We start from the raw sequence: 99,478 nt of genomic DNA, 5'->3' as shown, positions 1-99,478 counted from the left end.
TTCAATCTGAGCCATGATCAAACTCTTCAGTTCAATACTGCAATCGGGTTTTGAGAAAACCCTATAAACTTGGCTCAGCAATCGCAAACTCGAACCCGAAGGATCGAGGTAACTCTTTGATTTCTCGCGGAGTAGTTGTGATGCTGATAATCTTGTTGACTAACAGTCTTAACTCACAAGCACCCACACGAATTGCTTGATTCAATTGTTAAAGAGCGGTGGGTTGATTCTTTCGTCTCAACCGAGGCGCGCATTCTACGCCAACCTCATATTCTGTCAAGCGTTTATTTCGAAGTATTTTTCCAGAAACCTGAACAACTTCAAACACTTGACTCACTTCGATCACTCGTCAGCGGGAGGCGAATTCTACAGCGTTTCAAACCGCTGTCAACTGCCTTTTTCACCGCTTTCGACCTTTAAGATCGAAGAACTTCCTTACTGCCTGAACGACTAACTCATTGATTAACAAGGCGTTTATCGTTTCGGCTGCGCCGGAAGTGGGGCGAATTATAGACACTTCGAATTCGCCGTCAAGCCCTTGTTTTGAATTATTCGATTTTTAGCGTAATGCGGGCGAAAGCCTTCTTGCCGGCCTGTACGACATGGGTTGCGCCCAGCGGGAAGATGAATGCGCGGTCTACCACAGCACCGTCGACGCGGACACTTCCGGCATTGAGCAGATCGCGCGCGCCTGCGGCGTTCTTGACCAGCCCTGCCTTATTAAGGATAGCCGCTATAGGCATGTCTTCAGCGGCTGCGACATCCACTTCCGGCAAATCTTCTGGCAGCTCACCATCCTTCATGCGGTTGCCCGCTGCCTTATGGGCGCTGTGTGCCGCTTCCTCGCCATGGAAGCGCGCAACGATCTCTTCGGCCAGCTTGATCTTGATGTCACGCGGATTGGCACCGGCTTCCACATCCGCCTTGAAAGCGTCGATCTCATCCATGCTGCGGAAGCTGAGCAGCTCGAAGTAACGCCACATCAGTGCATCGGGAATGGACACCAGCTTGCTGTACATGATGCCGGGCGCTTCCTGAATGCCCACGTAGTTGCCCAGCGACTTGGACATCTTCTTGACACCGTCCAGGCCTTCCAGCAACGGCAAGGTGACGATGCACTGGGCATCCTGACCATAAGAGCGCTGCAGCTCACGCCCCATCAACAGGTTGAATTTCTGGTCGGTACCGCCCAGCTCGACGTCTGCCCGCAGGGCAACGGAGTCATAACCCTGGACTAGAGGATAGAGGAACTCGTGAATCGCGATCGGCTGGTTGCTGGTGTAGCGCTTGTCGAAATCATCGCGCTCGAGCATACGGGCCACGGTGTACTGCGAAGCCAGGCGAATGAAGTCAGCTGGGCTGAGGACGTCCATCCAGGTGGAGTTGAACGCCACTTCTGTTTTGGCAGGATCCAGGATCTTGAACACCTGGGCCTTGTAGGTCTCGGCATTCTCCAGCACCTGCTCACGCGTCAGCGGTGGACGTGTGGCGCTCTTGCCACTGGGGTCACCGATGGAGCCGGTGAAGTCACCTATAAGGAAGATGACCTGGTGACCCAGCTCCTGGAACTGCCGCAGCTTGTTGATCAGCACGGTGTGGCCCAGGTGCAGATCCGGCGCGGTGGGATCGAAGCCTGCCTTGATACGCAGGGGCTGACCGCGCTTGAGCTTCTCGACCAGTTCGGATTCGACCAGCACCTCTTCAGTGCCGCGCTTGATCAGCGCCAGCTGCTCTTCAACAGACTTCATATAAGGTCCTACAACGCTCGGATTCAAAAGGCTCAACGATACAAGATCACCGGTCAAATACAAGGCGCGGGCGCAGATGTGACTCATTGGCGCCAAGCAAACGTCTGCGAGCTTGCTTTGGAGGGGTTTTGGTTATATTTTATACAGTTATTTCATCTTCATCATGTCATTCATCTCATCTTTCCATCTTTAAAAGTCAAAAAATCACCTATGACCAAGCAACCGCCTAAAGCGCCGCCGCTTTATCCGAAGAGCCACCTTGTGGCTGCCAGCGGCCTGGCCGCCCTCCTCAGCCTTGCCTTGCTGGTGTTTCCTTCCAGCGATGTAGAAGCAAAACGCACGAACATGAGCCTGGAAATGCCGGCTCCCGTCGAACAGCTCAAGGAGGCCGAACAAGACACCCCGGTTGCCCCGATCGCCGAACAGGCAGCCCCTGCACCCTTCGCCCAGATTGAAACGCCTGCCTCGACCGACACCGAGCACGCTGCACAGCCATCCGAGCATCAAGCCCCCCACGTTGCTGCAACCAAGGAAGCACCCGCTGCCAAGGAAGTCGCTGCCGCGAAGAAAGAGCCGGGACATCGTCAGGTGGTGGTTGCCAAGGGCGACACGCTTTCCACGCTGTTCGAGAAGGTCGGTTTGCCGGCGTCGACCGTGGCCGACGTCATGGGCAGTGACAAGAAGGCCAAACAGTTCACTCAGCTCAAGCGTGGACAACTGCTGGAATTCGAACTGTCGCCGGAAGGCGAATTGCTCAGCCTGCACAGCAAGGTCAGCGACCTGGACACCATCCGGCTGACCAAGGCTGGCACGGGTTTCGCCTTCGAGCGTGAAACCAGCAAGCCGGTGACTCGTGAAGCGTATGCCCATGGCGTGATCAAGAACTCGCTGTCGCAGTCAGCGGCGCGTGCCGGGCTGTCTCATAGCCAGACTATGGATATGGCCAGCATCTTCGGATATGACGTGGACTTTGCTCAGGATATTCGCCAGGGCGATGAGTTCGACATCATCTACGAGCAGCGTGTACTCAACGGTAAGGTAATCGGTACCGGCGGCATTCTCGCTGCGCGCTTCACCAACCGCGGCAAAACCTATACCGCAGTGCGCTATACCAACAAGCAGGGCAACAGCAATTACTACACCGCCGATGGCAACAGCATGCGCAAGGCGTTCATCCGTACCCCGGTGGACTTTGCCCGCATCAGCTCGCGTTTCTCGATGGGCCGCAAGCATCCGATTCTGAACAAGATCCGTGCGCACAAGGGCGTTGACTATGCTGCGCCGCGCGGTACGCCGATCAAGGCGGCCGGTGACGGCAAGATCACCTTGGCCGGTCGTCGTGGCGGCTATGGCAACACCGTGATCATTCAGCACGGCAACAGCTACACCACGCTGTACGGACACATGCAGGGCTTCGCCAAAGGCATCAAGACCGGTGGCAGCGTCAAGCAAGGCCAGGTGATCGGTTACATCGGTACCACCGGTCTGTCGACAGGCCCGCATCTGCATTACGAGTTCCAGGTAAACGGCGTGCACGTCGATCCTCTGAGCCAGAAGCTGCCGATGGCTGACCCAATCGCCAAGTCCGAGAAACAGCGCTTCAACCAGCTGAGCCAGCCGCTGATGGCGAAGATGGACGTAGAGCGCAGCACCCTGCTGGCGAGCAAGCGCTGAGCCATGGCGTACTACCTTGGGGTCATGTCCGGCACCAGTCTCGATGGGCTGGACATCGCCCTGATCGAGCAGGATCAATCCACTCGGCTCGTGGCAACACACTACGTGCCCATGCCCGAGGCATTGCGCAGCCAGCTACTGGAACTGTGCGCCAGCGGGCCGGATGAAATCGCTCGAGCTGCCGTCGCCGAAAACCAATGGGTAGCACTGGCAGCCGATGGCATCTCTGCCTTGCTGGCCTCACAGCATCTTGCATCTGCCGACATCCGAGCGATTGGTAGCCACGGACAGACCGTGAGGCACGAGCCAGCTCGGGGCTTCACCGTACAGATCGGCAATCCGGCGTTGTTGGCGGAGCTGACGCAGATCACCGTCGTGGGCGATTTTCGCCGACGCGATGTGGCCGCCGGCGGTCAGGGTGCACCCTTGGTTCCGGCCTTCCACGAAGCGCTGTTCGGTGCCGAAGGTGAGGCGCGTGCGGTGCTCAATGTGGGTGGCTTCAGCAATCTCAGTCTGATCGGCGGCAATCAGCCAGTAAGCGGTTTCGACTGCGGACCTGGCAACGTGCTGATGGATGCCTGGATTCAGCTCAAGCGTGGCCAGGACTATGATCGAGCAGGCGCTTGGGCAGCGACCGGTACGCTGCAACCGCATTTGCTGAGTGCTCTGCTAAGCGATCCATTCTTCGCTGGCAGCGGCCCGAAAAGCACGGGGCGCGAGGTGTTCAACCTGAGCTGGCTGCAACGGCACCTGGACAGCCTTCCTGCGTTCGATGACGCCGACGTTCAAGCAACGCTTCTCGAGCTGACCGCGCAAAGCATCGTGCAGTCGCTGCGTGTCGCCCAGCCGAGCACTCATGCACTGCTGGTGTGCGGTGGCGGCGCTCACAACCAGGCCTTGATGGCGCGACTGCAAGCCTTGCTGTCGGGGACTCGGGTCAAGAGTACGACAGCGGCGGGTGTCGATCCGGACTGGGTCGAAGCCATGGCTTTTGCCTGGCTGGCTGATTGCTGCCTGCAAGGCGTTGCGGCCAACCGGCCCAGCGTGACCGGCGCGCGAGGCCTGCGCGTGTTGGGCGCCATCTACCCGGCCTGAAGCTGGATGCCTGAAATGCAAAACGCCGTGCAATCGCACGGCGTTTTTCATGGGTGCTGGATCAGATCGAGAAGGACTGACCGCAACCGCAGGTGGTACTGGCGTTGGGGTTGTTGATCACGAATCGCGAACCTTCCAAGCCTTCCTGGTAATCGACCTGTGCGCCGGCCAGGTATTGGAAGCTCATGGGATCGACCACGAGACTGACGCCTTCGCGCTCCACGATGGTGTCGTCTTCGGCGACATCTTCATCGAAGGTGAAGCCATACTGGAAGCCCGAGCAGCCGCCACCGGTGACGAAGACGCGCAGCTTGAGACGATCGTTACCCTCTTCATCGACCAGGGTCTTGACCTTGATGGCAGCCCCTTGGGTGAATTGCAAAGCCATGGGGGTAAAGGATTCGACGCTCATGTAGAAGTTCTCCCGGCGTACGCCGTCATAATGCTCAATGGCGGCATTATCCTCTTCTCCTACGAAAATGGTCAAGAATTAGCCAGTGGCTAAAGCAAAGAGGCCCGCAATGCAGGCCTCTGGGCGATGCTGCGGAAATGGTCAGGGCAGCATGCCGGCGTGGGACAGACCGAAGCGTTCGTCCAGACCGAACAGGATGTTCATGTTCTGCACGGCTTGGCCCGACGCGCCTTTGACCAGGTTGTCGATGACCGAAAGCACGACCACCAGGTCGCCACCCTGGGGGCGGTGCACGGCGATGCGGCAGACGTTGGCGCCGCGCACGCTGCGGGTTTCGGGGTGGCTGCCGGCCGGCATGACGTCGACGAAGGGTTCATCGGCGTAGCGTTCTTCATACAGCGCCTGCAGATCGACCGATTTGTCGACGACCGTGGCATACAGTGTGGAGTGGATACCGCGGATCATGGGCGTGAGGTGGGGGACGAAGGTCAGACCCACCTCACCACCGGCGGCCCGACGCAGGCCTTGGGTGATTTCGGGCAGGTGACGGTGGCCCTTGACCGCATAGGCCTTCATGCTTTCGCCAGCTTCGCAGAACAGTGAACCTACGCTGGCGCCGCGCCCCGCACCACTGACGCCCGACTTGCAGTCGGCGATCAGACGCGTGTTGTCGGCCAGTCCAGCCTCGAGCAGCGGCAGGAAGCCCAGCTGGGTGGCCGTCGGATAGCAGCCTGGCACGGCGATCAGGCGCGCCTGGCGGATCTGCTCGCGGTTGACCTCGGGCAAGCCATAGACGGCATCGGCCAGCAGCTCGGGCGCACCGTGCGGCTGACCGTACCACTTGGCCCATTCATCGGCATCCTGCAGGCGGAAGTCGGCGGACAGGTCGATGACCTTGATACCCGCCGCCAGCAGCTCGCCGGCCAGGGCGTGGGCGACACCGTGGGGCGTGGCGAAGAACACTACGTCGCAGGCACCCAGGGTCTTGATGTCCGGGACGCTGAACGCCAGGCCGTCGTAGTGACCGCGCAGGTTGGGGTACAGGTCGGCAACCGGCAGGCCAGCCTCGGATCGGGAGGTGATGACCTCTACCTGCGCCTGCGGATGCTGCGCCAGCAGACGTAGCAGTTCGACTCCGGTGTAACCCGTGCCGCCGACGATACCGACCTTGACCATACACTGCCCTCTTCACGATGCGACTGGAAAGCCTTCGATGATAGGGGCCTGGGGCGTGAGTCACAACCGTTGAGATGACGCGAACGCCGACAGACTCTACTATCGACGCTACCGTGAACCTGAGAAGACCGAAAATGCTTTATCTATGGATCAAGGCTCTGCATATCGTCAGCGTTGTCTGCTGGTTTGCCGGGCTGTTCTACCTGCCTCGTCTGTTCGTCTACCACGCACAGAGCGAGGACACCGTCAGCCGCGAACGCTTTGCCGTCATGGAGCGCAAGCTTTACCGCGGCATCATGACCCCGGCGATGATCGCCACGTTCGTCTTCGGTATCTGGCTGATTGCACTGTCGCCGGGCTGGATGAGCCAGGGGTGGATGCATGCCAAGCTGACCCTGGTCATATTGCTGACCGGCTACCATCACGTGTGCGGTGCGCAGATGAAGCGCTTCGCACGTGGCGAGAATAAACGCAGCCATGTGTACTACCGCTGGTTCAACGAAATTCCAGTGCTGATCCTGCTGGCCGTTGTGATCCTGGTGGTGGTCAAGCCGTTCTGAGGTCACGCACAAGCTGTGAGCCCAAACGTGAACGCGCGCGGTAGAATGTCCATATGAAACCGCGCCAGCTTGCCTGGCGGGGGTATGGAGAATTCGATGACCCGTTATGCCATGATCACAGGCGCGTCGGCAGGCTTGGGCCTGGCCATGGCCGAAGCCCTGGCCAGGCGTGGGCGCAGCCTGCTTCTGGTAGCGCGCCAGCGTGACCAGCTTGAAATCATTGCCGCTGAACTGACGCAGCGCTTTGGTGTGGAAGTATTGTTTCGTGCCTGCGACCTGGGCGAACCCCTGCGGCTGTCGGGGTTTCTGTTGGAGCTTGAAGAAAGCGAACGCCAGATCGACCTGTTGGTGAACTGCGCAGCCGTACGCTCCTATGGGCACTTTCTGGCTCAGGACTGGAGCCAGGAACAGGATCTGATCGAACTGAACGTTCTAGCCCTCACCCGCCTCTGTCACGCCTTGGGCAATGCAATGGCCGTGCAGGGTGGTGGGCAGATCCTGAATGTCGCCTCACTGGCCGCCTTCCAGCCCGGCCCATGGATGAGCAGCTATGCGGCGAGCAAGGCCTATGTGCTGCATTTTTCCGAAGGGCTGCGCGAGGAACTCAAGCAGACCGGGGTGAAGGTTTCGGTGCTGTGTCCTGGACCGGTACGCTCCAGCCAGAGGCGCATTCCGCGCCTGGCGAACAGCTCGCAGGTGCTGGACCCCGAGCAGGTAGCGCTGCAGACGGTACGAGCGCTGGCCCGCAATCGCGCGGTGATCGTGCCTGGGCAGCGTAATGCCTGGCTGGCCAGGGCTCCGCGGCTGGGCTCACGGTGGCTGACGCGCATCGTGAGTGGATGGATCAACAAGGCTTTCGCCCCCCATTGAAGCCGGCAAGGCTGGGCGCTGGGCACAAGCCTCAGTACACTGAACCTTCGACTGCCATGGAGATGCATTGTGGATACTTTGTTTACCAAGATCATCAACCGGGAGATTCCGGCCAAGATCATCTACGAGGATGACCAGGTACTGGCCTTCCACGATATCGCGCCACAGGCCCCGGTGCATTTTCTGGTGATCCCGAAAAAACCCATCCGCACGCTCAACGACTTGACCGAAGACGACAAGGGCCTGGCTGGACATATCCTGTTCACCGCCCAGCGGCTGGCCAAGGAACTAGGCTGCGAAGAGGGCTTTCGGGTGGTCATGAACTGCAACGAACTGGGCGGTCAGACCGTCTACCACATACACATGCATGTAATGGGACAGCGCCAGATGAACTGGCCGCCCGGTTGAGCGGCATTCATGCAGGCCAGGTTTTCAACGGAGGTGCCCATGGCTACCCAGCGTCACTACTCGCCCATTGATCGTTTGCTGCTGCAGGCCGATACGGCCATGCGCACGCTGTTACCGTTCAGCGGACATCCATCGCGCCCCTCGCCGGCGCTCGTCCAGCCCGAGGTGACGATGGACAAGCAGCAGAGTCGGCACGTGGCCGGCCTGATGCGTATCAATCACACCGGTGAGGTCTGCGCTCAGGCGCTATATCAAGGACAAGCCCTGACCGCGAAGCTGCCCCAGGTGCGCAAGGCCATGGAGCATGCGGCCGAAGAGGAAGTGGACCACCTGGCGTGGTGCGAGCAGCGCATTCGGCAACTGGGCAGCCATACCAGCGTGCTCAATCCGTTGTTCTACGGCATGTCGTTCGGTATCGGCGCGGTAGCGGGCGTCATCAGCGACCGGGTGAGCCTGGGTTTCGTGGCGGCGACCGAGCATCAGGTGGTCAAGCATCTGGACGAGCACTTGCTGCAACTGCCTGCCGAAGACGTCAAGTCGCGGGCGATCCTGGCGCAGATGCGCAGTGATGAACAAGCCCATGCCGAATCGGCGCTCGACGCTGGTGGGGCCAGGTTTCCGGCACCGTTGCGCTTTGGCATGAGCCTGGTGGCCAAGGTCATGACCAAGAGCACCTACCGGATTTGATTGTTTGCAGCAGATAGAACAGGGGCGCTCGATGAGCGCCCTTTTTACTTGTTTTCAAAGTCAGCCCAGTTCGACGATTTCGTAGTCATGGGTGATGTCCACGCCAGCGCGACCCAGCATGATGGATGCCGAGCAATACTTCTCCGCCGACAGCTCCACTGCACGCTTGACCTGAGCTTCTTTCAGGCCGCGGCCCTTGACCACGAAGTGCAAGTGGATCTTCGTGAAGACTTTCGGGTCTTCCGTGGCGCGTTCGGCCTCCAGAAAGGCTTCGCAGCTTTCGATGGGCTGGCGCGATTTCTTGAGGATGCTGACCACGTCATAGTTGCTGCAGCCGCCCAGGCCCAGCAGCAGCATTTCCATGGGGCGAACGCCGAGGTTGCGGCCGCCGCTCTCGGGGGGTCCGTCCATGACCACGACATGGCCGCTACCCGACTCGCCCAGAAACATGGCCTCGCCGGCCCACTGAATACGCGCCTTCATCTTTCCGGACTCCCGTGTTCATAAAGCGGGTGAGCTTAACACAGCGCACCTGTAACAATTCGCGAGGTCGAAACGGTCAAATCCCACGTTCTGCAGTCAAATGCCGTGTGACCCCACTATGTGTCTGATAAGCTGACGCCAATGTACTGGCGTATTGCCGTGATTCATGCAAGATCGATTGCCCTTTCCGGAACCAAGCCATGACTGCTGCCGCGCACAAGATCAAGAACCTCGAAAAGCTGCTTGCGCAAGGTCAGCGCCATCGATTTGCCGCGAAGACTACGCTGATCGCGGCCGGTGCACGGGATGACACCCTTTCGTTGATTCTCAAAGGCTCGGCGACGGTGATGATCGAGGCCGAGGAAGGTCGGGAGTTGGTGATTGCCTACCTCAATCCCGGAGATTTCTTCGGCGAGCTGGGCCTTTTTCAATCAGTCCATAGCACACAGGCACACGATGCCTGTGTACGCGCCAGGACCGAATGCGAAGTGGTGCAGATCAGCTATGCGGCGTTTCGCGAGTTGGCTCAGCAGGAGCCGGACATGCTCTATGCCGTGTGTGGGCAAATGGCGCAACGTCTGCGCGACACCACGCGCAAGGTGGGCGATTTGGCGTTCTTCGATGTGACCGGGCGGGTAGCTCGTTGCTTGCTGGATCTGTGCAAGCAGCCCGACGCGATGACCCACCCCGACGGCATGCAGATCAAGATCACGCGTCAGGAAATCGGCCGCATCGTGGGTTGTTCACGGGAAATGGTTGGCCGGGTTCTCAAGGACCTGGAAGAGCGCAGCGTGGTCCACGTTAAGGGCAAGACCATGGTGGTGTACGGCACCCGCTGACCGTCAGGCTCAGACCAGTGCCGTCAGCATTCGGGTATAGACGATTTGCAGCTCGTCGATCAGATCCGAGGCGGGGTGACGCTCGTGCAGTGCTATATGGCTGGAAGCCTTGACGCGCTGCTCCAGCCCACACTGCTGATTGAACAGATTGACGGCGGCCGCCATCGATTCGCGCTCGTCCTCCATCAACATCGCTCCGTGAACCAATACCACCGGACGCGTGCCGCTCAGACCCTGGCGCCAGCGCTGTGCAGTGCCCACCCATTTGCGGCCGTCGAGATTGACGTTGAAGCGGCCATCGCAGAAGGCGCCTTCTATTTCGCCCAGTGACGCGCTGCCACCCAGGCGCTCGAGGGCGTCGAGCAAGGGCTGGCACAGGCGGCGGTAGGCCGTTTCGATACGGTGTTGGTCGCCTTCCTGCTGCGGGGCCACATACACCAGCGCGACGTTGATCGTCGAGGGCGACTGTGGCACCGGTTCGCCGCCGGTCTCGCGCAGCAGCACGGGCCAGCCGCTGGCAGCCGATGCGAGGCTGGCCTGCTCGAAGCCATCGAGGCGGCTCATGCGTCGCGGCATCACCAAGGTGCGATCGGTCGGGCACCAGAACAGCAGGCCCCACGCCTGCTCACCCTTGCACACACTGCCGAGCAGATCCTGCTCGGCGCGCAAACCCTGTTCCGTAGGCAAATGCTGAAGCATGGGGCGAGACTCGTGCGAAGTGAAGGCCCAGACGGCCGTTGGATCAGGGGAAGAACAGGCGCTGCAGTTCCGTGCCTGGATCTTCGGCGCGCATGAACGCTTCGCCGACCAGGAACGAGTAGACCCCGTTGATTTCCATCAACTGAACGTCGGCGCGGTTGAAGATGCCGCTCTCGGTGATCACCAGGCGATCGCGCGGGATACGCGGCAGCAGATCGAGCGTGGTTTCCAGGCTGACGTCGAAGGTGTGCAGGTTGCGGTTGTTGACGCCGACCAGCGGGGTGTCCAGGGTTTTCAGTGCGCGCTCCAACTCATCGCCGTCGTGGACTTCGACCAGCACGTCGAGGCCGACGCCTTTGGCCACAGCGGCAAGCTCGGCCATTTGCGCATCCTGCAGCGCCGAGACGATCAACAGGATGCAGTCCGCCCCCAATGCGCGCGCTTCGACCACCTGATAGGGGTCGATCATGAAGTCCTTGCGGATCACCGGCAGCTGGCAGGCCGCGCGCGCCTGTTGCAGGTACAGGTCGGCCCCTTGGAAATAGTCGATGTCGGTCAGCACTGACAGGCAGGTAGCGCCGCCTTTCTCGTAGCTGGCGGCGATGTCGGCAGGTACGAAGTGCTCGCGGATGACACCTTTGCTGGGCGAGGCTTTCTTGACCTCGGCAATGACCGCTGGCTTCTTCGAAGCGGCCTGGGCGATCAAGGCCTGGGCAAAACCACGCGGCGCATCGGCTGCGGCGGCAAGGCGCTCGAGTTCGGCCAGGCCGACTCGTTCGCGACGCTCGGCCACTTCCTGCGCCTTGCGCGCCAGTATGTTCTCTAACACCGTAGGCACGCTCATGCTTCGTTCTCCTGCTTGAATACAGCGGTAAAGGCACCCAGCTCCTCGAGCTTTTCGCGGGCCAGGCCGGTATGCAAGGCATCGTGCGCCATGGCCACGCCCTCTTGCAGGCTGCTCGCCACATCGGCGGCGTACAACGCTGCGCCGGCATTGAGGACGATCATTTCGGCGGCTTTCTCGCCATGTTCGGTCTTGCGTCGACCCAGCGCATCGCGGATCAATTCGAGCGAAGCCGCCGGGCTGTCGACCACCAACCCGTGCAAGCTCTGGCTCTTGATGCCCAGGTCTTCGGGCTCGACCCAGTATTCGGTGACTTCGCCATCCTTGAGCTCGGCGACGAAGGTTGGCGCGGCCAGGCTGAACTCGTCCAGACCGTCGCGCGAATGCACCACCAGTACGTGTTTGCTGCCCAGGCGCGCCAGCACTTCGGCCAGCGGTCGGCACAGGGCCTGGGTGAACACACCGACCACCTGATGCTTGACGCCTGCCGGATTGGTCAAGGGCCCGAGCATGTTGAACAGGGTCCGCAGGCCCAGATCGCGGCGCGGGATGGCGGCGTGTTTCATGGCGCTGTGATGAGCCTGGGCGAACATGAAGCCGATGCCGACGCTGTCGATGCAGCGGGCGACCTGAGTGGCGTCCAGGTTGAGGTAGACGCCGGCAGCTTCGAGCAGGTCAGCGCTGCCGCTCTTGCCCGAGACCGCACGGTTGCCATGCTTGGCCACCGTGCAACCGGCCGCCGCGACGACCAGTGCCGAGGCAGTGGACACGTTGAAGATGTTGGCGCCATCGCCACCGGTGCCGACGATGTCGACCACCTTGTCCAAGGTCCGCAGTTCGACCTTGCTCGCCAGCTCGCGCATCGCCGACACGGCGCCGACGATCTCGTCGATGGTCTCGCTTTTCATGCGCATGCCCATCATGAAGGCGCCGATCTGCGCTTCGCTGCATTGGCCGGTCATGATGTCGAGCATCACCGTGCGCATTTCCTCGGTGCTGAGGTCCAACTGGCTGACGATACGGGTCAGCGCGCTTTTGATATCCATGGGTATCCCTTAGCCCTGGCGGCTGCCGCCGGTCTGCTTGAGAAAGTTGGCGAACAGCTCGTGGCCTTGCTCGGTCAGGATCGATTCGGGGTGGAACTGCACACCCTCGACATTCAGGGTCTTGTGCCGCAGGCCCATAATCTCGTCCACCGTGCCGTCTTCGTGTGTGGTCCAGGCCGTCAGCTCCAGGCACTCGGGCAGGGTCTGCGCCTTGACTACCAGGGAGTGATAGCGGGTGACGGTCAATGGGTGGCTGAGACCTTCGAATACACCCAGGTCGGTGTGGGTGATCGGGCTGGTCTTGCCGTGCATGACCTGCCGAGCGCGCACCACGTCACCGCCGAAGGCCTGGCCGATCGACTGATGGCCTAGGCAGACACCCAGGATGGGCAGCTTGCCGGCGAAGTGGCGAATGACGTCAAGAGACACACCGGCTTCGTTGGGCGTGCAGGGTCCGGGCGAAACGACGATGCGCTCCGGGGCCAGGGCCTCGATTTCGGCGATGGTCAGTTCATCGTTGCGGATGACCTTGACGTCAGCGCCAAGCTCGCCCAGGTACTGGACGACGTTGTAGGTAAAGGAGTCGTAATTGTCGATCATGAGCAACATGGTGCTTAACCTCTCGAATCTGCTGACGGGTCACCGGTTGTCTGGAACCGGTGAACACTGGCTTGCCGGGTCCGGTATCAGTCTGGCGATTGCTCGGCCAGGGCCACGGCCTTGAACATGGCGCGACGCTTGTTCAGCGTTTCTTCCCATTCCAGGGCAGGCACCGAGTCGGCCACGATGCCGCCGCCAGCCTGTACGTGCAGTTCACCGTTCTTGATGACCGCGGTACGGATGGCGATCGCGGTATCCATGTTGCCGTTCCAGGCGAAGTAGCCGACCGCACCGCCGTAGACACCGCGCTTGACCGGTTCCAGCTCGTCGATGATTTCCATGGCGCGGATCTTTGGGGCACCGGACAGGGTGCCAGCCGGCAGGATGGCGCGCAGGGCGTCCATGGCGGTCAGGCCCTGCTTGAGGTGGCCGGTCACGTTGGACACGATGTGCATCACGTTGGAGTAACGCTCGATGACCATCTTCTCGGTCAGCTTCACCGAGCCAACTTCCGATACCCGGCCCACGTCGTTGCGGCCCAGGTCGATCAGCATCAAGTGCTCGGCGATCTCCTTGTCATCCGACAGCAGGTCGACTTCCAGCGCATGGTCGGCTTCTTCGGTCGCGCCGCGCGGGCGGGTTCCGGCAATCGGCCGTACCGTGATCAGGTCGTCCTCGACCCGCACCAGCACTTCGGGCGAGCTGCCGACTACGTGGAAATCGCCGAAATTGAAGAAGTACATGTAAGGCGTTGGGTTGAAGCAGCGCAACGCGCGGTACAGATCGATCGGCGCGGCCTTGAAGTCGATGGACATGCGCTGCGAAGGGACCACCTGCATGACGTCGCCTGCCAGGATGTATTCCTTGATGGTGTCGACGGCGCCTTCGTAGTCGGACTGGGTGAAACTGGAACGAAACACCGGGTCGGCAGCTTGCGGACGATTGAAGTCCAGCCCGCGGCGCGGCGCGATGGGCTGGCGCAGGCGGTCCATCAAGGCTTCGAGCTGGTCGCGGGCCTGCTCGTAGGCATCGGCCTGCGCAGGATCGGCCAGGACGATGGCGTGCATCTTGCCAGCCAGGTTGTCGAACACCACCACGGCATCGGAGACCATCAACAGGATGTCCGGAACGCCCAGCGGATCCGGGTTCGGGCACTGGCCCAAACGCTTCTCGACGTAACGCACGCAGTCATAGCCGAAATAGCCCACCAGGCCACCGTTGAAGCGTGGCAGGCCAGCGATGGTCGGCACGTTGTAGCGGGCCTTGAAGGTCTCGACGAAGGCCAGCGGGTCTTCGACATCGCAGGCTTCGATCTCGACACCGTCGCAGGTCACGCTGGCATGGTAGCCGTGCACACGCAGGACGGTGCGGCACGGCAGGCCGATGATCGAGTAGCGGCCCCATTTCTCGCCGCCCTGCACCGATTCCAGCAGATAGGAATTGGGCTGGTCGGCCAGTTTCAGGTAGATGGACAGGGGTGTGTCGAAGTCGGCCAGGGTTTCGTGGGCCATCGGGATACGGTTGTAGCCTTCGGCGGCCAGGCGCAGAAATTCTTCGCGGGTCATGATTCAGCCTCGTGATGGAGGGGTCGAACGGTCTGTGGGCAAACGCTGGAACGGGAAAGTCAGGCGCGCCAACGCCAGCGGGCCAGGGCCTTGATGACTTTCATCCAGAGTTTGCGAGTGACCACCACGATGGAATCTCTATGAGCGGGGGAGTTGCCGTGGGCCAACGTTATCCCAGTGGCCGGATCGAAGCAACCAGGCATCAGTGCGCGCAGATCGTCGATGACCAGTGCCGGTGATTCCTCGGCGATCGGTCGGCCATGGTTGTAACCGTAGCTGAGCGCGATACAGGTCACGCCCGCGGCCTTGGCGGCTTGCACGTCGCTGCGCGAATCGCCGACGAACAAAGCGTGCTGCACCTTGACCTTGGCCATTTTCATGACGAACAACAGGGCTGCCGGATCGGGCTTCTGCTGGGGTAGCGTATCGCCGCCGATGATCCACTTGAAATAGCGTCCCAGGCCCATCTGGTCCAGCAAGGGCGCGACGAAGCGTTCCGGCTTGTTGGTGATCAGGGCCATCTTCACGCGTTTCTTGTGCAGCCATTTGAGGGTTTCGTGAACCCCCGGGTAGACCTGGGTCAGGGCATGGCTAGCGGCATAGGCCGCTGAAAACAGCTCGAGGGCGTGTTCGGTTTCCGCCTCGTCGATGTGCTGGTGATCGATGCCGCCTGCCAGCGCACGGCGAACCAGCACGCGGGCACCGTTGCCGATCCATTCGCGCACGGCTTCGATCCCGGCCGGCTCACGGCCCAGCTGGGCCAACATGGTATCGACGGCGGCTGCCAGATCAGGCACCGAGTCCACCAGGGTGCCGTCCAGATCGAACATCACCAGGCGAGGCAGGCTGCCGGGAAACAGCCGCTCCAGGGCGCTCATGAGCGGGCCAGCGTCAGTTCCGTGCGCATTTGCTCGATCACATGGCGGTAGTCGGGCGCGTTGAAGATGGCCGAGCCGGCGACGAAGGTGTCGGCACCGGCTGCGGCGATCTCGCGAATGTTGCCCACGTTGACGCCGCCGTCGATTTCCAGGCGGATGTCGCGCCCGCTGGCGTCGATCAGAGCGCGTGCTTCACGCAGTTTGTTCAGGGTGCCGGGAATGAACTTCTGACCGCCGAAACCGGGGTTGACGCTCATCAACAGGATCATGTCGACCTTGTCCATGACGTATTCGAGCAGGTTCAGCGGGGTTGCCGGATTGAAGACCAGACCGGCCTTGCAGCCGCCTTCGCGGATCAATTGCAGCGAGCGGTCAATGTGCTGGGTCGCTTCGGGGTGGAAGGTGATGTAGCTGGCACCCGCATCGATGAAGTCACCGATGATGCGGTCGACCGGGCTGACCATCAGATGGACGTCGATGGGCGCACTGATGCCGTACTTGCGCAGCGCCGCGCAGACCATCGGGCCGATGGTGAGGTTGGGGACGTAGTGGTTGTCCATCACGTCGAAGTGGACGATATCGGCGCCCGCGGCGAGTACGTTATCGACTTCCTCGCCCAGGCGGGCGAAATCCGCAGAGAGGATGGACGGGGCAATTGCGAAGGGCTGCATGGCGCACCTATTCAGGCTGGAATCACGGTGGCGCGCATTGTAGCTCAGGTGCGATGGGCGGGCGAATCGCGCTGGAACGCATTGCAGAACCGAGGGCGGAGCAAAGGGGGAATATTCGCTGTGAACGACCTTTGCGTGGATGGCACTAAGCTATAGGCTTGGAATTTCAACCGGTGTCGAACACAAGAATCATTGATCTGGACGGAAAGTACCGATGAAAGCTGTTCACATCAGAGCGGTCTGTCTGGCATTGCTCGTTCCGCTGCACGGCCTTGCGCTGGCCGAGGACGCCGTACCGGCGAAGGATGCGGCGGATGTTCGTCAACCTTTGCCTGAGCGCAGCGTCGAGGATGCCCAGGCCCTGGAACGTCAACTGCCTGCCAGCGAGCAGCAACAGTTGCAGGCCGGCAGCGATGAGTTTCTGTCGCTGTGGCGTCCGGCCAATACTGCCGATGCGCAGGGTACGGTCATCATCGTGCCAGGTGCCGGGGAAACCGCGGACTGGCCGCAGGGCGTGGGGCCGCTGCGGCGCAAGTTGCCGGACGCGGCGTTCAACAGCCTGAGCCTCAGCCTGCCGGACCTGGTCAGCCAGATGCCTTCGGCCAGGCCAGCCGAGAAGCCGCCATTGCCGGTGACTACCGAAACCCAGGCGACGCCGCCGGATGCCGGCGCCGGGGTGGAAAAGGCCACAGCGCAGGATGCCGAAGCGGCCAGCCCCGAGGTGCAGTTGCAAGACCCGATGAAGGTGGACGCCGAGCGCATCTTTGCGCGCATCGAAGCAGGCATCGCTTTTGCCCAGCAACACAACTCGCGCAGCATCGTATTGGTGGGCCATGGCAGCGGTGCCTACTGGGCGACCCGCTACATGGCCGAACGGCAACCTGCACACGTCCAGCGACTGGTGTTGGTGGACACGCGCACGCCGGACAATGCACCCCAGCAGATCGACGAGTTGGCCGCACTGCTCAAGGTGCCGACCACGGACATTTTCTACAGCGATCGTCAGGCGGCGGCCGCTGCTGCGCAACTGCGTCTGCAAGCCAGCAAGCGCAACAAGGGCGCGGTGTATTCCCAGGTTTCGCTCAAGTCGCTGCCGGACAGGGATGCACAGGCCGAGCAGTTGTTCCGGCGGGTCAAGGGTGCCTTGAGCGCACAGTAGATGATTGCGCGCTCGCCAGCAGACCGGGCCCATCAACGCAGATCGCGACGCTCGCGGATCAGGCTGTAGGCGTTGTGCAGCTCACGGGTGCGGTCGGTCGCCTCGCGAATCTGCGCCGGAGTTGCGCCGCTGCCTACCAGCTTGTCAGGGTGATGTCGGCTCAAGAGGCGCCGGTAGGCGCGTTTGATCTGATCCGGCTCGGTGGTCGAGGACACTCCCAGCAAACGCATCGCCTCTTCGTAGGCACCGCCACGCTTGGTCACCGGTCTGTGGCGCGGCTCGTAGTCCTGCCCCAGCCCCTGCACCCGCGCCGACGACCAGCCCAGCCACTTGCCCCAGGTGACCACCAGCTCGCGTTCAGCGGTTCCGGCGCGACCATCGGCCCAGACCATCCGCCAGCAGGCACGCAGCATGCCTTCGGCGGAATTGGGTTGATGCTTGAGGCGCAGCAGGTGCCCGCGCAACTGATCACCCCCCGCCTTGCCCCGATTGAATGCACCGATGGCGCGGCGACGTGCCTGCTCGTTGAGGTTCAAAGAGCGCATTTCCAGGCGCGCCTGCTGGATATGCGCCGCCACCACCTGGCCTTCGGCCTTGGCCACCCGACCCAGCAGCACGAACAACAACTCTTCGTCGCGCAGCACCGACTTGCCCTTGAGCCGATCCAGCAACTCCCCCCACGTCTTCAACCTGAGGTGGCGATCGAGCACCTGACCAAGCACCAGGCCCAGCAGCGCCCCTGGAATGTCGGCGATGGCATAACCTGCCGCTGCGCCGGCTACCGTTGCGGGCCACAGCATATCAACCCCGCTCGGCCAGGAGTCGATCCAGGTCGCTCAGCCGCTGCGGCGTGCCGACGTCGATCCACTGGCCCAGGTAGTGCTCGCCGGTTACCTGCCCCACGTCCATCGCACGGCGCAACAAAGGCGCGAGCTTGAACGCGGTTTCGCCGTGGCCGTCGAACAACTCGGGGTCGAGCACAGCGATGCCGCTGTAGGTCAGCCCGGGCTGGTCGCGCACCTGGCCTTCGAGCAGGGTGAAGTCACCCTGCGGATGCTGGGCCGGGTTGTCGACCAGTACCAGATGAGCCTGGCCCGCCAATGGGCCGCGCAATTGGCTGAAATCGTAGTCAGTCCAGATGTCGCCATTGACCACCAGAAACGGTGCATCACCCAGCAGCGGTAACGCCTGACGAATGCCGCCGCCGGTTTCCAGCGGTTCGGTCTCGCGCGAATACTCGATGGCCACACCATAACGAGCGCCGTCGCCCAGGTAGTCTTCGATCTGCTGGCCCAGCCAGGCGTGATTGATCACCACTTGGTTGAAGCCTGCCTTGGCCAACGCGAGCAGGTGGTATTCGATCAACCGTTTGCCACCGACGCTCAGCAACGGCTTGGGCGTGGTCAGGGTCAGCGGGCGCATGCGCTCGCCCTTGCCTGCCGCCAGGATCATGGCTTTCATGAGGACACTCCAAGGCTTTTGAACAGTTGACCCAGTTCAGCCAGCTCGGGACGCCGCGCCAGTACCGTTTCTATATAAGAGAAGAAACGCGGTACGTCGGCCAGGTAACGGCGTTTGCCGTCACGATGGCAGATACGGGCGAAAATGCCGATCACTTTAAGATGGCGCTGCACGCCCATCAGGTCGCTGGCACGGCAGAACTCGGCAAAGTCCAGCTGCACCGGTATGCCCTGCTCGCCTGCCTGCTCCCAGTAGCGCTGCAGCCATGCCTGTACACGTTCCTCGGGCCAACTGAGGAAAGCATCCTTGAACAGGCACGTGATGTCGTAGGTAACCGGACCATAGACCGCATCCTGGAAGTCCAGCACGCCTGGATTAGGCTCGCTGACCATGAGATTGCGCGGCATGAAGTCGCGATGCACCAGTACCTTGGGCTGCGCCAGGGCGCTGTCGATCAGGCGCGTGCTCACGCGCTGCCAGGCCGCCAGCTGCTCGGCGTCCAGCTGTTTGCCCAAGGCTTTGCCAACGTACCATTCCGGAAACAGTTCCAGCTCGCGCCGCAGCAGCGCCACGTCGTAGCTGGGCAGGTCGCCGCTGGCCGGTAGTTTCTGCAGTGCCAGCAAGGCATCGATGGCGTCGGCGAACAGCGCATCGGCGTTGTCCGCATCGATCACGTCCAGGTAGGTCTGGTGGCCAAGATCGCTCAACAGCAGGAAGCCGCGCTCCAGGTCCTGGGCATGAATCTGCGGCACATTGAGGCCGGCGCTCGCCAGCAATTCGTCGATTTTCACGAACGGCGCGCAGTTTTCCTGGGGCGGTGGCGCGTCCATGACGATAAAACTGCGACCCAGGCCCTGCCAGCGGAAGTATCGACGAAAACTGGCATCGCTACTGGCCGCAGTCAACGTGGCCGGGGGTACGGCGCCCCATTCACGAGCCTGGAAGAGTTTCTCCAGTTGCTCGTCGAGCCATGTTTTGAGGTGTTGCAGGCGTACATCTTGATCAGGCATTGCAAGGGTCTCCGACGGCGCTAGCCGTCAAGCGGGTCATGCTTTATTATCCAGCATCTTTTTCAGACCATCGAGAGGCGTGCGGCCCCCCCGCGGGCAAGATGGCACGCAGGAAGCCCGGACTAATAAGATGGCATTGAAATCCCCCGCGTTTCGTAAAAAATTTCCGTTGCTGGTCACTGGCGGTTTGCTGGTGATGCAACCCATGGCCACCCAGTTCGTCTTTGCTGCAGAGCAATTCGACTGCCAAGTCTCCGCTGCCGGTGCCTGGGACTGCAACCCCAAGGCCCCGGCTGCGCAGTTGCCGCCACGCCCCGTGCACGACGGCGCGGCGGTGGCAGGCAGTGGCGGCGGCTCTTCGCGTGAAGAGAAGACCGTCGGCCCGGTGGCCGTCACCCAGAGCAAGGGCCGTGGCCTGACCTCGCGCAGTGCCGATTACAGCCACCTGGACTGGGTACCGCGCAGCAAGCTGACTGCCGCGCAACTGGCCGAAACCGGACCGTACTGCTCCGGTGCGTACATCGAACCCGTGCGTCCCGGCATGAGCGACAACACGCCCAAGAGCGAGTCGCCGACCTTCATCGGCGCCAAGGCTTCTCGCTACCAGACCGAAGAGCAGATCGCTTCGCTGGCCGGTGACGTGGTGATGCGCCAGGGCAGCATGCAGATCGAGGCCGACGAGGCCAGCCTGCATCAGGCCGAGAACCGTGGCGAGCTCAACGGCAACGTCAAGTTGCGCGACAACGGTGCGCTGGTGGTGGGCGACCACGCCCAGGTCCAGCTCGACACCGGCGAGGCCCAGGTCGACAACGCCGAATACGTGCTGCACAAGTCGCGCATCCGCGGCAGTGCGCTGTACGCCAAGCGTGCCGAAAACGCGATCATCCGCCTCAAGGACGGTACCTATACCACCTGTGAGCCGGACAGCAACGCCTGGCAGCTCAAGGGCAACAACATCACGCTGAACCCGGCCACCGGTTTCGGCACCGCGACCAACGTCACCCTTCGCGTGAAGGATATTCCGGTGCTGTACACGCCGTATATCTACTTCCCGATCGACGACCGTCGCCAGTCCGGCTTCCTCCCGCCGTCCTTCGCCACCGACAGCGACAGCGGCTTCACCCTCGTCACGCCGTACTACTTCAACCTGGCGCCCAACTACGACGCCACGTTGTATCCGCGCTACATGGCCAAGCGCGGCGTGATGATGGAAGGCGAATTCCGCTACCTGACCAAGACCAGCGAAGGCCAGTTCGGCGGTGCGTACCTCAATGACGAGAACGACGATCGCCGCCTGCAGTCCGACTACGACAAGACCCGCTGGATGGTCAACTGGCAGCACAAAGGCGGCCTGGATTCGCGTCTGACCACCGAAGTCGACTACACCGACATCAGCGATCCCTACTACTTCCAGGACCTGCAGTCCGACCAGATCGGCGTCGAGCGCCACGACTGGATCAACCAGCAGGGTGCCCTGACCTATCGTGGCGATACCTACACCGCACGCTTGAACGTTCAGGCGTACAAGCTGGCGACCGTGGCGGACATCACTCCGTACAACCGCATGCCGCAGATCACCTTCAACGGTGCACTGCCTTACCATCCGGGTGGTCTGGACTTCACGTACAACAGCGAGATTGTTCGTTTCGAGCGTGATCTGCGCACCGGTACGTTCATCAACGAAGATGGTTTCGGCGAGAATCGCATCGACAACAACGTTCTGGGTCTGGCCCGCGCCAACGGCAACCGCCTGAACCTGGAGCCTGGTGTGGCCCTCCCGCTGAACTGGAACTGGGGCTTCGTGCGTCCGTCGCTCAAGTACATGTACACCCAGTACGACCTGGATCTGGACAGCCGCGGCAAGAACACCCTGCTGGCTGACGAGCGTTTCAGCAGCTCGCAGAACCGTGGCGTACCGATCGCCAGCATCGACAGCGGCCTGTACTTCGACCGCGACACGCAGATGTTCGGCACCAACTTCCGCCAGACCCTGGAACCGCGCCTGTTCTACCTCTATGTACCTGAGGAAGACCAGACCGACATTCCCGTGTTCGACACGTCGGAAACTACCTTCAGCTACAGCTCGCTGTTCCGTGAAAACCGCTTCACCGGTACCGACCGCGTGGGCGACGAGAACAAGCTGTCGCTGGGCGTGACCAGCCGCTGGATCGAAGACAACGGTTTCGAGCGTCAGCGTGTCAGCGTCGGTCAGGCCCTGTATTTCCGGGATCGCGAAGTGCAACTGCCGGGCGTCGACTTCAAGACCCGCGACGATGCACAGGCCAACGTTTCGCCGTACGCCCTGGAATACGAATACCGCTTCAACCGCGACTGGCGCTTCAGCTCGGATTTCAACTGGGATCCAGACAGCCGCAGCACTCGTTCGGGCAGCGCGATGTTCCACTACCAGCCTGAAGACAACCCCAACAAGGTGGTCAACCTGGGCTATCGCTACCGCGACGACACCGTGCACTACGATTCGGCGACCGGTCGCTGGACCTTCGGTGGCGACTACGGTCAGCCGGGCGATCCGAACTACGTGAAGGACTACTACAAGATCCAGCAGCATGACTTCTCGGTCATGTGGCCGATCGTGCCGCAGTGGAGCGTCATCAGCCGCTGGCAGTTCGACTACAACCGCAACCGCACGCTGGAAGCCTTCGGTGGTTTCGAATACGACAACTGCTGCTGGAAGATGCGTCTGATCAACCGTTACTGGGTTGACTACGACGAATACAGCCAGGCCGCCCCGCAGAACGAAAAAGGCGACCATGGCATCTTCCTGCAAATCGTGCTGAAGGGCCTCGGTGGCGTGGTAGGCAATAAGGTTGAGGGTTTCCTCGACAAGGGCATTCAAGGTTATCGTGAACGTGAAGACCAAGCTATGTGATCTGCTGCGCCCAGTCGTGCTGGGCGCCATGCTGCTGGGCACCACGGCGCACGCCGCGGTGCAACAGCTGGACCGTGTCGTGGCCATCGTCGACAACGACGTGGTCATGCAAAGTCAGCTCGACCAGCGCGTCAAGGAAGTGCAGCAAACCATCGCCAAGCGTGGCGGCAGTGGTGGCGTGCCTCCCGCCAGCGTCCTGCAACAGCAGGTGCTGGAACGCCTGATCGTCGAGAATCTGCAACTGCAGATCGGCGAGCGTTCCGGCATTCGCATCACCGACGAAGAACTCAACGGTGCCATCGCCACCATCGCCCAGCGCAACAACATGTCGACCGCGCAGTTCCGCGCCGCATTGGCGCATGACGGCCTGTCGTATGACGATGCGCGCGAGCAGGTGAAGCGCGAGATGATCATCAGCCGCGTGCGTCAGCGTCGCGTGGCCGAGCGCATCCAGGTGTCGGAGCAGGAAGTGAAGAACTTCCTCGCTTCGGACCTGGGCAAGATGCAGCTGTCCGAGGAACTGCACCTGGCCAACATCCAGATCCAGGTTCCGGAAAGCGCCAGTTCGGCGGCCATCCAGGCAGCGGCCAGCAAGGCCGAAGACATCTATCGCCAACTCAAGCAGGGTGCCGACTTCAACAAGCTGGCCATTGCCAGCTCGTCGAGCGAAAACGCCCTCGAAGGCGGCGACATGGGCTGGCGCAAGCCGGCGCAATTGCCACCACCTTTCGATCGCATGCTGAGCACCATGCCGGTTGGTGATGTCACGCAACCAGTGCGCACGCCTGTGGGCTTCATCATCCTCAAGGTGCTGGACAAGCGCGGCGGCGGCGTCCAGACCGTCGACGAAGTGCACGTACGCCACATTCTGCTGAAGCCGAGCGAGATTCGCAGTCCGGCGCAAACCGAAGAGCTGGCGCGCAAACTGTACGAGCGCATCGAGAACGGCGAAGACTTCGCCACCTTGGCGAAGAATTTCTCGGAAGATCCAGGCTCGGCACTCAACGGTGGCGACCTGAATTGGGTCAACCCACAGTCGCTGGTACCTGAGTTCCGCGAAACCATGGCCTCGACGCCAGTGGAATCGGTCTCGCGTCCATTCCAGACGCAGTTCGGCTGGCACGTTCTGCAGGTACTCGGCCGCCGCGCGACCGACAACACCGAGCAGGCCCGCGATCAGCAGGCAATGAACGTGTTGCGTAACCGCAAATACGACGAAGAGCTGCAGACCTGGATGCGCCAGATCCGCGACGAAGCCTACGTTGAAATCAAGCTGCCTGGCGCCGACCAGGCTGCACAGTGACACCCAAGCGTTTCGCGTTGACGCCCGGCGAGCCGGCGGGCATAGGTCCTGACCTGTGCCTGCTGCTCGCCGCGCAATCCCAGCCTCATCCCCTGATAGCCATCACCAGTCGTGACCTGCTCGCCGAGCGGGCCGCGCAACTGGGGCTGGCCGTCAGTCTGCTGGCAGTCGATGCCGACGCCCTCCCCGACCATCCTGCGCCCGCTGGCAGCCTGTACGTATGGGATACACCGCTGGGCGCGCCTGTGCGTACAGGTGAGCTGGATACAGCCAATGCCGCGTTCGTGCTGCAGACCCTGACCCGTGCGGCCCAAGGCTGTCTCGACGGTCTGTTCGCAGGCATGATCACCGCGCCGGTGCACAAGGGTGTTATCAACGACGGTGGCATCGCGTTTTCCGGGCATACCGAATTCCTCGCTGACCTCACCGCGACCGAACAGGTAGTGATGATGCTGGCCACCGGCGATCTGCGCGTGGCGCTGGTGACCACTCACCTGCCGCTGCGCGACGTAGCCGACGCAATCACCGCCGAACGCCTGGAGCGGGTCACGCGCATTCTGCATGCCGACCTGCAGGGCAAATTCGGCCTGGCTCGCCCGCGCATCCTGGTCTGCGGCCTCAACCCGCACGCCGGCGAGGGCGGCCACCTGGGTCGCGAAGAAATAGACATCATCGAGCCCACCCTGGAGCGTCTACGCACCGAGGGCATGGATCTGCGCGGGCCACTGCCTGCCGATACGCTCTTCACTCCCAAATACCTGCAGCATTGCGACGCGGTGCTGGCGATGTATCACGACCAGGGCCTGCCCGTACTCAAGTACAAAGGCTTTGGCGCGGCGGTCAACGTTACCCTGGGGCTGCCGATCATCCGCACCTCCGTGGACCATGGCACCGCCCTCGACCTGGCCGGGACCGGCAAGGTCGATACCGGCAGCCTGCGCGTCGCCCTCGACACCGCCTATCGAATGGCCGAGACATTTTAATGACCGAGCAATACCAACACCGGGCGCGCAAGCGCTTTGGTCAGAACTTTCTTCATGACGCCGGCGTTATCGACCGTATCCTTCGCTCGATCCATGCCAAGCCCGGTGAACACCTGCTGGAAATCGGACCGGGCCAGGGCGCGCTGACCGAAGGCCTGCTGGGCAGCGGCGCGCAACTGGACGTCGTGGAACTGGACAAGGACCTGGTGCCCATTCTCAATCAGCAGTTCGCAGGCCGTGACAACTTCCGTCTGCACCAGGGCGACGCGTTGAAGTTCGACTTCACCAGTCTGGGTGCCGAGCCCGCTACCCTGCGCGTAGTCGGCAACCTGCCGTACAACATTTCCACACCGCTGATCTTCCATCTGCTGCACAACGCCCATCTGATTCGCGACATGCATTTCATGCTGCAGAAGGAAGTGGTCGAGCGCATGGCTGCAGGGCCTGGCGGTGGCGACTGGGGTCGTCTGTCGATCATGGTTCAGTACCACTGCCGCGTCGAACACCTGTTCAACGTCGGACCCGGTGCGTTCAATCCACCGCCCAAGGTCGATTCGGCCATCGTGCGACTGGTGCCCCATACCACCCTGCCCCACCCGGCCAAGGATCACCGCCTGCTCGAGCGTGTCGTCCGCGAAGCTTTCAACCAGCGCCGCAAGACCTTGCGCAATACCCTCAAGGCGTTGCTGCCCAATGAGGCGATCGAAGCGGCCGGCGTCGACGGCAGCCTGCGGCCCGAGCAGCTCGACCTGGCGGCTTTCGTACGCCTGGCCGATCAATTGGCCGAACGAAGCGACGCGCTCTGACCTCTAACGTGGACCACCCGGTGGTCCACAGGCCCTCTATTTGACCTAGACTGACCTGAACCGGCCGACGCCGGCTACATTCGCTCTCGCTTTCAAGGCCTTTTGCATGTCCGATCCTCGCTATCAGATCGACGTCAGCGTCGTGACCCGTTTCCTGCCCGAACAGTCCCAACCCGAGCAGCATCGTTTTGCTTTCGCCTATACCGTGACTGTGCTCAACAACGGACAACTGCCCGCTCGCTTGCTATCACGACACTGGGTGATCACCGATGGCGATGGCAAGGTCGAAGAAGTCCGTGGTCCGGGCGTGATCGGCCAGCAACCACTTATTGCTGCAGGCGCGAGTCATACCTACTCAAGCGGTACGGTCATGGCCACCACCGTGGGCAACATGCAGGGCAGTTATCAGATGCAAGCTGAGGACGGCAAGCAGTTCGAAGCCGTAATCGCGCCGTTTCGCCTCGCCGTGCCGGGAGCTCTGCACTGATGGCGGTGTACGCAGTCGGTGACTTGCAAGGCTGTCTGGAACCCCTCAAGTGCTTGCTGCAACGGGTCGCCTTCGACGCGACGAAAGACACCTTGTGGCTAGTGGGTGACCTGGTCAATCGCGGACCGAGCTCGCTGGAAACCCTGCGCTATCTGTATGCCATACGCGAGTCGGTGGTCTGCGTGCTGGGCAACCATGACCTGCACCTGCTGGCGGTAGCCCACAACGCCGAACGACTCAAGCGCGGCGATACTCTGCGCGAGATCCTCGAAGCGCCAGACGGCCCGCAACTACTGGACTGGCTACGCCGCCAGAAGCTGCTGCACTACGATGAGCAACGCAATACCGTTCTGGTTCATGCCGGGATTCCGCCCCAGTGGTCGCTGCGCAAGGCCCTGCGCCTGGCCGCCGAAGTCGAGACGGCTCTGCGTGACGACAACCTGTTTCAGCCCTATCTGGATGGCATGTACGGTAACGAGCCGAACAAGTGGGACAAGGAACTGCAGGGCGCCGCTCGTCTGCGTGTGATCACCAATTACTTCACCCGCATGCGCTTCTGCACCGCCGACGGCAAGCTCGACCTCAAAGGCAAGGAAGGCGCCGACACCGCGCTGCCCGGTTACGCGCCCTGGTTCGCGCACAAGGAGCGCAAGACCCGCGACCTCAAGATCATCTTCGGCCATTGGGCGGCCCTGGAAGGTCGCTGTGACGCGCCGGGCGTGTTCGCGCTCGACACCGGTTGCGTATGGGGCGGCGCGATGACCCTGCTCGACGTCGACAGTGGCGTGCGCCTGTCATGCCAATGCACCGACCAGGGCGGGGCAATTGCACCCAAACCGATGCCTGCGGCAGATTTCCCTCCCCCCGGCGACAAACGCTAGAATGGATGCCCAGCCCAGGAGCCTGCCCATGACCGAATTCCAACGCATCCCTCCGCAACAAGCCCACAGCCTACGCGAACAGGGCGCCGTGGTGGTCGACATCCGCGATCCGCAGACCTTCGCGGCCAGCCACATCACCGACTCCACGCACCTGGACAACCACTCGCTGCACGATTTCATCAAGGCAGCCGACCTGGACAAACCGCTGGTCGTGGTCTGCTACCACGGCAACTCCAGCCAGAGCGCCGCCGCCTATCTGGTCAGCCAAGGGTTCTCCGACGTCTACAGTCTGGATGGTGGCTTCGAGTTGTGGCGCACCACCTTTCCGAGCGAAACCAGCCAGGCCTGAATCCTCGGCGGCGGGCAAGGCGCGACGAATTTTTTTTTCGTGCGCCGACGCCGCGCCCCACGGGCCTTCCCGGCATCGGCGCAAAGCCTTGCCGACACTTAATTGCGCATCCGCCCTTGAAGTCCCCGATTACCAACTATCCTTTAGCTCAGGCCATCCATAACAGGGGAGAGCCGGTACACCGGCGCGCGGGTCAATCGGTAAAGACTACATGGGTGTTCTGGGGGGTATACGGCCACCAAGGGGTTCAGGTGACCGCCAGCATCAACTGAGTGATCCGACGTCGGCTCCACGTATCGAGCGAGGTGACGTCATGAGTATTTTTAGCCACTTCCAACAACGCTTCGAATCCACACGCCAGGAAGAGCTCTCATTACAGGAGTACCTCGAGCTGTGCAAAAAGGACCGTAGCACCTACGCCTCCGCCGCCGAGCGGATACTGATGGCGATCGGGGAGCCCGAATTGCTCGATACTTCGACCAATTCCAGGCTGTCGCGCATCTTTTCCAACAAGGTGATCCGCCGCTACCCCGCCTTCGAAGACTTTCACGGCATGGAGGAATGCATCGACCAGATCGTGTCGTACTTCCGCCATGCTGCACAGGGTCTGGAAGAAAAGAAACAGATCCTGTACCTGCTCGGCCCGGTCGGTGGCGGCAAGTCGTCGCTGGCCGAGAAGCTAAAGCAGTTGATCGAGAAGGTGCCGTTCTATGCCATCAAGGGCTCGCCGGTGTTCGAGTCGCCCCTGGGCCTGTTCAATGCCACCGAGGACGGCGCGATCCTGGAGGAAGACTTCGGCATTCCGCAGCGCTACCTGAGTACCATCATGTCGCCTTGGGCGACCAAGCGCCTGGCTGAATTCGGCGGCGACATCAGCCAGTTCCGCGTGGTCAAGCTCTATCCTTCCATCCTCAACCAGATCGCCGTGGCCAAGACCGAGCCGGGGGACGAGAACAACCAGGACATTTCCGCGCTGGTGGGCAAGGTGGACATCCGCAAGCTGGAGGAATACCCGCAGAACGACGCCGACGCCTACAGCTACTCCGGTGCCCTGTGTCGCGCCAACCAGGGGCTGATGGAGTTCGTCGAGATGTTCAAGGCGCCGATCAAGGTGCTCCATCCGTTGCTGACTGCCACTCAGGAAGGCAACTACAACAGCACCGAAGGCCTGGGCGCGATTCCCTACTCCGGCATCCTGCTTGCGCACTCCAACGAATCGGAATGGCACAGCTTCCGCAACAACAAGAACAACGAGGCGTTCATCGACCGGATCTACATCGTCAAAGTGCCGTACTGCCTGCGCGTGAGCGACGAGATCAAGATCTACGACAAGCTGCTGTTCAACAGTTCGCTGTCCAAGGCCCACTGCGCACCCGACACCCTGAAGATGCTCGCCCAGTTCACCACCCTGTCGCGGCTCAAGGAGCCGGATAACTCCAACATCTACTCGAAGATGCGCGTCTACGACGGCGAAAACCTCAAGGACACCGATCCCAAGGCCAAGTCGATCCAGGAGTACCGCGACACAGCAGGTGTGGACGAAGGGATGAATGGTCTGTCGACGCGCTTCGCGTTCAAGATCCTGTCCAAGGTGTTCAACTTCGATCCACACGAAATCGCCGCCAACCCGGTGCATCTGCTTTACGTACTGGAGCAGCAGATCGAGCAGGAGCAGTTCCCTGCCGAGGTGCGTGAGCGCTACCTGCGTTTCCTCAAGGAATACCTGGCTCCGCGCTACATCGAGTTCATCGGCAAGGAGATCCAGACCGCGTACCTGGAGTCCTACAGCGAGTACGGCCAGAACATCTTCGACCGTTACGTGCTGTACGCCGATTTCTGGATTCAGGATCAGGAATACCGCGATCCGGAAACCGGAGAAATCCTCAACCGTGTGGCTCTCAACGAAGAACTGGAGAAGATCGAGAAGCCGGCCGGCATCAGCAATCCGAAGGATTTCCGCAACGAGATCGTCAACTTCGTGTTGCGCGCCCGCGCCAACAACAATGGCAAGAACCCAACCTGGCTCAGCTACGAGAAGCTGCGCGTGGTGATCGAGAAGAAGATGTTCTCCAACACCGAGGATCTGCTTCCGGTCATCAGCTTCAACGCCAAGGCCAGCAAGGAGGACCAGCAGAAACACAACGATTTCGTCACTCGCATGGTCGAGCGTGGCTATACCGACAAGCAGGTACGCCTGCTGTCCGAGTGGTATCTGCGGGTCAGGAAGTCGCAGTGATCGCGCGGTAAGCTTCAGGCAGCGAAGGGCCCGGACGGACATGACCGTCCGGGCGCCTCGCCGCTCTCGACTTGTGGCTTGCAGCCAGGCTGCCCGGAGGCCTAATGAGCTATGTGATCGACCGACGCCTCAATGGCAAGAACAAGAGCACGGTGAACCGCCAGCGATTTCTGCGGCGTTACCGTGATCACATCAAGAAGGCCGTGGAAGAAGCGGTCGGCCGCCGCTCCATCACCGACATGGAACACGGCGAGCAGATCAGCATTCCCGGTCGCGACATCGACGAACCGGTGCTGCATCACGGCCGTGGTGGCCAGCAGACCGTGGTGCACCCCGGCAACAAGGAGTTCACGGCCGGTGAACACATCGCTCGCCCCCAAGGCGGTGGGGGTGGCGGCAAAGGGCCTGGAAAGGCGGGCAACTCCGGCGAAGGCATGGACGAGTTCGTGTTCCAGATCACCCAGGAAGAATTCCTCGAATTCATGTTCGAAGACCTCGAACTGCCCAACCTGGTCAAGCGCAACCTCAGCGGTACCGACACCTACAAGACGGTACGCGCCGGGATCAGCAACGAGGGCAACCCCTCACGCATCAACATCATCCGCACCCTGCGTTCCGCCCACGCGCGGCGCATCGCGCTCTCGGGCAGCAGCCGCGCCAAGCTCAAGGCGGCCAAACTCGAACTCGAACGCCTGAAGATCGAAGAGCCAGACAACTTTGGTGACATCCAGGCCCTGATGGGGGAAATCGAGAAGCTCAGCGCCCGCATCCATCGAGTGCCCTTCCTCGACACTTTCGACGTGAAGTACAACCTGCTGGTCAAACACCCCAACCCAAGCTCCAAGGCAGTGATGTTCTGCCTCATGGATGTGTCCGGTTCCATGACTCAGGCGACCAAGGACATCGCCAAGCGGTTCTTCATCCTGCTGTACCTGTTCCTCAAGCGTAACTACGACAAGATCGAGGTGGTATTCATCCGCCACCACACCAGCGCCCGCGAAGTCGACGAAGAAGAATTCTTCTACTCCCGCGAGACTGGCGGCACCATCGTTTCCAGCGCGTTGAAGCTGATGCAGGAAATCATGGCGGCGCGCTACCCGACCAACGAATGGAACATCTATGCCGCCCAGGCCTCGGACGGCGACAACTGGAACGACGACTCGCCCATCTGTCGGGAAATCCTCACCAAGCAGATCATGCCGTTCGTGCAGTACTACACCTATGTGGAGATCACGCCGCGCGAACATCAGGCGCTGTGGTACGAATACGAGCGCATCAGCGATTCGTTCGCCGATACGTTCGCCCAGCAACAGCTGGTGTCGGCCGGGGATATCTATCCGGTCTTCCGTGAACTCTTCCAGCGCAGGTTAGCGACATGACCGCCAGAGAGCAGAAGCGTCAACCCATCTCCACGGGCTCGGAATGGACGTTCGAGCTCATCCAGACCTATGACCGGGAAATCAGCCGCATCGCCGAGCGCTATGCGCTGGACACCTACCCCAACCAGATCGAGGTGATCACGGCCGAGCAGATGATGGATGCGTATGCTTCGGTCGGCATGCCGCTGGGCTATCACCATTGGTCCTACGGCAAACACTTTCTCAGTACCGAGAAATCCTACACGCGCGGTCAGATGGGGCTGGCCTACGAGATCGTCATCAACTCCGATCCGTGCATCGCCTACCTGATGGAAGAGAACACCATCTGCATGCAGGCGCTGGTGGTGGCTCACGCCTGCTATGGGCACAACAGTTTCTTCAAGGGCAACTACCTGTTCCGCACCTGGACCGACGCCAGTTCGATCATCGATTACCTGGTGTTCGCCAAGTCCTACATCATGAAGTGCGAAGAGCGGCATGGTATCGATGCCGTGGAAGACCTGCTCGACTCCTGCCACGCGTTGATGAACTACGGTGTCGATCGCTACAAGCGTCCGTATCCGATTTCCGCCGAGGAGGAACGTCGCCGCCAGGCCGACCGCGAGGAACACCTGCAGCGCCAGATCAACGATCTGTGGCGCACCATCCCCAAGGGCGCCGACAAGAACCGCGAGGAGGACAACGCCCGGTTTCCGGCCGAGCCGCAGGAGAACATCCTCTACTTCATCGAGAAACACGCGCCGTTGCTCGAGCCATGGCAACGCGAGATCGTCAGGATCGTGCGCAAGATCGCGCAGTACTTCTATCCCCAGCGCCAGACCCAGGTGATGAACGAAGGCTGGGCGACGTTCTGGCACTACACCCTGATGAACGACCTCTACGACGAGGGCCTGGTCACCGACGGTTTCATGATGGAGTTTCTGCAGTCGCACACCAGCGTGGTGTTCCAGCCGGGTTTCGACAGCCCCTACTACAACGGTATCAACCCCTATGCGCTGGGTTTTGCCATGTACCGGGACATACGGCGCATGTGCGAACACCCGGACGACGAGGATCGCCGCTGGTTTCCCGAGATTGCCGGCAGTGACTGGCTGTCGACGATCAAGTTCGCCATGAGCAGCTTCAAGGACGAGAGCTTCATCCTGCAGTACCTGTCGCCCAAGGTCATCCGCGACCTGAAGCTGTTCAGCATCATGGACGACGACCAGCGCGACGAACTGCTGGTGCCGGCGATCCACGACGAGAACGGCTATCGCACGATCCGCGAGACCCTGGCGGCGCAATACAACCTGGGCAACCGCGAGCCCAACGTGCAGATCTGGAGCATCGATCGACGCGGTGACCGCTCATTGACCCTGCGCCATCAGCAACACGACCGCAAGCCGCTGGGTGAATCCACCGAGGAAGTGCTCAAGCACCTGCACCGTTTGTGGGGCTTCGACATCCATCTGGAGACGCTGCAGGGCGATCAACTGGTCAAGACGCACCACGTGCCGCCGCGCAACGAGCACACGGACGGCAGCCATGGGCGGGCGGACCTCAACGTCGTGCACCTCTGAGGCCGGCGCACTGGGCAAACCTTCGGTGGCTTGGTGTTATCCTTCGCGGCCATCGGAGGTGTTGCAATGAAGATCTATGAAGTGGGCGGCGCGGTGCGCGATCGCCTTCTGGGTATACCTGTCACCGACATCGATCGCGTGGTCGTGGGTGCCAGCGCGGAACGAATGCTCGCTGACGGGTACCGGCCGGTCGGCAGCGATTTCCCGGTGTTTCTGCATCCGCAGACCGGCGAAGAATATGCCCTAGCGCGTACCGAGCGCAAAAGCGGCCGCGGCTACGGTGGTTTCGTATTCCACGCCAGCCCGGACGTAACCCTGGAGGAGGACCTGTCGCGGCGCGACTTGACCATCAATGCCATGGCCGAGGACGACGAAGGTCGGATCATCGATCCCTACGGTGGCCAGCAAGACCTGCATGACCGCCTGCTCAAGCACGTCTCCCCCGCTTTCATCGAAGATCCCCTGCGCGTATTGCGGGTTGCACGCTTCGCTGCCCGCTATGCCGGACTGGGTTTTCAAGTGGCCGAACCGACCTTGCAATTGATGCGTCAACTGAGTGAATCGGGCGAGTTGCAGGCCCTGACGGCCGAACGCAGTTGGAAGGAAATTTCCCGGGCGCTGTTGGAAGCGCATCCACAAGTGTTCATTCAGGTGCTGCGCGACTGCGGAGCATTGGAACAATTGCTCCCCGAAGTGGACGCGTTGTTCGGCGTACCGCAACCGCCTGCTCATCATCCGGAGATCGACACCGGGGTGCATACCTTGAGCGTGCTGGAACAGGCCGCGCGGCATGAGCAGCCGCTGACCGTGCGCTGGGCGTGTCTGTTGCACGATCTGGGCAAGGGCACCACGCGACCCAGCGAGTGGCCGCGGCATATCGCTCACGAGCAGCGCGGCGTGAAGTTGATCAAGGCGGTTAACGAGCGCTTCAAGGTGCCCAAGGATTGCCAGGAACTGGCGGTGCTTGTGGGTGAATACCACACCCATGGGCATCGGGCTCTGGAGCTCAAACCGTCGACCTTGCTGGAACTGTTGCAGAACTTCGACGTGTACCGGCGTCCCCAGCGCTTCGAGGATTTCATCATGGCGTGCGAAATGGACGCGCGTGGACGGTTGGGGTTCGAGGGGCGAGAGTACCCTCAGGCAGATTATCTGCGCGGTGCAGCTGCGGCGGCGCGGGGGGTGGCGGTACAGCCGCTGGTTGCCCAGGGGTTCAAGGGGCAGGCGCTGGGTGAAGCGTTGAAACGGGCACGGTTGGAGGTGTTGAAGGAGTACAAGGCGGGCGTTTGAATGGTGATGGTTGAGGGTGGCTTTGCGGGCCTCTTCGCGGGCAGAGACCCGCTCCCACAGGTGATCCCACTTCACCATGGAAGCCACAGGTGATCCCACTTCCCCATGGGAGCCACAGGTGATCCCACTTCCCTGTGGGAGCGGGTCTCTGCCCGCGAAGAAGGCGCGAGCGATCTAAAGCGTGGCAGGGGTCAACTGCTGTCCGCGCCATTCGAAGGGGACAGGCGCCAATACCTGGTCGATACTCGCCTCGCGCCACAACCGGCCAAGACTCACGCCTGTACCCGGATGCACCAACTCTGGCGCAATCAGCGCCAATGGCCACAGGACGAACGCGTTTTTCAGAATTTCGGCACGCGGCAATATCAGCCCATCGAAGTTGCCGACCAGGTCGGCGTACAACAATACATCGATATCCAGCGGCAGCCCCTTGCGGTCCGGGGCGTAGCGGCCATTGTCGGCCTCGATGAATTTCAGCCGACGGTCCAGCTCCGCCAACGGCAGATCGGTCAGCGCGGTGACCACCAGGTTGAAGAACGGGCCGCTCTTGATGCCCACCGGCTGGCTTTCGAATACGGCCGAGCAGCGCAGGTCCACGAGGAAGGCGGCCAACGCGTCGAGGCCGGCGCACAGATGACGCTGGCGATCGACGTTGCTGCCCAGTCCCAGATAGATTCGATTCAGCGACATCCGCGCTCGATCTCCACGCCCACACCCTGCGCCGCCGCGACGGCACCCGGCTTGGTGACTTTGAGCCGCAGCCAGGGAATACCGAATTCGCTCATCAGCAATTGGGCAAGGCGCTCGGCGAAGGTCTCGACCAGCTCGAAGCGCGCCTGGGCGGCAAAGGCCTGGATGCGCTGCGAGACGGTCGCGTAGTCCAGCGCGAGCGTCAGATCGTCGCCCGCGGCAGCCGGACGGTTGTCCCAGGCGAATATCAGGTCCAGACGCAGGCACTGACGAATGTCACGCTCCCAATCATAGGCGCCGATCACCGTGTCGACTTCCAGGCCTTCGATAAACACTCTGTCCAAGCACTTCACTCCGCAGCACGACAAGGGCGCCTGGCGCCGTTAGAATCAAGGGTTTCCCTACCCGGAAATAAAGCATGTTCTGGTTGCTGGCGCTTGGCGCCTACCTGCTCGGCTCGCTGTCCTTCGCTATCGTGCTCAGCCGCGCGACGGGCACTCCCGACCCGCGAATGAGCGGTTCGGGCAACGCCGGCGCGACCAACATGCTACGCCTGGCCGGTAAAAAGCTCGCCATCCTCACTCTGCTGGGCGACTTGTGCAAGGGTTTGCTGCCGGTACTGATTGCCGCGCAAGCCGGGATGACGCTCGCACAGCAAGCCTGGATCGGGCTCTGCGCGGTGATCGGCCACCTGTTTCCGCTGTATTTCCGCTTCAAGGGCGGCAAGGGCGTGGCCACCTCCGCAGGCCTGCTGCTGGGCCTGTACCCGCCTGCCGCGCTGCTGGCCATGGCTGCCTGGGCGCTGACCTTTCGGCTCACGCGCACCAGTTCACTCGCAGCCCTGATCGCCACGCCACTGACCTTGCCGCTGCTGGCCTGGCAACGCCCAGAGACACTGCTGCCCCTGAGCGTGCTGACCATCCTGATCATCTGGCGTCACCGCGGCAACCTGCGCGATCTGTTCGCTGGCCGCGAGCGGCACTTCTGAGCAGGCTGGCCGGCGCGTTCAGAGCGCTGGCAATTGCTCCATCGGCCAACGTGCCTGGACACTGATGGCCAGGGTTTCCTGCTGCCCGGCCAACAGACGCTGACATCCAGCATAGGCGATCATGGCACCGTTATCGGTGCAGAACTGCGGGCGGGCGTAATAGACGTTGCCACCCAGCTCGCCCAGCATCTTTTCCAGGCCCTGGCGCAACGACTGGTTGGCACTCACCCCACCGGCGATCACCAGGCGCTTGAGGCCGGTCTGCTTCAAGGCCCGGCGGCATTTGTAGGTCAGCGTATCGACCACCGCCTGCTCGAACGCCAGAGAGATATCGCAGCGAGTCTGTTCGCCGTCATCGCCAGCGCTGCGGCACTGCTGCCAGGTGTTGAGCGCGAAGGTCTTCAGACCGCTGAAACTGAAATCCAGGCCAGGGCGGTCGCACATCGGACGAGGAAAGGTGAAGCGCCCGGCCACGCCCTGTCTGGCCAGGCGGGCAATCTCCGGGCCGCCCGGGTAGTTCAGGCCGATCAGTTTGGCAGTCTTGTCGAAGGCTTCCCCGGCCGCATCGTCCAAGGTCTCGCCGAGCAAGGCGTACTGGCCAATGCCGTCGACCTGGACCAATTGCGTATGGCCGCCGGATACCAGCAGGGCAACGAACGGAAACTGCGGCGGTTGCTCTTCCAGCATGGGTGCCAGCAGATGGCCTTCCATGTGGTGCACGCCCAACGCCGGTATGTCCCAGGCGAATGCCAGCGCCTGGGCGCAGGAGGCGCCGACCAGCAGCGCGCCGACCAGGCCGGGGCCGGCGGTATAGGCGATGGCGTCGATCTCGGTGGCCGCGCAGTCGGCCTCGGCCAACACCTGACGGATCAGCGGCAGCATGCGCTTGACGTGGTCGCGCGAGGCAAGCTCAGGCACCACCCCGCCATAGGCGCGATGCAGGTCGATCTGGCTGAACAGCGCATCGGCCAGCAAGCCGCGTTCACTGTCGTATAATGCGACACCGGTTTCGTCGCAGGACGTTTCCAATCCCAGTACTAGCATGGCCAGGCCTTGTGGAGCTGTATTCGAAGGCGCGCATGATAGTCGTCGAACAGGGCACCGACCAGCGGTTTTCGATCAGAGGCTTTGCATTCCTGCTGGGTAAGGGTTAACATCCGCAACCCTTAAAAACCGACGTACTTATGCGCGCTTTTGCCATGAGATGTCGACCCCGGTAATGAATGAAGGTAGCTCTGGATGCCAGCCGTCAAAGTTAAAGAGAACGAACCCTTCGACGTAGCTCTGCGTCGTTTCAAGCGCTCCTGCGAAAAAGCCGGTGTACTGGCTGAAGTTCGTAGCCGCGAATTTTACGAGAAGCCGACTTCGGAGCGTAAGCGCAAGGCAGCAGCCGCTGTCAAACGTCACGCCAAGAAAGTCCAGCGCGAACAGCGCCGCGCCGTTCGTCTGTACTAATACACAGACGTTCGTCGCAAGCTTCTGCCTTGCCCGGCCCACAGCCGGGCTGCCGGCAGTTGCCGCAGTACCCCGCCTCAAACGTCAGAACTGGCTTCATTGCCAGATCGTGCACGTCATCCTGACGAGCCTTGCAAGGCTGCAGACGAGCACACTTATTCCGTTGGTAACGCCCTCCTTCGACTGCTGCCCAAGGCGCCGTTGAACGCAGAGACGTTTCCGACATAGAAATCAGCGCTGCAAAACCTGCCAGACTGATTTCCAATGGGTACACTTCCGCTCCTGGGCTGCTGATAAAGAGAACGCCATGGCCGGGCTGATTCCCCAAGGCTTCATCGACGACCTGCTCAACCGCACTGACATCGTCGATGTGGTGCAGTCACGTCTGCAAATGAAGAAAGCCGGCAAGAACTACACCGCCTGCTGCCCTTTCCACAAGGAAAAGACCCCCTCTTTCAGCGTCAGCCCCGACAAGCAGTTCTATTACTGTTTCGGCTGCGGCGCCGGTGGCAACGCCCTTGGCTTCATCATGGACCACGACAACCTGGACTTTCCCCAGGCCGTCGAGGAACTGGCCAAGGCCGCCGGTATGGAAGTGCCGCGCGAAGACAGCGGGCGCAACAGCAAGCCGCGCCAGCCGACCGACTCACCGCTGTATCCGCTACTGGAAGCCGCTGCAGAGTTCTATCGCCTGGCGCTCAAGGGGCACCCGCAACGCCGGGCGGCCGTCGACTACCTCAAGGGCCGTGGCCTGTCCGGCGAGATCGCGCGCGATTTCGGCCTGGGCTTCGCACCGCCTGGCTGGGATAACCTGTTCAAGCACCTGAGCAGCGACAGCCTTCAGCAGAAAGCCATGATCGATGCGGGCCTGCTGGTGGAAAACGCCGACTCGGGCAAGCGCTACGACCGTTTCCGCGACCGCGTGATGTTTCCCATCCGAGATAGCCGCGGGCGGGTCATCGCCTTCGGCGGCCGGGTGCTGGGCGACGACAAGCCCAAGTACCTGAACTCCCCGGAAACCCCGGTGTTCCACAAGGGCCAGGAGCTGTACGGCCTGTACGAGGCGCGCAAGCACAACCGCAACCTCGACGAGATCATCGTCGTCGAGGGCTACATGGATGTCATTGCCCTGGCTCAGCAAGGCTTGCGCAACGCCGTCGCGACCTTGGGCACGGCCACCAGCGAGGAGCACCTCAAGCGTTTGTTTCGCGTGGTGCCCAGCGTGCTGTTCTGCTTCGACGGCGACCAGGCCGGCCGCAACGCCGCCTGGCGGGCGCTGGAAGCTGCGCTGCCGAGCCTGCAGGATGGGCGCAAGGCGCGCTTTCTGTTTCTGCCCGAAGGCGAAGACCCGGACACCCTGGTGCGCGCCGAAGGCTCCGACGCCTTCCGGGCTCGCATCAACCAACACGCGCAGCCGCTGGCGGATTATTTTTTCCAGCAACTGACCGAAGAAGCCGATCCGCGCTCGCTGGAAGGCAAGGCGCACATGGCGACGCTGGCCGCGCCGCTGATCGACAAGGTACCGGGCGCGAACCTGCGCACCCTGATGCGCAATCGCCTGAGCCAGATCACCGGTTTGAGTGGCGAGGCCGTCAGCCAGCTGGTGCAAAACGCACCCGCAGCGCCGACGCCCAGTCACGATCCGATGGCCGATTACGATTCGATGCCGGGTTATTCGCCGGACTTCAGTGACTTTCATGCGCCGCCGGCCTTCGAACCACAGCAACAATGGACATCGACCAAGACGTCCGGCAAGAAATGGGAAGGCAAGCCGTGGAAAGGCAAGGGCAAGCGTGATTTCGAACCGCGCCCGCAGCCTCGCACGCCGGTGACGGTGGAGCCGCCCACGCTCAGTGCACTGCGCACTCTGCTGCACTATCCGCAACTGGCGGAGAAGGTGGAGGATGTCAGTCATTTTGCCGACGAGGAACAACTGCACGCACAACTACTGGTGGCACTGCTCGAAGCCCTGCAGAAGAATCCCAAGCTACGCTCTCTGCAGTTGATCGCGCGATGGCACGGTACCGAACAAGGCAAGTTACTGCGCGCATTGGCCGAGAAAGAATGGCTGATCGATGCTGATAACCTTGAACAACAGTTTTTCGACACTATAACTAGCTTGTCTGCTCGCCAACGCGAGCGTTGTCTCGAGCATTTGCTCAGGAAATCAAGACAGAGTGAACTGAGCGCAGAGGAAAAGAATCAACTGCGCGAGCTCCTCAGCCGCAATGTTCACGCACAAACCCCGACCTCAACTGGCGCGTGAGGTCCTAGCTCGGGTATAATCCTCGGCTTGTTTTTTGCCCGCCAAGACCTTCAGTGGATAGGGTGTTATGTCCGGAAAAGCGCAACAGCAATCTCGCATCAAAGAGTTGATCACCCGTGGTCGTGAGCAGGGCTACCTGACTTACGCGGAGGTCAACGATCACCTGCCCGAGGATATTTCAGATCCGGAGCAGGTGGAAGACATCATCCGCATGATCAACGACATGGGGATCAACGTATTCGAGAGTGCTCCGGATGCGGATGCCCTTTTGTTGGCCGAAGCCGATACCGACGAAGCGGCGGCCGAAGAGGCCGCTGCGGCGTTGGCAGCGGTCGAAACCGACATCGGTCGCACGACCGACCCGGTGCGCATGTACATGCGCGAAATGGGTACGGTCGAGCTGCTCACGCGTGAAGGCGAAATCGAAATCGCCAAACGTATCGAAGAGGGCATCCGTGAGGTGATGGGCGCGATCGCGCACTTCCCCGGCACGGTCGAGCATATCCTCAGCGAATACGACCGCGTGACCACCGAGGGTGGTCGCCTGTCCGACGTGCTCAGCGGCTACATCGATCCGGACGACGGCATCGCGCCGCCGGCCGAGGTGCCGCCGCCGGTCGAGAAACCGGCCGACAAGGCCGACGCCAAGGATGACGACGAAGAAGAAAGCGACAGCGACGACGAGGAAGAGACCGAGAGCGGTCCCGATCCGGTCGTGGCCCAGCAGCGCTTCGGCGCCGTGTCCGATCAACTCGCCGTTACCCTGAAAGCGCTGAAGAAGCATGGCCGTCACAGCAAGCAAGGCATCGCCGAGATGCTCGCGCTGGCCGAGCTGTTCATGCCGATCAAGCTGGTGCCCAAGCAGTTCGAAGGCCTGGTGGAGCGTGTTCGTGGTGCCCTGGATCGCCTGCGTCAGCAGGAACGCGCCATTATGCAGTTGTGCGTTCGTGATGCTCGCATGCCGCGCGCCGACTTCCTGCGCCAGTTCCCTGGCAACGAAGTCGACCAGACCTGGAGCGATGCTCTGGCCAACGGCAAGGCTAAGTACGCCGAAGCCATCGGTCGCTTGCAGGCCGACATTCAGCGCTGCCAGCAGAAGCTGAGCGCGCTGGAAGCGGAAACCGGTCTGACCATCGCCGAGATCAAGGACATCAACCGTCGCATGTCGATCGGTGAAGCCAAGGCTCGCCGGGCGAAGAAGGAGATGGTCGAAGCCAACCTGCGTCTGGTGATCTCGATCGCCAAGAAGTACACCAACCGTGGCCTGCAATTCCTCGATCTGATTCAGGAAGGCAACATCGGCTTGATGAAGGCGGTGGACAAGTTCGAATACCGTCGCGGGTACAAGTTCTCGACGTACGCCACCTGGTGGATTCGTCAGGCCATCACCCGCTCGATCGCCGACCAGGCGCGCACCATCCGTATTCCGGTGCACATGATCGAGACCATCAACAAGCTGAACCGCATTTCGCGGCAGATGCTGCAGGAGATGGGTCGCGAGCCTACGCCGGAAGAGTTGGGCGAGCGCATGGAGATGCCCGAGGACAAGATCCGCAAGGTCTTGAAGATCGCCAAGGAGCCTATCTCCATGGAGACGCCGATCGGTGACGACGAAGACTCCCATCTGGGTGACTTCATCGAAGACTCGACCATGCAGTCGCCGATCGACGTGGCCACCGTGGAAAGCCTCAAGGAAGCCACGCGCGAAGTGCTGGGCGGCCTGACGGCACGGGAAGCCAAGGTGCTGCGCATGCGCTTCGGCATCGACATGAACACCGACCACACCCTCGAGGAAGTCGGCAAGCAGTTCGATGTTACCCGTGAGCGTATTCGTCAGATCGAAGCCAAGGCGCTGCGCAAGCTGCGTCATCCGACGAGAAGCGAGCACCTGCGCTCCTTCCTCGACGAATAAGCCTCAGCGACGAGCACCACCAGAACCCCCGGCCTTGCCGGGGGTTTTGCGTGATGGACCCATGACCCCAAAGTTTGTTCGCCCCCCTCTTCCCGCTGGCTGCCGCGCCCGACTACACTGGCCCTTCCTGCGATGGTCCAACGAGGCTGCCATGCATCGACTGCCGGCACTTGTGCTGCTGACTTCGCTCGCCGGGGCAGCCATCGCCGACACTGTTTCTCCCGCTGGTTACCCGCTTGGGCTAGTTGAACATCCGCCTTTGCTTGCGAGTGTGGCCGAGGCGCGCCCCCTGCTTGCCACGGCGCCAGACGCCAGTGTGCCAACGACGCAGCAAGCCTCGTCGGCCAATGCTGCGCCCGCCCGTGACTGGTACTCCGCCCTGATCTACGGCCTGCCCGGCCTGGTCATGCTGGTCATTGCCCTGGGCGTGGTGATCCGCATCAACCGGCGTCTGACGTCGGAAATCAGCCAACGCATCGCTCTGGAACGTGAGCTGCGCAGCAGCGAATACCATTACCGCGGTCTGATCGAGAGCCTTTCGGCCATCGCCTGGGAAGCCGACACGACCGACTACACCTACAGCTACGTCTCACCCCATGCCGAGGCGCTGCTGGGCTACCCGTTGCAGAGCTGGCTGGAGCCCGGTTTCTGGCAGCGCATCCTGCACCCGGAGGACGCGAGCTGGGCGCGCGATTACTGCGCCGAGCAGACCGCTGCAGGGGTGGGGCACTCCCTCGAATACCGCGTGATCACTGCAGACGGTCGCAGCCTGTGGGTGCGCGACATCGTCAGCTTGATCAAGCATGACCAGCGACCGGTGATGCGCGGCCTGATGATCGACATCAGTGAAACCAAGAAGATCGAAGAAGCCCAGCGCCTGTCCGAGCAGAAGTTCGCCTCGGTGTTTCGTCAGTGTCCCGACATTCTGGTCATTGCGCGGCTCAGCGACGGCTGCCTGCTGGAGGTCAACGAAGCCTTCGAGGAACAGATCGGCCTCAAGGCGGCACAGGTGGTCGGACGGCGTGCAGCGGAGCTCGACATCTGGGGCGTGGACGGCGTCGCGCCGCGACTGCTCAAGCGCCTGCAGGGCGGCAGCATCCGCAACCTGGAGATGACCTTTCGCCGCGACAACGGCCAGCGCTTCACCGGCCTGCTCTCGGCCGAACCGCTCCAGCTGGAAACCACGGCGGCGATGGTCGTGGTGGTGCGCGACATCAGCGAGCTCAAGCAGACCCAGCAGCGCCTGCAGATTTCCGAAGAAAAGTTCGCCAAGGCGTTCCACGCCTCGCCCGATGGCATGCTGCTGACTCGTCAGAGCGACGGCTTGCTGATCGAAGTCAACGAAGGCTTCAGCATCATGACCGGGCACAAGAGCAAGACGTCCCTGGATCGCTCGACCCTCGAACTGGGCATCTGGGCCGATCCCAACGAGCGCAAGCGGCTGCTGGACAAGCTGCAGCGGCAAGGCTTCGTTCGTGACTTCGTCTGCCGTATCCGGCGTATCGATGGCCAGGTGCGCCTGTGTGAGGTGTCGGTGCGACCGCTGCCCATCGGTGGGGACGCCTGCATGCTGACCATTGCCCGGGACATCACCGAGCGCCAGCAGATGCAGCACAAGCTGACCCTGGCCGCGACGGTGTTCGAGAGCACGGCCGAGGGCGTGCTGATCACCGACACCCAGCAACGCATCAGCATGGTCAACCGTGCCTTCACCGAGATCACCGGTTTTTCCGAACAGGAAGTGCTGGGCGAAACCCCTCGCCTGCTCGCCTCGGGCCAACACGACAGTGCGTTCTACATTGCCATGTGGCATCGCTTGGCCGCCGAGGGGCATTGGCAGGGCGAGATCTGCAACCGGCGCAAGAACGGCGAGCTGTACCCCAGTTGGCTGACCATCAGTTCAGTACGCAACAGCGAACAGGCCATCACCCATTTCGTCGCCGTGTTCGCCGACATCTCCAGCCTCAAGCACGCTCAGGCGCGGCTGGACTATCAGGCGCACCACGACCCGCTCACCGGCCTGCCCAACCGAACCCTGTTCGAAAGCCGTCTGGCCGCTGCCCTGGCCAACCAGACCGAAGCCGGTGGCCAGGGCGCGGTGCTGTTCCTGGACCTGGACCGCTTCAAGCACATCAACGACAGCCTCGGCCACCCTGTAGGCGACCTGCTGCTCAAAGGCATCGCCCAGCGCCTCAAGGAACAGGTGCGCGACATCGACACCGTGGCGCGCCTGGGCGGCGACGAGTTCATCATTCTGCTGCCGGGCCTGGCCCACGCCAGTGATGCGGAGCACATTGCCGCCAAGGTTCTGGCCTGCTTCGCTGCGCCCTTCCAGGCCGGTGACCATGAGTTCTTCACCAGTGCCAGCATCGGCACCAGCCTGTATCCCCAGGACGGCACCGACGTCGCCACCCTGGTGAAGAACGCCGATGCCGCCATGTACCGCTCCAAGGCCAAGGGCCGCAACCGCGTGGAGAGCTACACCCGCGACCTCACCACTCGGGCGACCATGCGCATCGCGCTGGAGCACGAGCTGCGCCGGGCGATCGAGCGCGATGAGCTGAGCCTGAGCTACCAGCCCAAGTTCAGCATCGACTCGGATCTGCTGGTCGGTGCCGAAGCGCTGATCCGCTGGAAGCACCCCAACTTCGGCGACGTGCCGCCCGAGCAATTCATTCCGCTGGCCGAAGAGAACGGCATGATCCTGCAGCTCGGCGATTGGGTGCTGGAGCAGGCCTGTCGGCAGCTGCGCGAGTGGAAACAGCTCTACCACGAGTTCGGCCCGCTGTCGGTCAACCTGGCCGGCGCGCAACTGCGCCAACCCAACCTGCTCAAGCGCATCGAAGGCCTGCTGGCCGACAGCGATCTGCGCCCGCAATCGCTGCAACTGGAGATCACCGAAAACTTCATCATGAGCCAGACCGAGGAAGCACTGGTGGTGCTGCATCAGCTCAAGCGTCTGGGTGTGCAACTGGCCATCGACGACTTCGGCACCGGCTACTCGTCGCTGAGCTACCTCAAGCGCCTGCCGCTGGACATCCTCAAGATCGACCAGTCCTTCGTCCGCGGCCTGCCCGACGACCCCCACGACGCCGCGATCGTACGCGCCATCATCGCCTTGGGCCGAAGCATGCAACTGACCGTTATCGCCGAGGGCGTGGAAACCGCCGCACAGCAAGCATTCCTGGCCCGCGAAGGCTGCGAGCAGATCCAGGGCTACCTCGTCAGCCTCCCCCTGCCCCCCGACCGATTCGCCGCGACCTTTCTTCGTATGCGCCTTACGGATTTTTCGGATAGCACTCCCTGCAATCCATCGCTATAATCGGCGGCCTTCTGGGGCCTATAGCTCAGTTGGTTAGAGCAGGGGACTCATAATCCCTTGGTCGCAGGTTCGAGTCCTGCTGGGCCCACCAAGATTTTGGAGCCGCGCTTTGCGCGGCTTTTTTTATTTCTGGCGAGATCATTCCAATACGGTCCCGTAGTGCAACGCTGCAAGGTGAATTCTCGATCCAGCATGGAGGAGGATTCATGAAAGATTTTCGACTTGTGATCCCTTGATCAAATCGGCGAGCGCAGCTTTCGACACCGCTGAAACATCCTGAACCAATTTATCCGTTGACTCCTCTATCTGGACTGTAACGCCAGCAAATGTCCTGTTCTCTCAAGGACGCGGCTGCCGATGCGATCTCATAGACCATTTGGATAAATCCCCATGACACAGACACCTCTGCTCATCGGCTTCGTCATCATGTCGCTTGCCTCCTTGGCTATCTATGCCAAAGGTGCTCACCGCGGGCCGCTGCGCGGCCATACGCTGATCCATGCAGCTGTTCCCTTTATCGCCGCTACGGCGTATCTCGCCATGTACCTGGGTGTCGGCAATCTGATCAAGCCGGACGACAGCATCACTTATGTCGCTCGCTACTTCGATTGGCTCCTGACCACGCCCCTGCTGTTGGCAGGCGTTGTCAGCTCGGCGTATCTGGGGGCTCGCGAGCGTGATGGTCAGGCCGGTTTCGTGGCGTCCATCGTGACCTTGGACGTAATGATGATAGTGACAGGCCTGGTTGCCTCCCTGGCGCTCTATGGCACCATCAAATGGGTCTTCTTCGCCTGGTCATGCGTCGCATTCGTCGGCGTGCTCTATCTGATCTGGAAGCCATTGGCGGCGCTTTCCGACGCGTCTCCGGCAATCGGCGCGGCCTATCGTAAAAACAGTGGCTTTCTCACCGTGCTCTGGCTGATCTACCCCGTTGTCTTTGCCGTCGGACCGGAAGGCATCTGGGCGATCAGCGATGCAGCGACCCTCTGGATCATTCTGGTACTCGACGTGCTGGCCAAGGTTGTCTACGCCTTTACCTCCGAGCGCAATCTGCGCGCGGCGCTTGTTCATTCCGGCGCCTGAGAATGAACCGAAGCGGCTGGTTGGCATTGCTGTTGACCGCCGCAATGGCCAGCGTAGGCGGGGGAGCGGGACAGCTGACGTTTGCGCTGGCCGTAGGGCTGGGCTTGGGGCTCTTGCACGGCGTCAGCGACCTACACCTTGTGGCACCGGCCCGGCGCTGGTTTTTTTTATGCGCTTATCTGGCGGTGGCTCTGGGCTGCCTGGTCTTTTGGCAACTCGCAAGCAGGACGGCTCTGCTGCTGTTCTTGCTGCTCTCGGTCTGGCATTTTGTCCACGAGGATGAAGTGTTTCACGATCGGCTGACTTCGCTGGCATTGGGCGTTTTCATTGTCGGTGGCCCGGCGGTGATACACGAGGCAGAGGTCACTCGGTTGCTGGCGTTGAGCATGGGCTTGGGCGAATCCAATGCCCTCGCAGAGTGGCTGACGTGGTTACTCGCCGCAGTTGGCAGCGTGGCGCTGCCGATACTGCTGCTGGTTTCCTGCCGACGACGCTGTCTTTGGTTGGCGACCACCTTGCTCGGGGTAGTGCTGGCACCACCGCTGGTAGGCTTTGCGCTGGGTTTCTATCTATTGCATGCCGCGCCCCAGACCCGGGTTCGTCAACGAATGCTGGGCGTACCTGATTTAGCGGCCTATCTACGGCTCACCTGGCCAATACTATTGGGCGCAGCGCTGTTCACCTTGGGTGGTGGCCTGCTCTTCCTCCTCCAGGAGCACACTGGCACCCGTGCCTTGTTCGCTGTGCTGACTGCCTTTGCAGTGCCACACATGCTTATCCTGCCGCGCTTTTTGCCCGCAACTGGCACTGCTGGCCAATCCGGTGAGGGAACTCGACTCGTCGGGAGATAGCTTTCCGGCAGAGCATTGAAGGCATCATCAACCCCCTCAATCACCCCATCAAAACAGCCGATTGGCCATTTCTTGCCCCCCTCCGTAACGTAACCACCCGGTGCGACAGATGCGCGCACCGTCTGAGCTTGTCGTTCCCCCTGCTCAGCCCACGATCACGCGCGAGCCCGCCATGTCTTTGAATACCCCGCAGCAAATTGCCGAAATTGCCGTCGAAAGCGGCGTCAAGAAAGCTCACCTGAGCCTCTCTTCGTTGATGATCCTTGGATTTCTGGCGGGCGCTTTCATCGCCTTCGGATTTCTTCTCGACATCCATGTGAGCACCATGATCCCCAGTGATTGGGCGTCGCTGGGTAACCTGCTGGGCGCTGTGGTGTTTCCGGTGGGGTTGATTCTCGTGGTGCTGGCCGGCGGCGAGTTGTTGACCGGCAACATGATGAGCCTGCCCATGGCGCTGTTCGCCGGGCGTATCGGTTTGAGCCAACTGCTGCGCAACTGGGCGCTGGTGACGCTGGCCAACCTGATGGGCGCGCTGTTCGTCGCCTACTGTTTCGGGCACTTGGTCGGGCTGACCGAAGGCGCCTTTATGGGCAAGACCGTGGCTATCGCCAATGCCAAGGTGTCGGCCAGTTTCGAGCAGGCGTTCATCTCCGGTATTGGCTGCAACTGGTTGGTGTGCCTGGCGGTGTGGCTCAGCTACGCGAGCAAGGATGTGGTCGGCAAGGTGGTGGGCATGTGGTTTCCGGTGATGGCTTTTGTCGCGATCGGCTTCCAGCACGTTGTTGCCAACATGTTCGTCATACCGGCGGCGATCTTTGCCGGGGCGTTGAGCTGGGCGCAGTTCGCCGATAATTTCGTGCCGGTATTCCTGGGTAACGCCGTGGGCGGCGCGGTCTTCGTCGGCTTGGCCTATCATGTGGCGTACTTCAAGACGGCAACCGGCTCCGAAGCGTCGTCCACGGCCAGTGGCGCGCAAACGCCGAAATAATCCAGCCAGGCTGGATCGATACTGTCATCAAGGTTGAGAAATGGACTTCACACCTGTCATCGCCCAGCTCTGGGGAACGCTGAGCTGGGCGCTCCCGCTCCTGTTGCTGATCACGCTGCTCAAATCGCCATGGGCCAAGCTCCGCATCGAAAGGCGAACTACCCAAATGTTTGCCTGAACGGATCGGCACTTTTCTGTATTGCAGTGACCACGTGCTGCGCTTGCTCCGTCACCTCACCCGAGCTCGCCAGCACCTGCTCCAACGCCTGCAGTTGCGTGCGGATAACTTCTTGCGGCTGCTCTACAGCACAGAGCTGGGCGAACTCCAGCAGCCCCTGCCGCGAGGCAAACATGGATTTGTTGCCGATCAGGTCCAGTGCCAATACATCGTCAGGGATATAGGCTGTGGTGTTGACGATGTCGTAGGCGGGTGCAAGTCGTGCATCGCCTAGGGCGGGATTGGCGTAGAGCAGTCCGAAGTTTTTCAGATGAGCATCGCCGTTGCCGACGATGCAGCTGAGAGTCACGATAGCGAATAGCTGAGACAGTGAATGCTCTATCCGGTCAGGGGCGCAGAACATCCGGATAGCTCTGGCAATGGACGAGTAGCTCTTGCTGTACTTCTGTTCGGCAGCTAGGCCCATGAGGGCTGTCATGTCCTCGAAGCCAATGGGGTTGAGCTGCTCGTCCCGATCAAAGCGGCGCATGACGAACAGTTTGGTGTTATCGGACAAGTAGAATTCCGGCACGACGATGCCGGCTGCTTTGGCCACGGACATGCAGAGAAACTCGTTGATCGCCAGGCCAGGGAATTCATCTCGGCCGCTCTTGATGATCAGTTCGGACGTTTTCGAGGTGAATCGCTGCGGCGCGTGGTTTTGATGCTCAGGTACCAGTACCTTGGGTTGCACCCCTGAGATGCCGGCACGCAGGATGTACCGATCAACCAGGCTGGCGAAGATGTCCTCCGCGCCATCCCAGGCGAGGATCTCATCCAGCCTTTCTCCGGGGAACTGCTGGCGTTGCAACAGCGCATCGACTTCCGGCGATTTGACTGCGACTCGCCCGATGGGCGAACTGCTGCCTGAAAGTGCCAGGAGTAGCATTGGATCGACGTTTGTCACCTTGGCCAGGCGATTACGCAGCTGCTCCAGCACGTAACCCTCAGGCAGATTCATCTGGAAGATGGGATGAAGTTCGCGATGGCGGTAGTCATCCATACGCGGGGGCATGAGCAAACTGATCGCCCTGTGGGCACTAGCGTCATGGCGATAGCGGAAGATGTAGTCATCTTCGCTGCGCATCACTCTTCCGCTCTCTCCTTCCGGGGTTGAAACCTGCAGTAGGGACGGCATCAGTCGAATATCCCGTGAATTTCATCCAGCGTGGGCAGCACGGCAGGGATGACCGTAAGTTCGCAATTCAGCGCAGCAAGCACGCGTGCATAGGCGGTCATGCCGACCGAGTGGTCGCCCTTCTCGATCGCAATGACCTTCTGCCGTGTGACAAAAGCTAATGCGGCAAGCCGGGCTTGAGTCATCCCACGATTGAGGCGGCGTTGCCGGATTTGCGCGCCCAGACGGGTAGCAATGAGCTCGTAATCCATGTTCTGTATACGTAACAAATTGAGGTCAATGTAACGTATACCTAACCCTCGCGAAAATAAAGCTTCGCCTGACACAAAGTGCAGCCTTCAGGCTTCTCCGGAAGCACTTACTTGGCCTGCAGGCGAAACCCCAGCAAATTCTCCTGCAGCCGGTACTGCTCGCCAATGTTCCTGCAAAAGCTGGTGCGTGGCAGGAACGCGCCGGCGCCGTTCAGGTAGGGCGGGATATTGGTGCTCTGTTCGCAGCCTTGCAGGATGCGGCCGCGTAGCGCGCCGTTGGCCTGGGCCGAGCGCAGGGCGCCCAATGGGGTCGGGTCGGCGACGACCAGGGCGCCGGGGGGCACCAGGGTTTCGTAGGTGCGGGCGAACTGTTCTGCGGAGCGGTCCTGCAGGTAGGGCACCAGGTAGTAGCGGATGTCGTTGCGAAACGGCAACGCTTCGGTGTGGGTCGGCAGCTTGACCCAGCCATTGGCGTACAGCCCCCACATCGACAGCAGGGCCGCCGGCCCGGCCACGACCGAAAGGTAGAGCGCGGCGACGCCGAAACGATTGCCAGGCAGGTACCTGGCCAAGTGAGCGACGCCCAGGATGCTGGCCAGGGCGATGCCGGGCAGGAACAGGGTGAAGCGGTCGAATACGCCGTAGGACACGGCGAACAGGAAGTTGAGGAGCAGCGCGGCCCACAGCACTTGCAGGGCGCGGGTTTTCGGCCACACGAGCAGGCCAATGAGTTGCGGGCCGATCAGTGACAAACCCAGCAGCACCACGGCGTTCTTTTCGTGCCACATGTCGTCGAAACGCCACAGCGTGTCGTTGCGGCCGCCGGGAATGATCGCCAACTGGTCGGGACCGGCCAGGTAACGGCGAGCGATTTCGAACAGGCTCATGCCGCTGTCCAGATCGCAGATGACAGCGGGCAAAGCGGGTGCAAACCCCAGCGCAATTGCAGGCAGGACGAGCAGCAGGCGCAGCTTGTGTTGCATGGCCAGATGCACGTACAGCGGCAACAGCACCACCAGCGTCAGCGGGTGTATCGCCAGGGCCAGTCCACTGAGCACACCGATGGCCAGCAGGCGCGCTGTGGCGCCAAGTCGCGCGGGTGTGGCGAAGCACAGCCAGTAGGCCCCGATGATCAGCACGGCATGCAGCACATAGGGCTCGGCCTTGGTGGACGCCCAGAACACGGCGTGGGCCAATACCGTTGCCGTGGCTGACAGCAGCGCCAGATGGCGGGATGCACCTACATTAACTGCCAGGCCATGCACGACCAGCGCCAGCGGCAGCAACAGGATGGCGTTGAGCAGGCTGAGCAGGTGCATGCCCAGCAGCGCCTGGACGACACGGCTCACCAGTGCGTGAAACGGGTGGCTGACCGGCCCCAGGGAGGTGCTGAAGAACGAGCCGTGGGCGGCCTCGGCAAGCATCAGGCCGTTGTCCATCCACTGAATCGAACCACTGCTGGCCAGGAAGCTGGCGATCACGGCGCAGGCCAGCATCAGACCGGCCACTACGGTGGGCAGGTGCATGCCACGGGTTGAACTCATGTTCCTTGCTCTCCATGGCCGCGAGCAGCGGACTGTTTGGTCAGGGTATGAAAGGGGCTCTGTTCGGCAGGCGAACTATAGAGGGATTAATTGTTTTGCCACTTCAATTTAATCAATCCACTGCACTCGGCCTGCCGTTCGCCTGACGCCAGAAACAGCCGGTTGCAGCGGACTTTTCATCCGTTGCGTCAAACTTTCCATTCAACTAACGCAACGAGGAGCAACAGCGGTTGAAAGACCTGAAGGATCGCCCTTGGCAACATTGCTTTGAGCCGGGCGTCGATAAGTGGCCTAATGCGCCCCACTGACTTGCCTATGGAGCCCCCGCCTTGTCCGACCGCCACCCGCTTGCACTGGATGCCATAGATCGCCAATTGATTGCCGCGCTGCAGCTCAATGCCCGCGAGAGTGTGGCGATGCTCGCGCGCGGATTGGGCATTGCGCGCACGACGGTCACGGCGCGGCTCGCTCGGCTGGAAAGCTCAGGGGTCATCAGCGGGTACGGTGTCCGGCTCGGCCAGCACGCATTGGACGGCGGCCTGCAGGCCTACGTCGGCATCACCGTGCAGCCGCGCTCGGGCAAGGACGTGGTACGACGCCTGAGTGGCATGGCGCAGGTGCAGCAACTGTGCGCGGTGAGTGGCGAGTTCGATTACGTGGCATGGCTGCGTACCGACTCGCCAGAGCAACTGGACCAACTGCTGGACCAGATCGGCAGCGTCGACGGGGTGGAGAAAACCACGACGTCGATCATCCTCAGCAACAAGGTCGACCGCCGGGATTGATCCTCCGATTTGCACAATGCAGCGCCGACACGTCTTTTCGACCGATAAAACGTCAGATCGACGACACTTTGTGTCTTATTAACCTCATCACCCTTGCCTAGAATGAACCTGCGTTTTCCTCGTTCAGCCAAGGTCCCGCCATGAGCCCAACTTCGCGTCACCCCGCCGACGGCAAGAAGCCCGTCACCGTATTCGGTCCGGATTTTCCCTTCGCCTTCGATGACTGGATCGAGCATCCGGCCGGGCTGGGGGTGATTCCCGAACACCACCATGGTGCCGAAGTGGCCATCGTCGGCGCCGGGATCGCCGGCCTAGTGGCGGCCTACGAGCTGATGAAGCTGGGGCTGCGGCCCGTGGTCTATGAGGCGTCGAAAATGGGCGGACGGCTGCGTTCGCAGAAGTTCGAAGGCACCGAGGATATCGTCGCTGAATTGGGCGGGATGCGTTTCCCGGTGTCGTCTACCGCGTTCTACCACTATGTCGACAAGCTCGGCCTGCAGACCAAGCCCTTCCCCAACCCGCTGACCCCGGCCTCGGGCAGCACGGTGATCGACCTGGAAGGCGAGACCTATTACGGCCAGACCTTGGCCGACCTGCCGGCGCTGTTTCAGGAGGTCGCGGACGCCTGGGCCGACGCACTGGAAGAAGGCGCCCGTTTCGGCGATATCCAGCAGGCGATCCGCGACCGCGACGTGCCGCGCCTCAAGGAGCTGTGGAACACCCTGGTGCCGCTGTGGGACGACCGCACCTTCTATGATTTCGTGGCCACGTCCAAGGCTTTTGCCCAGCTGTCGTTTCATCACCGGGAAGTGTTTGGCCAGGTGGGTTTCGGCACCGGCGGCTGGGATTCGGACTTTCCCAATTCGATGCTGGAAATCTTCCGTGTGGTGATGACCAACTGCGACGATCACCAGCATCTGGTGGTCGGTGGCGTAGAGCAGGTGCCATTGGGTTTGTGGAAGCATGTGCCTGAGCGCTGTGCCCACTGGCCTGCCGGCACCAGCCTGGCGTCGCTGCACCGCGGCGCGCCGCGCGGTGGCGTGAAGAAGATCGCCCGGGCCGCAGATGGCCGCTTTGCGGTTACCGATCACTGGGACGACACGCGGCATTACGCGGCGGTGCTGACCACCTGCCAGAGCTGGTTGCTGACCACTCAGATCGAGTGCGAGGAAACGCTGTTTTCGCAGAAGATGTGGATGGCGCTGGACCGTACCCGCTACATGCAGTCCTCGAAGACCTTCGTCATGGTCGACCGGCCGTTCTGGAAGGACAAGGACCCCGAGACCGGCCGCGATCTGATGAGCATGACCCTCACCGACCGCCTGACCCGTGGCACCTACCTGTTCGACCACGGCGACGACAAACCGGGGGTGATCTGCCTGTCGTATGCCTGGATGAGCGATGCCCTGAAGATGCTTCCCCATCCTGTGGAAAAGCGCGTCAAGCTGGCCCTGGATGCCTTGAAGAAGATCTACCCGAAGGTCGACATCGCCGCGCGCATCATCGGCGACCCGATCACCGTGTCATGGGAAGCCGATCCGTATTTCCTCGGCGCTTTCAAGGGCGCCCTGCCCGGCCACTACCGCTACAACCAGCGCATGTATGCGCACTTTATGCAAAGCGCGTTGCCTGATGCACAACGCGGTATCTTCATCGCCGGTGACGACGTGTCGTGGACGCCTGCCTGGGTCGAAGGCGCGGTGCAGACGTCGCTGAACGCGGTGTGGGGCATCATGACCCACTTCGACGGCTACACTCACCCGGAAAACCCCGGGCCTGGGGACGTTTTCGATGAACTGGGGCCCATTGCCCTGTCGGATTGACCGCTTCCTTGATCGCAACAGGAGCCCGCATGCGCATAGCCTTGTACCAATGCCCGTCCCAACCGCTCGACGTCGAGGGCAACCTTGCCCGCTTGCAGGCGCGCGCCCGTGAAGCTGCACAGTGGGATGTCGAACTCTTGGTACTGCCAGAGATGTTTCTGAGCGGCTACAACATCGGTGCGGGCGTGGCCCGCAACCTGGCCCAGGCCAGCGACGGTGCCAACGCCGAACAGGTCGCGCAGATCGCTCGGCAATTCGGCCTGGCCATTGTGTACGGCTACCCGGAGCTGGATGAACAGGGCAACGTGTACAACTCGGTGCAGTTGATCGACCGCACCGGAGAGCGCCTGGGCAACTACCGCAAGACCCACCTGTTCGGCGACGCCGATCGCGCCATGTTCAGCGCAGGCGAACAGGCACCTGCGGTGCTCGAGCTCAATGGCTGGAAGCTGGGCCTGCTGATCTGCTACGACCTGGAGTTTCCGGAAAACGCGCGTCGGCTGGCCGCTGCTGGGGCGGAGCTGATTCTGGTGCCTACCGCCAATATGGTCCCCTACGGTTTCATTGCCGAGGTGACCGTGCGCAGTCGGGCGTTCGAGAATCAGTGCTACGTGGCGTATGCCAACTATTGCGGCAACGAGATGGAGTTCGAGTACTGCGGGCTGAGCAGCATTGCCGGTGCCGATGGGCAGCAGATTGCCAAGGCAGGTCGGGATGAGGCGTTGATCGTCGGCACGTTGGACAAGGCCTCCCTGGCGTCGGCGCGCAGTGCGTTCACCTATCTGAACGACAGGCGGACCGAGCTTTATTGATGTTGCCGATTTGTAGGCGGGGTCTTGGACCCTGAAAGCTTGACTGGGGCCTGTCTGACACACCGGAGTGTCTTTTCGCGGCCGCTGACCGCTCCTACTGGGATGGGGGGTGTGGCGGGACGGGCGAGTGAGTGAGTGAGTGATGTCAATAAACCATCATGGGCGTGCTTTGTGGCCCATGGTGGTTTTTTTTTGACGACGGTAAATAGTCGGCTTTTGTGTGGATTTTACTGTTTTACGCCGCTTGCGAAATGATCGGGCCCAGTAACTGCGCGGGTTTGCGGTCCACTGACGGGCTCCCCAGCTGGAAAACTTCAAAAACGTCAAAGAAAGCAGCAATATGCCAGCGCCAAAAATAAATTACCTTATAAATCAATGGCATATGTAATTATATCAAGGCGATTCTAATCGGCGCGCTATTTTTGACGAAAGCAATTGACAGTCCTCCCGCCAAAGCCGATATATCACCCCATCTGCCGCCAACACAGCAGTTGCAGCGACGCCGAAGAGTGTCGCGCAGACCCGACGACTACCCCATTGCCCTGTAAGCGCTGACCTCAATGAGCGGTCCGCGCCGTGTGCTCTGGCCTGTGCAGTTCGTCATGTTCATTGCAGTACGCGAAGTTGGAATTTGCACATTTCAAGGATCGTCAAGTACGAACCGGGCGGTAGCTTTGCCCAAACACAGAGAACGTTAGTTATGGCGTTCAATCAACCGCGTGTCCAAGGAGGGTTCTTCCTCATGTCACATTTGTTCAACCTGGATGAAAGCACGTCGAACCGCCTGGCGGTCGACATGAATGAACAGGGCTATGCCGTACTGGAAAACGCTTTGGCGCCCTACGTGCTGGAAGAACTTCGTGCTTATGTGGATGACCAGGCCGCGCGCCATAACCATCAGTACTTCGCCTATCACGGCAATGCGCCGCTGGTGGGCAGCCGCCTGGCGGCCACGGCGATGTCGAGCGAGTTTCGCCAGCACCTGGCGCGCCTACATGAGCAGGGCCAGGGCCATGCTGCGCCCAGCGACCAGGTGTTCCCGGTATTGCGTTGCGTGCAAGGCCACAGCGGCCTGAAGGAATCCAACGCGTTTCACTTCGATGCCACCGTGCTGACCATGCTGGTGCCGATCTTCATCCCCGAGCTGGGCAAGGATCGCGGCGACCTGGTGCTGTTTCCCAACCTGCGCAAGGTGCGGGGCAGCGTGCTGTTCAACGCTGCTGAGAAAGTGCTGTATCAGAACCCGCTGTGCCGACGCCTGATGGGTTGGTGTATCGAGCGCGGCTGGCTCAAGCCGCTGTTGCTGCGCATGAGGCCTGGCAACGTGTATTTCTTCTGGGGCTACCGTTCGCTGCATGCCAACCAGCCGTGCGATCCGGCGCACCGGCGTGCCACTGCGCTGTTCCACTACGGTGACCCTCATGCCGGCAGCCTGACCACACGGATGATCCTGCGGCTCAACCAGCACCGCGCCCGACGCGCAGTCGCCCGCAGCAAAAGTCAGGCGTCCTGAGCGGACAATAACGTGTTGGATACCACGGGAATGGCGAGCCGCCAGGGAGCAGCGAATGATCAACGTAACCAAGGCCTATCTAGGCGACATCGACAAGTTCAAGGCCTATGTGGACCGTATCTACGCGTCCCACTGGCTGACAAACCACGGTCCGCTGTGCTGCGAGCTGGAGGAGCGCCTCAAGGATTACCTGGGCGTGCGCCACTTGATCCTGACCAATAACGGCACGCTGGCGCTGCAGGTGGCCTACCGCGCCCTGGGCCTTTCCGGCAGCGCCGTGACCACGCCGTTCAGCTTCGTGGCCACCAGCAGTTCGCTGCATTGGGAAGGTATTCGTCCGGTGTTCGCCGACATCGACCCGCATACGTGGAACCTGGACCCGGAGCAGATTCCAGGCAGCCTGCAGGCCGACACCAGTGCCATCGTCGCCACCCACGTGTTCGGCAACCCCTGCGCGGTGGAACGCATCGAAGCGATCGCTCGTCAGTACCGCCTCAAGGTGGTGTACGACGGCGCCCACGCCTTTGCCGTGAAGCACGCCGGTCAGTCCGTGTACCACTGGGGCGATGCCAGCACCCTGAGTTTCCATGCCACCAAGTTGTTCCACACCATCGAGGGTGGCGCGATCGTCACCAACGACGATGAAGTCGCGGCGCGGGTGCGCAAGCTGTGCAACTTCGGCATCACCGACGTGGACAAGATCGAGGGCCTGGGCACCAACGCCAAGCTCAACGAATTCTGCGCCGCCATGGGGTTGAGCGTACTCGACGACATCGACAACATCCTCGAGCGTCGCGCCGAGATGGGTCATTACTACCGCCAGCGCCTGGGTGGCTATCTGGACCTGCAACGCCAGGCCGACGACAGCCAGGTCAACTACAGCTATTTCCCGGTGGCCTTGCAGAACGAAACCCAGGTGCTGGCCATGCGCACCGAACTGCAAGCCGGCGGCATCAATCCACGGCGTTATTTCTACCCTTCGCTCGACACTCTCGAATATCTGCAGCCGCAAGCGGTCCAGTACCAGTCGCGCAGTCTGAGCGAGCGAGTGCTTTGCCTGCCCATCTACCCCGGTCTGGCGCGGGCGACTCAGGACCAGGTCGTCGACACCCTGCTGCGCGGCCACGAACTGAGTTACCCACAATCCGTTTCATGGGCCACCGCTGTATGAAAACAGGCATGAATTCGTTGAACCAGGGCACGCGTCGATGAAGAAGCTTTCTGTCATCCACAACACGGCCCTCAGCTACCTGGGCCAGGCCTATGCGCTGGTGATCGGCATCTTGATCATGCCGTTCTACCTCAGCCATCTGGGCGCCGAGGCCTATGGCTTGATCGGCTTCTATGCCGTGATGCAGGCCTGGCTGCTGCTGCTCGACGCTGGTGTGTCGCCGTCGCTGGTGCGCCAGATCGCTCATCACCAGGGCAGCAGCGACAGCGCGGCGGCCAAGCGTATCGGCGGCTGGTTGATGCGCTCCTTCGAGCTGGTGTTTCTGCCCATGGCACTGATGTGCGCGTTGGGTGTGTACCTGGCCAGCGACTGGATGGCCGCCCATTGGCTGCAGGCCCAGGCACTGGAGCCGCAGACCATCGTCAACTGCGTGATTCTGATGGGCGTGATGGTTGGCCTGCGCCTGTTCGCCACGCTGTACAAGAGCGGCCTGCAAGGCCTGGAGATGCACGCCTGGTTGAACAACGCCAACGTGGTCATCGCCACGCTGCGCTACTTCGGCGGCCTGGTGCTGGTGACCTGGGTGTCGCAGGACGCGCAGGTGTTCTTCGAATTCCAGCTGTTCGTGGCGCTGGTCGAGACCTTGATCTTCGCTGCCAAGGCCTACCGCCACCTGCCTGCACCGACCCCGTTGAGCGGGTTCAACTGGGTGCTGGTCAAGCCGATCCTGCCGTTCGCGGCCAGCGTGTCGCTGACCGCCGTGGTCTGGATCGTGCTGACCCAGCTGGACAAGGTGCTGTTGTCCAAAGTGCTGCCGCTGGCCGAATACGGTTACTTCTCGCTGGTCGCCCTGCTGACCACCGGGATCATGATGATGATCAACCCGCTGGTGCAGACTCTGCTGCCGCGCATGACGGTGCAGGTTGCAGAAGGCCGTGAAAGCGACATGCATGCCCTGTACCTGGGTGCCAGCCGCTTCGTCAGCACCTTCCTGTTTCCGCTGGCGGCGATCATCGCGTTCTATGCCGAGCCGCTGCTGTTTGCCTGGAGCGGTGATACACAAGCCGCTCAGTGGGGGGCGCCGATCCTGTTCTGGTACGCCCTGGGCAGCGCCATCCTGGCGGTCAGCGCGTTCCAGTACCACCTGCAATACGCCTACGGCGAAATGCGCCTGCACATCGGCTACAGCGTGGTGTCGGCCGTGATCAGCGTACCGGCGATGATCATTGCGGTGTACGGCTGGGGCGCCCTGGGCGCGGCCGTGACCTGGTTCATGCTGCGCCTGGTGTCGTTCGCGCTGTGGCCACAAGTGGTGCATCGGCGCCTGGCGCCCGGCCTGCACCGGCCCTGGCTGCACGACATTCTGCGCATCAGCCTGAGCACCGTGTTCGGCGTGCTGCTGACCCATCCGTTGTTCAAGGCCATTGCCGGCGGCTCCAGCGACCGCCTGGTGATCTTCGTCGCCCTGGCCGTGTGTGGCGTGCTGACCCTGGCCCTGGTGGCCGCCACCTACAAACCACTGGCCCTGCGGGTCTTCCTCAAGTTGAGCAGAGCGAGCGCCGAACGATGAAGCGGACCGAACAACAGATCATGCAGGCCTGGCCACAGGGGCAGGAACCGTTGCTGTCGATCACCTGCCCGGCCTACAACCAGGTCGAGTACATCGAGCAGACCCTGGACAGCTTTCTGGCGCAACGCACCACGTTCGCCTTCGAGATCCTGATCAACGACGACGCCTCCAGCGACGGCACGACGCAGGTCATCGAGCGTTACGCCGAACAGTATCCGAACCTCATCAAGCCGGTGATTCATCAGCACAACCAATACCAGTTGGGTCGCTGGTGCTTCCCGGCGCTGTTCAACCGGGCCCGCGGCAAGTACATCGCCTATTGCGAGGGCGACGATTACTGGATCGACCCGCTCAAGTTGCAGAAGCAGGTGAACTTCCTCGAAGCCAACGCCGATTACGTGCTGACCTACCACGACGCCATGGCGTTCGACAGCGAAGGTGAACGGGGCATCCAACTGACCGGCAAGTACCAGGCCGATGCCAGCGCCATGGACCTGCTCAAGGCCCGCCCGATCTCGACCCTGACCACCTGCTTTCGCAACGTGCTGCACGAACTGCCCCGCGAACTTGCGCAAGCGCCGGTGCTGGATTTGTGCTGGTGGTCGATGCTCGGTGCCCACGGCAAGGGCAAGTACCTGGCCGACATCGCCCCGGCACGCTACCGCCTGCACCCTGGCGGGATCTTTTCCCAGCGCCCGGGCCAGAACAAATTGCAGATGACCCTGCACACCTACGCGTGCCTGGCCAACTATTACTTCCGCCAGGGCGACCGCGTGCTCTACGAGCACTTTCTGGTGCAGGTGTCCGGCATGTGTGTGGCGGCGATCCGTCCGGTACAGAAATTCCGCGCCCTGCTGCATGTGTCGGGCAATGTCAGCCGCAACCTGATACGGCGCCTGACGCCGGCCGCGGCGAGGGGCTGAAGACGACATGATCAACAAGGTTCTGGTGATCTGCATCGGCAACATCTGCCGCAGCCCCATGGCAGTGGCGCTGTTGCGTCACCACGCGCCGCACCTGCAGGTTGAATCGGCGGGCCTGAGGGCTTGCGTGGGTGAGGACATGGACAGCCTGACCGCACAGGTACTGGCCGACAACCAAGTGCCACGGCCGGCGCACGCTGCCTGCCAGCTGACCGACGAGCAGGTGCGTTGGGCCGATCTGATTCTGGTCATGGACCAGCGCCAGTTGCGCAGCATCACCGACACGGCCCCGCACACGCGCGGCAAAACGTTTCTGATCGGCAAGTGGCTCGACAATTTCGAAATCGACGATCCCTATCGCCGCCCCATTGCCGCCTTTCAAAGGACCTACACCGAATTGACTCGGTGTATCGAAGGCTGGCTGCCCTACCTGAGTTCCGAGGATCGACAAAGATGACCGCGATGAACCGTTCAAACCTGGAGTACTACAAGGACACCCAGATCGATCTCGCGACGATTCTTCGGACCTTGTTCGATCACAAGAAACTGATTGCCGGGGTCGTGGCCCTGTTCACGCTGCTGGGTGCTTTCTACGCCGTGGTCGCCACGCCGGTGTACCAGGCCAACGCCATGATCCAGATCGAACCGAAGAAGGTCGGTCTGGATGCGACCCCACAGCTCAACACCAAGCCGTCCTCGGTATCGGAAGCGGTGACCGAGATCGAGCTGATCAAGTCGCGTACCGTGCTGGGCCAGGTGGTCAGCGACCTCAAGCTGGACGTGGTGGCCACGCCGCGCTACTTCCCGGCAATCGGGCGCTACATGGCGCGCGAATTCACCCCGACCGGCAACCAGACACTGGCCGCGCCGCTGTTCGGTCTGGAGGCGTTCGCCTGGGGCGGCGAGAAGATCGACGTGTTCAACCTGGACGTGCCGGCAAACCTGCTGGGCGAGCGCCTGACCCTGATCGCCGGGCCGAACGGCACGTATCGCCTCGTGGGTACCGACGGCGCGCCACTGCTCAGCGGCCGTGTCGGCGAGGTCAGCCAGGGCAACGGCGTGACCCTGCAGCTGGCCGAGCTCACCGCTCGCCCCGGCACTGAATTTCGCCTGGTGAAGAACCGCCTGCTCAACACCTCGCTGGACTATCAACAGCGTCTGCGCGTAGCCGAGTCGGGCAAGGATTCGGGCATCGTCTACCTGAGCATCAACGACACCGACCCAGTCCAGGCCAACCGCGTGCTGGATGAAGTCAGCCGCCTGTACGTGCGCCAGAACGTGGAACGCAGTTCGGCCGAAGCGGCCCAGCGCCTGGATTTCCTGCGCTCGCAACTGCCCGTGGTGCGCAAGGAACTGGAAAAGTCCGAAGAAGCCCTGCACGCCTTCCAGATGCGTACCAAGTCGGTGGACATCACCCTTGAGACCAAGGCCCTGCTCGACCAGATGGTTGCCTACGACGCCCAACTGTCGGAGCTGCGCCTCAAGCGCACCGACCTGGATCGCTTGTACACCCGTCAGCATCCCGCGTCGGCAGCGTTGAGCCAGCAGATCAGCCAGATCGAGTCGCAGAAGACCTCCCTGCAAGCGCAGATCAAGGGCCTGCCCGAGACTCAGCAGGAATTGCTGCGCCTGACCCGTGACATGCAGGTGACCACCCAGACCTACACCCTGGTTCTGAACAAGAGCCAGGAGCAGGACATCATCCGCGCCGGCAACATCGGCAACGTGCGCATCATCGACAAGGCCGACAGCAACATCGAAGAGCCGGTCAAGCCGATGCGCGCGGTCATCGTTCTGGTGGCGATGCTGTTGGGCACCCTGGTCGCCGTGGCCATCATCTTCATCCGCCAGGCGTTCTACCGCGGCGTGGAAAACCCCGAGGTGATCGAGAGCCTGGGCATGCCGGTGTACGCCTCGCTGCCGCTGTCGCGCCAGCAGGAACGTTTGCAGAAGAAACGTGGCAAGGGTGTGACCAACCGCGAATCGCGCTTGCTCAGCGTGGCCGCGCCGAGCGAGCTGGCCATCGAGTCGTTGCGCAGCCTGCGCACCAGCCTGCACTTCGCGATGATGGAAGCACGCAACAACGTGCTGATGATCACCAGCCCCATGCCCGGCGTGGGCAAGTCGTTCGTCAGCGCCAACCTGGCGGTGATCATTGCCCAGGCCGGCAAGCGCGTGCTGCTGATCGACGGCGACATGCGCAAGGGCTACCTGCACCGATCCTTCGGCCTGCAGCCCAAGCACGGCCTGTCCGATGCCCTGGCCGCGCGCCTGGGCAACACCGAGGTGATCAATGCCACCGAAGTGGACAACCTGCACCTGATCGCCTGCGGCTTTGCCGCGCCCAACCCCTCCGAACTGTTGATGCATGACAACTTCAGCAAGCTGCTGCGCGAGCTGTCGCCGCATTACGACCTGGTGATCATCGACACCCCGCCGGTGATTGCCGTGACCGACGCCAGCCTGATCGGACGCCAGGCCGGGACCACCCTGCTGGTCGCTCGCTTCGGCCAGAGTTCGGTCAAGGAGATCGAGGTCAGCAAGCGTCGTCTTGCGCAGAACGGCGTGCTGGTCAAGGGCGCGATATTCAACGGCGTGATCCGCAAGGCGTCCACCGCCGAGTACGACTGCGCTGCCTACGGCTACGACTATTCGCCGAGCAAGAAGTGATCGCCGATCCAGGCAGGAGTCTCCCGATGCCCCGCACCGTTGCAATGATGCAGCCTTACTGGTTTCCCTATTTCGGCTATTTCCAGCTGATCGCCGGCGCTGATGCCTTTGTGCTCGGCGACAACCTGCAGTACGTACATCCGGGTTGGGTCAACCGCAACCGGCTGCTCAGCTGTGGCGCGCCGGCCTTGTTCACCCTGCCGCTGAAGAAGGACCGCTCGGACCTGGCGATCAACCAGCGCGAGCTCAGCGACAGCGCCCCGCAGGTGCTGGGCAAGCTGCTCAAGACGATTGCCATGAGCTACTCCCGGGCGCCTTACCGCGACGACGTGCTGGCGCTGCTCAAGCCGCTGATGACCTGCCCGGAACGCAACCTGGCGCTGTACCTGGAGTACTCGCTGCGCAAGGTCTGCGAATACCTGCAGATCGACACGCCGATCCACGTCGCCTCCACCCTGCCGGTGGACGAGCGCCAGGTGCAGGACAAGCAGGACCGCGTGGTGAAGGTGGCCCGCCACTTCGGCGCGCAGCGCTACCTCAATCCTATCGGCGGCACGGCGCTGTACGACGAAGAGTACTTCGCCCGCCACGACCTGGAGCTGCGTTTCCACCGCATGGACGAGCTTTGCTACACGCAGTTCAAAGACCCGTTCGTGCCCAACCTGTCGATCATCGACGTGCTGATGTTCAACCCCGTATCACGGATTCGCCAATGGCTGCCGTGCTACAGCACGCTCAAGCCGAGCGCTGCACAGGACACCCGCAGGGTGGCCACCAGTCCTTCCGTCCACGCCATCGAGATGCGCTCATGAACGACTTCGACAGCAATGCCAACTGGTACCTGATCCAGACCAAACCGCGGCAGGAAGCCCGTGCCGAAGAACATCTGCTGCGTCAGCAATACGAGTGCTTTCGCCCGTTGCGCGCCGCCTCTGCCCTGACCCGCAGCCGCCGCGTGGCCGACGAGGACTTGTTCCCCGGCTACCTGTTCATTCGCCTGGACTGCAACGACAACTGGTACCCGATCCGCTCCACCCGTGGCGTGTGCCGCGTCGTCGCCTTCGGCGGCATGCCGTGCCCGGTGCCGGACAGCCTGATCGCCAGCATTCGCCAGCGCACCCAGGCAAGCGCCGCGAACGCGGTGCGTTTCACCGAAGGCGAAGCGGTGCGAGTGCGCACCGGCGACAGTGAAGTGCAGGCCATTTTCCTCTGCGAGGACGGCGACGAACGCGCCGTGATCCTGCTCAACCTGCTGCAACGCGAGCAGCGTATCAGCCTGCCGCGCAGCAGCCTGCAGCGCCTTACCGCGCACGCCTGCTGAGCGGCGCACAGACATACGATGCTTCAGGAGAGCAGTTCGATGAATGCCAAGACCACCCTGGTGACACTGACGTACGGCGACCGCCTTTGTTACCTCGAAGCGCTGATCGAGCGTTCGCTGGCCTCTGCACACATCGAACGGGTGGTGGTGGTGAGCAACGCGTCGCGCGCCGATCTGAACTCGTTGCGCACGCAATGGCCGACCCAGATCACCGTGATCGAGCTGCCCAGCAACACCGGTTCGGCCAATGGCTACAAGGTCGGTATCGAGGCGGCGTTGCAACAGGGCGCTGAATACCTGTGGCTAATGGACGACGACAATGCACCCACCCTCGGCGCTGTCGAGACCCTGCACCAGCGGCTGCACGAGTGCGAGCGCATCGTGGGCGTGGACAAGGCGGCCGTGATCGGTTTTCGCCCCAACCACCAGGCCGATATCGCCGCCGGAGTGCCGCATCGCTATGCGATCCAGTTGCGCTCCAGCTGCTTCGGTTTCCACATTGCCCAACTGCCCTACAAGTTGTGGCGGCGTACGCCCTGGGGAAAACCGGCCGGGCGTAAGGCGGCCAGCAAGCCCTTGGTGCAACTGCCCTTCACCACCTATGGCGGTCTGCTCGCGCACCGCAGCGTGTTCCAGCGCATCGGCCTGCCGCTCGAAGACCTGCTGCTGTATGCCGACGACACCGAATACACCTGGCGCATCACCGCCAGCGGCGGGCAGATATTCCTGGTGACCGAGGCGCTGCTCGACGACCTGGAAGAGTCGTGGAATGCCAAGGCCCGCACCAATAACATTTTCGAGAGCTTCCTGCTCGGCAACTCGGACCTGCGCGCCTATTACACCGCGCGCAATCAGGCCTGGTTCGACAAGCACGTGTGGGCTGGCTCGACGCTGCTGTATCGGCTCAATCGCTCGGTGTTTCTGCTGTTGCTGCGCTATTTCGCAAAAAGGAGCGGTTCGGACCGACGCCTGGGCTTGCTCGAACAAGCCATGCGTGACGGGGAATCGGGTCGTCTGGGCATTCATGAATCCTACCCACTATGAAGATACTGTTCCTAAGCAGCCTGTACTCGCCGCATATCGGTGGCGGTGCTGAAATCGTTCTGCAACGCACGGTCGAGGGCATGCAGCAGCGTGGCCATCAGGTCTGCGTGCTGAGCACCGGCCCCGATGCGGGCCTCAAGCATGAATACGTCAAGGGCGTGAAGGTCTACCGCGCCGGGCTGCTCAACACCTACTGGCACTTCAGCGAGCAGCGCCCAGGCGCGTTGGCCCGGCTGGGCTGGCATCTGCGCGACAAGTACAACATGGGCATGCGCAGCTACCTGCGCGAAGTGCTGGCCGCCGAGCACGTCGACCTGGTGGTGTGCCACAACCTCAGTGGCTGGTCGGTGTCGGCCTGGGACGAGATTTCCGCCTCCGGTTTGCCGCTGGTGCAGGTGCTGCACGACATGTACCTGATGTGCCCCAGCAGCAACATGTTCAAGAAGAACGCCGCCTGCAAGGTGCCGTGCACGCTGTGCAGGCACTTCCGCCAGGGCCATGCCGAACGCTCGGCCCAGGTCGACGCGGTGGTGGGGGTCAGCCAGCACCTGCTGGGCAAGCTCACCGACGCACGCTTCTTCCGCAACGCTTCGCAGCAGGTGATCTACAACGCCAGCCCGAAGATCGACCCTGCACCGTCGCGTTTCACCCGCATGGCCCAAGGCGAACCGTTGCGCTTCGGTTACCTGGGCACCTTGTCCGAGCCCAAGGGCCTGCGCTGGCTGATCGATCAGTTCAAGAAATTGCCGTTCAACGCCACCTTGCAGATCGCCGGGCGCGGGCAGCTGGACTACGAGCAGGTGCTCAAGCTTGAAGCCAGCGGCGAAAACATCCACTTCGTCGGCTATCAGTCGCCGGAGAGCTTCTATCGGCAGATCGACGTGGCCATCGTGCCTTCGATCTGGAACGAGCCATTCGGCCTGGTGGCGGTGGAAGCCTGCGCCCACTCGGTGCCGGTGATCGCCAGTGCCCGCGGCGGCCTGCCGGAGATCATCCAGGACGGCGTCAACGGCCTGCTGTGCAACCCAGACGAGCCACAGACCCTGGGTCTGGCGATGCTGCAGCTGTACCGCGACCCCGAGCTGCGCGAACGCCTGGGCGCCCAGGCGCGTAACAGCGTCGAGCACCTGCTCGACCAGGAACGGATGCTCGACAGTTATCAACAGCTGTTCCTCGATGTTCTGCAAAGAAGAAATGTCCATCATGAAATCAGCCCTGTCACTCAGTCGCTTTGAGGCACCGGCGACACGACTTGCGATGAACAAGTCGACGCTGGTGGTCTGGACCGCGATCGCCCTGCTGCTGGTCGAGACGTTTTCCGGTGCGCTGCGCTATTACTTCGACCAGGCCGGCATCTCGGCCTTGCTGTACCTGCCCAAGGTGCTGTGCGTGGGCTTGTTCGCCCTGGAATTGACCACGCTCAAGACCCACCGCCTGTTCTGGATCCTGTTGCTGGGCCTGGTCGTCTCGGCCGGGTTGGGCATGCTCCACGGCGCGGCCCTGGTGAACCCGCTGTTCGCCCTGTTCGGCTACATTCCGCTGTTGTTCGGGCTGGTCTGCGGGGAACATCTGGAACAGCGCCGCAAGCTGCTGGGCTGGGCGATCGGCCTGTGCCTGCTGGCGACCATCCTCGGTGTGTACGCCGACAGCCTGTTTTCGGTGCCTTGGAAAGGCTACAGCTACAACCTGGGCGACCAGGAGCTGACCGGTAACATGACCTGGGCAGCCGACGGTATCGACCGACCTGCAGGTTTCGCGCGGATGTCGACCACGGCTGCCACCCTGACCGCTGTCTTCACCCTGTATCTGTGCGCCTTCACCCGCTCCAAGGTGCTGCTGCTCGCTTTGCTGGGCGTGGCGTTCGTGACCATTCTGGTGACCACCAACAAGTCCACCGCCGTGGCGCTCATCGCCGTGTTGCTGGTGATGCCGTTCTACAACCAGCGCCTGCTCTGCCGAGTGGCCTTCGTCGTACTGGTGGGCATGGGCGCCGTGCTGCCGCTGGTTGGCCTGTGGACGCCGCTGGATCCGAGCCTGGCCGCCAGTGGCGCCGAAGGCAGCCTGGTGTCGCTGTACGACCGCATGATCAACACCTGGCCGCGCCTGGCCGATGAAGTGGCCCGCCGCGACTGGAGCTGGACGGGCGGCGGCCTGGGCATGGTCGGCAGCGCGGTGAACATGTTTCCCGTGGACAACGTCAAGTACCCGGCCGTGGCCGACAGTCTGTTCATGTACCTGTGGGCCAGTTTCGGCGTCATGGGCCCGATGCTCTACGCGCTGCTCCTGCCGCTGCTGATGACACTGCGCAGCAAGAACAGCTGGATGGCTCGCGCCCTGTTGAGCATTTCCCTGTGCGTGGTGGTGGTGGGCTGGACGACTGACGTGCTGGAAGTGCCGGTCTGCGGGATCTTTCTGGGCATGGCCATCGCCCATGCCCTGCGCCGCAAGGCCATGCCTGTGCAGTGGTTGATTACCGAGCGACGTCGCAGCAACCGTGATGACTACCCCGATGGCCTTCAACTGACGTGAACCTTTTTATGCCCAGATTGCTGCAACGTATGGTTTGGTTACTGCTGGGGCTGTTCACCCATGCGAACACCAAGGCCGCCGACACTTTCATCGTCGGGGTCGGTACCCATCTGCTTCATTCGAGCGCGCCGGTGGCACGGCCGACCTTGCTTATGAAAGAGGCTGGCATCACCTCGGCCCGGGATGACCTGTTCTGGTCAACAGTAGAACTGGAGCCCAAGCGCCTGAACTTTCCGATGGGCTGGCAGCGCTATCTGCAGGCCCTGCGCGAACGGCAGATCGGCAACATGCTCATCTTGGGCTACGGCAACCAGTGGTATGAAAAAGATGCGAAACCGCGCAGCCCGTTCGTGCGCGATGCCTTCGCCAATTACGTGAACTTCATCAGCCGGCGCCTGCGTGGCCAGGTGGACTTCTACGAGATCTGGAACGAATGGGACCTGGAAGACCCGACCAGCGAAGCCTTCAGCCAGGACTACGCCACGCTGATCAAGGAAACCAGCGCGCTGGTGCGCAGCAACGACCCAGACGTGCGCCTGGTGGCCGGCGCGGTAACCACTCAGGGCCTGCAGGAAGGCTTCGCCGACCGGCTGGTAGAGGCCGGTGTGATGGACGATCTGGACGGCTTGTCGCTGCACCCGTATGTCCACTGCCGCAAGGACCATGCAGGCAACACCCCGGAAAGCTGGATAAAGTGGCTGAGCGACATCTCCAGCCGCCTCGACGCCCTGGCCGAGCGCCCGGTGCCGTTGTACCTGACGGAAATGAGCTGGCCCAGCGCCGACGAGCCTTGCGGGGTCAGCGAAACCACCCAGGCCGCGTACCTGGCGCGAGGGTTTTTCCTGGCGCGGATTCATCCGGCGATCCAGGGCATGTGGTGGTACGACCTGCTCAACGACGGCCGCGATCCCAAGGAGCGCGAACACAACTTCGGCCTGCTCGACAACGACCTGAACCCCAAGCCGGCGTACACCACGCTCAAGGCGATTGCACCGTACCTGACCCAGTACCGCTACGACGCCAAGCACAGCGTGATCAGCGACACGCTGTACCAACTGCGCTTCGCCAAGGGTGATGAACAGGTGCTGGTGGTCTGGGCGGTGGGTCAGTCGCGGCCGGTACGGATCCAGTCCAGCGCCCTGCTGCAGGGCGGCGCGCGGCTGATCGACACACGCCAGGCCGGGGTGGGCATGCGCGAAAGCGAGAACCCGTGGGATTGCGGTGAGCACTACTGCACCACCGTGGTGACCGCCTCCGAGTTCCCCAAGATCATCAGCCTGGGCAAAGCCAATTGGTTGTTCACCCAGTAGAAAACGCGACGCCCGCAGGAGCGGGCCTTAACTGCGGTGCACCTTGCGCCGCCTTCGACCGCGACCGTTGGACGCGGCACTACCTCTAGCAAGCGCGTGAGCCAAGGATGTTCCGATGATTGTCATCAATGCACGTTTTCTGACCCAGGAGCTGCGCGGGGTGCAACGGTTCGCCGAGCAGACCTGCCTGGCCCTCAAGCGTCAACGTGACGACCTGGTGTTCGTCACCTCGCCGGGTGTGCGCATGCACGAGACCGCTCGGCTGCTGGATGCCCAGGTCGTAGGGACGCGTACCGGCCACCTGTGGGAGCAGCTCGACCTGCCGCGCTACCTGCGCAGCCAGGGCAACCCCTTGTTGCTGTCGTTGTGCGCCACCGCGCCGCTGTTCTATGGCAATCAAATCGCCACGCACCACGACATCACCTACGTGCGTCATCCACAGAGCTACACCTGGCAGTTCCGCACGGCCTATCGGCTGATGACGCCGCTGCTGCTCAAGCGTTTGAAGACGCTGATCACCGTCAGCCAGTTTTCCAAGCGCGAGATCGGCGAGTTCTACGATTTTCCGGCGCAGAAGATCCTCGTGGTGCCCAATGCCGTGGGTGAAGAATTTCAACCCGGTGAACCGTTGCAGGCCGGTCCGCGCTATCTGCTGGCAGTGTCCTCGCCCAGCGCGCACAAGAACTTCAGCCGCATGATCCAGGCGTTCCTGCAGCTCAAGGGCTTCGAGCAGGTGGAATTGCGCATCGTCGGTGGCGGCGGCGCGGTGTTTTCCGACCCGAACCTGGAAGCCCTGGCCAACAGCGATCCACGGGTGCGCTTCCTCGGGCGCCTGACCGACGCCCAGTTGATCGAGCAATACCAGGGCGCGGCGGCCTTCGTGTTTCCTTCGCTGTACGAAGGCTTCGGCATTCCGCCGCTCGAAGCGCAGGCTTGCGGTTGCCCGGTGCTGGCGGCCAATGCCGCCTCGATCCCCGAGGTGCTGCAGTCCAGCGCGCTGTACTTCGATCCACTGGACGTCGAACACATCAGCCGGGCCATGGCGCTGGCCTTGAACAGCCTGACCATCCGCCAGCACCTGCGCACCCTGGGCCTGCAGAACGTGTCGCGGTTCAGCTGGGATGCGTCGGCCCGGCTGATCAGCGACCGTATCGACACGGTCCAGGCACGACGTCCGCGCAGTGCCGCATTGACCCAGCCGTCGCCCGGCAAGGAGCACTCATGACTCGCCTGGGGTATCTGGATGCCTTGCGCGGCATTGCCGCCCTGCTGGTGGTGGTCTGTCACTTGTGGCAGCCGTTGCTGGGCCCCGGTGCGCTGCCGCATTTCTGGCTGGACATCGGCAAGCTGGGCGTCATCTGGTTCTTTCTGCTCAGCGGTGTGGTGATCCCGTTCAGCCTGCACCCTGGCCCCGGCGGCGCACGTCGCTTCATCGTCTCGCGGGTGCTGCGCCTGTACCCGGCCTATTGGCTGTCGCTGGCGCTGTACATCAGCATGCTGGCACTGACCGGTGAAACCCTGCCGACCTGGCAGCGTGTGGTGGCCAACGTCACCATGCTGCAGGCGGCCATGGGCGTCGAAGACGTGATGGGGCTGTACTGGACGCTGTTCATCGAGTGGCTGTTCTATGCGCTGTGCCTGGGCCTGATGCTGATCGGTCGCCTGCGCAGCACCGGCTTCCGCGCCGCCTGCGCCCTGGCCCTGCTGGCCGCTGCGGTGGGCATGGGCATGATGCGCATGCTGCTCGAACGCAAGCTGCCGGTGGCCTTGCCGCTGGGCCTGTCGCTGATGCTGTTCGGTTCGATCTGGCGCGACTGCCTGCTCGGCCAGGCCGATGCCCAGGTGCGGCGCTGCGTGAAAGGCCTGCTGCTGGCCTATGCCGTGGCCCTGCCGCCGACCTTCTACGCCGCCTACGGCTTCGATGCCGGCAACGGCGAGTACTGGTTTCGCTACTGCTTCACCTACCTGTTGGCCATCAGCAGCTTCATGCTGCTGACCCAGCGCATTCGCCTGCATCAACCGTTGTTGCTGTGGCTGGGCACCATCAGTTATTCGCTGTACCTGCTGCACCCGAGCATGGAGCTGTTGTGCCGTTACTTGCTGGGCGTTCCCGGTCGTTCGTTGTCGGTCACCTTGCTTGCCACCGCGCTGTCGCTGCTGGCCGCGCACGTGAGCTATCGCCTCGTCGAACTGCCTTTTATCCAGTTGAGCAAACGACTCAACACCCGTGCTCGTCCCAGAGCGCCCCTCATTCCCGAACTGCAGGTGCCCTATGAAAATAGCAATCGTCCATGATTGGCTTGTCACCTACGCCGGTGCCGAAAAGGTCCTGGCCTCGATGCTCAAGATCTGGCCCGACGCCGATCTGTTCTCGGTCATCGACTTTCTCAGCGACGAAGATCGCGTGCACCTGGGCGGCAAGCGTGCCACTACCACCTTCATCCAGCGCCTGCCCAAGGCCCGCACGCGCTACCAGAAATACCTGCCCTTGATGCCCATGGCCATCGAGCAACTGGACCTGTCCGGCTACGACCTGATCCTGTCGAGCAGCCACGCGGTGGCCAAAGGCGTGCTGACCGGCCCCAACCAGTTGCACATCAGCTACGTGCATTCGCCCATCCGCTATGCCTGGGACCTGCAGCACCAGTACCTGCGCGAGGCCAATCTGCTGGCCGGTATCAAGAGCAAGGTGGCACGGATGATCCTGCATTACATGCGCATGTGGGACCAGCGCACCGCCGCGGGTGTCGACGAGTTCATCAGCAACTCCCAGTTCATCGGCCGACGCATCGACAAGGCCTATCGCCGTCCCTCGACCGTGATCTATCCGCCGGTTGATACCACCGGTTTCAACCTGCAGACCGAGAAGCAGGACTTCTACCTGACCGCCCAGCGCATGGTGCCGTACAAGAAGGTGCCGATGATGGTCGAGGCGTTCAGCGCCATGCCCGACAAGCGCCTGATCGTCATCGGCGACGGCCCGGAAATGGACAAGTGCCGTGCGGTGTGCGGCCCCAACGTCACGCTGATGGGCTACCAGTCGTTCGAAGTGCTGCGCGAGCACATGCAGAACGCCCGCGGCTTCGTCTTCGCTGCCGAAGAGGATTTCGGCATCAGCCCGGTGGAAGCCCAGGCCTGCGGCACGCCGGTGATCGCCTTCGGCCGCGGCGGCACCCTGGAAACCGTACGCGGGCTCAACGAGGACAACCCTACCGGGGTGTTCTATTACCAGCAGACCGTGGCGGCGCTCACCGCCGCCATCGAGACGTTCGAAAGCCAGGCATCGCGTTTCAACCCCCGCGCCTGCCGCGAGAACGCCCTGCAATTCGCGGAAAAGCGCTTCGAACGGGAAATGCGCCAGTTCGTCGAGAACCGCTGGAACGAGGCGCGCCTGGGTGACGCCTTCGATTGCAACCCCGTATTGGGCCTGGCCGACGCCGGTCTGCTGCTCGCCGCAGCCCAGAAGCTCTAGGCCACACGAAAAGACTTCACCGTCACACCGCTGTTCCGAACCTCCCAAATACCGTGTGAGAAGTCCGATTCTCCAAGGAAGATTGCAATGAAACGAACTGTATTCGTAGTCGCGTTGTTCGCCGTGCTGCTGCAAGGATGTGTGTTTTCCCCAGGGCAACACATGACGCCCGAAGATGCCGCCGATGACATCGGTGAAACCGGACCGGTCACGGTCCTGCCGATCAACGCGCAGACCGTCGCCCAGCATCAGAACCAGTACCGGCCCGAACCCGTACCGGCCGCGCTGTATGCCTACAAGCCAGGCGACTACCGCATCGGCGCCGGCGATGGTCTGCAGATCACCGTCTGGGACCACGTCGAGCTGAACTCGCCGACCAACCAGGAACCGCGCGCCCAGGGCACGCAGATCGTGCGCAACGACGGCACCGTGTACTACCCGTTCATCAACTCCATCCAGGCCGAAGGCAAGACCGTCAGCGAACTGCGCAATGACCTGCAACGCGCCCTCTCGCGCTACCTGACCGACACCCAGGTGGACGTCAACGTGCAGAACTACGCCAGCCAGCGCGTGGTGTTTTCCGGCTCGTTCAAGAACGCAGGTCCCCAGGTGCTGAACAACGTGCCGTTGTCGTTGATCGAAGCGGTCAGCCGTGCCGGTGGCGACGATGGCAGCGGCAACCTGGCCGGGCTGATCCTCAAGCGCGACGGTCACGAGTACCTACTCGACATCGACACCCTGAACCGCAAGGATTCCAAGCTCAACGGCATCTACCTGAAGAACGGCGACCAGCTGCACCTGGGCAACAACCGGGCGAACAAGGTCTACGTGCTCGGCGAAGTCAATTCGCCCCAGGTGATGACCTACGGCACCAGCACCTTCACCCTGCTCGAAGCGCTGGGCAACGCCGGCGGCCTGTCCCAGGAAACCGCCAACGCCGAGGCCATCTACGTGATCCGCGGCGCCCAGGAGCGCGCCCAGCAACCCGCCACGGTGTTCTACCTCAACGCCAAGAAGCCAACCGCTTTCCTGCTCGCCCGCCAGTTCGACCTGCAAGCCTCGGACGTCGTGTTCGTCGGCCCTTCGGACATCACCCGCTGGAACCGCTTCATCAGCCAACTGCTGCCCTCGGCGTCCGTGGTCGCTACTGGCAATGCGCTGAGTCAGTGACCTGACCTGAAGCGGCACTGAACGCTTGGGCAAGCGCTCCACTCCAAGTCTTGCCCGGGCGCTCATTGCCAGCGTTTCGCGTCGACGGGTATTCGAATCATCTGCCCACACCAGGAATTCTCATGACTGACCCACGCAACGTTGCCCACGACAAGAAAGTCCAGCAGGAAAAGAAGAACCACGGCGAAGAGATCGCACCCAACGCCGAGCACGCGCCACAGCCAGGCATGAAGCCAGCGCTCAAGCACGACGATGAGCAGCAGGACGAGCAGGATGACAAGGCTTGAGCCTGTCTTTGAGCTGAGTTGAAGACCGTGGTCTGGCGGCGCCGATTCATGTCGGCGGCCGCCACATCGCTTCCCAAGATGTGCATTTCTCCGCAATCCGCAAAAAAGCTCGTTTTGTCTGGAAAATCCCAGTGCGAACGGCTCCCCCGCCTACCCCCAAATCCGCTACGATTACGCCCTACAGCCTGACCGCTCAAAGGGAATTGACATGCCTCAACCTTCACTGCCGGCCGCCGAACACGTGGTGCTGGACAACGGCCTGCACGTGCGCCTGCATCATGAGCCACGTCTCAAGCGTGCCGCCGCCTTCATGCGCGTTGCCGCAGGCAGCCACGACGTACCCGCCGCCTGGCCTGGTCTGGCCCATTTCCTTGAACACCTGTTCTTTCTCGGCACCGAACGCCACAGCGGCGACCACGGGCTGATGGCCTTCGTGCAGAACCACGGCGGGCAGATCAACGCCAGCACCCGCGAGCGCTGCACCGACTATTTCTTCGAAGTGCCGGTGAATGCCTTCGCCGGTGCGCTGGAACGTCTGTGCGACATGCTCGGCCATCCGCGCATGACCCAGGCCGAGCAACTGCGCGAACGCGAAGTGCTGCACGCCGAATTCGTCGCCTGGTCGCGCGACCCCGAGGCGCGCCACCAGCAATGGTTGACCAGCGCGCTGGACGCCGAGCATCCGCTGCGGGCCTTCCACGCCGGCAATCGCTACAGCCTGCCGGTACCGCGCGATTCGTTCCAGCAGGACCTGCGCAGCTTCTACCGGCGCTTCTACCAGACCGGACAGATGACCCTGTGCCTGGTCGGCCCGCAACCGCTGGAGCAGCTGCGTGCCATGGCAGAAAAAGCGGCGGGTGCGCTGCGCCCCGGCGACACCGCCGAACAGATCGCCCCGCCACCGCTGGTGGGCACGCCGAGCGAAGCGGTCGAGCCGCCGGACAAAGGCCGTTTCAACCTGCTGTTCGCCTGCGAAAACCTGCCCCGCGGCGCCACCCAGGCCCTGGAGTTCCTCGCCACCTGGCTGGGCGCCAGCCAGCACGGCGGCTTGTTGGCCGAGCTGCGCCGTCGGCAACTGGTGCAGACCCTGGAACTGAGCACGTTCTATACCTTCGCCGACCAGGCCCTGATCAATATCGAATTCAAGCTCACGCCAGCAGGCGAAACGGCGACCGCGCTGATCGGCCAGCTGTGCTTCGATTGGCTGGAGTTCTTCCAGGCCCACGACGACTGGCAAGGCCTGCGCGAGGAATTCCGCCTGCTCAACGAGCGCCGCTTGCAGGTCGCCAGCGCCTTGGAGCTGGCTCGCCATCACAGCGATGAAACGCCGTGCGAGTTGAGCCGCCAAGCCTTGCAGGCGTTGCGCGAGATTCTCGAACACCTGCGCCCCGAACACCTGTTGCACCCAGTGGCAGCCGGTCCGGAACGCGACCTGGCCGGTCGCTGGCGACTGCCGCCGCGCAACCGCTTTCTGCGCCCCAGCCGCCGCCCGGACCATCCCGTACCGGATCCGCAAGGTCTGGCCTATCGGGACGGCGCTTCGGCGCACAGCCATGAAGCCGCTCTGTACCTGCGCTGGCGGGTCAATGCCTCGCGCCATCAGGGACTGTTCCGTACGTTGCGGGACAGCCTGCGCAAACTCACCGAAGAAGCACGCCAGGCCGGTGTGCAGATGGTCTTCAGCAGCCTGGGCGACGACTGGCAACTCAAGCTGAGCGGCGTGCAGGCGCCCATCCCGGCGCTGCTGGAGCAAGCCCTGGAGCTGCTGGCCATACCGGCCCCGGAGGTCTGGCACCAGGCCGGGCAGGAATCCGCCAGTACCACCCTGACCCCCATCAAGGAACTGCTCAAGCGCCTGCCCGACCACAGCCTGGGCTATTTCCACAGCCGCACCTCCGACGAAGACCTGCGCCCACTGGCCTTGCAGAAGCTGTGGGGCGCGGCGCGCTGGGACGGCCTGGCCGTCGGCATGAACGACGGTGAACGCAGCGCCCTGAACAATGCGTTGCGCAAGATGCCCGGCACCGCCAGCCCGCAGCGGGCTCAACCGCATCCGGCTCAATCGGGGCGTAGCTGGAGTCATGTGCCCTGCCAGTCGAGCGAACAGGCGCTGCTGTTGTTCTGCCCGGTGCCGAGCCAGAGCATCGCCGACGAAGCCGCCTGGCGCCTGCTGGCGCAGCTGTGCCAGACCTCGTTCTACCAGCGCATGCGCGTCGAGCTGCAATTGGGCTACGCCGTGTTCAGTGGACTGCGCCAGATGGCTGGCCGTACGGGTCTGGTGTTCGGTGTCCAGTCGCCCCAGGCACCGCTGGCCGATATCCTGGGCCATGTGCAGACCTTCATCGAAACCCTGCCAACCCTGATCGATACCCTGAAACCCGCTGCGCTGGACACTCAGCGCGAAGAGCTCGCCAGTCGCCACGAGCGCTCGCAGATGGACCTGCTGCCCTTGGCCGAGTTGCTCTGGCAAGCCTGTCAGGCCGGCCATGGTGCCGACTACCTGAGTGCCCTGCAGCGAGCCGTGCGCGAGCTGCGCCCGGGCGATCTGCACCAAGCCGCGCAGCAATTGGCCAGCGGCACCGGCGGCTGGCTGTGCCTGGCGACGGGACCTACGCTGGAGCCTTCGTGGGTGCCGGCCCAGCGATCGTTACCGGGCAGGTAACGGACTTTATCGAATAAATACCCATAGGCGGCTTTCTTATTTAGTAACATAGCGCCCCAAGGAGCATTGAACGTCCTACGGTCGGGGCGGACTAATGCTACAAGCCCATCAACCCAGAAGGAGATCTCTTATGTGGACCAAACCTGCTTACACTGATCTGCGCATCGGCTTCGAAGTCACCATGTACTTCGCCAGCCGCTAAGCTTCAGTTGCAACGCAACGCCTCGGCCAGCCAATGACCGGGGCGTTTTCATTTCCAGGCTTGATGCTGCGAGTTCTTCATGCATATCCAGATTCTCGGCTCCGCCGCCGGCGGCGGCTTTCCCCAGTGGAACTGCAACTGCACCAATTGCAGTGGCTTTCGCGATGGCAGCCTGCGTGCCCATGCGCGCACGCAATCGTCCATTGCCCTGTCCGACGACGGGGTGAACTGGGTGCTGTGCAACGCCTCGCCGGACATCCGTGCGCAATTGCAGAGCTTTGCGCCCATGCAGCCGGGCCGTGCCCTGCGTGACACCGGGATACAAGCCATCGTCCTGCTCGACAGCCAGATCGATCACACCACCGGCCTGCTCAGCCTGCGCGAAGGCTGCCCGCATCAGGTCTGGTGTACCGACATGGTGCATCAGGACCTGAGCACCGGTTTTCCGCTGTTCAACATGCTCAGCCACTGGAATGGCGGACTGGACTGGCAACGCATCGAACTTACAGGCAGCTTCGTGATTCCGGCCTGTCCGAACCTGCGTTTTACCCCTCTGCCGTTGCGCAGCGCCGCGCCGCCCTACTCGCCCCACCGTTTCGACCCGCATCCGGGTGACAACCTGGGTTTGATCGTGGAAGACACCCGTACCGGTGGCACGTTGTTCTATGCGCCGGGTCTGGGCCAGGTGGACGATGCCCTGCTCGAACGCATGGCGGGCGCGGACTGTCTATTGGTAGACGGCACCCTCTGGGATGACGACGAAATGCAGCGACGCGGTGTTGGCACCCGCACCGGACGCGAAATGGGCCATCTGGCGCAGAACGGCCCGGGCGGCATGCTCGAAGTGCTCGAAGGGCTGCCGCGCCAGCGCAAGGTGCTGATCCACATCAACAACACCAACCCGATCCTGGACGAAGACTCGCCACAGCGGGCCGAACTGGCCCGGCGCGGTGTCGAAGTGGCGTTCGATGGGATGAGCATCGAGTTGTAGTGGAGTGTCAGGGAGGGCCTCTTCGCGGGCAGAGACCCGCTCCCACAGGGTTCAATGAAGCCCTTGTGGGATCGGGGCGGGCGGCGAGCCCTCTGCCCGCGAAGAGGCCCTCACAGACAACACATTCCCCACAAGGATCGATGCAATCCCTGTGGGAGCGGGGCGGGCGGCGAGCCCTCTGCCCGCGAAGAGGCCGGCACTGACAACACATTCCCCGGGAGAACCACCATGTCCGACACCCCCATGACCCCCGCCGAGTTCGAGCAGGCCTTGCGTGCCAAGGGTGCGTATTACCACATCTACCACCCCTATCACGTGGCGATGTACGAAGGCCGCGCGACCCGTGAGCAGATTCAGGGCTGGGTTGCCAACCGCTTTTACTATCAGGTCAACATCCCCCTCAAGGATGCCGCCATCCTGGCCAATTGCCCGGACCGCGAGATTCGTCGCGAGTGGATCCAGCGCCTGCTCGACCACGACGGTGCCCCCGGCGAAGACGGCGGCATCGAAGCCTGGCTGCGCCTGGGCCAGGCCGTGGGCCTGGATCCCGACCAGTTGCGGTCCCAGGAGTTGGTCCTGCCCGGCGTGCGTTTCGCCGTGGACGCCTACGTCAACTTCGCGCGGCGGGCCAACTGGCAGGAAGCGGCCAGCAGCTCGTTGACCGAACTGTTCGCACCACAGATCCATCAGTCGCGCCTGGACAGCTGGCCAGCCCACTACCCGTGGATCGATCCGGCCGGCTACGAATACTTCCGCACTCGCCTGGGCCAGGCCCGGCGCGATGTGGAGCACGGCTTGAGCATCACCCTGCAGCACTACACGACGGTCGAAGGCCAGCAGCGTATGCTAGAAATCCTGCAGTTCAAGCTCGACATCCTGTGGAGCATGCTCGATGCCATGAGCATGGCCTACGAGCTGAACCGCCCGCCCTATCACAGCGTCACCGACCAGCGCGTCTGGCACAAGGGGATCGCCCTATGAGTTTCGACCGTCAAAGCATCCCAAAATGGCGCCAAGGCTACCGCTTCCAGTACGAGCCCGCGCAGAAAGGCCATGTGCTGCTCTACCCCGAAGGCATGATCAAACTCAACGAGAGTGCCGGCGCCATCGGCGGGCTGATCGATGGTCAGCGCAGTGTGGCCACTATCATCGCCCAGCTCGAAGAACAGTTTCCCGGCGTACCGGAACTGGCCGAGGACATCGAGCAATTCATGGAGGTCGCCCGTGCACAGCACTGGATCGAACTTGCCCAGCCTGCCACCCACGCCTGAAGTCGGCCTGCCGCTTTGGCTGCTGGCGGAGCTGACCTACCGGTGCCCGCTGCAATGCCCGTACTGCTCCAACCCCCTGGACTTCGCAGCCCAGGGCAAGGAATTGAGTACCGAGCAGTGGTTCAAGGTGATGGCCGAAGCCCGCGAGATGGGCGCGGCCCAGATCGGTTTCTCCGGCGGTGAACCGCTGGTGCGTCAGGATCTTGCACAACTGATCGGCGAAGCCCGGCGGCTGGGGTTCTACACCAACCTGATCACCTCGGGCATCGGCCTGACCGAGCAGAAGATCGCTGACTTCAAGACCGCCGGCCTGGATCACATCCAGATCAGCTTTCAGGCCAGCGACGAGCAGGTCAACAATTTGCTGGCCGGCTCGAAGAAAGCCTTCGCGCAGAAGCTGGAAATGGCCCGTGCGGTGAAGGCCCATGGCTATCCGATGGTGCTCAACTTCGTCACCCATCGGCACAACATCGACAAGATCGACCGCATCATCGAGCTGTGTGTGGCTCTTGAGGCCGACTTCGTCGAGCTCGCCACCTGCCAGTTCTACGGCTGGGCCGAGCTGAACCGTGCGGGCCTGCTGCCCACCCGTGAGCAACTGGTACGCGCCGAGCGCATCACCAACGAGTACCGCGCCAAGCTGGAAGCGGCCGGCAGCGCCTGCAAGCTGATCTTCGTCACGCCCGACTACTACGAAGAGCGACCCAAGGGCTGCATGAACGGTTGGGGCAGCATTTTCCTCACCGTGACCCCCGACGGCACCGCGCTGCCCTGTCACGGCGCGCGTCAGTTGCCTGTGGAATTCCCCAACGTTCGCGATCACAGCCTGCAACACATCTGGTACGACTCCTTTGGCTTCAATCGCTTCCGCGGCTATGCTTGGATGCCCGAGCCCTGCCGCTCGTGCGACGAGAAAGAGAAGGACTTCGGTGGCTGCCGCTGCCAGGCCTTCATGCTGACCGGGGACGCTGCCAATGCTGACCCGGTGTGCAGCAAGTCACCCCACCATGGCGTGATTCTGCGGGCTCGCGAAGAAGCGGAACACGCCACCCAGACGATCGAACAACTGGCCTTCCGCAATGAACGAAACTCTCGCATCATCGCCAAAGCATGACCGCTTCAGCGCCTCCCAGGCCGTCGCCGCCGGGACCGATTTCGCCGAGCTTCGGGTCGGCCCCGCCGGCGTGTTCTGGAACGAGTTCCGCCCCCAGGATGGCGCTTGCCGTGTGTGGACCGAGCGCGACGGCGTGGCAACGTGCCTGACACCCGACGGTTACAGCGTGCGCAGCCGCGTCTACGAATACGGTGGTGGCTCGTTCTGCCTGGCGAATGACGAACTGGTGTTCGTCAACGAGGCCGACCAGCAGCTGTACCGTCAGCCGGTGACCGGTGGCCTGCCGCAGCCTTTGAGCTTCGGCCAGATGCGCTACGGGGGGCTGGAATATGCCGCAGGCCAGGTATTGGCGGTGGAGGAAGACGGCGACACCCATCGTCTGGTGGCCATCGACCTGGCCAGCGAGCGCCATCGCGTGCTAACCGAAGGCGCCGATTTCTACGCATCACCGGCGCTGAGCCCGGACGGCACCCGCCTGGCCTGGATCGAATGGGATCGGCCTCATCAACCCTGGACGCAAACGCGCCTGATGTGCAGCGAACTGGCGGCAGTCCCCGAGTGCGTGGCCAGTGGTTTCAGCCTGCAGCAGCCGCGCTTCGACGAACAGGGGCGGCTGTACTGCCTGTCCGACGCGCAGGGCTTCTGGCAACCCTGGGCCGAGGTCGGCGACGACTGGGCGCCATTGCCCGCCGCCAAGGCCGATCACGCCGCGGCCCCTTGGCAACTGGGTGCCTGCACCTGGTTGCCGACGAGCGACCAAGGCTACCTGAGCAGTTGGTTCGAAGCAGGCTTCGGCCGTCTGGGCCTGTGCGATGGGCAAGGCCAATGCGTGGACTACACCGGCGAGTACACCCGCTTTCGCGCGCTGGCCATGGACGCCGATCACCTCTACGCCATCGCTGGCTCGCCGGTGCAGCCATCGGCGGTGATCGCCATCGACCGCCATGACCACAGCGTACGCACCCTGGCGGGCGGCTATTCGCCATTGCCGGCCGAGCAGGTCAGCCTGCCGCACCCGCTCAGCTACCCCAGCGGCGGCGAGCAGGCACACGGCTTCTTCTACGCGGCACAGAGCGACGAGCGACATCCGCCTCTGGTGGTGTTCATCCACGGCGGGCCGACGTCGGCGTGCTATCCGGTGTTCGATCCGCGCATTCAATACTGGACTCAACGCGGCTTTGCCGTCGCCGACCTCAACTATCGCGGCAGCAGCAACCATGGCCGCGCCTATCGACACGCCCTGCATCTGCGCTGGGGCGAAACCGACGTGCAGGATGCCTGCGCTGTGGTCGAGTACCTGGCCGCTCAAGGCCGCATCGATCCGCACCGTGCGTTCGTGCGTGGCGGCAGCGCGGGTGGCTATACGGTGTTGTGCGCTCTGGCGTTCGCCAAGGTGTTCCGCGCCGGCGCCAGCCAGTACGGGGTCAGCGATCCGGCTGCCCTGGGGCGCGTCACCCACAAGTTCGAGAACGACTATCTGGACTGGCTGATCGGCGACCCGGACGTCGACCACCAGCGCTACGCCGACCGCACGCCGCTGCTGCATGCGGACCGAATCACCGCGCCGGTGATCTTCTTTCAGGGAGAGCTGGACGTAGTGGTCGTGCCGCAACAGACCCGCGACATGGTGGCTGCGTTGGAGGCCAACGGCATACCCGTCGAGGCGCACTACTACGCTGAAGAACGGCATGGCTTTCGCAATGCCGCAAACCTCGCGCATGCGCTGGAGCACGAGTGGCGGTTCTATCTGCAGGTGATGCAGGAGGACGACCGCGGACTGGTCGACCTGCTCTGAACGAGTGCCGGTGCGCTCGTCGAAGGACGAATTCACCGGCAACAGCGCTGTTACTTTCTGCTGGCGATGATGTACACCGCGTGGATGATGCCGGGGATGTAGCCCAGCAACGTGAGCAGGATGTTCAGCCAGAAAGCGCCACCGAAGCCCACTTGCATGAACACGCCGACAGGCGGCAGGAGGATGGCGAAAATGATGCGAATGATGTCCATGGTGCAGCTCCTTGAGGTCGATGCATAACAGACCTCGGGCCGCCCCCGGCGTTCCGCGTGGCGCTAAAGCTTGGCGTCGAGGGCATCGAGCAGACGCTTCAACGCGCCTTGGTTGGCCCGCATCACGGCCAGCCCGGCCTCTCCGCTGCGCACCGCATCACGCGGCAGTTCTATCCACTGTCGCACTGCCGTTGCCAGACCCTGTGCATCGTCGACCTCGACCAATGCACCAGCCTCGCGCAGCATCGCGCCGATCTCGAGAAAGTTGAACATGTGCGGCCCGCTCAGCACCGGCTTGGCCAGCGCGGCAGGCTCCAGCGGGTTGTGCCCGCCGTTGGCCACCAGGCTGCCGCCGACGAACGCGACGTCCGCCAGGGCATAGAGGAATAGCAACTCGCCCATGGTATCGCCCAGCAACACTTGGGTTGCCGCCGTGACCGGCTGATCGAGCGAGCGCTGCACCGTGGTGAAACCCTGGGCCTTGCACAACGCATGCATCGAAGCGAAACGCTCCTGGTGCCGCGGGACCAGAATCAGCAAGGTATCGGCATGGCTGGCGAGCAATTGGCGATGAGCGGCCAGGATCACCTCATCTTCACCCTCGTGAGTGCTGGCAGCGATCCAGACCGGACGTTCGCTGGCCTGCCACTGTTCGCGCAACCGAGCGGCGCGGACAGGCACGGCAGGGTCGACGTTGAGATCGAACTTGATCGAGCCGGTCACCTGTACACATTCGGGGCGCGCACCCAATGCCAGAAAACGCTCTGCCTCGACTTGCGTCTGCACCGCCAGCAGGCTCATTTCCGCCAGCATTGGCGCGGTCAACCGAGAGAAACGTGCATAGCCCCTGGCCGAACGCTCGGAGAGCCGGCCATTGGCCAATGCGACCGGAATGCCACGCCGGGCGCACTGGTGAATATGGTTGGGCCACAGCTCGGTTTCGATGATCACGGCCAGGCGCGGTCGTACATGGTCGAGAAATCGGCCGGATGCCCACGGCAGATCGTACGGCAGGTAGCAATGCTGGATGCGCGGCTCGCCAGCGAACAGTGCCTGGATGCGCTCCGACCCGGTCGGCGTCATGCAGGTCACGGTGATGGGCAGCTCGGGATGGCGCAGCAGCAACTGGCGGATCATGGGTGCGGCGGCAATGCTTTCGCCCACCGACACGGCATGCACCCAGATACCCCCCGGCTGCATCGGCGGCAGCCGGTAGGCGAAACGCTCGCCCAGGCGTTGCCCGTAGGCCGGCGCCTTGCGCGCCCGCAGCCACAGACGCACGGCCAGCAACGGCAGCCCCAGGTGAAACAGCAAGGTGTAGAGAGTTCTGTTCATGGCGGCGAAGTGTACTCAGGTCATGATCCTTGACCAAGTGCCCGCCGCAACCCTGCGAACCGATTGCCCGGCGATCACTCGAAATGGACGAACCCGCGCCGGCCGTGCATCGCCTAGAATGCCTGCATCGAACAGGAGCCCCACCATGAACGCCTACGCTTTTCTTGCCATCGCCATCTGCGCCGAAGTGATCGCCACTGTCTCCATGAAGGCGGTCAAAGGGCTCAGCACACCGCTGCCGCTGTTTCTGGTGGTGGCCGGCTATGGCATCGCGTTCTGGATGCTGACCCTGGTGGTGCGCACGGTGCCGGTGGGCATCGCCTACGCCATCTGGGCGGGCATGGGCATCGTCATGGTCAGCATCGCCGCCCTGTTCATCTACGGGCAGAAGCTCGACTTGCCGGCCATGCTCGGCATGTCGCTGATCGTACTGGGCGTAGTGGTGATCCAGCTGTTCTCGAAAACCACCGGGCACTGAGGCTGTATACTCCCCCGCCTGTCCTAGCCTGCGAGGTCTGCAATGCCGTCTGAACTGTCCACTGATATCGTCATCGTCGGCGCCGGTGTCGCCGGGCTCTGGCTCAACGCGCGGCTGCGCGCCCTGGGCTATTCGACGGTGCTGGTGGAGAACGCGCGCCTGGGCGGCGGGCAGACCTTCAAGGCCCAGGGGATCATTCATGGCGGTGCCAAATACGCCCTGCATGGCGCGCTGACCGGCGCCTCCGAAGCCATCGCCGACATGCCGCGCCGCTGGCGCGAAGCACTGGCTGGCCAGGGCGAACTGGACCTTTCGGGCGTGCGCCTGCTGTCCGAGGCGCATTATCTGTGGTCGCCGGGCACCCTGGCGGGCAACCTCACCAGCTTCTTCGCCAGCAAGGCCGTGCGCGGCCGGGTCGATCAGGTCAAGGGCGAGCAACTGCCGCCCGCTCTGCAGGACCGCGCGTTCAAGGGCAAGGTCTATCGCTTGGCCGAGCTGGTGGTGGACGTGCCCAGCCTGGTCGCTCGGCTCGCCGAGTTGGCCGGCGATGGGCTGCTGGCGGGCGAGCGGATCGAGCCACTGTATGACCAGAACCGGCTGGCCGGACTGATCGTTGATGGCCGGGTGATTCGCGCCCAGCGCGTGGTGCTCAGCGCCGGCGAAGGTATCCAGGCCCTGCTGGCGGAACTGGGCGTCGAACAACCCACGATGCAGCGACGGCCACTGCACATGGTGCTGGCCAAGGGCGCCAACCTGAAACCCTTGTACGCCCACTGCCTGGGCGGCGGGCCGAAGCCGCGCATCACCGTCACCACTCATCCGGGGGCCGACGGCCAATGGGTCTGGTACCTGGGTGGCGAGATCGCCGAAGCCGATGGCGTGGCTCGCGATCCGGCGCAGCAGATCGCCGCTGCCCAGAAGGAAATCGGCCAACTGCTGCCCTGGGTCGATCAAAGCCAGCTGCGCTGGGCCACCTTGCGGGTCAATCGCGCCGAGCCCGCTCAATCCGGGCTGGTGCGCCCGGACAATGCGTTTCTGGCCGACCAACCTGGCTTGCTGGTGGGTTGGCCGACCAAGCTGGCCCTGGCGCCGGATTTCGCCGACCGCGTTATCGCTGCCCTGCAGCGCGATGGCATTGCACCGCACAGCCATGCTCCCCTGCCAGAGCTGCCCAAGCCGGCCCTGGCCACACCTGTCTGGGATGAACTGCTGCCATGAGCCTGCCTACCCTGCACGACCTGCACCGCCCGCTGGGCGACACCGGCCTGCGGGTTTCCCCCCTGGGCCTGGGTACGGTGAAACTGGGCCGCGACCAAGGGGTGAAATACCCCAACGGCTTCACCATTCCCGATGACAGCGCCGCGCGCATGTTGCTGGGCCAGGCACGTCAGCTGGGCATCAACCTGATCGACACCGCGCCGGCCTATGGCATCAGCGAAGAGCGCCTGGGGCCGCTGCTGCGGGGTCAGCGGCAGGACTGGGTGATCGTCAGCAAAGTCGGTGAAGAATTCGAATCGGGCCAGTCACGCTTCGACTTCAGCGCCGAGCACACGCGTTTCTCGGTGGAGCGCAGTTTGAAACGCCTGGAAACAGACTTCATCGATCTGCTGCTGGTGCATTCGGACGGCAACGATCTGGATATTCTCCAGGGCTGTGAGGTGTACGAGACGTTGGCGGCGCTGAAGGCCGAAGGCAAGATTCGCGGCTTCGGCTTTTCCGGCAAAACCGTGCAGGGCGGGCTCAAAGCCCTGGAAACCGGGGACTGCGCCATGGTCACCTACAACCTGAACGAGCAGTCCGAGCGCCCGGTGCTCGACTACGCGGCCGCCCACGGCAAGGCCATTCTGGTGAAAAAGGCGTTGGCCAGCGGTCATGCCTGCCTGGCGCCGGGCGTGGATCCGGTACGCGCCAGCTTCGAGCTGCTGTTTGCTCACCCAGGCGTTGCCAGTGCTATTGTCGGAACGATAAATCCGCTGCACCTGTCCCACAACGTAGCGACAGCCGCTGCCGTGCTACTCAGGAATTGACGCCGCCGACGCGGCCGACCCCGACGCAAGAAGGAGCCGTAATGCCGCGTACCCTGACCCGAAAGAATCCAGGCAATTTCAAGACCCTGCCCCTTGCCGTCGATGCCACGCCCGAAGCCCTGAGCTATGAAGCCGTGGGCATGCCGTTGAATTTCGCCCAGACCCTGGAGCGGCGCAAACCGGTCGAGGTGAGTGACAGCGAACGCTTTCGCGTGGAACTGGCCAACCTCGGCGTGTCGGTCCGGCTGACCCTGAGCTGGCGTGGGCGCGACTACTGGGTGCTGGTGCGCCAGCGCCGCGAAGACCGCGGCGACGTGGTGCTCAAGCTGATCTCTGGCTATGTGCCGGCTCATGAAGTGAACCTGCCGCTGCACACGGCCATTCAGGAAATTGCCGAAGAATGCCTGCTGGAGACGTCGGAAGGTTGGCTAGGCGGGCGTTTCAACGATACCTGGCTGCCGACACCTTATGACCAGGTCTTGCGCTATCAGGAGAAGTTGCCCTTTCGTTTGAGCACCCGCTCCGGTGCGGCGCGGCCGGTGAAGTGCGGCAGCCTGAACCTGATCGAACGGCCACGAGCGTATGTGCATGTACCGACCGCTTCGTTGCAGCTGGTGTACGACTTGCGTCTGGAAGTGCCGCCGCAGGCCAAGGGGCTGAGCCTGTTCCACGTCGAGGAGCGGCTGGAAAAGGGCGAATTGATCACCCGCCTGAGCCGCAGCAAGCCTGACCTGTACCTGATTCCTTTGAAGGACGGGCAGCCGGTCGCCGAGCTGTACACGTTGAAGAAGGACAAGCTGCACACTGCCAGCACACGGGGTGTTTACCTGGCCGAGAGCTTCGCCGCACAGGATGGCTGGCTGGTACGCGACGAACGTGTGCGGTGGCGTGACTGGGTAGCGGAAAAAGGCCTCGCCATCCCGAAGAAGCCACGTACCAGCCTGGAGAAATTCAAGGTCAAGGCGCGAGTATTGGTGCGCAAGGTGCGCAGCGGTCTGCACAAGTAATCCCATTGTCCCGACCGGCTACCGTCGTGCGGTGTGCCTGGGAAACCGCGATGTGGCCGGACGCGGCTTGCGCCGCTGCTACAGGGGGTGTGGGCTGGAACCGTGGGGCGGCACTTGCGGTGTGCCTAGGAAACCGCGGCTTGCGCCGGCGGTGGATGCGGTCTCTGTAGCAGCGGCGCGAGCCGCGTCGGCGGTGGACGCGGTGCATTTGCGGGAACGCGGTAAAACCCGACGCTTCAACGGCTGCGGATTTTCTCGACGATGGCGGTGGTCGAGCTGTTTTCCACCAGGCCCAGCACTTTCACCGTGCCGCCATAAGCACTGACGATGTCGGCGCCTACCACCTGATCCACCGAATAATCACCGCCTTTGACCAATACATCCGGACGCACATGGGTCAGCAGGTTCTCCGGTGTACCTTCGGCGAAGCTGATCACCCAGTCCACTGCCCCCAGCCCGGCCAACACTGCCATGCGCCGGTCGACGCTGTTGATCGGGCGCCCCGGCCCTTTCAAGCGGCTTACCGAGGCATCATCGTTGACTGCCACGATCAGACGATCACCCTGGGCACGGGCCTGCTCCAGGTACGTCACATGACCGGCATGGAGAATATCGAAACACCCATTGGTGAACACGATGCGCTCGTTGTGCGCCCGCGCATCGTCGATCGCCAGCAGCAACTGCTCCAGGCTCAACACGCCACGCTCCGAACCTTCTTCGCGCTGGATCGCCCGGCGCAATTCAGGCGCGCTGATCGCCGCGGTCCCCAGCTTGCCGACCACGATACCCGCCGCCAGGTTGGCCAGCGCCACGGCATGGGGCAGTTCTTCGCCCGCCGCGATGGCCGCCGCCAGCGTGGAAATCACCGTATCGCCGGCGCCGGTCACATCGAACACTTCACGGGCTCGTGCAGGCAAGTGCAAGGCAGGATGCTCGGGGCGCAACAGGGTCATGCCGTGCTCGCCGCGGGTCACCAGCAAGGCGCCCAGCTCGAGGTCGCGCATCAGCGTGGCGCCCTTGGCCACCAAGTCCGCTTCATCGGCACAGCCGCCGACGATGGTTTCGAATTCACTGAGGTTGGGCGTGATCAGGCTGGCACCGCGATAGATCGAAAAGTCCTTGCCCTTGGGGTCGGCCAGCACCGGGATATCGCGTGCACGCGCCGCCTGGATCAGCGCCTGGTGATTCCTCAGGGCGCCCTTGCCGTAGTCCGACAGGACCAGCACCTTGACGCCGTCGAGCAACGCGTCGACCTCAGCGGCCAGCGCCGCTGGGTCGGTGGCGAACGCTTCTTCGAAATCGATGCGCAGCAATTGTTGATGGCGGCTCATGACCCGCAGCTTGACGATGGTCGGCTGGTGGGCAATGCGCTGGAACACCGCGGTGACGCCGGCGGCCTTGAGGCTGTCGCTCAGGCTGTCGGCGGCTTCGTCGGTCCCGGTCACGCCGACCAGGGAAGCCGGTGCGCCCAAGGCAGCGATGTTCAACGCGACGTTGGCAGCACCACCGGGACGGTCTTCGATCTGCTCGACCTTGACCACCGGGACCGGCGCTTCCGGGGAAATGCGCGAAGTACCGCCATGCCAGTAACGGTCAAGCATGACATCGCCGACCACCAATACAGGGGCCGATTCGAATCGCGGCATGGATAACTTCATGGGCAACCCACATACAAAATGAACAGGGCGGCGATATTAACACGCAAGCACCCGATAGGCCCGCCCCTGCCCTTACTGTGGGAGCAGGGCGGGCGGCCGAGCCCTCTGCCTGCGAAGAGGACGGCGCGGTATGGCAGGCAGACTGCAGTGAAGCCTTCGCGGGCAGAGACCCGCTCCCACAGTTCCGCTCCCACATACCAGATGCCGTGCCCGGCCCCCACCTGTGGGAGCGGGGCGGGCGGCCGAGCCCTCTGCCCGCGAAGAGGACGGCGCGGTATGGCAGGCAGATCGCGGTGAAGCCTTCGCGGGCAGAGACCCGCTCCCACAGTCCCGCTAACACATACCAGATGCCGTGGCCCGCCCCCCCTGTGGGAGCGGGGCGGGCGGCCGAGCCCTCTGCCCGCGAAGAAGACGGCGCGGTATGGCAGGCAGATCGCGGTGAGGCCTTCGCGGGCAGAGACCCGCTCCCACAGTTCCGCTCCCACATACCAGATGCCGTGGCCCGCCCCCCCCTGTGGGAGCGGGGCGGGCGGCCGAGCCCTCTGCCCGCGAAGAAGGCGACGCGGTATGGCAGGCAGATCGCGGTGAAGCCTTCGCGGGCAGAGACCCGCTCCCACAGTTCCGCTACCAATACCAGATGCCGTGCTCCGCCCCCCCCTGTGGGAGCGGGCTCTGCCCGCGAAAAAGGCGACGCGGTAGGGCAGGCAGATCGCGGTGAAGCCTTCGCGGGCAGAGACCCGCTCCCACAGTCTCGCTCCCACAACCCAACTCCCACAGCCCCACTCTCACAGTTCCGCTCTCACAGACCAGATGCCGTGCCCTGCCCCACAGAGCAAACAGGGGTCAGGTGATGTCGGTTTTCGCCGGCTCGTCCAGGCCCATGGCGTGCAGTCTGGCGTAATAGCCGTTCTGCGCGAGCAACTGGGCGTGGGTGCCACGCTCGACGATGCGGCCCTGGTCCATCACCAGAATCTGGTCGGCCTTCTCGATGGTCGACAGGCGGTGAGCGATCACAAGGGTGGTTCGCCCCTTCATGACGTGGTCCAACGCTGCCTGAATATGCCGCTCCGACTCGGTGTCCAGCGCCGAGGTGGCTTCGTCGAGAATCAGCACGGGTGCATTCTTGAGCAGCGCCCGAGCGATCGCCAGGCGCTGGCGTTGGCCACCGGACAACAGCACGCCGTTCTCGCCGACCTGCGTGTCGAACCCTTCAGGCAGGCGATCGACGAACTCCTTGGCATAGGCATCGGCCGCGGCCGCCACCACGTCCTCGCGCGGCGCGTCGGCCAGATCACCGTAGGCGATGTTGTTGGCGATGCTGTCGTTGAACAGCGTCACGCTCTGGGTCACCAGCGCAATGTGCCGACGCAGATTGCGCAACTGATAATCGGCGATCTCCACACCATCGAGCAGCACTTCGCCTTCGTTGTGATGATAGAAGCGTGGGATCAGCCCGGCCAAGGTCGACTTGCCACTGCCCGATCGCCCTACCAAAGCGATCATCTGCCCTGGTTTGGCGGTGAAATTGATGTCGTGGAGCACCTGCCGATCCGTGCCGGGGTAGGTGAAGTTGAGGTTGCGCACTTCCAGCAGGCCACTGACGCGCTCGCGTTCCACCGTGCCGGTGTCCAGCTCGGGGGCAACGTCCAATTGCTCGAAGATGCTTTCTGCACCGGCAACACCCTTCTGCACCGTGGAACTGACTTCGGACAGCTGGCGTATCGGCTTGGGCAGCAAGCCGGCTGCGGTGATATAGGCCACCAGATCACCGGCAGTGGCGTCGCCACGCATGTACAGCACCAGGAACATCAGCACGGCCATCGCGGTGTAGATCACCAGCTGCAGCATCGGCGTGTAGATCGCACCGGTCTTGGTCATGCGCAGTTGCTTGTCGGTATTGCCCTGGCTGGCCTTGGCGAAACGGGTCTGCTCGTAGCCTTCGCCGCCGAAGCTGCGGACCACCCGGTAGCCCTGGATGGTTTCGGATGCCACGTGGGTCACGTCGCCCATGGCGACCTGAATCTTCTTGCTCTGCTTGCGAAATTTCTTGCTCGTGCTGCCGACCATGACCGCAATCAGCGGAAGGATGGCAAGCATCACCAAGGTCAGTTGCCAGTTCATCCAAATCAGGTAGATGAACAGGAACACCACCGTCAGGCCTTCGCGGATCACCACCTTGATGGCATCGGTCGCAGCGCCCGTGACCATGGTCACGTTGAAGGTGATGCGCGAGATCAGGTGGCCGGAGTTGTGCGTGTCGAAGTAGCGGTTGGGCAGCACCAGCAGTTTGTTGAACAGCTCCACGCGCAGGTCGTGGACCAGCCCCAGCGATACCTTGGCCAGGAAGTAGTTGCCCAGGTAGGAACCCAGGCCCTGCCAGGCGGCGATCAGCACGATCAGGATCGGCACCGCCTGCAGCAGTTGCAGGTCGCGCAGGTAGGGCACGTTGGGAAACAGCACCGCTTCGGGATTGCTCAGGCCGTCGACGAAGTACTTCAGGATCCCGGCCAGCATGGGCTGGGTCGAGGCGAAGATCACGAAACCTAGGATACTGATCAGGAACATGCCCACGTAGGGGCGAACGTAGCTGAGCAGTCGCAAATAGATTTTCAGGCTTGAATCCTGTTCCGCTGGGCGCGGTGAATCACTCATCGTCTAACTCACTGTTGGCGTAGAACGGGAACTTTATCACAGGGGCCTGTATGAGCGGTCCGTGGCCGCAAAGGGCGCGCTGTGGTCTGCCTGACACACCGCGGCGCCTGGTTCGCGGCCAATGGCCGCTCCTACAGAAACACTGCCCCCGTAGGAGCGGTCCGTGGCCGCGAACCAGGCACTGCCGTGGGCCTGGCGGTAGAACATGCCGCCGCTTTTGGGCATCATGCCAACCGCCCTCTTCAATCAAGGCTTTATCACGATGCAATGCACCCGCCTTCCTCAGGCCGCTTTTGACACGCTGACCGCTGGCGCCAAGGTGTTGGAGGCCGACAGCCATGGCGCGAAAGTGTACCTGCTCGCGGACGGGAACATCCTCAAGCTGTTCCGTCGCAAACGCCTGTTTTCCTCGGCGTTGCTGCGTCCTTATTCGGCGCGTTTCATCGCCAATGCCCAGCGTCTTCAGCAACTGGGCGTGCCGACCTTGAAGGTGCTGCAGCACTACCGTCTGGACAAGCCCGGCATGACGGCCGTGCTGTACGAGCCCTTGCCCGGCAGGAATCTGCGCCAGTTGATGGACACTGCCGAGTTCACCTGGCAGGAGAGCCTTGAGCCTCTGATCGCCCTGGTCCGCCAGCTGCACCGCTGCGGGGTGTATTTTCGCTCGCTGCACTTGGGCAATGTGATCGTCACGCCCGAAGGGGCGTTGGGCTTGATCGACATGGCCGACATGAGCTTCACACGAGGGCCTTTGTCCAGGCGCTTGATCAAGCGCAATCTGGAGCATTTCTCCCGCTACCTGGAGCGCGAGCGATTGACCGCCTGCTTCCCGTTGGCAGAGCTGAACAAGGCCGTTCTGAAATAACACCAGGCCCGACGCAGTATGGCCGGACGCGACTTGCACCGCTGCTACAGGGGATCGCGTTGCCCGCCGGAAATCCGCACCACCCGCATCAGCGGCGCCCGCGGTGTCCCCGCATGAACACAACCCCTGTAGCAGCGGCGCAAGCCGCGTCGGCGGCCCACGCGGTGTCCCTGCAACAACACAACCCTGTAGCAGCGGCGCAAGCCGCGTCGGCGGCGCAGGCGATGTACCTGCAAGAACGCCATGCAGCTTTCCTCAACGCCCCAACGCCGCCTTACAAGTCCTTGCGCCAGAACAACTCATGGCGGCGCACTGCCTTGCGGAAGAATTCGTTCTCACCGGTGGCCGGCCAACGTCGACCCGCCAGCAACCACTGTAGCCAGCGCCGCACGCGACGTTTGAACGGGGCCGGCGGTTGCAGGTCGTGCATCATGCCCAGGGCCATGGCCTTGTCCATCTGCACCGTGGCGCTGACCGGCAGGCTGCACGGCACCAGCCGCTCGCGGGCATCGAAGAACGGCGGCAGGGCCACGCCCTCGCCTGCACTGCCCATGGGCCAGCGGTCGTTGTCATGCAAATGGTTGGCATAGCCCAGCAGATGGCGTGGCGGGTGTGCCAGCCCTTCCAGCGCCTGCAACACCGCCGCCTGGGCGCAGATGTGGTCGGGGTGTGGATCGATGCTCGCGTGCGGCATCACCAGCACCTCCGGTTGCGCACGCTGCAACAGCTCGCGCAGGTCCGCCACCAGGTTGTTCCAGGTCGGCGCGCCGTCGGCGTCAGCTGGCAAGGCGAAAGGATTGAGCTGGCGGAACGGGCGGATATCGGTCATGTCCGCCTCACGCGAGCCACACGACTGGTCAGGCGCTGCCTGCATGGCCGGCAATTGCAGGCAGAAATACCCCAACTGCACGCACTGCTCGGCCGGCACCCCGGCCCAGCGCGGCACGGCCAGGCTGTCCCAGGCCCGTAGCCGCCCCTTCAGGCGCGCCGCCTCGGCCGGCGCCAGCCCCATCGTCTGATAGTGCTCGGCTTCGATCTCCCCTGCCGTCACGGTCACGATCCAACTGCTCGCCGCCCGGCTGTACAAACCATAGGCCGCCAACTCGGCATCGTCGGCATGGGGTGCGATGACCATGACCCGCTGCTGGGTAAAATCCGGATGCTGGAAGCGCCACAACCGCGGTTCCCCGACGATCCGACAGAAACGCCCACGCACCCGCAGGCGGCCCTGGTTCAGTTCGTCAGCAAAGCCGCTCAGGTTCAGATAGCGCAAACCATCGACACCGCGCTCGAACGTCTGCCGGTCCGCCAGCTCGACGCCCTGCAGTTGCACGCACGGATCCAGGAATCGACCCAGCCAGGACGCTTTCACATCCACGGCCAGAATCAAGGTATCCGCCGCTTCCAGACGCTCCGCGACCTGCAGCAGGTCGCCGTTCAGGCTGACCCCGGCCAGCTCCGCGGTGCTGTCGAAGCTGTAGGCGTAATCGTCGCCGGGGGAATAGAACAAATGATCGGCAAACCACGCCTCATGGGCTACCCAGGCCAGCACCAGCAGGGGCAGCGGCAACCACCAGGCGATCAGTACCCCCGCCAGCAGCATCACCGCCAGCCCAGCCAGCAGCACACGCCGCTTATTGCGCCGATGCCGGGCGAGCAACGCCTGCTTGCGGCTCATGCCTGAAACACCGGAACGGGGTTGCACCAGCGGTCCTTGTATTCACGATCGGCCCGGCCGAACGAGAAACGCAGCGGCTTGTTCACCGCGCGGGCCTGTTCCCAGGCACTCTGGGTATTCAGATAACTGAGCACGCTGCCAGGGCTGAACGCACGGGACTGCGGATCCACACCACCATTGATGTACTCCACACTGACCCATTCCGGAGCCTCGACGCGGTACACCAACTGGATGGCGATGGGCGCATCGTCCAGCAGCAGCACCGACCCGATCATCAGCTCGCGCAGCATCTCGATGACCTCGCCCATGCGTTCGGCACCGGTTGCGGCAAAACCCCAGCGCCGCTGGAACAGATCGCAATAGATCGCCGCCAGCTCGGCGCTGCTGAACTCGGCGACAGGCTTCACCACCCCGCCCGCCTCTTCCAGCAGACGCAGTTCACGGCGCTGGTTGTAGCGAAACTTCTTCGACAAGTCTTCCGGCGTGCGCGCCATGGCCAGGCTTTCGGCCTGTGTCTTCAAGCCGCTGAAACGCCCTTGGTTCAGTTCGGACAGGTAACGGCCATGGTGACGCAGCGGCGCCTGGGCATCCTTGGCTGCCGGCAGGATCAACTCGGCATTGCCCAGATCGTACAAGCCCTTCTTGCCGTGCTGCTTGAGCACGTCCTTGGACAACGCCAGGTGACGACCCCAGGTGGGTATTGCCGCGACCAGTTCACCCGCGTGTTCCCAGCCCAGATAGCGCACCGGGATGCCGGCCAGCGCGGCCAGGCGCTCGACCACCAGTGGATGAGTGGCCACACTGCCGCCGAACTGTGTCCAGGCGTGGGCGTAGCTGGACGCATCCAGCGTTTGCCAGCCCCGCTCGCGCACGCTTTGCAATCTGTTGAGCATCATGTTTGCGCCGTCAGTGTCGTGACCATCGGCAGTTGCCAGAAGGCCCTGCGCACGGCGCGCTCGCAGAAGCAGGCGTCCAGGCGTTCGGCCATGAGCATTTCGTACCGCGCACGCTGGTAGCGATCCATTGTGGCCATGTGCTCCAGGCCCTGGGCCAGACGTTCGGCATCACCCTGCGGAAACAGGATACCGGCACCTTCGACGATCTCCGGCGCAGCGCCGCAGGCCGCCGCCAAGAGCGGCACATGAGCGACCATGGCTTCGAGCAGGACCATGCCCGAAGGCTCGTTGGTGGAACTCGAGGCGAACACATCGAACGCCTTGAAATACAGCCGGGCCTGCGGCACTTGGCCAAGCAACCGCACTCGCTCGGCGATACCCAGCTCCACGGCCAGGTCCTTCAGGTGCTGTTCCTTCTCCCCGGAGCCGATGATCACCAGCAGCGCTCGCTCAGACAGCTTTGCCAAGGCCAGGGCAAAACCGCGTAGCAAGGTGGCCTGGTCCTTGTCCGGATGCAGACGGCCCACGTTGCCAACGATCCAGGCATCGGGTGCAAGGCCCAGGGCCTGGCGGGCTTCGACCGCCGGCAGCAATTGCTTCTGCAGGGTGAAGGTATTCATGCGGGTATAGAGCGTGGCAATACGCTCCGATGCCCAGCCGGGCAGGCAGCGGCGAATGTCGTCGCGTACCACATCGGACACACCCAGCAGCCCCAGGCGTCTGCGGAACAACTGCACAAACAGCCGGCGCGAACGGCGTTGATAGGCACCGTTCGCATGATGCACGCCAATCACCCGCAGCGAAGTGCCCAACAGGGCAACGTAGACAGGCTCGAACTGGTGCGCGATGCAGAAAGCGAATGTTCGCGCAGCGGCAATCTTGCGCAGCTCGCCGATGGCACCGCGCTTCAGACCCGCCAAGGCCTCGGCGCTGCAGGCCATGAACAGCACTTCATCGCTCTCGCAGTCGGCGGCCACCCGAGCATCGGCTGCGCCGGTCAAAAACACGGTGGTGACCCGATAGCCACGGCCCACCAAAACGCCGGCGTATTGACGGGCGCCTTCGAGAAGCAGCCCGTCATAGCCGTGGCAGATTTGCAGTACATGACGCTCAGTCGAGCGTGTCATAGGCTTTGGCGCCCTCTTTGACCACCAGAATGTCTTCCATGATCAGGTACTGGAGGTCCGAGCCGTAGAACATGTTCAACGCATCGGTCGGCGAGCAGATCATCGGCTCGCCACGACGGTTGAGCGAGGTGTTGAGTGACACACCGTTACCGGTCAACTCTTCCAGGGCCTTCATCATGTCGTAGTAACGCGGATTGTATTCGCGCTTGAGCACCTGGGCGCGCGAGGTGCCATCTTCATGGACCACTTCCGGCACACGGGTCTTCCATTCTTCGGCCACCTCGAAGGTGAACGTCATGAACGGCGCCGGGTGATCGATCTTGATCATCTGCGGCGCGACGGTGTCGAGCATCGAGGGGCAGAAAGGCCTCCAGCGCTCGCGGAACTTGATCTGATGGTTGATGCGGTCGGCCACGCCCGGCACACTCGGGCAACCGATGATCGAACGACCACCCAACGCGCGTGGGCCGAACTCCATGCGCCCCTGGAACCAGGCCACTGGATTACCGTCGACCATGATCTGGGCGATCTGCTTGGGCATGTTGCCAAGCATGCGGCCCTTGGGCTTGTTCGGATGGCGCGCGCAGGCGGCGATCACGTCTTCGTTGGTGTAGGACGGGCCCAGGTACACGTGTTCCATTTTCTCCACGGGCACACCGCGGGCATGGGACACATAGGCCGCCGCACCCACCGCCGTACCGGCGTCGCCGGAAGCAGGCTGCACGAACAGCTCCTTCACATCCGGGCGGGCGATGATCTTCTGGTTGAGCTTGACGTTCAGCGCACAGCCGCCGGCGAAGGCCAGCTTGCCGGTCTGCTTGAGCACATCGCCCAGGTAGTGGTCGATCATCTGCAAGGCGAGCTTCTCGAACAGCGCCTGCATGCTGGCCGCGTAGTGGATGTACGGCTCGTCGGCGATGTCGCCTTCGCGTTTCGGGCCCAGCCACTCGATCAGCTTGGGCGAGAAATAGAAGCCCTTGCCCTTCTCTTTATAGCGGCGCAGGCCGATGACGTTGGCGTAGTCGGTGTTGATCACCAGCTCGCCGTTCTCGAACGAAGCCAGACGCGAGAAATCGTACTTGCTGGCATCGCCATAGGGCGCCATGCCCATGACCTTGAACTCGCCGTCGAGCATCTCGAAACCGAGGAATTCGGTGATCGCGCCGTACAGGCCGCCCAGCGAATCCGGGTCGAAGAACTCCTTGATCTTGTGGATCTTGCCGTTCTCGCCGTAGCCGAAAAAGGTGGTGGCGTACTCACCCTTGCCATCGATGCCCAGGATCGCGGTTTTTTCCTGGAAGCCCGAGCAATGGTAGGCGCTGGAGGCGTGAGCCAGGTGGTGCTCGACCGGTTCGATCTTGATCTTCTTCGCGTCGAAGCCCAGTTGCTCCAGGCAGAAGACGATCTTGTTGCGGTAGCGCTTGTAGCGGCGGTTACCCATCAACAGCGCGTCGAGGGCGCGGTCCGGGGCGTACCAATAGCGCTTGGCGTAATGCCAGCGCGCCTTGCCGAACAGGCTGATAGGCGCGAACGGAATCGCCACCACATCAACGTCCGACGGCTTGATGCCGGCTTGTTCCAGGCAGAACTTGGCCGATTCGTAGGGCATGCGGTTCTTTGCATGTTTGTCGCGCACGAAGCGCTCTTCTTCGGCGGCGGCAATCAGCTTGCCGTCGATGTACAGGGCCGCGGAAGGGTCATGGCTAAGGGCGCCGGACAGGCCAAGAATCGTCAATGCCAAGGGTCTAGCCTCTTTGAACGGAAGTAGATGCGCGGGCGGCCATCGAGGGCGGCGGGCGGCGAAAGGCCGGGATTATAGCGTAATACGCCACCACCCAACACCGCCCCTGCGGGAGCGCGGCTCTACCTGCGAAGCCCCCGGTGCCGGCCGCTTATATTTTGTGTTCATCGGAGACTGCGCGGCCAATGATACAAGGCATCAGGCGACAACTGCCGCAACTCCGCACTCTTGATGCAATGTCGCTGATAACCCAGGGCTATTTATGATGACCAGTGGAGTTCGCTGACGTAGAACTGGGCCTGACTAGTTTGCGTTTCATACAGCCAAATTTGGACAATTTTTAAGCTTGAGTCGGTTTGATCCTGGAATATATTCTCACCTACGACAAATCTTCCTCCAACAGTGCTTCCGTCATCAAAGGTAACTGTGGCGTGCTGATTCCACCCCTTGTCCACAATGTTAATAGCAACTCGTGATGCAGGTGCGAAAGGGGTAAGGTATATTCCTGGATAACTTCCGCCAGCGGCAATAACCTCGAGACATTTTCCAGCAATTCCGGACTCCTCGACCAGATCCGAGACCGTTAATGTGACGTAGCGCCACGCTTTAGTAATCGTCATCCCGTCCAATATCACTTCCGGGACTGGGCCAAGAGGAAAGCGTTCAAAGTCCTCAAACCCGCCTTTTGGACGCTCTACCTCAAACGGCAACGCCTCCGACGTCTTGGCCTCCGCCCCCTGCGTGCGCGCCACCTTGTAAACCACTGACACCGCCTTGAACACACTCGCCTCCACCTTCGCCCTAGGCACCAGAAACTCCACGGGCGTATTCGCATTGGTGACCCGCACCGCCGGGAAGTCCTGCGAAAGCGCTGCCGTCACCCCCACCCACTGGGCACTGACCCATTGGTCTACTACCATGCCGGTGTACGCGGCGGTGATCTTCACGCCTTCGGCGGGGATGTCCGTCGGGTCCAGGCGACCATCCACTACACCCGTAACGGTAGGTGCCGGCAGGGTCAGAGCTAGCTGTACGACATTCACATCGCTTGCAGGAAACATGATCGCTTCTCCTTCTGCAGCGTTGGCCGCGAAGGCGACCTTGAGTTGCAGGGTAAGTTGGGTTGCATTTTCCAGACGCAGCAGGAAGCCGCGCGATAGCCTGATACGTAATCCCGCCGACACCTGATCTGCATTGACGGCTTGTGCATTGGCCAGGGTCTCGACGTGCTGAGTGCCATCGTCCAATGTGGCGCTTGCGTGCAACCAATAGATCTGCCCCAAGCCAATCAATGGCCACGGAGTGGCCAGAACAGTGGCATCGCCGGCAAAGCGGTTGAGATCCAATACGGCTTCTACGATATTGGGCGGGACTAACTGCCCGGAAGTGAATGTCAGCACCTGCAGATTCAGCGCTTCGGACAAAGACCCTGGCACGCCCGCCAGGATGGGTAGATAAGACACCTGCACCGTCTTGCTCAATGATTCGGCCAGCACGGCGGCTGGAATTTCGGCTCGGACCTCTCCCGCGGTGGTGACCATAATCATATCGACGCCCAAACTTGCCCCATTTGAAAAAAGCCAGAGAGGCGCCACCGCATCGTTCACTTTCAACCGTGCATCGCGCAGCACGAAGCGCGCGATATTGGCCTGGGTGGTGCCAGGCTTGACAGGGCTCCACGAGGTGACCGGCGAGCCGGTATGGTCGTGAATTTCAGGCGCAGGCCAGGTTTCGCTCGTGGCATCCTGCACCGATATCAATAAGCTTTCGGAGACAGCCGTGGTGCCTGTCGGGGGGATCAACTCATACCAGACATGCACCGAACCATCGAGGTTAGGGTCCACGTAGCGTGCTTTGTCCACCCAAAAACTCAACTCGCCCAGAGCAGCGATCGGAAGTTCCAACGGTGGGCTGATGCTATAGCCCTCCCAATGCAGCCGCGCCTTGCCGCCCACATACGACAATGCGTTCACGGCGACCTTGACCGTCATCCCGCCAGCACTCAAGTCCGTCGGATCGAGCACATCATCGCGCTTCATTGCCAAGCTGAAGATAGGTCCAGGCAGCTGGGCGCCTGCGCCTGGCTGGATCAGGTCGCTGGTAACGCCACTGGGTTGAGCCCTGCGGATGGCGCGTAACAACAAAAGGGGTGGGTTTTTCACGCTGCATTACCTCGGATAGTGAAGCATTGGCACAGGCTTGGCTGCCACACCCGGTCGCTGGTTGGGCAGCGACCGGATAAGCGACCTTGCTTGTCGAGGGACAATGGTGAACGTACGCGGCTCAGAGGTTTCCCCGGTCCCCTGGAGCGCATGGGCCGTCAACGAGTGAGCACCTGTTGCAAGCCCCGTCAGACCCAAACTCCAGTTTCCACTGGCGCTCACCGCGGCGATGCCCTTGGAGTTTTGTGCGTCGTAGATCATCACCAGCTGACTGCCTGGGGCAGTGCCCGAAAGCGTCACACGGGTATCGAACGTGCTGCCGCCATGACTGACTTCGCCTTGCGAATCCTGCACGCTGACAATGACGGGCTGCGTCCTGGACTTGACGTTGAACGTGCGCGACGCGGACACCAGCCCTGTGCCATAGCGCGCCTTGGCAGTGATCGAATGCG

General features: G+C 62.4%; 87 protein-coding genes, 1 tRNA gene and 3 pseudogenes. 61 read left to right on the top strand and 30 right to left on the bottom strand.

Annotated features, from left to right (window positions below; all coding sequences use genetic code 11):
- Positions 1 to 548: 548 nt before the first annotated feature.
- On the bottom strand, positions 549 to 1,748 hold the full coding sequence (gene tyrS, locus QMX89_RS10710; RefSeq protein ID WP_282348122.1) for a tyrosine--tRNA ligase: 1,200 nt from the start codon (positions 1,746 to 1,748) through the stop codon (positions 549 to 551).
- A gap of 210 nt (positions 1,749 to 1,958) precedes the next feature.
- Between tyrS and QMX89_RS10705 the strand changes: the two genes are divergently transcribed.
- Positions 1,959 to 3,422 (top strand): peptidoglycan DD-metalloendopeptidase family protein, encoded by a 1,464-nt coding sequence (locus tag QMX89_RS10705; RefSeq protein WP_282348121.1) that lies wholly within the window; start codon positions 1,959 to 1,961, stop codon positions 3,420 to 3,422.
- 3 nt (positions 3,423 to 3,425) lie between these two features.
- Entirely contained in the window at positions 3,426 to 4,517 is a 1,092-nt protein-coding gene (locus QMX89_RS10700; protein WP_282348120.1) for an anhydro-N-acetylmuramic acid kinase, read from the top strand.
- Between the two features lie 61 nt (positions 4,518 to 4,578).
- On the opposite strand, the gene erpA is transcribed toward QMX89_RS10700, so the two are convergent.
- Both erpA and argC read right to left on the bottom strand, forming a co-directional pair.
- Positions 4,579 to 4,929: an iron-sulfur cluster insertion protein ErpA gene (erpA, locus tag QMX89_RS10695; protein ID WP_043192502.1), complete on the bottom strand. Its 351-nt coding sequence runs from the start codon at positions 4,927 to 4,929 to the stop codon at positions 4,579 to 4,581.
- A gap of 141 nt (positions 4,930 to 5,070) precedes the next feature.
- Positions 5,071 to 6,105 carry an N-acetyl-gamma-glutamyl-phosphate reductase gene (argC, locus tag QMX89_RS10690; RefSeq protein WP_282348119.1) on the bottom strand — a complete coding sequence of 345 codons (1,035 nt, stop codon included), beginning with the start codon at positions 6,103 to 6,105 and terminating at the stop codon, positions 5,071 to 5,073.
- A gap of 134 nt (positions 6,106 to 6,239) precedes the next feature.
- Between argC and hemJ the strand changes: the two genes are divergently transcribed.
- The 4 genes from hemJ (at position 6,240) to coq7 (ending at position 8,630) form a co-directional block, all read left to right on the top strand.
- Positions 6,240 to 6,665 carry a protoporphyrinogen oxidase HemJ gene (hemJ, locus tag QMX89_RS10685; protein ID WP_043192500.1) on the top strand — a complete coding sequence of 142 codons (426 nt, stop codon included), beginning with the start codon at positions 6,240 to 6,242 and terminating at the stop codon, positions 6,663 to 6,665.
- A gap of 96 nt (positions 6,666 to 6,761) precedes the next feature.
- Positions 6,762 to 7,535: an SDR family oxidoreductase gene (locus QMX89_RS10680; RefSeq protein WP_282348118.1), complete on the top strand. Its 774-nt coding sequence runs from the start codon at positions 6,762 to 6,764 to the stop codon at positions 7,533 to 7,535.
- A gap of 69 nt (positions 7,536 to 7,604) precedes the next feature.
- Complete coding sequence (locus tag QMX89_RS10675; RefSeq protein ID WP_282348116.1) at positions 7,605 to 7,943, top strand: histidine triad nucleotide-binding protein; 339 nt, start codon at positions 7,605 to 7,607, stop codon at positions 7,941 to 7,943.
- A 39-nt stretch (positions 7,944 to 7,982) separates the two neighbouring features.
- Positions 7,983 to 8,630 (top strand): 2-polyprenyl-3-methyl-6-methoxy-1,4-benzoquinone monooxygenase, encoded by a 648-nt coding sequence (gene coq7 / locus QMX89_RS10670; protein ID WP_282348115.1) that lies wholly within the window; start codon positions 7,983 to 7,985, stop codon positions 8,628 to 8,630.
- 60 nt (positions 8,631 to 8,690) lie between these two features.
- Here the strand turns inward: coq7 and QMX89_RS10665 are convergent, their stop codons facing one another.
- Entirely contained in the window at positions 8,691 to 9,113 is a 423-nt protein-coding gene (locus QMX89_RS10665; RefSeq protein WP_043192495.1) for an OsmC family protein, read from the bottom strand.
- 200 nt (positions 9,114 to 9,313) lie between these two features.
- Between QMX89_RS10665 and crp the strand changes: the two genes are divergently transcribed.
- Positions 9,314 to 9,952: a cAMP-activated global transcriptional regulator CRP gene (gene crp / locus QMX89_RS10660; RefSeq protein ID WP_282348114.1), complete on the top strand. Its 639-nt coding sequence runs from the start codon at positions 9,314 to 9,316 to the stop codon at positions 9,950 to 9,952.
- Between the two features lie 9 nt (positions 9,953 to 9,961).
- Here crp and QMX89_RS10655 read toward each other — a convergent pair whose 3' ends face one another.
- From QMX89_RS10655 to rpe, 7 genes are all read right to left on the bottom strand, one after another.
- Positions 9,962 to 10,651 carry a lipoate--protein ligase family protein gene (locus tag QMX89_RS10655; protein WP_282348113.1) on the bottom strand — a complete coding sequence of 230 codons (690 nt, stop codon included), beginning with the start codon at positions 10,649 to 10,651 and terminating at the stop codon, positions 9,962 to 9,964.
- A 43-nt stretch (positions 10,652 to 10,694) separates the two neighbouring features.
- Positions 10,695 to 11,495, bottom strand: a complete 801-nt coding sequence (gene trpC / locus QMX89_RS10650) for an indole-3-glycerol phosphate synthase TrpC (protein WP_282348112.1) — start codon at positions 11,493 to 11,495, stop codon at positions 10,695 to 10,697.
- Positions 11,492 to 12,541, bottom strand: a complete 1,050-nt coding sequence (trpD, locus tag QMX89_RS10645) for an anthranilate phosphoribosyltransferase (protein ID WP_056845323.1) — start codon at positions 12,539 to 12,541, stop codon at positions 11,492 to 11,494. The genes trpC and trpD overlap by 4 nt, the downstream gene beginning before the upstream one ends.
- A 9-nt stretch (positions 12,542 to 12,550) precedes the next feature.
- Positions 12,551 to 13,150, bottom strand: a complete 600-nt coding sequence (locus QMX89_RS10640) for an aminodeoxychorismate/anthranilate synthase component II (RefSeq protein WP_049862397.1) — start codon at positions 13,148 to 13,150, stop codon at positions 12,551 to 12,553.
- A 77-nt stretch (positions 13,151 to 13,227) separates the two neighbouring features.
- A complete protein-coding gene (trpE, locus tag QMX89_RS10635; RefSeq protein ID WP_049862398.1) occupies positions 13,228 to 14,706 on the bottom strand; it encodes an anthranilate synthase component I in 1,479 nt (492 codons plus the stop codon).
- 59 nt (positions 14,707 to 14,765) lie between these two features.
- Positions 14,766 to 15,584 (bottom strand): phosphoglycolate phosphatase, encoded by an 819-nt coding sequence (locus QMX89_RS10630; RefSeq protein ID WP_282348111.1) that lies wholly within the window; start codon positions 15,582 to 15,584, stop codon positions 14,766 to 14,768.
- Positions 15,581 to 16,255 carry a ribulose-phosphate 3-epimerase gene (gene rpe / locus QMX89_RS10625; RefSeq protein ID WP_282348110.1) on the bottom strand — a complete coding sequence of 225 codons (675 nt, stop codon included), beginning with the start codon at positions 16,253 to 16,255 and terminating at the stop codon, positions 15,581 to 15,583. Before rpe ends, QMX89_RS10630 begins: the two co-directional genes overlap by 4 nt.
- A gap of 214 nt (positions 16,256 to 16,469) precedes the next feature.
- On the opposite strand from rpe, the gene QMX89_RS10620 reads away from it, so the two are divergent.
- Positions 16,470 to 17,414, top strand: a complete 945-nt coding sequence (locus QMX89_RS10620) for an alpha/beta hydrolase family protein (protein ID WP_282348107.1) — start codon at positions 16,470 to 16,472, stop codon at positions 17,412 to 17,414.
- Between the two features lie 32 nt (positions 17,415 to 17,446).
- On the opposite strand, the gene QMX89_RS10615 is transcribed toward QMX89_RS10620, so the two are convergent.
- Genes QMX89_RS10615 through QMX89_RS10605 form a run of 3 tightly spaced genes read right to left on the bottom strand, consistent with a single transcriptional unit; the run spans position 17,447 to position 19,885 of the window.
- Complete coding sequence (locus tag QMX89_RS10615; RefSeq protein ID WP_122743244.1) at positions 17,447 to 18,214, bottom strand: DnaJ domain-containing protein; 768 nt, start codon at positions 18,212 to 18,214, stop codon at positions 17,447 to 17,449.
- A 1-nt stretch (position 18,215) separates the two neighbouring features.
- Positions 18,216 to 18,875, bottom strand: coding sequence for an N-acetylmuramate alpha-1-phosphate uridylyltransferase MurU (gene murU, locus QMX89_RS10610; RefSeq protein WP_282348106.1), 660 nt, complete (start codon positions 18,873 to 18,875; stop codon positions 18,216 to 18,218).
- Entirely contained in the window at positions 18,872 to 19,885 is a 1,014-nt protein-coding gene (locus QMX89_RS10605) for a phosphotransferase (RefSeq protein ID WP_282348105.1), read from the bottom strand. The genes murU and QMX89_RS10605 overlap by 4 nt, the downstream gene beginning before the upstream one ends.
- 130 nt (positions 19,886 to 20,015) lie before the next feature.
- On the opposite strand from QMX89_RS10605, the gene QMX89_RS10600 reads away from it, so the two are divergent.
- The 11 genes from QMX89_RS10600 to QMX89_RS10550 all read left to right on the top strand — a co-directional run bounded on the left by QMX89_RS10600 (position 20,016) and on the right by QMX89_RS10550 (position 34,048).
- On the top strand, positions 20,016 to 22,775 hold the full coding sequence (locus QMX89_RS10600; protein ID WP_282348104.1) for an LPS-assembly protein LptD: 2,760 nt from the start codon (positions 20,016 to 20,018) through the stop codon (positions 22,773 to 22,775).
- On the top strand, positions 22,750 to 24,078 hold the full coding sequence (gene surA / locus QMX89_RS10595) for a peptidylprolyl isomerase SurA (RefSeq protein WP_177327982.1): 1,329 nt from the start codon (positions 22,750 to 22,752) through the stop codon (positions 24,076 to 24,078). Before QMX89_RS10600 ends, surA begins: the two co-directional genes overlap by 26 nt.
- Complete coding sequence (gene pdxA, locus QMX89_RS10590; protein WP_282348103.1) at positions 24,075 to 25,061, top strand: 4-hydroxythreonine-4-phosphate dehydrogenase PdxA; 987 nt, start codon at positions 24,075 to 24,077, stop codon at positions 25,059 to 25,061. The genes surA and pdxA overlap by 4 nt, the downstream gene beginning before the upstream one ends.
- Positions 25,061 to 25,867 (top strand): 16S rRNA (adenine(1518)-N(6)/adenine(1519)-N(6))-dimethyltransferase RsmA, encoded by an 807-nt coding sequence (gene rsmA / locus QMX89_RS10585; protein WP_056845315.1) that lies wholly within the window; start codon positions 25,061 to 25,063, stop codon positions 25,865 to 25,867. Before pdxA ends, rsmA begins: the two co-directional genes overlap by 1 nt.
- A 106-nt stretch (positions 25,868 to 25,973) precedes the next feature.
- Positions 25,974 to 26,354: a Co2+/Mg2+ efflux protein ApaG gene (gene apaG, locus QMX89_RS10580; protein ID WP_049862410.1), complete on the top strand. Its 381-nt coding sequence runs from the start codon at positions 25,974 to 25,976 to the stop codon at positions 26,352 to 26,354.
- Positions 26,354 to 27,235, top strand: a complete 882-nt coding sequence (locus QMX89_RS10575) for a symmetrical bis(5'-nucleosyl)-tetraphosphatase (protein WP_282348102.1) — start codon at positions 26,354 to 26,356, stop codon at positions 27,233 to 27,235. Before apaG ends, QMX89_RS10575 begins: the two co-directional genes overlap by 1 nt.
- 28 nt (positions 27,236 to 27,263) lie before the next feature.
- The gene (gene glpE / locus QMX89_RS10570; protein WP_049862412.1) at positions 27,264 to 27,584 is read left to right on the top strand and encodes a thiosulfate sulfurtransferase GlpE; all 321 of its coding nucleotides are present in this window, start codon (positions 27,264 to 27,266) and stop codon (positions 27,582 to 27,584) included.
- Between the two features lie 313 nt (positions 27,585 to 27,897).
- On the top strand, positions 27,898 to 29,820 hold the full coding sequence (locus QMX89_RS10565; protein ID WP_049862413.1) for a PrkA family serine protein kinase: 1,923 nt from the start codon (positions 27,898 to 27,900) through the stop codon (positions 29,818 to 29,820).
- 104 nt (positions 29,821 to 29,924) lie between these two features.
- The gene (locus QMX89_RS10560; RefSeq protein WP_282348101.1) at positions 29,925 to 31,199 is read left to right on the top strand and encodes a YeaH/YhbH family protein; all 1,275 of its coding nucleotides are present in this window, start codon (positions 29,925 to 29,927) and stop codon (positions 31,197 to 31,199) included.
- A complete protein-coding gene (locus QMX89_RS10555) occupies positions 31,196 to 32,758 on the top strand; it encodes a SpoVR family protein (protein WP_056845313.1) in 1,563 nt (520 codons plus the stop codon). The genes QMX89_RS10560 and QMX89_RS10555 overlap by 4 nt, the downstream gene beginning before the upstream one ends.
- A gap of 66 nt (positions 32,759 to 32,824) precedes the next feature.
- Complete coding sequence (locus QMX89_RS10550) at positions 32,825 to 34,048, top strand: multifunctional CCA addition/repair protein (protein WP_282348098.1); 1,224 nt, start codon at positions 32,825 to 32,827, stop codon at positions 34,046 to 34,048.
- A 174-nt stretch (positions 34,049 to 34,222) separates the two neighbouring features.
- On the opposite strand, the gene folK is transcribed toward QMX89_RS10550, so the two are convergent.
- A complete protein-coding gene (gene folK, locus QMX89_RS10545; protein WP_090360746.1) occupies positions 34,223 to 34,738 on the bottom strand; it encodes a 2-amino-4-hydroxy-6-hydroxymethyldihydropteridine diphosphokinase in 516 nt (171 codons plus the stop codon).
- Complete coding sequence (gene folB / locus QMX89_RS10540) at positions 34,729 to 35,082, bottom strand: dihydroneopterin aldolase (RefSeq protein WP_282348096.1); 354 nt, start codon at positions 35,080 to 35,082, stop codon at positions 34,729 to 34,731. The genes folK and folB overlap by 10 nt, the downstream gene beginning before the upstream one ends.
- Before the next feature lie 74 nt (positions 35,083 to 35,156).
- On the opposite strand from folB, the gene plsY reads away from it, so the two are divergent.
- A complete protein-coding gene (plsY, locus tag QMX89_RS10535) occupies positions 35,157 to 35,726 on the top strand; it encodes a glycerol-3-phosphate 1-O-acyltransferase PlsY (RefSeq protein ID WP_049862419.1) in 570 nt (189 codons plus the stop codon).
- An 18-nt stretch (positions 35,727 to 35,744) separates the two neighbouring features.
- Here plsY and tsaD read toward each other — a convergent pair whose 3' ends face one another.
- On the bottom strand, positions 35,745 to 36,770 hold the full coding sequence (tsaD, locus tag QMX89_RS10530; RefSeq protein WP_049862420.1) for a tRNA (adenosine(37)-N6)-threonylcarbamoyltransferase complex transferase subunit TsaD: 1,026 nt from the start codon (positions 36,768 to 36,770) through the stop codon (positions 35,745 to 35,747).
- A gap of 195 nt (positions 36,771 to 36,965) precedes the next feature.
- Here tsaD and rpsU point away from each other — a divergent pair, with 195 nt between their 5' ends.
- From rpsU to QMX89_RS10485, 9 genes and pseudogenes are all read left to right on the top strand, one after another.
- On the top strand, positions 36,966 to 37,181 hold the full coding sequence (gene rpsU / locus QMX89_RS10525) for a 30S ribosomal protein S21 (protein WP_002551877.1): 216 nt from the start codon (positions 36,966 to 36,968) through the stop codon (positions 37,179 to 37,181).
- A gap of 307 nt (positions 37,182 to 37,488) precedes the next feature.
- A complete protein-coding gene (gene dnaG / locus QMX89_RS10520; RefSeq protein ID WP_282348095.1) occupies positions 37,489 to 39,447 on the top strand; it encodes a DNA primase in 1,959 nt (652 codons plus the stop codon).
- A 67-nt stretch (positions 39,448 to 39,514) separates the two neighbouring features.
- Positions 39,515 to 41,359 (top strand): RNA polymerase sigma factor RpoD, encoded by a 1,845-nt coding sequence (gene rpoD / locus QMX89_RS10515; protein WP_049862422.1) that lies wholly within the window; start codon positions 39,515 to 39,517, stop codon positions 41,357 to 41,359.
- A 379-nt stretch (positions 41,360 to 41,738) separates the two neighbouring features.
- Positions 41,739 to 44,681, top strand: a pseudogene (locus QMX89_RS10510) (EAL domain-containing protein); the annotation flags it as partial.
- Positions 44,682 to 44,695: 14 nt separating this feature from the next.
- Positions 44,696 to 44,772: transfer RNA gene (locus tag QMX89_RS10505), tRNA-Ile, on the top strand.
- A gap of 299 nt (positions 44,773 to 45,071) precedes the next feature.
- Positions 45,072 to 45,764, top strand: a complete 693-nt coding sequence (locus tag QMX89_RS10500; protein ID WP_192001452.1) for a bacteriorhodopsin — start codon at positions 45,072 to 45,074, stop codon at positions 45,762 to 45,764.
- Between the two features lie 2 nt (positions 45,765 to 45,766).
- Entirely contained in the window at positions 45,767 to 46,615 is an 849-nt protein-coding gene (locus QMX89_RS10495; protein WP_282348093.1) for a Brp/Blh family beta-carotene 15,15'-dioxygenase, read from the top strand.
- Positions 46,616 to 46,787: 172 nt separating this feature from the next.
- Positions 46,788 to 47,603 (top strand): formate/nitrite transporter family protein, encoded by an 816-nt coding sequence (locus tag QMX89_RS10490; RefSeq protein WP_282348092.1) that lies wholly within the window; start codon positions 46,788 to 46,790, stop codon positions 47,601 to 47,603.
- Positions 47,604 to 47,643: 40 nt separating this feature from the next.
- Positions 47,644 to 47,742, top strand: a pseudogene (locus QMX89_RS10485) (nuclease); the annotation flags it as partial.
- A gap of 19 nt (positions 47,743 to 47,761) precedes the next feature.
- Here QMX89_RS10485 and QMX89_RS10480 read toward each other — a convergent pair.
- From QMX89_RS10480 to QMX89_RS10470, 3 genes are all read right to left on the bottom strand, one after another.
- The gene (locus QMX89_RS10480; RefSeq protein ID WP_056845304.1) at positions 47,762 to 48,958 is read right to left on the bottom strand and encodes a type II toxin-antitoxin system HipA family toxin; all 1,197 of its coding nucleotides are present in this window, start codon (positions 48,956 to 48,958) and stop codon (positions 47,762 to 47,764) included.
- Positions 48,958 to 49,209: a helix-turn-helix domain-containing protein gene (locus QMX89_RS10475; protein ID WP_049862428.1), complete on the bottom strand. Its 252-nt coding sequence runs from the start codon at positions 49,207 to 49,209 to the stop codon at positions 48,958 to 48,960. Before QMX89_RS10475 ends, QMX89_RS10480 begins: the two co-directional genes overlap by 1 nt.
- Before the next feature lie 107 nt (positions 49,210 to 49,316).
- Positions 49,317 to 50,753: a DUF2723 domain-containing protein gene (locus QMX89_RS10470; protein WP_282348091.1), complete on the bottom strand. Its 1,437-nt coding sequence runs from the start codon at positions 50,751 to 50,753 to the stop codon at positions 49,317 to 49,319.
- Between the two features lie 329 nt (positions 50,754 to 51,082).
- Between QMX89_RS10470 and QMX89_RS10465 the strand changes: the two genes are divergently transcribed.
- From QMX89_RS10465 to QMX89_RS10335, 27 genes are all read left to right on the top strand, one after another.
- Positions 51,083 to 51,538 (top strand): Lrp/AsnC family transcriptional regulator, encoded by a 456-nt coding sequence (locus tag QMX89_RS10465; protein ID WP_049862430.1) that lies wholly within the window; start codon positions 51,083 to 51,085, stop codon positions 51,536 to 51,538.
- Positions 51,539 to 51,678: 140 nt separating this feature from the next.
- Positions 51,679 to 53,361, top strand: coding sequence for an NAD(P)/FAD-dependent oxidoreductase (locus QMX89_RS10460; RefSeq protein WP_056845300.1), 1,683 nt, complete (start codon positions 51,679 to 51,681; stop codon positions 53,359 to 53,361).
- A 29-nt stretch (positions 53,362 to 53,390) separates the two neighbouring features.
- The gene (locus QMX89_RS10455) at positions 53,391 to 54,173 is read left to right on the top strand and encodes a carbon-nitrogen hydrolase family protein (RefSeq protein ID WP_049862432.1); all 783 of its coding nucleotides are present in this window, start codon (positions 53,391 to 53,393) and stop codon (positions 54,171 to 54,173) included.
- Between the two features lie 742 nt (positions 54,174 to 54,915).
- Complete coding sequence (locus QMX89_RS10450; protein ID WP_282348090.1) at positions 54,916 to 55,686, top strand: hypothetical protein; 771 nt, start codon at positions 54,916 to 54,918, stop codon at positions 55,684 to 55,686.
- Positions 55,687 to 55,741: 55 nt separating this feature from the next.
- Positions 55,742 to 56,857 (top strand): DegT/DnrJ/EryC1/StrS family aminotransferase, encoded by a 1,116-nt coding sequence (locus tag QMX89_RS10445; RefSeq protein WP_049862434.1) that lies wholly within the window; start codon positions 55,742 to 55,744, stop codon positions 56,855 to 56,857.
- A 37-nt stretch (positions 56,858 to 56,894) separates the two neighbouring features.
- Positions 56,895 to 58,427, top strand: coding sequence for an oligosaccharide flippase family protein (locus tag QMX89_RS10440; protein ID WP_282348088.1), 1,533 nt, complete (start codon positions 56,895 to 56,897; stop codon positions 58,425 to 58,427).
- Complete coding sequence (locus QMX89_RS10435; protein WP_282348087.1) at positions 58,424 to 59,350, top strand: glycosyltransferase; 927 nt, start codon at positions 58,424 to 58,426, stop codon at positions 59,348 to 59,350. The genes QMX89_RS10440 and QMX89_RS10435 overlap by 4 nt, the downstream gene beginning before the upstream one ends.
- 7 nt (positions 59,351 to 59,357) lie before the next feature.
- Positions 59,358 to 59,807, top strand: coding sequence for a low molecular weight protein-tyrosine-phosphatase (locus QMX89_RS10430; protein ID WP_090360793.1), 450 nt, complete (start codon positions 59,358 to 59,360; stop codon positions 59,805 to 59,807).
- The gene (locus QMX89_RS10425; protein WP_049862438.1) at positions 59,804 to 62,020 is read left to right on the top strand and encodes a polysaccharide biosynthesis tyrosine autokinase; all 2,217 of its coding nucleotides are present in this window, start codon (positions 59,804 to 59,806) and stop codon (positions 62,018 to 62,020) included. Before QMX89_RS10430 ends, QMX89_RS10425 begins: the two co-directional genes overlap by 4 nt.
- Before the next feature lie 26 nt (positions 62,021 to 62,046).
- A complete protein-coding gene (locus QMX89_RS10420) occupies positions 62,047 to 62,832 on the top strand; it encodes a WbqC family protein (RefSeq protein ID WP_282348086.1) in 786 nt (261 codons plus the stop codon).
- Complete coding sequence (gene rfaH, locus QMX89_RS10415) at positions 62,829 to 63,341, top strand: transcription/translation regulatory transformer protein RfaH (RefSeq protein WP_282348085.1); 513 nt, start codon at positions 62,829 to 62,831, stop codon at positions 63,339 to 63,341. Before QMX89_RS10420 ends, rfaH begins: the two co-directional genes overlap by 4 nt.
- Before the next feature lie 39 nt (positions 63,342 to 63,380).
- Positions 63,381 to 64,385, top strand: coding sequence for a glycosyltransferase (locus tag QMX89_RS10410; protein ID WP_056845294.1), 1,005 nt, complete (start codon positions 63,381 to 63,383; stop codon positions 64,383 to 64,385).
- The gene (locus QMX89_RS10405) at positions 64,382 to 65,620 is read left to right on the top strand and encodes a glycosyltransferase family 4 protein (protein ID WP_282348084.1); all 1,239 of its coding nucleotides are present in this window, start codon (positions 64,382 to 64,384) and stop codon (positions 65,618 to 65,620) included. The genes QMX89_RS10410 and QMX89_RS10405 overlap by 4 nt, the downstream gene beginning before the upstream one ends.
- Positions 65,621 to 65,642: 22 nt before the next feature.
- The gene (locus tag QMX89_RS10400; RefSeq protein ID WP_282348083.1) at positions 65,643 to 66,914 is read left to right on the top strand and encodes a hypothetical protein; all 1,272 of its coding nucleotides are present in this window, start codon (positions 65,643 to 65,645) and stop codon (positions 66,912 to 66,914) included.
- 29 nt (positions 66,915 to 66,943) lie between these two features.
- A complete protein-coding gene (locus tag QMX89_RS10395) occupies positions 66,944 to 68,224 on the top strand; it encodes a hypothetical protein (RefSeq protein ID WP_236690552.1) in 1,281 nt (426 codons plus the stop codon).
- Between the two features lie 115 nt (positions 68,225 to 68,339).
- Complete coding sequence (locus tag QMX89_RS10390) at positions 68,340 to 69,449, top strand: glycosyltransferase family 1 protein (protein ID WP_282348082.1); 1,110 nt, start codon at positions 68,340 to 68,342, stop codon at positions 69,447 to 69,449.
- Positions 69,446 to 70,519, top strand: a complete 1,074-nt coding sequence (locus QMX89_RS10385) for an acyltransferase (protein WP_122743274.1) — start codon at positions 69,446 to 69,448, stop codon at positions 70,517 to 70,519. Before QMX89_RS10390 ends, QMX89_RS10385 begins: the two co-directional genes overlap by 4 nt.
- Positions 70,497 to 71,696, top strand: a complete 1,200-nt coding sequence (locus QMX89_RS10380) for a glycosyltransferase family 4 protein (protein ID WP_056845288.1) — start codon at positions 70,497 to 70,499, stop codon at positions 71,694 to 71,696. The genes QMX89_RS10385 and QMX89_RS10380 overlap by 23 nt, the downstream gene beginning before the upstream one ends.
- 87 nt (positions 71,697 to 71,783) lie before the next feature.
- Complete coding sequence (locus tag QMX89_RS10375; RefSeq protein ID WP_049862447.1) at positions 71,784 to 72,866, top strand: polysaccharide biosynthesis/export family protein; 1,083 nt, start codon at positions 71,784 to 71,786, stop codon at positions 72,864 to 72,866.
- A 122-nt stretch (positions 72,867 to 72,988) separates the two neighbouring features.
- Positions 72,989 to 73,153, top strand: coding sequence for a hypothetical protein (locus QMX89_RS10370; protein ID WP_090360818.1), 165 nt, complete (start codon positions 72,989 to 72,991; stop codon positions 73,151 to 73,153).
- Between the two features lie 208 nt (positions 73,154 to 73,361).
- Positions 73,362 to 75,815 (top strand): pyrroloquinoline quinone biosynthesis protein PqqF, encoded by a 2,454-nt coding sequence (gene pqqF / locus QMX89_RS10365; RefSeq protein ID WP_282348081.1) that lies wholly within the window; start codon positions 73,362 to 73,364, stop codon positions 75,813 to 75,815.
- Positions 75,816 to 75,945: 130 nt separating this feature from the next.
- Positions 75,946 to 76,017, top strand: coding sequence for a pyrroloquinoline quinone precursor peptide PqqA (gene pqqA / locus QMX89_RS10360; protein ID WP_008365141.1), 72 nt, complete (start codon positions 75,946 to 75,948; stop codon positions 76,015 to 76,017).
- A 79-nt stretch (positions 76,018 to 76,096) separates the two neighbouring features.
- Positions 76,097 to 77,008 carry a pyrroloquinoline quinone biosynthesis protein PqqB gene (pqqB, locus tag QMX89_RS10355; protein WP_056845285.1) on the top strand — a complete coding sequence of 304 codons (912 nt, stop codon included), beginning with the start codon at positions 76,097 to 76,099 and terminating at the stop codon, positions 77,006 to 77,008.
- A gap of 228 nt (positions 77,009 to 77,236) precedes the next feature.
- Positions 77,237 to 77,989 carry a pyrroloquinoline-quinone synthase PqqC gene (gene pqqC, locus QMX89_RS10350; protein WP_049862450.1) on the top strand — a complete coding sequence of 251 codons (753 nt, stop codon included), beginning with the start codon at positions 77,237 to 77,239 and terminating at the stop codon, positions 77,987 to 77,989.
- Positions 77,986 to 78,279 (top strand): pyrroloquinoline quinone biosynthesis peptide chaperone PqqD, encoded by a 294-nt coding sequence (pqqD, locus tag QMX89_RS10345; RefSeq protein ID WP_282348077.1) that lies wholly within the window; start codon positions 77,986 to 77,988, stop codon positions 78,277 to 78,279. Before pqqC ends, pqqD begins: the two co-directional genes overlap by 4 nt.
- Positions 78,233 to 79,393: a pyrroloquinoline quinone biosynthesis protein PqqE gene (gene pqqE / locus QMX89_RS10340; RefSeq protein ID WP_056845284.1), complete on the top strand. Its 1,161-nt coding sequence runs from the start codon at positions 78,233 to 78,235 to the stop codon at positions 79,391 to 79,393. Before pqqD ends, pqqE begins: the two co-directional genes overlap by 47 nt.
- A complete protein-coding gene (locus tag QMX89_RS10335; protein WP_282348076.1) occupies positions 79,359 to 81,188 on the top strand; it encodes a S9 family peptidase in 1,830 nt (609 codons plus the stop codon). Before pqqE ends, QMX89_RS10335 begins: the two co-directional genes overlap by 35 nt.
- Before the next feature lie 50 nt (positions 81,189 to 81,238).
- Here QMX89_RS10335 and QMX89_RS10330 read toward each other — a convergent pair whose 3' ends face one another.
- A complete protein-coding gene (locus tag QMX89_RS10330; RefSeq protein ID WP_082223739.1) occupies positions 81,239 to 81,400 on the bottom strand; it encodes a YqaE/Pmp3 family membrane protein in 162 nt (53 codons plus the stop codon).
- A 63-nt stretch (positions 81,401 to 81,463) separates the two neighbouring features.
- Entirely contained in the window at positions 81,464 to 82,735 is a 1,272-nt protein-coding gene (gene waaA / locus QMX89_RS10325; RefSeq protein ID WP_282348075.1) for a lipid IV(A) 3-deoxy-D-manno-octulosonic acid transferase, read from the bottom strand.
- Between the two features lie 145 nt (positions 82,736 to 82,880).
- On the opposite strand from waaA, the gene QMX89_RS10320 reads away from it, so the two are divergent.
- The 4 genes from QMX89_RS10320 to QMX89_RS10305 are packed head-to-tail and all read left to right on the top strand — an operon-like array spanning position 82,881 to position 86,247.
- Positions 82,881 to 83,213, top strand: coding sequence for an SMR family transporter (locus QMX89_RS10320; protein WP_282348074.1), 333 nt, complete (start codon positions 82,881 to 82,883; stop codon positions 83,211 to 83,213).
- A 42-nt stretch (positions 83,214 to 83,255) separates the two neighbouring features.
- Positions 83,256 to 84,431: an FAD-dependent oxidoreductase gene (locus QMX89_RS10315; protein WP_049862456.1), complete on the top strand. Its 1,176-nt coding sequence runs from the start codon at positions 83,256 to 83,258 to the stop codon at positions 84,429 to 84,431.
- Positions 84,428 to 85,240: an aldo/keto reductase gene (locus QMX89_RS10310; protein WP_049862457.1), complete on the top strand. Its 813-nt coding sequence runs from the start codon at positions 84,428 to 84,430 to the stop codon at positions 85,238 to 85,240. The genes QMX89_RS10315 and QMX89_RS10310 overlap by 4 nt, the downstream gene beginning before the upstream one ends.
- A gap of 41 nt (positions 85,241 to 85,281) precedes the next feature.
- The gene (locus tag QMX89_RS10305; protein WP_282348073.1) at positions 85,282 to 86,247 is read left to right on the top strand and encodes a metal ABC transporter ATPase; all 966 of its coding nucleotides are present in this window, start codon (positions 85,282 to 85,284) and stop codon (positions 86,245 to 86,247) included.
- A 236-nt stretch (positions 86,248 to 86,483) separates the two neighbouring features.
- On the opposite strand, the gene hldE is transcribed toward QMX89_RS10305, so the two are convergent.
- Together hldE and msbA are read right to left on the bottom strand one after the other, a co-directional pair.
- On the bottom strand, positions 86,484 to 87,905 hold the full coding sequence (gene hldE / locus QMX89_RS10300; RefSeq protein ID WP_049862459.1) for a bifunctional D-glycero-beta-D-manno-heptose-7-phosphate kinase/D-glycero-beta-D-manno-heptose 1-phosphate adenylyltransferase HldE: 1,422 nt from the start codon (positions 87,903 to 87,905) through the stop codon (positions 86,484 to 86,486).
- An 843-nt stretch (positions 87,906 to 88,748) separates the two neighbouring features.
- The gene (gene msbA, locus QMX89_RS10295; RefSeq protein ID WP_282348072.1) at positions 88,749 to 90,557 is read right to left on the bottom strand and encodes a lipid A export permease/ATP-binding protein MsbA; all 1,809 of its coding nucleotides are present in this window, start codon (positions 90,555 to 90,557) and stop codon (positions 88,749 to 88,751) included.
- Between the two features lie 262 nt (positions 90,558 to 90,819).
- On the opposite strand from msbA, the gene QMX89_RS10290 reads away from it, so the two are divergent.
- Complete coding sequence (locus QMX89_RS10290) at positions 90,820 to 91,422, top strand: lipopolysaccharide kinase InaA family protein (RefSeq protein WP_056845335.1); 603 nt, start codon at positions 90,820 to 90,822, stop codon at positions 91,420 to 91,422.
- Between the two features lie 274 nt (positions 91,423 to 91,696).
- On the opposite strand, the gene QMX89_RS10285 is transcribed toward QMX89_RS10290, so the two are convergent.
- From QMX89_RS10285 to QMX89_RS10260, 6 genes and pseudogenes are all read right to left on the bottom strand, one after another.
- Positions 91,697 to 93,100 carry a PIG-L family deacetylase gene (locus QMX89_RS10285; RefSeq protein ID WP_282348124.1) on the bottom strand — a complete coding sequence of 468 codons (1,404 nt, stop codon included), beginning with the start codon at positions 93,098 to 93,100 and terminating at the stop codon, positions 91,697 to 91,699.
- Positions 93,097 to 93,993 (bottom strand): antimicrobial resistance protein Mig-14, encoded by an 897-nt coding sequence (locus tag QMX89_RS10280; protein WP_282348123.1) that lies wholly within the window; start codon positions 93,991 to 93,993, stop codon positions 93,097 to 93,099. Before QMX89_RS10280 ends, QMX89_RS10285 begins: the two co-directional genes overlap by 4 nt.
- A complete protein-coding gene (locus QMX89_RS10275; protein WP_282348068.1) occupies positions 93,993 to 95,123 on the bottom strand; it encodes a glycosyltransferase in 1,131 nt (376 codons plus the stop codon). Before QMX89_RS10275 ends, QMX89_RS10280 begins: the two co-directional genes overlap by 1 nt.
- Positions 95,107 to 96,864 (bottom strand): carbamoyltransferase, encoded by a 1,758-nt coding sequence (locus tag QMX89_RS10270; RefSeq protein ID WP_122743287.1) that lies wholly within the window; start codon positions 96,862 to 96,864, stop codon positions 95,107 to 95,109. Before QMX89_RS10270 ends, QMX89_RS10275 begins: the two co-directional genes overlap by 17 nt.
- Before the next feature lie 260 nt (positions 96,865 to 97,124).
- The gene (locus tag QMX89_RS10265; RefSeq protein ID WP_282348066.1) at positions 97,125 to 99,026 is read right to left on the bottom strand and encodes a hypothetical protein; all 1,902 of its coding nucleotides are present in this window, start codon (positions 99,024 to 99,026) and stop codon (positions 97,125 to 97,127) included.
- Positions 99,027 to 99,032: 6 nt separating this feature from the next.
- Positions 99,033 to 99,478 (bottom strand): annotated as a pseudogene (locus tag QMX89_RS10260) (hypothetical protein); the annotation flags it as partial.

The sequence above is a fragment of the Pseudomonas sp. PS01301 genome (assembly GCF_029960215.1).
In the GTDB taxonomy this organism is placed as follows: Bacteria; Pseudomonadota; Gammaproteobacteria; order Pseudomonadales; family Pseudomonadaceae; genus Aquipseudomonas; species Aquipseudomonas coleopterorum.
Note: the sequence above shows the minus strand (reverse complement) of the source record. Positions and strands in the feature narration are given on the sequence as shown.

Coding starts and splice junctions, on each gene's coding strand:
- QMX89_RS10320 (WP_282348074.1), top strand. CDS start 82,881: ATGAACGCCTACGCTTTTCTTGCCATCGCCATCTGCGCCGAAGTGATC.
- QMX89_RS10620 (WP_282348107.1), top strand. CDS start 16,470: ATGAAAGCTGTTCACATCAGAGCGGTCTGTCTGGCATTGCTCGTTCCG.
- msbA (WP_282348072.1), bottom strand. CDS start 90,557: ATGAGTGATTCACCGCGCCCAGCGGAACAGGATTCAAGCCTGAAAATC.
- pqqD (WP_282348077.1), top strand. CDS start 77,986: ATGAGTTTCGACCGTCAAAGCATCCCAAAATGGCGCCAAGGCTACCGC.
- QMX89_RS10460 (WP_056845300.1), top strand. CDS start 51,679: ATGAGCCCAACTTCGCGTCACCCCGCCGACGGCAAGAAGCCCGTCACC.
- QMX89_RS10705 (WP_282348121.1), top strand. CDS start 1,959: ATGACCAAGCAACCGCCTAAAGCGCCGCCGCTTTATCCGAAGAGCCAC.
- hemJ (WP_043192500.1), top strand. CDS start 6,240: ATGCTTTATCTATGGATCAAGGCTCTGCATATCGTCAGCGTTGTCTGC.
- QMX89_RS10630 (WP_282348111.1), bottom strand. CDS start 15,584: ATGAGCGCCCTGGAGCGGCTGTTTCCCGGCAGCCTGCCTCGCCTGGTG.
- QMX89_RS10600 (WP_282348104.1), top strand. CDS start 20,016: ATGGCATTGAAATCCCCCGCGTTTCGTAAAAAATTTCCGTTGCTGGTC.
- hldE (WP_049862459.1), bottom strand. CDS start 87,905: ATGAAGTTATCCATGCCGCGATTCGAATCGGCCCCTGTATTGGTGGTC.
- QMX89_RS10380 (WP_056845288.1), top strand. CDS start 70,497: ATGAAAATAGCAATCGTCCATGATTGGCTTGTCACCTACGCCGGTGCC.
- QMX89_RS10490 (WP_282348092.1), top strand. CDS start 46,788: ATGTCTTTGAATACCCCGCAGCAAATTGCCGAAATTGCCGTCGAAAGC.
- tyrS (WP_282348122.1), bottom strand. CDS start 1,748: ATGAAGTCTGTTGAAGAGCAGCTGGCGCTGATCAAGCGCGGCACTGAA.
- QMX89_RS10370 (WP_090360818.1), top strand. CDS start 72,989: ATGACTGACCCACGCAACGTTGCCCACGACAAGAAAGTCCAGCAGGAA.
- QMX89_RS10330 (WP_082223739.1), bottom strand. CDS start 81,400: ATGGACATCATTCGCATCATTTTCGCCATCCTCCTGCCGCCTGTCGGC.
- QMX89_RS10655 (WP_282348113.1), bottom strand. CDS start 10,651: ATGCTTCAGCATTTGCCTACGGAACAGGGTTTGCGCGCCGAGCAGGAT.
- QMX89_RS10385 (WP_122743274.1), top strand. CDS start 69,446: ATGACTCGCCTGGGGTATCTGGATGCCTTGCGCGGCATTGCCGCCCTG.
- QMX89_RS10575 (WP_282348102.1), top strand. CDS start 26,354: ATGGCGGTGTACGCAGTCGGTGACTTGCAAGGCTGTCTGGAACCCCTC.
- trpD (WP_056845323.1), bottom strand. CDS start 12,541: ATGGATATCAAAAGCGCGCTGACCCGTATCGTCAGCCAGTTGGACCTC.
- QMX89_RS10275 (WP_282348068.1), bottom strand. CDS start 95,123: ATGACACGCTCGACTGAGCGTCATGTACTGCAAATCTGCCACGGCTAT.
- QMX89_RS10400 (WP_282348083.1), top strand. CDS start 65,643: ATGAACAAGTCGACGCTGGTGGTCTGGACCGCGATCGCCCTGCTGCTG.
- QMX89_RS10480 (WP_056845304.1), bottom strand. CDS start 48,958: ATGCCGTCCCTACTGCAGGTTTCAACCCCGGAAGGAGAGAGCGGAAGA.
- QMX89_RS10700 (WP_282348120.1), top strand. CDS start 3,426: ATGGCGTACTACCTTGGGGTCATGTCCGGCACCAGTCTCGATGGGCTG.
- rpsU (WP_002551877.1), top strand. CDS start 36,966: ATGCCAGCCGTCAAAGTTAAAGAGAACGAACCCTTCGACGTAGCTCTG.
- QMX89_RS10550 (WP_282348098.1), top strand. CDS start 32,825: ATGAAGATCTATGAAGTGGGCGGCGCGGTGCGCGATCGCCTTCTGGGT.
- QMX89_RS10445 (WP_049862434.1), top strand. CDS start 55,742: ATGATCAACGTAACCAAGGCCTATCTAGGCGACATCGACAAGTTCAAG.
- QMX89_RS10560 (WP_282348101.1), top strand. CDS start 29,925: ATGAGCTATGTGATCGACCGACGCCTCAATGGCAAGAACAAGAGCACG.
- QMX89_RS10615 (WP_122743244.1), bottom strand. CDS start 18,214: ATGCTGTGGCCCGCAACGGTAGCCGGCGCAGCGGCAGGTTATGCCATC.
- QMX89_RS10435 (WP_282348087.1), top strand. CDS start 58,424: ATGAAGCGGACCGAACAACAGATCATGCAGGCCTGGCCACAGGGGCAG.
- crp (WP_282348114.1), top strand. CDS start 9,314: ATGACTGCTGCCGCGCACAAGATCAAGAACCTCGAAAAGCTGCTTGCG.
- QMX89_RS10405 (WP_282348084.1), top strand. CDS start 64,382: ATGAAGATACTGTTCCTAAGCAGCCTGTACTCGCCGCATATCGGTGGC.
- QMX89_RS10440 (WP_282348088.1), top strand. CDS start 56,895: ATGAAGAAGCTTTCTGTCATCCACAACACGGCCCTCAGCTACCTGGGC.
- QMX89_RS10335 (WP_282348076.1), top strand. CDS start 79,359: ATGAACGAAACTCTCGCATCATCGCCAAAGCATGACCGCTTCAGCGCC.
- dnaG (WP_282348095.1), top strand. CDS start 37,489: ATGGCCGGGCTGATTCCCCAAGGCTTCATCGACGACCTGCTCAACCGC.
- rfaH (WP_282348085.1), top strand. CDS start 62,829: ATGAACGACTTCGACAGCAATGCCAACTGGTACCTGATCCAGACCAAA.
- QMX89_RS10310 (WP_049862457.1), top strand. CDS start 84,428: ATGAGCCTGCCTACCCTGCACGACCTGCACCGCCCGCTGGGCGACACC.
- rpe (WP_282348110.1), bottom strand. CDS start 16,255: ATGCAGCCCTTCGCAATTGCCCCGTCCATCCTCTCTGCGGATTTCGCC.
- QMX89_RS10430 (WP_090360793.1), top strand. CDS start 59,358: ATGATCAACAAGGTTCTGGTGATCTGCATCGGCAACATCTGCCGCAGC.
- QMX89_RS10420 (WP_282348086.1), top strand. CDS start 62,047: ATGCCCCGCACCGTTGCAATGATGCAGCCTTACTGGTTTCCCTATTTC.
- QMX89_RS10290 (WP_056845335.1), top strand. CDS start 90,820: ATGCAATGCACCCGCCTTCCTCAGGCCGCTTTTGACACGCTGACCGCT.
- QMX89_RS10640 (WP_049862397.1), bottom strand. CDS start 13,150: ATGTTGCTCATGATCGACAATTACGACTCCTTTACCTACAACGTCGTC.
- pqqB (WP_056845285.1), top strand. CDS start 76,097: ATGCATATCCAGATTCTCGGCTCCGCCGCCGGCGGCGGCTTTCCCCAG.
- QMX89_RS10470 (WP_282348091.1), bottom strand. CDS start 50,753: ATGAGTTCAACCCGTGGCATGCACCTGCCCACCGTAGTGGCCGGTCTG.
- tsaD (WP_049862420.1), bottom strand. CDS start 36,770: ATGCTAGTACTGGGATTGGAAACGTCCTGCGACGAAACCGGTGTCGCA.
- erpA (WP_043192502.1), bottom strand. CDS start 4,929: ATGAGCGTCGAATCCTTTACCCCCATGGCTTTGCAATTCACCCAAGGG.
- QMX89_RS10315 (WP_049862456.1), top strand. CDS start 83,256: ATGCCGTCTGAACTGTCCACTGATATCGTCATCGTCGGCGCCGGTGTC.
- QMX89_RS10455 (WP_049862432.1), top strand. CDS start 53,391: ATGCGCATAGCCTTGTACCAATGCCCGTCCCAACCGCTCGACGTCGAG.
- pqqC (WP_049862450.1), top strand. CDS start 77,237: ATGTCCGACACCCCCATGACCCCCGCCGAGTTCGAGCAGGCCTTGCGT.
- pqqF (WP_282348081.1), top strand. CDS start 73,362: ATGCCTCAACCTTCACTGCCGGCCGCCGAACACGTGGTGCTGGACAAC.
- QMX89_RS10425 (WP_049862438.1), top strand. CDS start 59,804: ATGACCGCGATGAACCGTTCAAACCTGGAGTACTACAAGGACACCCAG.
- rpoD (WP_049862422.1), top strand. CDS start 39,515: ATGTCCGGAAAAGCGCAACAGCAATCTCGCATCAAAGAGTTGATCACC.
- trpC (WP_282348112.1), bottom strand. CDS start 11,495: ATGAGCGTGCCTACGGTGTTAGAGAACATACTGGCGCGCAAGGCGCAG.
- QMX89_RS10475 (WP_049862428.1), bottom strand. CDS start 49,209: ATGGATTACGAGCTCATTGCTACCCGTCTGGGCGCGCAAATCCGGCAA.
- coq7 (WP_282348115.1), top strand. CDS start 7,983: ATGGCTACCCAGCGTCACTACTCGCCCATTGATCGTTTGCTGCTGCAG.
- waaA (WP_282348075.1), bottom strand. CDS start 82,735: ATGAACAGAACTCTCTACACCTTGCTGTTTCACCTGGGGCTGCCGTTG.
- QMX89_RS10665 (WP_043192495.1), bottom strand. CDS start 9,113: ATGAAGGCGCGTATTCAGTGGGCCGGCGAGGCCATGTTTCTGGGCGAG.
- QMX89_RS10605 (WP_282348105.1), bottom strand. CDS start 19,885: ATGCCTGATCAAGATGTACGCCTGCAACACCTCAAAACATGGCTCGAC.
- QMX89_RS10280 (WP_282348123.1), bottom strand. CDS start 93,993: ATGCTCAACAGATTGCAAAGCGTGCGCGAGCGGGGCTGGCAAACGCTG.
- QMX89_RS10305 (WP_282348073.1), top strand. CDS start 85,282: ATGCCGCGTACCCTGACCCGAAAGAATCCAGGCAATTTCAAGACCCTG.
- QMX89_RS10495 (WP_282348093.1), top strand. CDS start 45,767: ATGAACCGAAGCGGCTGGTTGGCATTGCTGTTGACCGCCGCAATGGCC.
- QMX89_RS10450 (WP_282348090.1), top strand. CDS start 54,916: ATGTCACATTTGTTCAACCTGGATGAAAGCACGTCGAACCGCCTGGCG.
- glpE (WP_049862412.1), top strand. CDS start 27,264: ATGACCGAATTCCAACGCATCCCTCCGCAACAAGCCCACAGCCTACGC.
- QMX89_RS10375 (WP_049862447.1), top strand. CDS start 71,784: ATGAAACGAACTGTATTCGTAGTCGCGTTGTTCGCCGTGCTGCTGCAA.
- QMX89_RS10395 (WP_236690552.1), top strand. CDS start 66,944: ATGGTTTGGTTACTGCTGGGGCTGTTCACCCATGCGAACACCAAGGCC.
- trpE (WP_049862398.1), bottom strand. CDS start 14,706: ATGACCCGCGAAGAATTTCTGCGCCTGGCCGCCGAAGGCTACAACCGT.
- folK (WP_090360746.1), bottom strand. CDS start 34,738: ATGTCGCTGAATCGAATCTATCTGGGACTGGGCAGCAACGTCGATCGC.
- apaG (WP_049862410.1), top strand. CDS start 25,974: ATGTCCGATCCTCGCTATCAGATCGACGTCAGCGTCGTGACCCGTTTC.
- QMX89_RS10285 (WP_282348124.1), bottom strand. CDS start 93,100: ATGAGCCGCAAGCAGGCGTTGCTCGCCCGGCATCGGCGCAATAAGCGG.
- QMX89_RS10555 (WP_056845313.1), top strand. CDS start 31,196: ATGACCGCCAGAGAGCAGAAGCGTCAACCCATCTCCACGGGCTCGGAA.
- murU (WP_282348106.1), bottom strand. CDS start 18,875: ATGAAAGCCATGATCCTGGCGGCAGGCAAGGGCGAGCGCATGCGCCCG.
- QMX89_RS10680 (WP_282348118.1), top strand. CDS start 6,762: ATGACCCGTTATGCCATGATCACAGGCGCGTCGGCAGGCTTGGGCCTG.
- plsY (WP_049862419.1), top strand. CDS start 35,157: ATGTTCTGGTTGCTGGCGCTTGGCGCCTACCTGCTCGGCTCGCTGTCC.
- argC (WP_282348119.1), bottom strand. CDS start 6,105: ATGGTCAAGGTCGGTATCGTCGGCGGCACGGGTTACACCGGAGTCGAA.
- QMX89_RS10565 (WP_049862413.1), top strand. CDS start 27,898: ATGAGTATTTTTAGCCACTTCCAACAACGCTTCGAATCCACACGCCAG.
- rsmA (WP_056845315.1), top strand. CDS start 25,061: ATGACCGAGCAATACCAACACCGGGCGCGCAAGCGCTTTGGTCAGAAC.
- QMX89_RS10410 (WP_056845294.1), top strand. CDS start 63,381: ATGAATGCCAAGACCACCCTGGTGACACTGACGTACGGCGACCGCCTT.
- QMX89_RS10390 (WP_282348082.1), top strand. CDS start 68,340: ATGATTGTCATCAATGCACGTTTTCTGACCCAGGAGCTGCGCGGGGTG.
- QMX89_RS10500 (WP_192001452.1), top strand. CDS start 45,072: ATGACACAGACACCTCTGCTCATCGGCTTCGTCATCATGTCGCTTGCC.